The 111,350-nt window shown below is 68.3% G+C and carries 119 protein-coding genes, 2 tRNA genes, 1 rRNA gene and 2 pseudogenes (1 of these 124 running past the window's edge); 96 read left to right on the top strand and 28 right to left on the bottom strand.

Going from position 1 to position 111,350, the window contains the following annotated elements:
- Positions 1–871: the 3' portion of an EamA family transporter gene (locus KEC56_RS00620; RefSeq protein ID WP_227529397.1), read on the top strand. The gene continues 32 nt to the left of window position 1, outside the view; 871 of the gene's 903 nt are visible here — the last part of the coding sequence; its start codon lies off the left edge, out of view; the stop codon is at positions 869–871.
- Positions 872–912: 41 nt separating this feature from the next.
- Here the strand turns inward: KEC56_RS00620 and KEC56_RS00615 are convergent, their stop codons facing one another.
- Positions 913–1,668: a YidC/Oxa1 family membrane protein insertase gene (locus tag KEC56_RS00615; RefSeq protein ID WP_227529396.1), complete on the bottom strand. Its 756-nt coding sequence runs from the start codon at positions 1,666–1,668 to the stop codon at positions 913–915.
- Positions 1,669–1,732: 64 nt separating this feature from the next.
- Positions 1,733–2,020 (bottom strand): DUF6412 domain-containing protein, encoded by a 288-nt coding sequence (locus tag KEC56_RS00610; protein WP_227529395.1) that lies wholly within the window; start codon positions 2,018–2,020, stop codon positions 1,733–1,735.
- Positions 2,021–2,065: 45 nt separating this feature from the next.
- On the opposite strand from KEC56_RS00610, the gene KEC56_RS00605 reads away from it, so the two are divergent.
- Positions 2,066–3,100, top strand: coding sequence for an NAD(P)H-dependent flavin oxidoreductase (locus tag KEC56_RS00605; protein ID WP_227529394.1), 1,035 nt, complete (start codon positions 2,066–2,068; stop codon positions 3,098–3,100).
- Positions 3,101–3,300: 200 nt separating this feature from the next.
- Positions 3,301–4,325, top strand: a pseudogene (locus tag KEC56_RS00600) (IS30 family transposase).
- Between the two features lie 20 nt (positions 4,326–4,345).
- On the opposite strand, the gene KEC56_RS00595 reads toward KEC56_RS00600, so the two are convergent.
- The gene (locus KEC56_RS00595) at positions 4,346–5,140 is read right to left on the bottom strand and encodes an alpha/beta fold hydrolase (RefSeq protein ID WP_227529393.1); all 795 of its coding nucleotides are present in this window, start codon (positions 5,138–5,140) and stop codon (positions 4,346–4,348) included.
- A 162-nt stretch (positions 5,141–5,302) separates the two neighbouring features.
- Here KEC56_RS00595 and KEC56_RS00590 point away from each other — a divergent pair.
- The 3 genes and pseudogenes from KEC56_RS00590 to KEC56_RS00580 all read left to right on the top strand — a co-directional run bounded on the left by KEC56_RS00590 (position 5,303) and on the right by KEC56_RS00580 (position 8,095).
- Positions 5,303–5,877, top strand: a pseudogene (locus tag KEC56_RS00590) (recombinase family protein).
- Between the two features lie 195 nt (positions 5,878–6,072).
- On the top strand, positions 6,073–7,404 hold the full coding sequence (locus KEC56_RS00585) for a TrkH family potassium uptake protein (protein WP_227529392.1): 1,332 nt from the start codon (positions 6,073–6,075) through the stop codon (positions 7,402–7,404).
- Positions 7,397–8,095 carry a potassium channel family protein gene (locus KEC56_RS00580; RefSeq protein WP_227529391.1) on the top strand — a complete coding sequence of 233 codons (699 nt, stop codon included), beginning with the start codon at positions 7,397–7,399 and terminating at the stop codon, positions 8,093–8,095. Before KEC56_RS00585 ends, KEC56_RS00580 begins: the two co-directional genes overlap by 8 nt.
- A gap of 1,062 nt (positions 8,096–9,157) precedes the next feature.
- On the opposite strand, the gene KEC56_RS00575 is transcribed toward KEC56_RS00580, so the two are convergent.
- The 7 genes from KEC56_RS00575 to purU form a co-directional block, all read right to left on the bottom strand.
- Positions 9,158–10,288, bottom strand: a complete 1,131-nt coding sequence (locus KEC56_RS00575) for an NAD(P)/FAD-dependent oxidoreductase (protein ID WP_227529390.1) — start codon at positions 10,286–10,288, stop codon at positions 9,158–9,160.
- A gap of 142 nt (positions 10,289–10,430) precedes the next feature.
- The gene (locus KEC56_RS00570) at positions 10,431–10,733 is read right to left on the bottom strand and encodes a putative quinol monooxygenase (protein ID WP_175985107.1); all 303 of its coding nucleotides are present in this window, start codon (positions 10,731–10,733) and stop codon (positions 10,431–10,433) included.
- The gene (locus KEC56_RS00565; protein ID WP_227529389.1) at positions 10,730–11,299 is read right to left on the bottom strand and encodes a type 1 glutamine amidotransferase domain-containing protein; all 570 of its coding nucleotides are present in this window, start codon (positions 11,297–11,299) and stop codon (positions 10,730–10,732) included. The genes KEC56_RS00570 and KEC56_RS00565 overlap by 4 nt, the downstream gene beginning before the upstream one ends.
- A gap of 1 nt (position 11,300) precedes the next feature.
- Positions 11,301–12,569, bottom strand: a complete 1,269-nt coding sequence (locus tag KEC56_RS00560) for a glutathione-independent formaldehyde dehydrogenase (RefSeq protein WP_227529388.1) — start codon at positions 12,567–12,569, stop codon at positions 11,301–11,303.
- Positions 12,535–12,903: a hypothetical protein gene (locus tag KEC56_RS00555; RefSeq protein WP_227529387.1), complete on the bottom strand. Its 369-nt coding sequence runs from the start codon at positions 12,901–12,903 to the stop codon at positions 12,535–12,537. Before KEC56_RS00555 ends, KEC56_RS00560 begins: the two co-directional genes overlap by 35 nt.
- A gap of 33 nt (positions 12,904–12,936) precedes the next feature.
- On the bottom strand, positions 12,937–13,587 hold the full coding sequence (locus tag KEC56_RS00550) for a hypothetical protein (protein WP_227529386.1): 651 nt from the start codon (positions 13,585–13,587) through the stop codon (positions 12,937–12,939).
- A gap of 153 nt (positions 13,588–13,740) precedes the next feature.
- Positions 13,741–14,604, bottom strand: coding sequence for a formyltetrahydrofolate deformylase (gene purU / locus KEC56_RS00545; protein WP_227529385.1), 864 nt, complete (start codon positions 14,602–14,604; stop codon positions 13,741–13,743).
- Between the two features lie 74 nt (positions 14,605–14,678).
- On the opposite strand from purU, the gene KEC56_RS00540 reads away from it, so the two are divergent.
- Positions 14,679–15,137, top strand: a complete 459-nt coding sequence (locus KEC56_RS00540; protein ID WP_227529384.1) for a glutaminase — start codon at positions 14,679–14,681, stop codon at positions 15,135–15,137.
- Here KEC56_RS00540 and KEC56_RS00535 read toward each other — a convergent pair.
- Positions 15,103–15,843: a glutamine amidotransferase-related protein gene (locus tag KEC56_RS00535; protein ID WP_227529383.1), complete on the bottom strand. Its 741-nt coding sequence runs from the start codon at positions 15,841–15,843 to the stop codon at positions 15,103–15,105. The two genes, KEC56_RS00540 and KEC56_RS00535, sit on opposite strands and share 35 nt — an antisense overlap.
- Before the next feature lie 116 nt (positions 15,844–15,959).
- Between KEC56_RS00535 and KEC56_RS00530 the strand changes: the two genes are divergently transcribed.
- A complete protein-coding gene (locus tag KEC56_RS00530) occupies positions 15,960–18,497 on the top strand; it encodes an ATP-dependent Clp protease ATP-binding subunit (protein WP_227529382.1) in 2,538 nt (845 codons plus the stop codon).
- Here KEC56_RS00530 and KEC56_RS00525 read toward each other — a convergent pair.
- On the bottom strand, positions 18,494–19,105 hold the full coding sequence (locus KEC56_RS00525; protein WP_227529381.1) for a LysR substrate-binding domain-containing protein: 612 nt from the start codon (positions 19,103–19,105) through the stop codon (positions 18,494–18,496). The genes KEC56_RS00530 and KEC56_RS00525 overlap by 4 nt on opposite strands.
- Positions 19,106–19,252: 147 nt before the next feature.
- Here KEC56_RS00525 and KEC56_RS00520 point away from each other — a divergent pair, with 147 nt between their 5' ends.
- From KEC56_RS00520 to KEC56_RS00510, 3 genes are read left to right on the top strand one after another with little or no spacing between them, the layout of a single operon-like run.
- Positions 19,253–20,194 carry a PhnD/SsuA/transferrin family substrate-binding protein gene (locus KEC56_RS00520; protein WP_227529380.1) on the top strand — a complete coding sequence of 314 codons (942 nt, stop codon included), beginning with the start codon at positions 19,253–19,255 and terminating at the stop codon, positions 20,192–20,194.
- A 42-nt stretch (positions 20,195–20,236) separates the two neighbouring features.
- Positions 20,237–21,133: a phosphonate ABC transporter ATP-binding protein gene (gene phnC, locus KEC56_RS00515; protein ID WP_227529379.1), complete on the top strand. Its 897-nt coding sequence runs from the start codon at positions 20,237–20,239 to the stop codon at positions 21,131–21,133.
- Positions 21,130–22,962, top strand: a complete 1,833-nt coding sequence (locus tag KEC56_RS00510; protein ID WP_227529378.1) for a PhnE/PtxC family ABC transporter permease — start codon at positions 21,130–21,132, stop codon at positions 22,960–22,962. Before phnC ends, KEC56_RS00510 begins: the two co-directional genes overlap by 4 nt.
- 88 nt (positions 22,963–23,050) lie before the next feature.
- On the opposite strand, the gene KEC56_RS00505 is transcribed toward KEC56_RS00510, so the two are convergent.
- The 4 genes from KEC56_RS00505 to KEC56_RS00490 form a co-directional block, all read right to left on the bottom strand.
- The gene (locus KEC56_RS00505) at positions 23,051–23,458 is read right to left on the bottom strand and encodes a transferase (protein ID WP_227529377.1); all 408 of its coding nucleotides are present in this window, start codon (positions 23,456–23,458) and stop codon (positions 23,051–23,053) included.
- A 101-nt stretch (positions 23,459–23,559) separates the two neighbouring features.
- The gene (locus KEC56_RS00500; RefSeq protein ID WP_227529376.1) at positions 23,560–24,333 is read right to left on the bottom strand and encodes a DNA-formamidopyrimidine glycosylase family protein; all 774 of its coding nucleotides are present in this window, start codon (positions 24,331–24,333) and stop codon (positions 23,560–23,562) included.
- The gene (locus KEC56_RS00495; protein WP_227529375.1) at positions 24,326–25,240 is read right to left on the bottom strand and encodes an EI24 domain-containing protein; all 915 of its coding nucleotides are present in this window, start codon (positions 25,238–25,240) and stop codon (positions 24,326–24,328) included. Before KEC56_RS00495 ends, KEC56_RS00500 begins: the two co-directional genes overlap by 8 nt.
- 40 nt (positions 25,241–25,280) lie before the next feature.
- Complete coding sequence (locus KEC56_RS00490; protein ID WP_372456217.1) at positions 25,281–29,996, bottom strand: ATP-dependent helicase; 4,716 nt, start codon at positions 29,994–29,996, stop codon at positions 25,281–25,283.
- Between KEC56_RS00490 and KEC56_RS00485 the strand changes: the two genes are divergently transcribed.
- Positions 29,995–30,408: a DUF6157 family protein gene (locus tag KEC56_RS00485; RefSeq protein WP_227529373.1), complete on the top strand. Its 414-nt coding sequence runs from the start codon at positions 29,995–29,997 to the stop codon at positions 30,406–30,408. The genes KEC56_RS00490 and KEC56_RS00485 overlap by 2 nt on opposite strands.
- Here the strand turns inward: KEC56_RS00485 and KEC56_RS00480 are convergent.
- Complete coding sequence (locus KEC56_RS00480; RefSeq protein ID WP_227529372.1) at positions 30,401–32,107, bottom strand: ABC-F family ATP-binding cassette domain-containing protein; 1,707 nt, start codon at positions 32,105–32,107, stop codon at positions 30,401–30,403. The genes KEC56_RS00485 and KEC56_RS00480 overlap by 8 nt on opposite strands.
- Before the next feature lie 206 nt (positions 32,108–32,313).
- Here KEC56_RS00480 and KEC56_RS00475 point away from each other — a divergent pair, with 206 nt between their 5' ends.
- A complete protein-coding gene (locus tag KEC56_RS00475; RefSeq protein ID WP_227529371.1) occupies positions 32,314–32,649 on the top strand; it encodes a glycine zipper domain-containing protein in 336 nt (111 codons plus the stop codon).
- On the opposite strand, the gene KEC56_RS00470 is transcribed toward KEC56_RS00475, so the two are convergent.
- Positions 32,638–33,291 carry an alpha/beta hydrolase gene (locus KEC56_RS00470; protein WP_175985142.1) on the bottom strand — a complete coding sequence of 218 codons (654 nt, stop codon included), beginning with the start codon at positions 33,289–33,291 and terminating at the stop codon, positions 32,638–32,640. The two genes, KEC56_RS00475 and KEC56_RS00470, sit on opposite strands and share 12 nt — an antisense overlap.
- 44 nt (positions 33,292–33,335) lie before the next feature.
- Here KEC56_RS00470 and KEC56_RS00465 point away from each other — a divergent pair, with 44 nt between their 5' ends.
- Complete coding sequence (locus KEC56_RS00465) at positions 33,336–33,935, top strand: NUDIX hydrolase family protein (RefSeq protein ID WP_175985144.1); 600 nt, start codon at positions 33,336–33,338, stop codon at positions 33,933–33,935.
- A gap of 152 nt (positions 33,936–34,087) precedes the next feature.
- On the opposite strand, the gene KEC56_RS00460 is transcribed toward KEC56_RS00465, so the two are convergent.
- Complete coding sequence (locus KEC56_RS00460; protein WP_227529370.1) at positions 34,088–35,158, bottom strand: threonine aldolase family protein; 1,071 nt, start codon at positions 35,156–35,158, stop codon at positions 34,088–34,090.
- A gap of 72 nt (positions 35,159–35,230) precedes the next feature.
- Between KEC56_RS00460 and KEC56_RS00455 the strand changes: the two genes are divergently transcribed.
- A complete protein-coding gene (locus tag KEC56_RS00455; RefSeq protein ID WP_227529369.1) occupies positions 35,231–36,619 on the top strand; it encodes an MFS transporter in 1,389 nt (462 codons plus the stop codon).
- A 13-nt stretch (positions 36,620–36,632) separates the two neighbouring features.
- On the opposite strand, the gene KEC56_RS00450 is transcribed toward KEC56_RS00455, so the two are convergent.
- Together KEC56_RS00450 and KEC56_RS00445 are read right to left on the bottom strand one after the other, a co-directional pair.
- Positions 36,633–37,274 (bottom strand): SDR family NAD(P)-dependent oxidoreductase, encoded by a 642-nt coding sequence (locus tag KEC56_RS00450; protein WP_227529368.1) that lies wholly within the window; start codon positions 37,272–37,274, stop codon positions 36,633–36,635.
- Between the two features lie 116 nt (positions 37,275–37,390).
- Entirely contained in the window at positions 37,391–38,821 is a 1,431-nt protein-coding gene (locus KEC56_RS00445) for a DUF6421 family protein (RefSeq protein ID WP_227529367.1), read from the bottom strand.
- A gap of 71 nt (positions 38,822–38,892) precedes the next feature.
- On the opposite strand from KEC56_RS00445, the gene KEC56_RS00440 reads away from it, so the two are divergent.
- Together KEC56_RS00440 and KEC56_RS00435 are read left to right on the top strand one after the other, a co-directional pair.
- Positions 38,893–39,348: an Lrp/AsnC family transcriptional regulator gene (locus KEC56_RS00440; RefSeq protein ID WP_175985154.1), complete on the top strand. Its 456-nt coding sequence runs from the start codon at positions 38,893–38,895 to the stop codon at positions 39,346–39,348.
- Positions 39,349–39,380: 32 nt separating this feature from the next.
- Positions 39,381–40,349: a 1,4-dihydroxy-2-naphthoate polyprenyltransferase gene (locus tag KEC56_RS00435; protein WP_227529366.1), complete on the top strand. Its 969-nt coding sequence runs from the start codon at positions 39,381–39,383 to the stop codon at positions 40,347–40,349.
- Position 40,350: 1 nt separating this feature from the next.
- On the opposite strand, the gene KEC56_RS00430 is transcribed toward KEC56_RS00435, so the two are convergent.
- Positions 40,351–40,668 (bottom strand): DUF4229 domain-containing protein, encoded by a 318-nt coding sequence (locus KEC56_RS00430; RefSeq protein ID WP_227529365.1) that lies wholly within the window; start codon positions 40,666–40,668, stop codon positions 40,351–40,353.
- A gap of 108 nt (positions 40,669–40,776) precedes the next feature.
- On the opposite strand from KEC56_RS00430, the gene KEC56_RS00425 reads away from it, so the two are divergent.
- The 4 genes from KEC56_RS00425 to KEC56_RS00410 all read left to right on the top strand — a co-directional run bounded on the left by KEC56_RS00425 (position 40,777) and on the right by KEC56_RS00410 (position 43,971).
- Positions 40,777–40,849, top strand: a tRNA-Met gene (locus tag KEC56_RS00425).
- A 56-nt stretch (positions 40,850–40,905) separates the two neighbouring features.
- On the top strand, positions 40,906–41,253 hold the full coding sequence (locus tag KEC56_RS00420; protein WP_227529364.1) for a PLD nuclease N-terminal domain-containing protein: 348 nt from the start codon (positions 40,906–40,908) through the stop codon (positions 41,251–41,253).
- Positions 41,250–42,920 carry a 2-succinyl-5-enolpyruvyl-6-hydroxy-3-cyclohexene-1-carboxylic-acid synthase gene (menD, locus tag KEC56_RS00415; RefSeq protein WP_227529363.1) on the top strand — a complete coding sequence of 557 codons (1,671 nt, stop codon included), beginning with the start codon at positions 41,250–41,252 and terminating at the stop codon, positions 42,918–42,920. The genes KEC56_RS00420 and menD overlap by 4 nt, the downstream gene beginning before the upstream one ends.
- A gap of 196 nt (positions 42,921–43,116) precedes the next feature.
- Positions 43,117–43,971, top strand: coding sequence for a polyphosphate kinase 2 family protein (locus KEC56_RS00410; protein ID WP_227529362.1), 855 nt, complete (start codon positions 43,117–43,119; stop codon positions 43,969–43,971).
- Here the strand turns inward: KEC56_RS00410 and KEC56_RS00405 are convergent.
- The gene (locus KEC56_RS00405) at positions 43,968–45,233 is read right to left on the bottom strand and encodes an isochorismate synthase (protein ID WP_227529361.1); all 1,266 of its coding nucleotides are present in this window, start codon (positions 45,231–45,233) and stop codon (positions 43,968–43,970) included. The genes KEC56_RS00410 and KEC56_RS00405 overlap by 4 nt on opposite strands.
- Positions 45,234–45,289: 56 nt before the next feature.
- On the opposite strand from KEC56_RS00405, the gene KEC56_RS00400 reads away from it, so the two are divergent.
- Genes KEC56_RS00400 through KEC56_RS00380 form a run of 5 tightly spaced genes read left to right on the top strand, consistent with a single transcriptional unit; the run spans position 45,290 to position 50,200 of the window.
- Positions 45,290–45,874, top strand: a complete 585-nt coding sequence (locus tag KEC56_RS00400; RefSeq protein WP_227529360.1) for a DUF402 domain-containing protein — start codon at positions 45,290–45,292, stop codon at positions 45,872–45,874.
- Positions 45,871–46,626 (top strand): ubiquinone/menaquinone biosynthesis methyltransferase, encoded by a 756-nt coding sequence (locus tag KEC56_RS00395; RefSeq protein WP_308012986.1) that lies wholly within the window; start codon positions 45,871–45,873, stop codon positions 46,624–46,626. The genes KEC56_RS00400 and KEC56_RS00395 overlap by 4 nt, the downstream gene beginning before the upstream one ends.
- Before the next feature lie 21 nt (positions 46,627–46,647).
- On the top strand, positions 46,648–47,709 hold the full coding sequence (locus KEC56_RS00390; protein WP_227529359.1) for a polyprenyl synthetase family protein: 1,062 nt from the start codon (positions 46,648–46,650) through the stop codon (positions 47,707–47,709).
- A gap of 36 nt (positions 47,710–47,745) precedes the next feature.
- Complete coding sequence (locus KEC56_RS00385) at positions 47,746–49,119, top strand: FAD-dependent oxidoreductase (protein WP_227529358.1); 1,374 nt, start codon at positions 47,746–47,748, stop codon at positions 49,117–49,119.
- A 37-nt stretch (positions 49,120–49,156) separates the two neighbouring features.
- Positions 49,157–50,200 (top strand): alpha/beta hydrolase, encoded by a 1,044-nt coding sequence (locus tag KEC56_RS00380; RefSeq protein WP_227529357.1) that lies wholly within the window; start codon positions 49,157–49,159, stop codon positions 50,198–50,200.
- On the opposite strand, the gene KEC56_RS00375 is transcribed toward KEC56_RS00380, so the two are convergent.
- The gene (locus KEC56_RS00375; RefSeq protein WP_175985170.1) at positions 50,187–50,675 is read right to left on the bottom strand and encodes a YajQ family cyclic di-GMP-binding protein; all 489 of its coding nucleotides are present in this window, start codon (positions 50,673–50,675) and stop codon (positions 50,187–50,189) included. The genes KEC56_RS00380 and KEC56_RS00375 overlap by 14 nt on opposite strands.
- Positions 50,676–50,867: 192 nt before the next feature.
- Here KEC56_RS00375 and KEC56_RS00370 point away from each other — a divergent pair, with 192 nt between their 5' ends.
- The 53 genes from KEC56_RS00370 (at position 50,868) to KEC56_RS00110 (ending at position 87,555) form a co-directional block, all read left to right on the top strand.
- On the top strand, positions 50,868–52,100 hold the full coding sequence (locus KEC56_RS00370) for a sugar ABC transporter substrate-binding protein (protein WP_227529356.1): 1,233 nt from the start codon (positions 50,868–50,870) through the stop codon (positions 52,098–52,100).
- Positions 52,101–52,165: 65 nt separating this feature from the next.
- Positions 52,166–53,779, top strand: coding sequence for an ABC transporter permease subunit (locus KEC56_RS00365; protein WP_227529355.1), 1,614 nt, complete (start codon positions 52,166–52,168; stop codon positions 53,777–53,779).
- Between the two features lies 1 nt (position 53,780).
- Positions 53,781–54,671, top strand: coding sequence for a sugar ABC transporter permease (locus KEC56_RS00360; protein ID WP_175985176.1), 891 nt, complete (start codon positions 53,781–53,783; stop codon positions 54,669–54,671).
- 68 nt (positions 54,672–54,739) lie between these two features.
- Positions 54,740–54,910, top strand: coding sequence for a hypothetical protein (locus tag KEC56_RS00355; protein ID WP_227529354.1), 171 nt, complete (start codon positions 54,740–54,742; stop codon positions 54,908–54,910).
- Between the two features lie 111 nt (positions 54,911–55,021).
- Complete coding sequence (locus KEC56_RS00350; RefSeq protein ID WP_227529353.1) at positions 55,022–56,047, top strand: ABC transporter; 1,026 nt, start codon at positions 55,022–55,024, stop codon at positions 56,045–56,047.
- Positions 56,048–56,054: 7 nt separating this feature from the next.
- Complete coding sequence (locus KEC56_RS00345; protein ID WP_227529352.1) at positions 56,055–56,552, top strand: DUF6121 family protein; 498 nt, start codon at positions 56,055–56,057, stop codon at positions 56,550–56,552.
- A gap of 52 nt (positions 56,553–56,604) precedes the next feature.
- Positions 56,605–57,252 (top strand): spermidine/putrescine ABC transporter substrate-binding protein, encoded by a 648-nt coding sequence (locus KEC56_RS00340; RefSeq protein ID WP_175985182.1) that lies wholly within the window; start codon positions 56,605–56,607, stop codon positions 57,250–57,252.
- Between the two features lie 216 nt (positions 57,253–57,468).
- Complete coding sequence (rpsL, locus tag KEC56_RS00335) at positions 57,469–57,837, top strand: 30S ribosomal protein S12 (protein ID WP_017201609.1); 369 nt, start codon at positions 57,469–57,471, stop codon at positions 57,835–57,837.
- 5 nt (positions 57,838–57,842) lie between these two features.
- Positions 57,843–58,313, top strand: coding sequence for a 30S ribosomal protein S7 (rpsG, locus tag KEC56_RS00330; protein ID WP_017201608.1), 471 nt, complete (start codon positions 57,843–57,845; stop codon positions 58,311–58,313).
- A gap of 98 nt (positions 58,314–58,411) precedes the next feature.
- A complete protein-coding gene (gene fusA / locus KEC56_RS00325; RefSeq protein ID WP_227529351.1) occupies positions 58,412–60,526 on the top strand; it encodes an elongation factor G in 2,115 nt (704 codons plus the stop codon).
- 151 nt (positions 60,527–60,677) lie between these two features.
- On the top strand, positions 60,678–61,868 hold the full coding sequence (gene tuf, locus KEC56_RS00320; RefSeq protein WP_175985187.1) for an elongation factor Tu: 1,191 nt from the start codon (positions 60,678–60,680) through the stop codon (positions 61,866–61,868).
- 257 nt (positions 61,869–62,125) lie between these two features.
- Positions 62,126–62,659, top strand: coding sequence for an alternate-type signal peptide domain-containing protein (locus KEC56_RS00315; RefSeq protein ID WP_227529350.1), 534 nt, complete (start codon positions 62,126–62,128; stop codon positions 62,657–62,659).
- Between the two features lie 21 nt (positions 62,660–62,680).
- Positions 62,681–63,232, top strand: coding sequence for a hypothetical protein (locus KEC56_RS00310; protein WP_227529349.1), 552 nt, complete (start codon positions 62,681–62,683; stop codon positions 63,230–63,232).
- Positions 63,229–64,089: a hypothetical protein gene (locus KEC56_RS00305; protein WP_227529348.1), complete on the top strand. Its 861-nt coding sequence runs from the start codon at positions 63,229–63,231 to the stop codon at positions 64,087–64,089. Before KEC56_RS00310 ends, KEC56_RS00305 begins: the two co-directional genes overlap by 4 nt.
- Positions 64,086–64,748 carry a hypothetical protein gene (locus KEC56_RS00300; protein ID WP_227529347.1) on the top strand — a complete coding sequence of 221 codons (663 nt, stop codon included), beginning with the start codon at positions 64,086–64,088 and terminating at the stop codon, positions 64,746–64,748. The genes KEC56_RS00305 and KEC56_RS00300 overlap by 4 nt, the downstream gene beginning before the upstream one ends.
- Positions 64,745–65,362 carry a signal peptidase I gene (locus KEC56_RS00295; RefSeq protein ID WP_227529346.1) on the top strand — a complete coding sequence of 206 codons (618 nt, stop codon included), beginning with the start codon at positions 64,745–64,747 and terminating at the stop codon, positions 65,360–65,362. Before KEC56_RS00300 ends, KEC56_RS00295 begins: the two co-directional genes overlap by 4 nt.
- A 112-nt stretch (positions 65,363–65,474) precedes the next feature.
- Positions 65,475–65,687 carry a hypothetical protein gene (locus KEC56_RS00290; RefSeq protein WP_227529345.1) on the top strand — a complete coding sequence of 71 codons (213 nt, stop codon included), beginning with the start codon at positions 65,475–65,477 and terminating at the stop codon, positions 65,685–65,687.
- A gap of 428 nt (positions 65,688–66,115) precedes the next feature.
- Positions 66,116–66,424, top strand: coding sequence for a 30S ribosomal protein S10 (gene rpsJ, locus KEC56_RS00285; protein ID WP_085018734.1), 309 nt, complete (start codon positions 66,116–66,118; stop codon positions 66,422–66,424).
- A 10-nt stretch (positions 66,425–66,434) separates the two neighbouring features.
- On the top strand, positions 66,435–67,094 hold the full coding sequence (gene rplC / locus KEC56_RS00280; RefSeq protein WP_175985197.1) for a 50S ribosomal protein L3: 660 nt from the start codon (positions 66,435–66,437) through the stop codon (positions 67,092–67,094).
- A 3-nt stretch (positions 67,095–67,097) separates the two neighbouring features.
- Positions 67,098–67,760: a 50S ribosomal protein L4 gene (gene rplD / locus KEC56_RS00275; protein WP_175985199.1), complete on the top strand. Its 663-nt coding sequence runs from the start codon at positions 67,098–67,100 to the stop codon at positions 67,758–67,760.
- On the top strand, positions 67,757–68,080 hold the full coding sequence (rplW, locus tag KEC56_RS00270) for a 50S ribosomal protein L23 (RefSeq protein ID WP_175985201.1): 324 nt from the start codon (positions 67,757–67,759) through the stop codon (positions 68,078–68,080). Before rplD ends, rplW begins: the two co-directional genes overlap by 4 nt.
- 21 nt (positions 68,081–68,101) lie before the next feature.
- Positions 68,102–68,941 carry a 50S ribosomal protein L2 gene (gene rplB, locus KEC56_RS00265; RefSeq protein WP_175985203.1) on the top strand — a complete coding sequence of 280 codons (840 nt, stop codon included), beginning with the start codon at positions 68,102–68,104 and terminating at the stop codon, positions 68,939–68,941.
- A 12-nt stretch (positions 68,942–68,953) separates the two neighbouring features.
- The gene (gene rpsS / locus KEC56_RS00260; protein WP_120229702.1) at positions 68,954–69,235 is read left to right on the top strand and encodes a 30S ribosomal protein S19; all 282 of its coding nucleotides are present in this window, start codon (positions 68,954–68,956) and stop codon (positions 69,233–69,235) included.
- Positions 69,236–69,260: 25 nt separating this feature from the next.
- On the top strand, positions 69,261–69,659 hold the full coding sequence (gene rplV, locus KEC56_RS00255; protein ID WP_175985206.1) for a 50S ribosomal protein L22: 399 nt from the start codon (positions 69,261–69,263) through the stop codon (positions 69,657–69,659).
- Positions 69,659–70,408, top strand: a complete 750-nt coding sequence (gene rpsC / locus KEC56_RS00250) for a 30S ribosomal protein S3 (RefSeq protein ID WP_175985208.1) — start codon at positions 69,659–69,661, stop codon at positions 70,406–70,408. The genes rplV and rpsC overlap by 1 nt, the downstream gene beginning before the upstream one ends.
- Positions 70,408–70,827, top strand: a complete 420-nt coding sequence (rplP, locus tag KEC56_RS00245) for a 50S ribosomal protein L16 (RefSeq protein WP_175985209.1) — start codon at positions 70,408–70,410, stop codon at positions 70,825–70,827. The genes rpsC and rplP overlap by 1 nt, the downstream gene beginning before the upstream one ends.
- A complete protein-coding gene (rpmC, locus tag KEC56_RS00240; protein ID WP_175985212.1) occupies positions 70,827–71,144 on the top strand; it encodes a 50S ribosomal protein L29 in 318 nt (105 codons plus the stop codon). The genes rplP and rpmC overlap by 1 nt, the downstream gene beginning before the upstream one ends.
- Complete coding sequence (gene rpsQ / locus KEC56_RS00235; RefSeq protein WP_175985214.1) at positions 71,144–71,449, top strand: 30S ribosomal protein S17; 306 nt, start codon at positions 71,144–71,146, stop codon at positions 71,447–71,449. Before rpmC ends, rpsQ begins: the two co-directional genes overlap by 1 nt.
- 26 nt (positions 71,450–71,475) lie before the next feature.
- Positions 71,476–71,844, top strand: a complete 369-nt coding sequence (gene rplN, locus KEC56_RS00230; protein WP_053097479.1) for a 50S ribosomal protein L14 — start codon at positions 71,476–71,478, stop codon at positions 71,842–71,844.
- A 2-nt stretch (positions 71,845–71,846) separates the two neighbouring features.
- Complete coding sequence (gene rplX, locus KEC56_RS00225; protein WP_175985216.1) at positions 71,847–72,206, top strand: 50S ribosomal protein L24; 360 nt, start codon at positions 71,847–71,849, stop codon at positions 72,204–72,206.
- Positions 72,206–72,796, top strand: a complete 591-nt coding sequence (rplE, locus tag KEC56_RS00220) for a 50S ribosomal protein L5 (protein WP_175985218.1) — start codon at positions 72,206–72,208, stop codon at positions 72,794–72,796. The genes rplX and rplE overlap by 1 nt, the downstream gene beginning before the upstream one ends.
- A gap of 123 nt (positions 72,797–72,919) precedes the next feature.
- On the top strand, positions 72,920–73,318 hold the full coding sequence (gene rpsH, locus KEC56_RS00215) for a 30S ribosomal protein S8 (protein WP_175985220.1): 399 nt from the start codon (positions 72,920–72,922) through the stop codon (positions 73,316–73,318).
- A gap of 6 nt (positions 73,319–73,324) precedes the next feature.
- Positions 73,325–73,861 carry a 50S ribosomal protein L6 gene (gene rplF, locus KEC56_RS00210; protein WP_175985222.1) on the top strand — a complete coding sequence of 179 codons (537 nt, stop codon included), beginning with the start codon at positions 73,325–73,327 and terminating at the stop codon, positions 73,859–73,861.
- Between the two features lie 2 nt (positions 73,862–73,863).
- Positions 73,864–74,223 carry a 50S ribosomal protein L18 gene (gene rplR, locus KEC56_RS00205; RefSeq protein ID WP_175985224.1) on the top strand — a complete coding sequence of 120 codons (360 nt, stop codon included), beginning with the start codon at positions 73,864–73,866 and terminating at the stop codon, positions 74,221–74,223.
- A complete protein-coding gene (gene rpsE, locus KEC56_RS00200) occupies positions 74,220–74,924 on the top strand; it encodes a 30S ribosomal protein S5 (RefSeq protein WP_175985226.1) in 705 nt (234 codons plus the stop codon). Before rplR ends, rpsE begins: the two co-directional genes overlap by 4 nt.
- Positions 74,924–75,109, top strand: a complete 186-nt coding sequence (gene rpmD, locus KEC56_RS00195; protein ID WP_017201575.1) for a 50S ribosomal protein L30 — start codon at positions 74,924–74,926, stop codon at positions 75,107–75,109. The genes rpsE and rpmD overlap by 1 nt, the downstream gene beginning before the upstream one ends.
- Positions 75,109–75,759, top strand: coding sequence for a 50S ribosomal protein L15 (gene rplO / locus KEC56_RS00190; protein ID WP_227529344.1), 651 nt, complete (start codon positions 75,109–75,111; stop codon positions 75,757–75,759). Before rpmD ends, rplO begins: the two co-directional genes overlap by 1 nt.
- 102 nt (positions 75,760–75,861) lie before the next feature.
- On the top strand, positions 75,862–77,184 hold the full coding sequence (secY, locus tag KEC56_RS00185) for a preprotein translocase subunit SecY (RefSeq protein WP_227529343.1): 1,323 nt from the start codon (positions 75,862–75,864) through the stop codon (positions 77,182–77,184).
- On the top strand, positions 77,181–77,777 hold the full coding sequence (locus tag KEC56_RS00180) for an adenylate kinase (RefSeq protein WP_227529342.1): 597 nt from the start codon (positions 77,181–77,183) through the stop codon (positions 77,775–77,777). The genes secY and KEC56_RS00180 overlap by 4 nt, the downstream gene beginning before the upstream one ends.
- Before the next feature lie 29 nt (positions 77,778–77,806).
- Complete coding sequence (gene map, locus KEC56_RS00175) at positions 77,807–78,634, top strand: type I methionyl aminopeptidase (RefSeq protein ID WP_227529341.1); 828 nt, start codon at positions 77,807–77,809, stop codon at positions 78,632–78,634.
- Positions 78,635–78,912: 278 nt separating this feature from the next.
- Positions 78,913–79,827: a type IV toxin-antitoxin system AbiEi family antitoxin gene (locus KEC56_RS00170; protein ID WP_227529340.1), complete on the top strand. Its 915-nt coding sequence runs from the start codon at positions 78,913–78,915 to the stop codon at positions 79,825–79,827.
- A gap of 240 nt (positions 79,828–80,067) precedes the next feature.
- Complete coding sequence (locus tag KEC56_RS00165) at positions 80,068–80,730, top strand: DsbA family protein (protein WP_227529339.1); 663 nt, start codon at positions 80,068–80,070, stop codon at positions 80,728–80,730.
- A gap of 191 nt (positions 80,731–80,921) precedes the next feature.
- Positions 80,922–81,143, top strand: a complete 222-nt coding sequence (gene infA / locus KEC56_RS00160) for a translation initiation factor IF-1 (RefSeq protein ID WP_028496510.1) — start codon at positions 80,922–80,924, stop codon at positions 81,141–81,143.
- 65 nt (positions 81,144–81,208) lie between these two features.
- Complete coding sequence (gene rpmJ, locus KEC56_RS00155; protein ID WP_005050492.1) at positions 81,209–81,325, top strand: 50S ribosomal protein L36; 117 nt, start codon at positions 81,209–81,211, stop codon at positions 81,323–81,325.
- Positions 81,326–81,530: 205 nt separating this feature from the next.
- On the top strand, positions 81,531–81,905 hold the full coding sequence (gene rpsM / locus KEC56_RS00150) for a 30S ribosomal protein S13 (protein ID WP_130498114.1): 375 nt from the start codon (positions 81,531–81,533) through the stop codon (positions 81,903–81,905).
- A 30-nt stretch (positions 81,906–81,935) separates the two neighbouring features.
- Positions 81,936–82,334 (top strand): 30S ribosomal protein S11, encoded by a 399-nt coding sequence (gene rpsK, locus KEC56_RS00145; RefSeq protein ID WP_033106075.1) that lies wholly within the window; start codon positions 81,936–81,938, stop codon positions 82,332–82,334.
- A 123-nt stretch (positions 82,335–82,457) separates the two neighbouring features.
- On the top strand, positions 82,458–83,447 hold the full coding sequence (locus KEC56_RS00140; protein WP_175985241.1) for a DNA-directed RNA polymerase subunit alpha: 990 nt from the start codon (positions 82,458–82,460) through the stop codon (positions 83,445–83,447).
- A 34-nt stretch (positions 83,448–83,481) separates the two neighbouring features.
- The gene (gene rplQ / locus KEC56_RS00135; RefSeq protein ID WP_227529338.1) at positions 83,482–84,174 is read left to right on the top strand and encodes a 50S ribosomal protein L17, sunset domain variant; all 693 of its coding nucleotides are present in this window, start codon (positions 83,482–83,484) and stop codon (positions 84,172–84,174) included.
- A 100-nt stretch (positions 84,175–84,274) separates the two neighbouring features.
- Positions 84,275–85,078 carry a sulfite exporter TauE/SafE family protein gene (locus KEC56_RS00130; protein WP_227529337.1) on the top strand — a complete coding sequence of 268 codons (804 nt, stop codon included), beginning with the start codon at positions 84,275–84,277 and terminating at the stop codon, positions 85,076–85,078.
- A 70-nt stretch (positions 85,079–85,148) separates the two neighbouring features.
- Positions 85,149–85,610, top strand: coding sequence for an FAS1-like dehydratase domain-containing protein (locus KEC56_RS00125; RefSeq protein WP_227529336.1), 462 nt, complete (start codon positions 85,149–85,151; stop codon positions 85,608–85,610).
- The gene (locus KEC56_RS00120) at positions 85,607–86,005 is read left to right on the top strand and encodes a MaoC/PaaZ C-terminal domain-containing protein (protein ID WP_227529335.1); all 399 of its coding nucleotides are present in this window, start codon (positions 85,607–85,609) and stop codon (positions 86,003–86,005) included. Before KEC56_RS00125 ends, KEC56_RS00120 begins: the two co-directional genes overlap by 4 nt.
- Positions 86,005–87,141, top strand: coding sequence for a UDP-N-acetylmuramate dehydrogenase (locus tag KEC56_RS00115; RefSeq protein WP_227529334.1), 1,137 nt, complete (start codon positions 86,005–86,007; stop codon positions 87,139–87,141). The genes KEC56_RS00120 and KEC56_RS00115 overlap by 1 nt, the downstream gene beginning before the upstream one ends.
- A 15-nt stretch (positions 87,142–87,156) precedes the next feature.
- Positions 87,157–87,555 carry a VOC family protein gene (locus tag KEC56_RS00110; RefSeq protein WP_227529333.1) on the top strand — a complete coding sequence of 133 codons (399 nt, stop codon included), beginning with the start codon at positions 87,157–87,159 and terminating at the stop codon, positions 87,553–87,555.
- 8 nt (positions 87,556–87,563) lie between these two features.
- On the opposite strand, the gene KEC56_RS00105 is transcribed toward KEC56_RS00110, so the two are convergent.
- Positions 87,564–88,763: a pyridoxal phosphate-dependent aminotransferase gene (locus KEC56_RS00105; protein WP_227529332.1), complete on the bottom strand. Its 1,200-nt coding sequence runs from the start codon at positions 88,761–88,763 to the stop codon at positions 87,564–87,566.
- A gap of 111 nt (positions 88,764–88,874) precedes the next feature.
- On the opposite strand from KEC56_RS00105, the gene KEC56_RS00100 reads away from it, so the two are divergent.
- Positions 88,875–90,599, top strand: coding sequence for an acyl-CoA dehydrogenase family protein (locus KEC56_RS00100; protein WP_227529331.1), 1,725 nt, complete (start codon positions 88,875–88,877; stop codon positions 90,597–90,599).
- A gap of 97 nt (positions 90,600–90,696) precedes the next feature.
- Here the strand turns inward: KEC56_RS00100 and aceB are convergent, their stop codons facing one another.
- Positions 90,697–92,367 carry a malate synthase A gene (gene aceB, locus KEC56_RS00095; protein ID WP_372456216.1) on the bottom strand — a complete coding sequence of 557 codons (1,671 nt, stop codon included), beginning with the start codon at positions 92,365–92,367 and terminating at the stop codon, positions 90,697–90,699.
- A gap of 172 nt (positions 92,368–92,539) precedes the next feature.
- Here aceB and KEC56_RS00090 point away from each other — a divergent pair, with 172 nt between their 5' ends.
- Positions 92,540–93,991 carry a helix-turn-helix domain-containing protein gene (locus tag KEC56_RS00090; RefSeq protein ID WP_227529330.1) on the top strand — a complete coding sequence of 484 codons (1,452 nt, stop codon included), beginning with the start codon at positions 92,540–92,542 and terminating at the stop codon, positions 93,989–93,991.
- Between the two features lie 31 nt (positions 93,992–94,022).
- On the opposite strand, the gene KEC56_RS00085 is transcribed toward KEC56_RS00090, so the two are convergent.
- Entirely contained in the window at positions 94,023–94,445 is a 423-nt protein-coding gene (locus KEC56_RS00085) for a GNAT family N-acetyltransferase (RefSeq protein WP_227529329.1), read from the bottom strand.
- Between the two features lie 69 nt (positions 94,446–94,514).
- Between KEC56_RS00085 and KEC56_RS00080 the strand changes: the two genes are divergently transcribed.
- Entirely contained in the window at positions 94,515–95,345 is an 831-nt protein-coding gene (locus KEC56_RS00080; RefSeq protein ID WP_227529328.1) for a hypothetical protein, read from the top strand.
- A gap of 67 nt (positions 95,346–95,412) precedes the next feature.
- Here KEC56_RS00080 and KEC56_RS00075 read toward each other — a convergent pair whose 3' ends face one another.
- Positions 95,413–96,888, bottom strand: coding sequence for a PucR family transcriptional regulator (locus KEC56_RS00075; RefSeq protein ID WP_227529327.1), 1,476 nt, complete (start codon positions 96,886–96,888; stop codon positions 95,413–95,415).
- A gap of 83 nt (positions 96,889–96,971) precedes the next feature.
- On the opposite strand from KEC56_RS00075, the gene gabT reads away from it, so the two are divergent.
- The 14 genes from gabT to KEC56_RS00005 all read left to right on the top strand — a co-directional run.
- Positions 96,972–98,321, top strand: coding sequence for a 4-aminobutyrate--2-oxoglutarate transaminase (gene gabT, locus KEC56_RS00070; protein ID WP_227529326.1), 1,350 nt, complete (start codon positions 96,972–96,974; stop codon positions 98,319–98,321).
- A gap of 43 nt (positions 98,322–98,364) precedes the next feature.
- Entirely contained in the window at positions 98,365–99,834 is a 1,470-nt protein-coding gene (locus tag KEC56_RS00065; protein WP_227529325.1) for an NAD-dependent succinate-semialdehyde dehydrogenase, read from the top strand.
- A gap of 31 nt (positions 99,835–99,865) precedes the next feature.
- Positions 99,866–101,227: an aldehyde dehydrogenase family protein gene (locus tag KEC56_RS00060; RefSeq protein ID WP_227529324.1), complete on the top strand. Its 1,362-nt coding sequence runs from the start codon at positions 99,866–99,868 to the stop codon at positions 101,225–101,227.
- A 37-nt stretch (positions 101,228–101,264) separates the two neighbouring features.
- Positions 101,265–101,972 carry a FadR/GntR family transcriptional regulator gene (locus KEC56_RS00055; protein ID WP_227529323.1) on the top strand — a complete coding sequence of 236 codons (708 nt, stop codon included), beginning with the start codon at positions 101,265–101,267 and terminating at the stop codon, positions 101,970–101,972.
- 121 nt (positions 101,973–102,093) lie between these two features.
- Positions 102,094–103,494 (top strand): four-carbon acid sugar kinase family protein, encoded by a 1,401-nt coding sequence (locus KEC56_RS00050; protein ID WP_227529322.1) that lies wholly within the window; start codon positions 102,094–102,096, stop codon positions 103,492–103,494.
- 17 nt (positions 103,495–103,511) lie between these two features.
- Positions 103,512–104,402 carry an NAD(P)-dependent oxidoreductase gene (locus tag KEC56_RS00045; RefSeq protein WP_227529321.1) on the top strand — a complete coding sequence of 297 codons (891 nt, stop codon included), beginning with the start codon at positions 103,512–103,514 and terminating at the stop codon, positions 104,400–104,402.
- Between the two features lie 60 nt (positions 104,403–104,462).
- The gene (locus KEC56_RS00040; RefSeq protein WP_227529320.1) at positions 104,463–105,884 is read left to right on the top strand and encodes a GntP family transporter; all 1,422 of its coding nucleotides are present in this window, start codon (positions 104,463–104,465) and stop codon (positions 105,882–105,884) included.
- An 88-nt stretch (positions 105,885–105,972) separates the two neighbouring features.
- On the top strand, positions 105,973–107,697 hold the full coding sequence (poxB, locus tag KEC56_RS00035) for a ubiquinone-dependent pyruvate dehydrogenase (RefSeq protein ID WP_227529319.1): 1,725 nt from the start codon (positions 105,973–105,975) through the stop codon (positions 107,695–107,697).
- A gap of 166 nt (positions 107,698–107,863) precedes the next feature.
- Positions 107,864–107,936, top strand: a tRNA-Trp gene (locus tag KEC56_RS00030).
- A gap of 40 nt (positions 107,937–107,976) precedes the next feature.
- Positions 107,977–108,240, top strand: coding sequence for a preprotein translocase subunit SecE (secE, locus tag KEC56_RS00025; protein WP_227529318.1), 264 nt, complete (start codon positions 107,977–107,979; stop codon positions 108,238–108,240).
- Positions 108,241–108,285: 45 nt separating this feature from the next.
- Positions 108,286–109,305 (top strand): transcription termination/antitermination protein NusG, encoded by a 1,020-nt coding sequence (gene nusG / locus KEC56_RS00020; RefSeq protein ID WP_227529317.1) that lies wholly within the window; start codon positions 108,286–108,288, stop codon positions 109,303–109,305.
- A gap of 187 nt (positions 109,306–109,492) precedes the next feature.
- Positions 109,493–109,924, top strand: coding sequence for a 50S ribosomal protein L11 (gene rplK / locus KEC56_RS00015; RefSeq protein WP_175985292.1), 432 nt, complete (start codon positions 109,493–109,495; stop codon positions 109,922–109,924).
- Between the two features lie 11 nt (positions 109,925–109,935).
- Positions 109,936–110,622 (top strand): 50S ribosomal protein L1, encoded by a 687-nt coding sequence (gene rplA, locus KEC56_RS00010; protein ID WP_175985294.1) that lies wholly within the window; start codon positions 109,936–109,938, stop codon positions 110,620–110,622.
- 609 nt (positions 110,623–111,231) lie between these two features.
- Positions 111,232–111,350, top strand: a 16S ribosomal RNA gene (locus KEC56_RS00005); the annotation flags it as partial.

Here is a 111,350-nt window from a genome sequence, read left to right as displayed (position 1 = left end):
CGGCGCGGCTCTGGTGCTCGGCTCGTGCGTGTCGCTGTCGTTCGGCGCGGCGCTGGCCACAGAGCTGTTCCCGACCCTCGGAGCGTGGGGTGTGACGGCGATCCGTCTCGGCATCGCCGCCGTCATCCTGCTCGTGGTGATCCGGCCTGCCGTGCGCGGGTGGGATCGGCGTCAGTGGAAGGCGGCGATCACGTTCGGCGTCGCGCTCGGCGGCATGAACGCGGCCTTCTACGCGGCCATCGACCGCATCCCGCTGGGCCCGGCCGTGGCGATCGAGTTCCTCGGCCCGCTCGTTCTGTCGGCGATCCTGACCCGACGTCTCACCGACACGGCCTGGCTCATCCTGGCGGTGTCGGGCATCACGCTGCTGGGAGTCGACGGGCTGATCGGCAGCGACGCGCTCGACCCGATCGGGATCGGCTTCGCGCTGATCGCCGCCGCATTCTGGGCGTTCTACATCCGTGCCTCCGCGCACGCGGGCGCGGTGATCCCCGGGCGCGGGGCGCTCGCTGTCGCATTCGTCGTGGCATCCGTCCTCATGCTCCCGTTCGGCGTGCCGGCGGCGGTCGTCGCGGTCACCGATCCGACGCTCGTGCTGCTCGCGATCGGCACGGCGCTGCTCGGATCGGTGCTCCCGTACACGCTGGAGTTCAGCGCACTGCGGCTGCTGCCGCAGCGCGTGTTCGGCATCCTGCTCAGCCTGGAGCCCGCGACGGCGACCCTCGCCGGCTGGCTGCTGCTCGGGCAGAAGGCGAGTCCGCTCCGTCTCGCTGCGATCGCGCTGGTGATCGCAGCCAGCGTCGGGGTGAGCCTGGTGCGTCCCCGCCGCCGGATCGAGCCTGAGGCTGCTGTCGCCTCCTCGCTCAAGTAACGCAAATGACCCGATATCGCGCGGCGATCGGGTCATTTGCGTTACTTGAAGGCGGGCTGGACCGGCAGCGGGTAGCGCCGCCGCAGGATCACCCGCTGCACGAGCGTCCACGCCACCGTCACCGTCAGATACAGCGATGCGGCCAGCGGCACGAACACCGCGAAGCCCGCGGTCAGGTAGTGCAGGGCGTTCATCATGCGCAGCATCCCGGGGGAGGAGAGCGGGGAGTCGTCGACCGGCGTCGGGCGGAAGGCCCGCCGCGTGAGCTCGGCGACCGCGATCATGATCGCGATGAGCGCCAGGTAGACGAGGAGCGTCGGCAGCGAGTACGGGCCCGCGAACAGCATGCGCACGAGGCTCGTGCCCAGCGACGCTCCGAACAGGTCGTGGGTGAGCAGGTCGTTCGCGTGCCCGGCGATGTCGGTGCGCAGGAACAAGGTGTAGAGGATGCCGACGACGGGGGCCTGCAGCAGCACGGGCAGGCATCCGGCGAAAGGTGAGGTGTTCTCGTCCTTGTAGAGCTGCATCGTCTCCCGCTGCAGCCGCTCGGGATTCTTCTTGTGGCGCTTCTGGATCTCGCGCAGCTTCGGGGCGAGGCGGGCGCGGGCCTGCTCGGCCTTCGCCTGCGAGATGCCGACGGGGATGAGCAGGGCGCGGATGAGGAGGGTGACGAGGATGACGGCGGCCGCGGATGCCGCGGTACCGGCGAGAGGTTCGAGCGCTGCGGAGAGCGCGGTCAGGGCGCCGTAGGCGGCGTCGAGGATCGCCGCGATGGGTGGGAAGGCATAGATGTCCAAGGGAATGTCCGTTCACAGAGTCGGGATGGTCGGCTGATGCCGTGCTCCCGACCCGAACGGACGGTCACACGGCGCGCGCGACTCCCGGCGCCCGCGGACGCGGGTGGCCGTCGGCATCCGGATCGCTCTGTGCGAGCAGGACGGATGCTCCGATGGCGCGGAGCGGATGCGGTGCAGAGCTCTGGCCGGTCGGCACGAGGCCGAGCGTGATCGCCGTGACGAGGGCGGTGACGGCGAGGAGCGCCACGGCCAGGGTGAGACCCGCGAGGTCGAGCGATGCGAGATCGGGCATCGCGACCAGTCCTAGCGCAGACAGGATCAGCTGCAGCAGCTGCTCGATCCCGTCCGTCATGTCACAGAGGGTACCAGCGCGTGGCTGGGGCGTAGCTTGGGGAGCATGAGCGATCTGCGCGAGGTCCTGGGCATCCGGCATCCGATCCTTCTCGGTGCGTTCGGCGGGCTGTCGTCCGTGGCGTTGACCGCGGCGGTCAGCGAGGCGGGCGGGCTCGGCGCGTACGGACTGTACGGGTACGACGGCTCGCGGATCCGTTCGACGGCTGCGGCGCTGCGAGAGGCCACGGACAAGCCGTTCGTTCTCAACATCTGGCTGCCGACCGGGGACGAGGTGGAGCCCGGGCCGCAGCACACGGTGTTCGCGCAGGCGCTCGAGCCGTTCTACGAGGCGGTCGGCGTCGAGGTGCCGGCGCGCCCTGCGCAGTACCTGCCCGCGCTCGAGGAGCAGCTCGAGGCGATCTGGGATGCCGCGCCCGCTGCGCTCAGCGTCGTCTACGGGGTGCCGTCGGCGGATCTCGTCGCCGAGGCGCACGACCGTGGCATCCGGGTGATCGGCACGGCTACCACCGTCGCCGAGGCGGTCGCGCTGGAGGAAGGCGGCGTCGACGTCGTCGTCGCGTGCGGAGCTGAGGCGGCGGGACACCGAGTGTCGTTCCTGCGGCCGGCGGAGGATTCGCTGGTGGGCACGTTCGCGCTCGTGCCGCAGGTGGTGGATGCCGTCGGCGTCCCCGTCGTCGCCGCGGGCGGCGTCGCCGACCGGCGCGGAGTTGCGGCAGCGCTCGCGCTCGGGGCGGCAGGAGTGCAGGTGGGCACCGCGTTCCTCGCGACGCGCGAGTCGGCGGCGACCGAGGCGCATCGTGCGGCGATCCGTCAGGCGGCGGCGGACGAGACGGTGCTGACCCGCGCGATGAGCGGACGCCTCGCGCGCGGAGCCCGCAATCGCGCGGTGCGGGCGATCGAGGCGAGCGGCACGATCGCGCCGTTCCCGATGCAGAACTGGCTCACCGGCAAGTTCCGCGCAGCGGCGGGTGAGCAGAACCTCGGCGAGCTGCAGTCGCTGTGGATGGGGCAGGCCGCAGGGCTGTCGCGGCTCGACGCGGCGGACGAGGTGTTCGCGGAGCTGGCTGCGGGGCTCTGAGGCGCGGCCGTGCGGCGGCGCCGAAAGCGGCGGGTCAGCGTTTCGGCGGGAATCGGTTTCGACAGGGGGTTTCGGCGGGGCGGATCTTGGCGTGTTGCGCGCCTCGTCGTTGTCGCCGACGAGACTGCCTGAAACGATGGCGGTCTCAACCGATCAACGCACCACCCCTGGGATGATGTGGACGATCGGAGAGGCGGCGCGTGAGCTCGGCGTTGACATTGGAACAACAGGACGCGATCTGGGACAGATGGCGGGCCGGGGAACCGGCGCGGATGATTGCACGCGCCGTCCGTTGCGGCCCCGCGGCAGTGCGAAGGCACCTGGCGCTCACGGGCGGCATCCGACCGTTGCCTCGGAGTCGTGCTGCTCTGAGACTCTCGCTTGTGGAGCGCGAGGAGGTATCGCGGGGCATCGCCGCAGGCGAGTCCGCTCGGGCGATCGCGTCGAGGATCGGCCGCTCGGCGTCTTCGGTGTCACGAGAAATCGCGCGCAACGGAGGCCGGGACGCATACCGGGCCGCGAATGCCGATGCGGCGACGTGGGAGCGGGCTCGCCGGCCGAAGGCGTCGAAGCTGGACCGGCGCGAGGGGCTGCGTGAGTTGGTGCGGTTGAAGCTCACGGACGATTGGTCGCCGGAGCAGATCGCCGCCTGGCTGCGGCGCAGCTCCCCGACGAGCCCGAGTGGTGGATCTCGCCAAGCAGGGGCGCGGCCGGTTACGGAACATGCTCTCCATCCACGACCGACCAGCTCAGGTCGAGGACCGGGACGAGGTGGGGCATTGGGAGGGCGATCTTGTGATGGGTGCACGGCCGAGCGCGGTCGCGACGCTCGTGGGACGGTCGACGCGCACGGTCCGGCTCGTGCGACTGCCGGGGATCAAGGGGCCGGACGCGCACGGCCCTGGTCCAGAACCTCCGAACCCTTCCGAAGGAGCTGCTGCGGACGCTGACGTGGGACCGCGGCCGCGAGATGTCCGAGCACGAACGCATCGCCCAAACGCTGGGCATCGACGTGTTCTTCTGCGACCCGCGTTCCCCATGGCAGCGCGGCTCGAACGAGAACACGAACCGACTGCTGCGGCAGTACCTGCCGAAACAGGCCGACCTGACCCGCTTCACCCAGACCGATCTGGACGGGATCGCGGAAAAGATCAACACACGACCCCGCCGGGTGCTCGGCTGGGACACCAGCCACGACCGACTCCTCGACGCGATCATGACCTGACTACGCGTGAAAGGGATCCCTCAGCGTGCGATAAGAAATCCGCGTAGCGCGGCGGACCATTGGTCGAATGCGTCCAGGTGCGCATCGTGCGTCGCGCCGGTGAGGTCGGCCCGTTTGGCGTTCTTGCCACGGGCGACAAACTCGGCTTTCTGCCCTTCGGTGAACATGCCGCCGTCGGCGTAGACCACGAGCGTGGGCGTGGTGATGCTCTCCCACTCGCTCCAACGTGGCACCGCCACCTCGGAGATGGCGCGAACCATCACGTCGGCGGCGAACCGCGGGTACAGGCCGTCCTCGCGCTCCTCCAGGTCCGCCGCCCACGCTCGCGCCAGCGGGCCACCGCCGAGCAATTCGCGCGCCTCCTCGCGGCTGGAGAAGGGGGTCTCCCAGGAGCGGAAGTAGTCGCCGAGCGCGGCGTGTTCTTCCGCCGACCCGCCGCCTTCGTTGCCTTCTAGGAGCACGAGGCGGTTAACCAAGTCTGGGTGCGCGGCCGCGACGAGCAATGCCGTGTGGGCTCCCATCGACTGGCCGATGAGGTCCACCGGCTGCGCTCCCTCTGCCTCGATGACCCGGGCAACGTCGTTGACGAACGCCGCGCGCGACACTTCAGCCGGCATGCGTGTGGACAGCCCGTGGCCGCGCTGGTCAATCAGGAGCACTCTCCGAGGGGCTAGCGCGTGGGCGGTCGGGATGAATTCGCGGCCGCTGCCTGCCAGTCCGTGCAAGATCACGACCGCCGGGTCCGCCCCGTCGAAGACCGAATACGAGATCGTCGTGCCGTCCTCGACCGTCACTGCACGCCGCGCCTCACCCATTCCACGAAGCTACAGCGGCTCGGGGCCTGCGCGCGATAGCCGGTCGTTCACCGCTCCACCCCTCGGATGAAAAGAAGCCGCGTCAGCATTGGGCTACGGATGCGCGTATAGCCCGCACGAATTATTGCGCGGTGACGGTGCCGTATCTGCAACACTGGTCCGGTGAGCGGAACGAAGGTCGGGTACGCGCGGGTCTCGACCGCTGGGCAGGACGTCGCGGCGCAGCGTGAGGGGCTCGCAGCGCTCGGTGTGAGCGCGAGGCTCTCTACGTCGATCACGGATTGACGGGCCGTAACCGGGACCGGCCGGGTCTGGCCCAGGCCGTCGCTGCGGTGCGGGAGGGCGACACGCTCGTCGTGACGAAGCTCGACCGGCTCGCGCGGTCGCTGCCGGACGCGCGGGACATCGCCGACGAACTGGCGAGCAAGGGCGTCGCGCTGAGCATCGGCGGTTCCGTCTACGACCCGAACGATCCGGAAGGCCGGCTGTTGTTCAACGTCCTCGGCATGGTCGCGGAGTTCGAAGCCGACCTCATCCGGGCCCGCACGCGGGAGGGCATGCAGATCGCCAACGCCGCCGGTAAACTCCGCGGCCGCCAACCCACCCTGAGCAAAGCAAAGCGGAAACATCTGCTCGACCTCGCCGCCGCAGGCAAGCACACCCAAGCCGAACTCGCGGAACTGTTCGACGTGTCCCGCACCACCATCTACCGCGAGCTCCGCCGCGAGTCGAACTGACACGGATACGCTCGACGGCACGGGGGCTCACCGCGGCGCAGCTTTGTTTCAATTGCTGCTTCCACGTGCGCGAGGGTCCGGTCCTCCGCCGAAAACGCGGCGAATGTCTCTGCGTTCTTGGCGCCACCTTCGTCACACGTGGCCCCGGCTGAGGTCACACACCCTGCGTTGTGAGATCGTTGCTGGGTGCTGTTGATGCGCCGATTCCTCCGCCTCACGCCCGGCCGGGCCATTACCGCAGCATTCGGTCTCGTCCTGGCGCTCGGGACCGCTCTCCTGAGCCTGCCAGTCGCGGTGCAGGGGCGTTCGGCGACGTTCATGGAAGCCTTGTTCACCGCGACGAGCGCGTTGTGTGTCACTGGCCACATCATCGTGGACACGCCCGTGTTCTGGTCACCGTTCGGGCAGGCAGTGATCCTTGCCCTTATCCAGGTCGGCGGATTCGGTGTGATGTCGCTGGCGACCCTGCTTGGGTTGCTGGTCGCCCGGCGGTTGGGGTTGCGTACACGCCTCACTGCGGTCAGCGAGACCCACACCGTCGCCGTCGGCGACGTCCGTCGCGTCCTCCTCGGCGTCGCAATCATCACGGTCACGGTGCAGGCCGCTGTCGCCCTCATCCTGTTCCTGCGGTTCTGGCTCGGTTATTCGGAAGAACCAGGTCGCGCCGCGTGGCTCGGCATCTTCCACGCAGTCTCCGCCTTCAACAACGCTGGGTTCGCGCTGTTCAGCGACAACCTGATGTCTTTCGTCACCGACGCGTGGATCTGCCTGCCCATCTGCGCGGCAATCATCCTGGGCGGACTCGGGTTCCCCGTGATCATGGAGCTCCGACGCCGGATTCTCTTCCCGCGACTGTGGACGCTCAACACCCGGACCGTCGTAATCGGCTCCGCCATCCTCCTGGCATTCGGCGCGATCGCGCTCACGGCGTTGGAGTGGTCTAACCCTGGCACCCTGGGCCCCCTCGACCCCGCCGGCCGACTCCTAGCCGGGTTGACGATGTCAGTGATGCCACGTACAGCGGGGTTCAACACGATCGACGTGTCGCAGATGCACGGCGAGAGCTGGTTCGTCACCGACATCCTCATGTTCATAGGCGGCGGCCCCGCGGGCACGGCCGGTGGGCTGAAGATCACCACGTTCGCCGTCCTCTTCTTCATCATCGTGGCGGAACTACGCGGAGACACTGCCGTCAACATGTTCGGGAAGCGCCTCCCCCGCTCCACGCATCGCGAAGCACTGACGGTGGCGCTGCTCGCGGTGGCGCTTGTGGTCGGGTCGACCCTGGCGATCATGCTGATGAGCCCATTCGGGTTCGATCGTGTCCTGTTCGAAGTGATCTCAGCCTTCGCAACCGTGGGACTGTCGACAGGAATCACCGCCGACCTGCCCGACACGGCACAACTTGTTCTCGTCGCCCTCATGTTCATCGGACGGTTGGGGCCGGTCCTCCTGGGGTCCGCCCTCGCACTGACCACCCAGAAACGCATGTACGAACTCCCGAAGGAGCGTCCGATCATTGGATAACCACACCCCCTTCTTCAGCCGTCGACGCCCGAAAGACTCCTCGGCCACGAGCGTCGCGGTAATCGGTCTAGGAAGATTCGGTGGCGCTCTCGCCACCGAACTGGCGCGCTCCGGCACAGAGGTCCTCGGCATCGACACCGACGAGGACACGGTGCAATCCCTCAACGGTGTGCTGACGCATGTCGTCCGCGCCGATTCGACGAAGCAAGTCGCGCTCGAGCAGCTCGGTGTCGTCCAGTTCGACCGAGTCGTCGTCGGCATCGGGTCGGACATCCAAGCGAGCATCCTCACCACGTCCCTGCTCAAACGGATGGGAGTGCGCTCAATCTGGGCGAAAGCCATCAGCGAGCAGCACGGGCTGATCCTCGAACAGCTCGGCATCGAGCACGTGGTCTTCCCCGAAGCAGACATGGGCCGCAGGGTCGCTCACCTCGTGCGAGGCGCGATGCTCGACTACGTCGAATTCGACCGCGACCTCGTCGTCGCCAAGACCGTAGCTCCGCAGGACATCGTCGGACTAACACTCGAGCACGCAGCCGTCCGACGCCGCTACGGGGTCACCATCGTCAAGGTCAAGAGCGCAGACGGGGAGTGGCGTGCAGCGGGAGCCTCCTCCGTCATCACGGCCGGGGATCTCCTCATCGTCATCGGACCCGTTGAACAGACCGAGAAGTTCGCGGCCCTCACCTGAGCACTGCCTACACAACATGCTCACACGCGGCCGGCTGCTAACCCGTCGTCGCCGGCGTCCCGGGCTCTCCGTGATTGCTGGCCGCGTCCGCGGGGTCGTTGGCGCCCGGGGTGAATTGGTCGCAACCGCCTATCCAGCGCACGGTAAGCGAAGGAGCGCGGCTGCGGCGTCTTGGCATCCATGTGGCGCGGGCAGGCCGTAATGCACGCTCATGAGCTCGTGCACGTCGGAGGTGAGTTCTTCGAGGCGAGGTTTGTGTTGCAGCGTGGCCACAAGGGGCTCGATGAGGTCGTCGTACTCGTCGTGTGGCCACGCGATGCTGATGGCTCACCCAACGCACCTGGAATGGACGCCTAAGCCGGCCAGAGCGCCGACCGAAAACCTCCTCCGAAACGTCGATCCGGCGGCCGTTTCTGGGACGACAACCTGCCCTATCGACGCGACACGACCGAAAACGATCGTTTTCGGCGGGTGCACATCCTCGTTGCTAACGTGCCCACCATGGTCCTCACCGCAGCCCAGCGAGCAAGTCTGATCCAGATACTCGATACAGCGGCCGATCTTAACCGCTGGCGTCTCAGGACTCATCGCGTCGAGGAGCCCCGGCGCGAAAGTGAGCTCAGCAGCGGCTGTATCCCTCGTCACATTTCACTGTGCTGCGAGGAGCCCTCGTCGGCGCATCCCAAGCGGTCTGGATCTTGGAATCCGAGGATCGCAATGTGCGGCGCGAGCGAGGTCTGACCGTCCTCACGGAGACGTACGCACAGATGGACAAGTACCACGGCTTTCTCGAGAGCACGCCACTCGACGCCGCGGACCGTGCAAGTCTCGTCGATCAGCGACGCGACGATCAACCTCGCTGAGATCATCGTCGCCGCAGCTGACCACGCGTTCCTGGACCGGACGTCGCGCGACGCCGCCCGGCGGTCGTGGCGTGAGATGAGCGCTGACGCTCACGTTCTTGGTTGGTCGCTCTTCCAGCGGACAACCTTCGGACCGCGGCACTCTCGACAGTTTGCCGGCCAGAATCGCGGGTCACCCCCCGCGATTGGGAGACACGCCCTAGCTCTGGGCCTCGCCGAGGCGCGCTTCGGGCGTGAGGTCGGCGCGGAGACCGCCGCCGGTCGCAGCCCGAGCAAGAGCGCGACCCAGCGCAGGTGCCTGCTTGAACAAATTGTGACCGGCCACAAAAAGGACAGAGCCTGCCTCCCACACGGCCACGCCGTCCTCACTCCACGGGAGATCGGTCACCCAGCAGTGAAGGAAGTCGCGCGGCTCCGGGTGGAGACCGGGCAGCGCCCGTGTCACGTATTCGCGTGCGCGTTCGTCCAGCGATCTAATCGCCGCCGGGTCGATGAAAGTTCCGTCGTCGCGGACGCCGACGGTGTCGCTGAGTCCGACCGAATAGCTGCTGTTGCCCGGTAGCGGCGTCGCGTAGACGCCGACTTCGCCGAAGACGCCGCTGCTGTCCTGCAGGCACGCGACTCGTGGCGGGGCGGCGGCTTTCACATCGAAGGTCAGCCTGACGTGTGCGGCAAGCCGAATCGGCAGCGACAGGCCGACACTGCGTGCCAGGCGGGCGGTTTCGCGGCCGGCGCACACGACCACCTTGGAGTAGACAGCCCGGTCGGCGACGCTGCGCACCTCGACCGTCCCGTCGGCGCGGGGATCGATCGAGATGACCTCACCTGTGGTGACGGCATCTGCGAGGGCACCGGTGAGTGCCGTGATCGCGGCTCGGGTACGGATCGCGCCGCCCGACTCGTCGAGCACAGCTGGCCCCGAATACCCAGCGAGCAGCGGCATCCACTGGGGGACCTCGGCCGCGTCGATCTCGTGCGCTTCCACGCCGCCGACCTGGTCGAGCACCCGCAGCCGCGCCAGGGCGCTGTCTCCGATCGCCAGGACACCGTCTGATGAGACCAGCTCGACGTCGAAGTGTTCGGCCCACTCATCCCATACGCCGCGGCTTTCGCGCGCGAAAGCGACGAGTCGCGCGTCGTCGTGGGCATGCCGGAAGATCCGCGACTCGCCTGCGGACTGACCCGTCCCGGGCACACCAGCCTCGTACAAGCGCACCGGTACGCCCTGCTCCCGTAGCGCGTACGCCGTCGACAGACCGACGATCCCGCCCCCGATCACTGCTACCTCGGGTGAACGCGTCGTGGCAACGCCGTCGTCAGTTCCTGTCATCGCGGTTCCCCGATCTGTCGGTGATTAGCGGTAGGACGCAAGAGAAGGGGCCGCTGCCACGACGTCAGCGGGCTGTGCAAGCCCGAAGCCACCGCGCGCAAACGACCCCTCCTTCCTGGGCCAGTACTCCCGGTCTGTGGTGTCAGGCGGGGAGTTTGGAGCCCAGGACGTCGAGCTTCTCGATCGTCGGCTCGCTGAACAGTTTGCCCGTCTGCTCGCCGAGAGCGGTCGCAACTGCGCCGGACAGGTGCGCGTCGCGGCCGGCGTCATCGGGGAACACGTCGAAGATCCCGAATGAGGACGGTCCGAGACGGATGGCGAACCACGCGGTGGTCGCCTGCTCGTCCTCAACAAGCGCACGGCCGCTGTCAAGGAACTCCTTCACGTCGTCCTCCTTCCCGGGCAACGCGTCGAACTTGACCAGCAATCCCTTGGTCACACTCATGACTTCTCCTCTTCCTTTGTCGTGGTGCCCGCGAGTTGGGTCACTATCGCCTCGGAGAACGCCGGCAGGTCCTCCGGCGAACGGCTGGTGATCAGGTTCCCATCCACCACGACGTCCTGGTCGACGACGTCCGCACCAGCGTTGCGCAGGTCCGTGCGGATGCTCGGGAACGACGTCAGGGTGCGACCGGCGGCCACGCCGGCCTCGATCAACGTCCACGGTCCGTGACAGATCGCCGCCACGGGCTTGCCGCTCTCGACGAACTCGCGAACGAAGGAGACGGCGTCCTTGTCGACCCGGAGCTGGTCGGGGTTCACCGTGCCGCCGGGAAGCAGCAGGGCGTCGAAGTCGCCCACCGAGGCGTCGGCGACCAACCCGTCGACGGTGAACGTGCCCGCTTCATCCAGGTCGTTCTCACGGGCCTTGATCTCGCCGTCGTGGATCGAGAGGACCTCGGTCTGAGCGCCGGCCCGTTCCAGTGCTTCGCGGGGTTGCTCGAGCTCAACGCGCTCGACTCCGTCGGCGGCGAGGATCGCGACCCTCTTGCCCTGAAGATCAGCTGCCATTTCAGTTTTCCTTCTTTCCGTTTGACATGCCCGGCTTGATGAGAACCTTGGTCCAACCCTTGGACCTGGCGTCGAAGTTCTTGTAGGCATCGGCAGCCTGGTCCAGCGAGATCTCGTGGGAGACGATCCACGAGGGGGTCGCCTTGCCAGCCGCGATCAAGTCCCGCAGCTGTCGGTTGTACCGCTTGATCGGGGCCTGTCCGTTTCCCATGGTCTGCCCCTTGAACCAGTGTGTGCCGAAATCGATGGCCGCCTTGCCCTGCTTGGCCAATTCGTCCTTGGCCCCCGGGTCCTGGGGGACGAACACGCCGACGGTGCCGATTCTTCCGGTGAAGCGGACCGAGTTGATGAGCATGTTCAGGGTGGCGGCGTTGTCCTCGTTGCCCTGGGGATCGTGGGCCTGGTAGCCCACGCATTCGCAACCGCGGTCAGCTCCGAGCCCCATCGTCTCGTCCAGCACAGCCTGCACGGGGTCGACCTTGGAGTCGTCGATGGCAATCGCGCCGATCTGCTCGGCCAGCGCGAGCCGGTCAGGGTGGCGATCGACCACCATCACCTTTGCGGCACCCTTGATCGTCGCGGACAGGGCGGCCATCAGCCCGACCGGACCCGCCCCGGCGATCACGACGCTGTCACCGGGGATCACGCCGGCCATCTCGGTGGCGTGGTAGCCGGTGGGGAAGATATCGGAGAGCATGACGTAGTCGTTCTCCTTCTCCTCCGCATCCTCGCCCAGGCGCAGCGCGTTGTGATCACCGAAAGGCACCCGGAGCAGTTCTGCCTGGCCACCGCCATAGGGACCCATGTCGGCGAACCCATAGGCCGCACCGGCGAGTGATGGGTCGGGCTGAGTGGTGAGGCAGTAGTTGGTCAGGCCGCGTTCGCAGTTCTTGCAGAACCCGCACGAGATGTTGAACGGCAGCACAACCCGATCGCCGACCCTGACCTTTTCCACGCCACTACCTACCTCGATGACCTCCCCCATGTTCTCGTGACCGAACGTCCGGCCTACTTCGAAGGAGGTCCGCCCCTCGTACATGTGGAGGTCCGAGCCGCAGATGTTCGTCGTCGTCACCCTGACCAGGACGTCGGTGGGTCGCTCGATCTTCGCGTCCGGGACGTCCTTCGTGCTGACCTGACGGGGTCCCTCGTACACCACTGCTTTCATGTCTGCTCCGATCCGATCGCGTTGCTCGATGTCTTTCTCGCAAGGCCTCTCCGACGCCGGCCCCTCGCTAGACAGCCAACGCCCCCAGGAACCACGAGTCAAGGGGTTCGCCTTGAGTTGATGTGTAGCGATCGAGCCGGGATAATGCCCGGGTCCGCTGCTCGATCCCAGGGCATACGCGCTGTACACGCTTGCGGTGGTCGCGCCATTCGTCCTTGTGCTCGTTGACGTTGACAGCGGTTCTGATGATGAGGCGGTACCGCAAAGGGGTAAGCGTCACGACCGCGGTCGTCAGCGCGGCCCTGTGTCGACCAACGCGGCTGTGCGAATCAGCGGCGAGTTGCGCGCCGCTTGCGCTGGCGCCGAGCATCAGAGCGCCGAACAGCCCGGCAAGCGTCGCTGCGATCGCGAGGGAGACACTGCCGACGATCCGCACGGACCCGTGCTGGCAGGTGCTGAGCGCGTCAGATCATCGATCGCCGAGGAATGCGTCCACCGTTGCCGCGAACTCGGGATGATCCTGGGGCCGGTGCTCGTTCCCCCGCAGTTGCACGTGCTCGGCGCCCCGCTCCGTCAGAGCATCGGCGATCGCTTCGTATTCCGAATTCCATCCGCCGGTGACGACGAGCGTCGGTACGCCGGCGATCGCGGATGCCTCAACGCCGAAGCCCCAGGGAGGCTGCTTGGCTTCGAACCTCGCCGCTGCATCCCGTTCGGCATCCCATTGCGAGCGCTCGGCTGGGCCGCCGAACATCAGGGGACGCACGATCGACCACCAGCCGAACAGGTCACCGGCGGCGGACAGGGCTCGGGCGCGGGTGATCGCCTCGACGTGACGTTCGATCGCCGGGGTGCCTCTGGCGATGTCGTAGAGTCCGGGCTCCACAAGCACGAGTGCGCGCAGCGCGAGCACCTCAGCCTGCAGGGCGAGGAAGACGGGAACGGCGCTGGCGGAGTGCGCGAACACGATTGAATCGCGCGGGGTCAGCGCTGTGAGCGAATCGACGTTGTGCTCCATCGGCCCGGTGAAGTCGAGACTCGCGAAACGCGACTCCTCGCCCTCAGCCGAAGGCCAGGCGTCGCGCCCCTGACGGCCTGCGCTGTGAACGTATACTCGCATCCGCCCAGCGTAGACGCATGTCTCCGCGAGGTCTCGGACCGCACCGTGTTCATGGACGGCGGCGTCGTCGTCGAAGAGGCTGTGCCCACCGAGCTGTTCGGTTCGCCCAAGAGCGACCGGCTGAAGGACTTCCTCGCGAAGGTCCTGTAGTCGTTACAGGATGACGGTCGAGCGGCCGTGCACGATCACGCGGTCCTCCGCGTGCCACTGCACGGCCCGCGCGAGCACCAGACGCTCGACGTCGGCGCCGCGGCTCTGCAGCTCGGCAGCCGACTCGGAATGCGTGACGCGCGTGACGTCCTGCTCGATGATCGGACCCTCGTCGAGGTCGGCCGTGGCGTAGTGCGCCGTCGCACCGATGAGCTTCACGCCGCGCTCCTTGGCGCGCGCGTACGGGTTCGCGCCGATGAACGCCGGCAGGAACGAGTGGTGGATGTTGATCACCGGGGCGCCGACCTTCTCGATGAAGTCGTCCGTGAGGATCTGCATGTAGCGCGCGAGCACCACGAGGTCGACATTGCCCTGCAGCAGTTCGAGCTGGCGGGCCTCCATCGCCTCCTTGGCGTCCTCTCCGGTGCCGCGCGGAATGTGCACGAACGGCACACCGAACCCGCGGACGGCCTGCGCCAGGTCGGGGTGATTGGAGACGACCATCGTGATGTCGACGTCGAGCTGGCCGCGCTGCTGGCGCCACATCAGCTCCATGAGGCAGTGGTCGTACTTCGACACGAAGATCGCGACGCGCTTGCGACGCGACGTGTCGTGCAGCGACCACTCCATGCCGAACCTCTCGGCGACCTCGTCGATCGACGCCTCGAGGGCCGGGCGGGCCGCGGAGAGCCCTGGGAGGTGGATCACCGTGCGCTGGAAGAAGCGCCCGCCCGCGGCATCCGTCGAATGCTGATCGAGCGAGATGATGTTCGCGCCGTGCTGAGCGAGGACGTTCGCGACGGCGGCGACGATTCCGGGCTGGTCATCGCAGGCGATGAGCAGGCGTGCGGTATCGGTCTGAGGCATGGATGCTCCTTGCAGGGGTGTGCATCGATTCTGCCGCGTCGGTGGTCGAGGCGGCGAATCGGTAGCCTGGGCGGATGACGACGACCGCAGCGCTGCTGGATGCCGCTCGGGTCGCGCTCGCGGGCGTTGCGAAGGAAGGCCTCGGTGAGGAGCGCTCCTCGCGCTGGCGCGGCGAGCGCATCGTGCGGATCGGCCAGGCCTGGCACGTGGGCGTGCTGCTGCTCACGGACGACCGCGTGCTGGCGACGGGGGAGGTCCTCCGCGCCGCCGACCCTGGACGCCGCGGATACACGGCGGAGTCGGCGCGCGAGCGCGCGGCGCGACGTCAGATGGCGCTGCGAGGCGGGTTCCGCGAAGGCGAGGTCGTGCACGTCGGGTGGTCGGTCATCGAGCTGGATGCCGTGGATGCCGGCGGCGCGTCCGGCCCGCTGGCGATGCGCGACGGCGTGGTCTCGGTGCGGTGGTCGGGGGATTCGTGGCGACCGCTGGAGGGGTATCTCAGCGAGCAGGTCGAGCTGCTGCTCGCTCGGTGAGCGTTTCCGCGAAGCGGCGCAGCAGGTCGGTGCCGGTGGGCGCCGAGGCGAGTACGCGCTCGGCCGTCAGATCGTACTCGTGCGGGTCGAAGTAGCCCGTCGTGCGGTAGTAGGCCATGCGGTCGACGAAGTCCTGCGGTGTGACCTCGGGGTGGAACTGCGTCGCGTACAACCCGGCCCCAGCGCGGTACGCCTGCACGGGGCAGTCCTCGTTCGTGGCAAGCAGGACGGTTCCGGGCGGAGGCTCGATCGAGCCCTCCTTGTGCGCCGTCAGCACGGTCATCGAAGGCGCGGACGGTCCGAACACCGGGTCGTCCGCGGCGGCAGCCGTGATGTGGATGCTCGTCGCGCGCGTCGACTCCGAGACCGCCGTGCCGACGGTTCCTCCCAGCATCCTCGTCGCGACGCCGATGCTGTAGCAGGTGAACATCGCCGAGAGTCTTCCGTCGACGGCATCCTGCGCGAGCGCCTCGAGGTTGTTCTCGACGCGGCGCTGCAGGTCGTCGCGCTCTTCGGCGACCACGTTGAACGGCGATCCGCCGATGACGACGCCGTCGTAGCGATTCGTGACCGACTCGTCCAGGGGCCGGTCCAGCAGATCCCAGCGATCGAGACCGGGTACGCCGAGAGCGCGCCGGAACGACCGGTGCTCGGCATCCGCCGCGCCCTGCTCCGGCCTCACGCAGACGTACAGGATCGAGGCCACCAGGGAATTCTATTCGGCGCCGTGGGAATATTCGACGCGACCCCGCGTTGAAGTTGAGCGTAGTACACTCAAGTTCCGTATCTGAGTGAATAGCACTTAACTTTCAGGAGGCCCTCGTGGCAAACGACTTCAGCGACACCGGTGCCGGCTCGTTCGACGAGTTCCTGGCCCGGTATCTCGCCGGCGAGCAGGCTCGGCAGTCCCGGTCGATCGACCTCAGCCGGTTCCTCACCGCGCGCACGCAGCGCATCCTGCAGCGCGCCGGCCGCTTCGCCCTCGAGCGCGGCCAGACAGAGCTCGACGCGCTGCACGTGCTGCGCATGATCGTCGAGGACGACGCCGTCGCGCGTGCGATCGAGAACGTCGGCGCAGATCCGGCGCAGATCATCCAGGCCGTCGAGTCCCGGCTGCCGCTGCCCGGTGAGCCCGCCGGTGTGGAGGCCGCGACGATCACCTCGAGCGCCAGCCGCGCGCTCTTCCACGCGTACCAGGTCGCCCGCTCCTCCGGCGCCACCTACATCGATCCCGAGCACGTGTTCTTCGCGCTCGTGCTCGGACAGGACGTGCCCGCGGGGCAGATCCTCGCCCGCGCCGGAGTCACGGCCGAGGCGCTCACCCAGGGCGTGCGCGAGCACGTCGCTGCTCCCGTCGGCGGCGACGAGGCCGGAGCAGAGGCGCCGGCATCCGACTCGCCGATGCTCGACACCTACGGTCTTGACCTGACCGCTCGGGCGCGCGAGGGCGCGCTCGACCCCGTCATCGGCCGTGCCGACGAGATCGAGCAGACCATCGAGATCCTCAGCCGGCGCACCAAGAACAACCCGGTGCTCATCGGCGAGGCCGGCGTCGGCAAGACCGCGATCGTCGACGGCATCGCCCAGGCGATCGTCGACGGCACGGTGCCGGCGCAGCTGAAGGACCGTCGCGTCATCGCGCTCGACCTGCCCGCCATGCTCGCCGGAACCCGCTACCGCGGCGACTTCGAAGAGCGCCTGACCAAGACCATGGACGAGATCGCAGCCCGCAAGGACGAGATCATCGTCTTCATCGACGAGGTGCACACGGTCGTGGGCGCGGGCGGCGCCGGTGACGGTGCGATGGATGCCGGCAACATCCTCAAGCCCCGCCTCGCCCGCGGCGACCTGCACATGGTCGGTGCGACCACGCTCAAGGAGTACCGCCAGATCGAGAAGGATCCGGCGCTGGAGCGCCGCTTCCAGCCGGTCAAGGTCGACGAGCCGTCGACCGCGGATGCCGTACTGATCCTCGAAGGTCTCCGCGGCGCGTACGAGGACCACCACAAGGTCTCGTACACCGATGCTGCTCTGCAGGCGGCCGTCGCCATGAGCGCGCGCTACCTGCCCGACCGCGTGCTGCCCGACAAGGCGATCGACCTGATCGACCAGGCCGGTGCCCGGCTGCGGTTGAAGCTCGGCCTGCCCGTCGACACGTCGGACCTGTTCGCCGAGCTCGCCGAACTCGAGGCGCGCAAGAACGCCGCCGTCTCCGCGGAAAAGTACGAGGAGGCCTCGGGTCTTCGCGACGAGATCTCGGCCGTCCAGGCGCGCATCGACGCGGCATCCACCGGGCGCACCGACGACGCCGAGCCGATCGTCGACGAGCGCGAGATCGCCGAGGTGATCTCGCGTGCGACAGGCATCCCGGCCAGCCGCCTCACCGAGGGCGAGCGCGAGCGCCTCGCCGACCTCGAGACCGAACTGCACGCCCGCGTGATCGGGCAGGATGACGCCGTTGCCGCCGTGGCCCGCGCCGTTCGTCGCAGCCGCACGGGCATGGGCGATGCCCGCCGTCCGGTCGGATCGTTCCTGTTCCTCGGCCCGACCGGTGTCGGCAAGACCGAGCTGGCCAAGGCTCTCGCCGACCGCCTGTTCGACGACGAGAACGCCGTGATCCGCTTCGACATGAGCGAGTTCGGCGAGCGGCACACCGTGTCGCGGCTCGTCGGCGCCCCTCCCGGATACGTCGGCTTCGACGAGGCAGGGCAGCTCACCGAGCGCGTGCGGCGCAACCCGTACTCGATCGTGCTGTTCGACGAGATCGAGAAGGCGCACCCCGACGTGTTCAACCTGCTGCTGCAGGTGCTCGACGACGGGCGGCTCACCGATGGCCAGGGCCGCACGGTCGACTTCCGCAACACGGTGATCGTGATGACCTCGAACATCGGATCGGAGTTCCTCGCCTCGCGCTCTGGCGCTCTTGGGTTCGTGTCGAGCTCGGATGCCTCGGCGAACGGGTTCGCGTCCGCGGCCGACCTGAAGGCACGCGTGATGGGAAAGCTCCGTGAGGCGATGCGTCCGGAGTTTCTGAACCGCATCGACGAGATCGTGCTGTTCCAGAAGCTCTCGCGTGCCGAGCTCGGCGAGATCGTCCGCCTGATGCTGGGCGCGACGACGGCGCGGCTCGCATCGCGTTCCGTGTCGGTCGAGGTGACGGATGCCGCGGTCGACTGGCTCGGCGAGCACGGCTACGAGCCCGAGTACGGGGCCCGGCCGCTGCGCCGGCTGATCCAGCGCGAGCTCGACGACCGGATCGCCGACCTGCTGGTGTCGGGGCAGCTCGCCGACGGCGGCTCCGTGCGGGTGGACGCCGCAGGCGACGAGCTCCGCGTCGAAGTGCCGGTGCTCGTCGCCTAGCGGGAGGAGTTCGCGGTGCGGCCGCGGACGATCCCGATGAACGTCTCGACGTCCTCCGTCGTTCGATCTCGCAACCAGGCGAGACCGACGGAGGACGTCGGCGCATCCAGGAGCGGCCGGTACCCGGCATCCTTGCGCTGATGCAGGCGCGCGAGCGACATCGGCACGACGACGATGCCGACGCCTGAGGCGGCCGTGGCGACCGCATCGGCGGTCGTCGGCAGCTGAGGGAACTTCGGCTCGGCCGTCGGGAGCCCCAACGGGCCGAGCACGTCGTCGGCCGGCGTGATCAGAACCTCCCCGGCGAGGTCGTCGGCTGTCAGCTCGTCGGCGGCCATCAGGTGCGATTCAGCGGATGCCACGACCACCGTGACCTCCTCGTAGAGCGGGATCACGTGCAGCTCGTCGGGGTCATCGACAGGGCGGCGGACGAGCGCGGCATCCAGCCCCTCCAGCGCCGCGCGCTGCGAGGCTGCCTCGATCGGCACGAGCTCGAGCGAGACCCGTGGCATCCGCTGCTTCCAGGTGTCGATCCACTTGCCGGGCGTCGCCCCGGGGACCGCGCCGAGGCGGAAGGTGCGCGGGCGGGACGGGGGCGATGAGGCCATGCGTTCAGGGTACTCGGCTGTTCACGTCCAGTTCACGGCTCCGTCAAGCTCTCTACCCGCGCACGTCGCCGGGCCTGTCTTGGATCGTCACGTCGGCCGCTCTGCCGACCACCTCACCCTGCACCCGCACCTTCGAAAGGTTCCTCCATGCAGTCCACCCTCAAGCGCGGTCTCGCGATCGCCGCCGGTCTCACCCTCGCCTTCGGCCTGTCGGCGTGTGCCGCCGGTACCGCGGACTCCGCCACCGGCGGCTCCGACGAGGCGTCCGGAACGTTCGCCTCCGGCAACGAGGACACCCTCGTCTTCGCCGTTCTGCCCGACCACGAGGGCGCCGACCAGGATGCCCAGCCGATCGCCGACTGGATCGCCGAGATCACCGGCAAGAACGTCGAGTTCTTCCAGGCGACCGACTACACCGCTGTCGTGCAGGGCCTCGCCGCCGACCAGATCGACATCGCGCAGATCTCGGCATTCACCTACTACCAGTCGCAGAACGCCGGCGCCGAGATCGAGCCGATCGGTGCGCAGATCACGCAGGAGGGTGCCGAGCCCGGCTACTACTCCGTCGCCGTGAAGAACCCCGCCTCGACCGACGTGACGTCCCTCGAGGACTTCGCCGACCAGCCGGTCTGCTTCGTGAACCCGACCTCGACCTCGGGCTTCGCCGTTCCCATGGGCGGACTGCTCGAGGCGGGCGTCACCGTCTCGGAGGACAACCGTCTCTTCGGCGAGGAGCACGACCTCAACGCCCGCAAGGTCGCCGAGGGCACCGACTGCCAGGTCGGCTTCGCCCAGGACATCGACGCCGACCCGCTGATCGAGTCGGGTGAGCTCGAAGAGGTCACCCGCGTGCTCGTGCCCGCAGCTCCCATCGTCATGCAGGCTACACTCCCGCAGGACGTCAAGGACCAGCTGACCGAGGCCCTCGCCGACAGCACGCAGTCCGACCTGACCGATGCCGGCGTCGAGCTCAACGAGTTCCTCACCGACGGCTGGTTCGGCTTCGGAAAGGTCGACGACGCGTACTACGACCTGATCCGCACGCTCTGCTCCGAGATCGCCGACGAGGTCGAGGCCTGCCGGGCCTGACCCAGCTCTCCGATCACGTAGACACAGCCAGGAGCCACTGCCATGACGAACAGCGACACCCTCGCCGTCCGGATCGACGATCTGGGCAAGACTTACCCCGGAGCCAAGGCCCGGGCGCTCACGGGGGTGTCGCTGTCCGTCGAACCGGGGGAGATCGTCGTCCTGCTCGGGCTCTCCGGCTCGGGCAAGTCGACGCTCCTGCGTCACGTGAACGGACTCGAGGTCCCCACCGCGGGGACCGTCACCTCGCTGGGTGAAGAGGTCGCGGCGCTGCGCGGCCGCGACCTGCGCGCGCTCCGCGGCCGGATCGGCTTCATCTTCCAGCAGTTCGAGCTCGTGGGCGCGCTCACGGTGCTCGAGAACGTGCTCACGGGTGGGCTGTCGTCGCTGCGCGGCCCGCGTGTGGGCATCTTCACCTACCCCCGCGCCATGCGCGAGAAAGCGCTCGGGCACCTCGACCGCGTCGGGCTCCTCGAGTTCGCCTATCAGCGTGCCGACCAGCTCTCCGGTGGGCAGCAGCAGCGCGTGGCGATCGCGCGCGCACTCATGCAGGACCCTGAGATCCTGCTCGCCGACGAACCCGTCGCATCGCTCGACCCCGAATCCAGCGGCCAGGTCATGTCGCTCATCCGCGAGATCGCCGCCGAGCGATCGCTGACGGTCATCTGCTCGCTGCACCAGGTCGACCTCGCCCTCAGCTGGGGCGACCGCATCGTCGGCCTCCGCGCCGGCGAGGTCGTGCTCGACACCCGCACCGAAGGTCTCAGCCGCGAGCAGGTCATGGAGATCTACGGCCGCGTCGCGACCACGACCGGCGAGATCGAGGCCCTCGAAGAGGAGCTCGCCGAGGCCCGCGAGCAGATCCGCGAACGCGAGGCCGAGCGCAGCGCCGGACGCGAGCGCCTCGCCGAGGACTTCGCGAACGAGGAGCCCGCGTGACCACCGTCGCCTCTCGGCCGGTGCCCGGCCTCGCCGAACGCATCGCGAACGTGCCGCGCCCGGCACCGCGCCTGTCGACCGTCGTCTCGTACGGGGTCATCGTGGCGATCCTCGCCCTCGGGGTCTGGTCGTTCATCGGCCTCGACTACAGCCTGAAGAGCCTCGACACGACCGGCAAGAACATCGCCCGGTTCCTCGGCATGGCAACGCCCATGCAATGGCCGGGGTGGGAGGTCACCGGTGAGCGCCTCGCCGATGGGACGACGGCGTACGTGACGACCTGGGTCGGCTTCGAGCCGATCTGGGAGATGCTCCTCACGATCGTGATCACTCTCGCGCTCGTCGTCGCCGGTACCGCGCTCGCCGCAGTTCTCTCGGTGCCTGTCGCATACGGCGCGGCCCGCAACACGACACCGCACGCGCTCGTGATGGCGGTGTGCCGCGGCATCGGCGTCATCGCCCGAGCAGTCCCTGACATCGTGTTCGTCGTGATCTTCGCGTTCCTGTGGTTCAACTCGGGAACCCTGCCGGCGATCGTCGCGATCGGCCTGCACTCCGTCGGCATGATCTCGAAGATGTTCGCCGACGCCATCGAGCAGATCGACGAGGGCCCGCGGCTCGCGATCCGGTCGGCCGGCGGATCGAAGGCGCAGGAGTTCTGGTCGGGCGTCGTGCCGCAGGTGCTGCCCGCCTGGGTCGCGGTCACGCTGCACCGCGCCGACATCAACCTGCGCGGCACCGTCATCCTCGGTGTCGTGGGCGTCGTCGGCATCGGCTACGAGCTCGACGAGGCGCTGCACGGCGGACCGGCGGGCATGCGCCGCGTCATCCCGCTCGTGGTCATCATCATCGTGCTGTGCGTGCTGTTCGAGATCGTCTCGTCGCTGCTGCGCACGCGTCTGCTCGGCGTCCAGCCGACCGGCAGGGGACTCGGCGACACGGTCGCGCGGGCCGTCTCACGTCGCCAGGCGGGCGAGGCGGATGCTGTGAGCACCGCCACGATCCGGATGCTCGACCGCAACGCCCGTATCGAGGCGGCCATGCACCGGCCCTGGGACCGCAACCGCCTCGGCAACACGCTGTGGATCTGGATCGGCGTGCTCGTCGTCGTCGCGGCGTTCGTCTACGCCGCGCCCGACGTGACGAAGATGCTCGCGCCGTCGTGGAACGAGCTCGTCGACCCGGAGCGCGATCGTGCGATCTGGCCGCCGCACTTCGGCAGCCGCAGCTGGGCGGACGTCATGGCCGCCGTCATCACGACCATCCAGATCGCGTTCGCCGCGACGCTCATGGGCGCGATCATCTCAGCCGTGGTCGGGCCTCTCTCGGCACGCAACGTCGCCCCGAACAGCTGGGTGCGCAACACCTTCCGCGGCATCGCACTCGTGATCCGCGCGATCCCGGACCTCGTCGTGGCGATCCTGTTCATCATCGCGGCCGGCATCGGACCGCAGGCCGGCGCACTGGCGCTGGGCATCGGAGGCGTGGGTCTGCTCGCCAAGCTCATCGGCGACTCGATGGAAGAGGTGCCGAACGGCCCGGAACGCGCCCTGGCCGCCGGCGGAAGCACCCGCACCCAGGTGTTCTTCTCATCGACGATGCCGATGTCGGTGCCCGCGATGGTCAGCCACCTCATGTACCTGCTCGAGCAGAACATCCGCTCGGCGACGCTGCTCGGCATCGTCGGAGCCGGCGGCATCGGCTTCCTGCTGCTGAACGCGCTGCAGGGGCGTCACTTCGATGAGGTGCTCGCGTACGTGCTCGTCATCATCGGCATGGTCGTGCTCGTCGAGAGCGCGTCGATCCTCATCCGTCGTGCACTGAAGTAGCTCGAATCACCAAGGCCGCGCCGAGACAGCGTCGAATCGACGCAGTCTCGGCGCGGCCTTCCAGTCTCGTGAGATGGATGCGCGGCGATCAGGCCGCCAGCCACAGGCCCTTGCGGTCGGTGGCGATGCGGAGCCCTGCAGCGACCGTCTCGTCATCGCCGATCTTCGCTCCACGCGCGATGCGCGCCCCCGCGCCGATGTCGGTGCGGACGCCGATGTGGGCCCCGTCTCCGACCGCGGCGCCCTGGCCGATGTGCGCATGGGCGTCGATGTACGCGTTCTCGCCGATCACGGCATCCGGTTCGATCCACGCCCCGCGGACCACTCGGGCTCCCGCGCCGACGCGGGCCCCCGGTTCGATATAGGCGCCGACTTCGACAACGGCCTTCGGATGCACCTTCGCGCCATGCGCGACGAGACCGCGGCCGTTGACGTGCTTGCGGTAGCGCAGCGTCGTGCCCTGGTCGTCCTCGATATCGATGTAGTTCTTACCCAAGATTCCTCCCAGTCCGGAACTTCCCGGATATATCAACAACCACGGGAGTGCGCTTTTCATTCCCCATTGGGGATGAGCGGTCCCTGATGCCCGTCGAAGGCTCAGCGCTGGCAGTTCGGGCACCAGAAGGTGACGCGTTCGCGGGTCGGATCGGCTCCCTGCGCGCCGCGTCTGATGCGGGTGCCGCAACGGCGGCAGGGGCGATCCGCCCGCCCGTACACCCAGGTCGTCTGACCGGGCCTGTTCACTCCGGTGAAGGTGCGGTCCGGGCGGTCGCGGTTGGCGCGGATCGTGCGTGCGCCGAGGGCGATGAGGGCGGCCGTGTCGACCTCGGCAGCCGGTGTCGTCGGCAGGATGCCGCGCAGGAACAGCAGCTCGGCGGCGTATTCGTTGCCGAACCCGGCGACGTTGCGCTGATCGAGGAGGGCGACATGGATGCTGCGGGCGTCGCGGCCCACGCGGGCGGCTGCTTCCGCGGCGTCCCAGTCGTCGGAGAGCGGGTCGGGGCCGAGATGTCCCACGAGCTCGTCCTCGTCGCGCGTGCGCACGAGCTCGATGTCGGCGATGTCGACGCCGACGGCTTCGCGCTCGGCGGTGCCGACGATCGCGCGAGCCTTGAAGGCCGGATGCCGCCACCTCTCGCCGGGACGGTAGATGAACCAGGCGCCGTCCATGCGCAGATGCGAATGCAGCGTGTACTCGCCGATGCGCAGCAGGAGGTGCTTGCCGTGTGGGACGCAGCCGTGGATCGTCTCGCCCGTGAGGTCGGCGGTCGCTGCCCGCGGCACGCGGAGGTCGAAACGGGTGACCTCCTGCCCCCCGAGCGCGTCATCGAGACGCCGAGCGGTGCGGAAGACGGTGTCGCCCTCAGGCACGCGGACTCGCTGGGGGCGGAGGTGGTGCGGGCGGGGTCGCATTCGGCTGCGTTGCTGCTGGGATGACGGCCGTTCGCGCCCCCTGGCCGGGGGCTTCGGCGCTGGCGTCTGCCGGAGGAGTCGCAGATGGTTTGGTGCGCCGCTCCTTGGCCACCTCTTGCGCCCCCTGACCGCCGTAGGCAGCGCGTCGACGCAGATCGTGTGCGAGCAGCGTCGAGCCCGCGACCGCGGCGGGCATCGTGACGATCGCACCGAACGGTACGAGGAAGCACAGTTGCGTCGCTACGCCGAAGCCGATCACACGGGCTCGGCCCGTGCGCAGCATCCCGGATCGCGAGTGCCCCGTCACGCCGCGCGCGTCGAACGCGCGGCCGGTGAGCTCGCGGGCGAGCAGGCGGCCGTTGAGGATGACGCCGATGATGGATGCCGTGACCCCGCCGACCACCGGGATGAACCCGATCATGAGGGTGAGCAGGGCGACGAGGACTCCCATCGTGATGAGCCGGATGCCCTCGCCGACGGTCGACCAGAAGCCGGACTCGCCGGTCGGGTCCTCGCCGAGTGAGCGCTCGACGCCCTTCCAGATCCGCTGGTAGAACGGGTCGCCGATCGTGAGAGTGAGGGCGGTGAAGACCGCGGCCGACAGCGCGAGAGCCGCGACGACGATCACCGCGCCGAGCCCGAACCGCAGGATGCCCTGCCAAGGCGCCGTCCACCCGTCGGCGAACGGCGTCATCCAGTCGGTGATGTCGCCGAGCCAGATCAGCAGCGGAACGATCGCGGCGAGCAGGACCGCCCAGGCGATGAACGCGGGGATGAGACCGAGGGCGAGGAGCCTCGTGTGCGACTTCCACATGCGGAACCCGCGCAGCAGTGTGCCGACGCCGGCGGCGAACTCGCGCATCATGAGTCCAGCGTAGGCGTGTCGATGCCGGTCATCGCCCCGCCTACAGCACCTTGCGCAGGGTGAAGCCGCGCGGGGTCGCGACGAATCCGGCCTCCTGCAGAGCCGTCGCGAACGGGGTGCCGTAGATCGGCTCGCCGTTGATCTTCTCGACGGTGAGGGTGTCCAGGCGCCGGGCGCGTGCGGTGGCGACGAGATCGGATGCCGCAGCACGTAGCGCCTCCGGGTCGTCATCGAACGCGAGCACTGTGCGGCCGCCGCGTTCGAGGTAGAGCACAAGCGCGCCGTCGACGAGGACGACGAGTCCACCGGCCTTGCGCCCGGGGCGATGCGACACGCCCTCGCACCGCGGCCACGCGAGCGCCGCGCCGTACGGGTTCGCCGGGTCCGTCGCCGCGAGGGTGATCGCGCGCAGCGGTGCGGGGTCGGGCAGGTTCGCGAAGGTGCGCAGACGGTCGACCGTCGTGGATGCCGCGAACTGCGCGGCGCCCAGCTTTTCGATGACGTAGCCGCGGCGGCAGTGGCCGGCCTCCTCGAAGCCGGCGAGGATGCGGTACGCCTGCGCGAAGCCGCCCGGCGTCCCCTCGGACTGCACAGCGCCGCGAGTGACCACGCCGTAGCGGTCGAGGAGGAGCCCTGCCGAGACGGTCGCCCGGCGGCTCGCAGCGGCGCCGCTGTCTGCCCGGTCGGTCATCAGCAGCGACCACCGCCCGCCCGTCGCGGTCGGTCGCGGGGGCGCGGTCGACCCACCGCTGAACGATACGCTCCCCAGCGAAACCCCGCGGAACGTTCGCGTGCGCGGTGCCCGCCGCACGGACTTGTGCGCCTGCGATCCGCCGGCGAGCAGGGTGCGCACCGGCGCGAAGGTGTCGTTGGTCACCCGTCCCGCCCATGTCAGGTTCCACAGCGCCTCGAGCACGGACTGCTCGTTCTCCGCCCCTGCCATCTCCTTGAGCTGCGAGGCGAAGTACGCGCCGCCATGGCCGAGTGCCTCCAGCAGGGCGCGCTCCAGGTCGCCGCTCCCGCCGGACGCAGAGTCGTCTGGGGCCTCCGGGATCGGCAGGGTGAACGGGGCGAGATCGGCGGGATGCAGCGACACCCAGCCGTCGCGCCCCGGCAGCGTGCCGTGCCCGGCCCACACGACTTCGCCGCTGGAGGTCAGTTCATCGAGCATCGCGGGGGAGTAGTCCCGGATCCGCGACGGCAGCATGAGAGACTCCCACGCGCTTGCCGGAATCGGCACTCCGGCGAGCTGCTCGACCACGGCAAGCACGCCGTCGACACCCTCGAGCGGACGCGACAGATGCTGCCAGTCGGGCAGGAATCGGGCGTACGCCTCGGGGGCGACGGGCTCGACGCTGCCGCGGATCGCTGCGAGCGAGCGCATCCGGAGGCGTCGCAGCACCTCGGTGTCGCACCACTCGTTCTCCGTCGCACTGCCTGCGGCATCGGGCAGGAAGTAACCGCTCGTGATGCGCCCGGCCTGCTCGAGCCGCTGCAGCGTGTGCCGTGCAACGGCGGCTCCGAGACCGAAACGCGTGGCGACGGCATCCGTCGTGAACGGGCCGTGCGTACGCGCGTGACGCGAGACGAGGTCGCCGAGCGGGTCGGCGACGGGTTCGAGGAACGCGACGGGGATGCCGGTGGGCAGGGCCGCGCCGAGCGCATCGCGCAGGCGCCCCGCGTCTTCGATCGCGGCGACACGGGATGCGCCGGCGATCGTGACGGGGATCGCGCGGCGGGCGGAGATCAGGGCGTCGAGGTAGGCGGACGCCGTCGCTTCGTGCTCATCCTCCGGCTCGAGGCGCGCGGCGACCTCGGCAGCATCGAGTGGACCGAGCGTGCGGAGCAGATCGGCGACGCCCTCGAGTCCGCGGGCACGACGCGACGGATCGAGCCGCTGCGCCTCGCGCTCGAACTGCGCGATGACCTCGGGATCGAGCAGCTCGCGCATCTCGACGGTGCCGAGCAACTCGCCCAGCAGTGCCGGGTCCACCGACAGCGCGGCGGCCCGGCGCTCGGCGAGTGGCGAGTCGCCCTCGTACATGAAGGCACCGACGTACCCGAAGAGAAGATCGCGCGCGTATGGCGAGGGCTGCGCGGGTTCGGTCTCGACCAGCCGCACGCGGCGCTCGGCGATCGCGGTGGTGAGCCTGCGCAGCGACGGCAGATCGTAGACGTCCTGCAGCACCTCGCGCAGGGTCTCCAGGATCACCGGGAACGTCGGATGCCGCCGGGCGACCTCGAGCAGCTGCGCCGACCGCTGCCGCTGCTGCCACAGGGGCGTGCGCTTGTTCGGATTCATCCGCGGCATGAGCAGCGCTCGCGCGGCGCACTCGCGGAACCGTGAGGCGAACAGCGCCGACCCGCCGACCTCGTCCGTGACGATCTGCTCCAGCTCGTCGGCGTCGAATACGAACAGCTCGGCGCCGGGCGGCTCGGCGTCGGCATCCGGAATCCGGACGATGATGCCGTCGTCGCTCGCGACAGCCGAACCGTCGACACCCAGGCGCTCGCGGACGCGGGCGTTGATGGCCAGCGCCCATGGCGCGTGCACCTTCATGCCGTACGGGGAATGCAGGATGACCCGCCAGTCGCCGACCTCGTCGCGTCCGCGCTCGACGGTCAGGTTCCGGTCGGTCGGCAGCGTGCCGGTGGCTTCGCGCTGCTCCTTCAGATGCGCCAGCAGATTCCCGCGGGCCTGCTCGTCGAGGCCGGCGTCGATCAGACGCTGCGCGGCCTTCTCTGCAGGCGCGGCATCCACTTCGCGCGAGAACGCGCCGAGCGCCTCACCGAGCTCGTACGGGCGGCCGATCCCGTCGCCGTGCCAGAACGGCACCTTTCCCGGCTGCCCGTACGCGGGCAGCACGTTAACACGATCGTGCGTGATCTCGGCGATCCGCCAACTCGTCGTGCCGAGGGTGAAGACGTCGCCGACGCGCGATTCGTAGACCATCTCCTCGTCGAGCTCGCCGACCCGGCGGCCGGCGCCCTCGCCCGCGACGAAGACGCCGAACAGCCCGCGGTCGGGGATCGTGCCGCCGCTCGTCACCGCGATCCGCTGCGCGCCGGGGCGGCCGGTGAGGGTGCCGGCATCCCGGTCCCACACGAGGCGCGGGCGCAGCTCGGCGAACTCGTCGGACGGGAACCGGCCCGCCAGCAGGTCGAGGGTCGCCTCGAACGCGGAGCGCGGAAGCGACTGGAACGGCGCAGACCGCCGAACCGTCTCGAACCACTCCTCGACGCTGATGGCGCCCTGCGCGCACGCAGCGACGGTCTGCTGCGCGAGGATGTCGAGCGGATTGCGCGGCACGGCGATCGCCTCGATCTTGCCTGCCAGCATCCGCTCGGTGACGATCGCGGTGTGCAGCACGTCGCCACGGTGCTTCGGGAACAGCGCGGCGCGGCTCACCTCGCCGACCTGGTGGCCGGCGCGTCCGACGCGCTGCAGACCGGATGCCGCAGACGGTGGAGCCTCGACCTGGATCACGAGATCGACAGCGCCCATGTCGATGCCGAGCTCGAGGCTGCTGGTCGCGACGACGCAGCGCAGGACGCCGGACTTGAGCTCTTCTTCGACGAGGGCCCGCTGCTCCTTCGAGACCGAGCCGTGGTGCGCCTTGGCGAGTACGGGATCGGCGCCGGCCGTGGAACCGGCCTGGGCCATCATGGCGGCCGGAGGCGCCGATGCGTCGGGGAGCGGAACCCCGATGCGTTCGGAGTAGATCTCGTTCAAGCGGCCGGTGAGCCGCTCGGCGAGGCGGCGGGAGTTCGAGAACACGATCGTGGATTTGTTCTCGAGGATGCGGTCGACGATCGCCTCTTCGACATGCGGCCAGACCGATCCGGTGACTTCGGTGTACTCGGCCGCGTCGTCGTCTGTCGGCGGTGCACCCGGGGGCGGAGGCGGATTCGTCATGTCGTCCATGGGAACGGACACCGACAGCTCGAACGTCTTCGAGGCCTTCGGCGCCACGATCTCGACCGGCGCCGACCCGCCCAGGAATCGGGCGACCTCGTCGATGGGACGGACGGTCGCCGACAGCCCGATGCGCTGAGCCGGGGCATCCGCCCCTGCTGCCCGCCGCAGTGCGTCGAGGCGCTCCAGGCTCACGGCGAGATGCGCGCCGCGCTTCGTGGCGGCGACCGCGTGCACCTCGTCGATGATCACGGTGTGCACGCCGCGCAGGGTGTCACCCGCCCGGCTCGTGAGCATCAGATACAGCGACTCGGGCGTCGTGATGAGGATGTCCGGCGGATTCGCGACGAGCTTGCGCCGGTCGCTCGAGGTCGTATCTCCCGAGCGGACTCCGACGGTGACGCCGGGGGCGTGGATGCCGAGGCGGCGGGCCGACTGGCCGATGCCGACCAGCGGCGACCGGAGGTTGCGCTCGACGTCGACGCCGAGCGCCTTCAAGGGCGAGATGTAGAGGATGCGGGTGCCTGTGCTGTCCGCGGCATCCGCCTTCTCGCGGAACACGCTGTCGATCGCCCACAGGAACGCCGACAGGGTCTTGCCAGAACCGGTCGGCGCGACGACGAGGGCGTGCTTACCGGCAGAGATCGCCTCCCACGCGCCGGCCTGCGCGTTCGTGGGCGCGGCGAACGCACCCCGGAACCAGTCTTGTGTGGCCGGGGTGAAGCGATCGAGAACGCGGTGCGCTGAGCCTGTCGAAGAGTCACCCACACGTCCATCTTCGTGCAGGCATCCGACATGCGCTCTCGACAATGTCCGTGCAGGGGTGGATGGTGGTGTCATGGCTGACCACACGACGAACTACAGCGGCACGTTCATCGAGGTATCCGAGGACTGTCCGATCGACCACGGAGCCGAACCGCCGATCGCCGAGAACCTGTCGATCGCGGCGCTGCACTACCGGCTCATCTCCGAGAAGCCCTATGGCCGCACGTCCGACGACGTCATCTTCGAGACGCATGCCCTGCGCAAGGGCATCGATCCGAACGACCAAGACGCCAGAGCGGAGTTCTTCTCGAAGGGCCAGCCGTGCCTGCGGTCCTCACCGCTCGGCAAGAGGTACGGCTGGGGCACGCATCACGACGCGGAGGGACGCGTCGCCCTGGTGCCGCGGGATTCCGAGGAGTACGCGGCGCTCGCCGCCGACCCCGCTCTCGCGCACACCAGGGCGATGCGCAGCAGCCGCGCTAAATAGTCGGCGCCACGACCTCGGTCAGGTTGCCGTCGGCGTCGAGCTCGAGGATGAGATCGAGGTCGAGCCGGGCGAGGAACCCGTCGTCGTGGCTCACGACGAGCACCGCGCCACGGTAGGCGCGCAGCGCTTCGACGACCTGGTCGACCGTGTCGAGGTCGAGGTTGTTCGTCGGCTCGTCCAGGACGACGAGGTGCGGAGCGGGATCGGCGAGGAGCAGCGCCGCCAGAGCCGTGCGGAAGCGCTCGCCGCCCGACAGCGTGCCCACCGGCCGGTCGGTCGCATCACCGCGGATGAGGAACCGGGCGAGCCGGTTGCGCAGCTCCTTCTCGGGGATGTCCGGCGCAGCCAGAGCCACGTTCTCGATCACCGATCGCGACTCGTCGAGCCCGTCGACGCGCTGCGGCAGGTAGCCGATGCGGTCGGTGTGCGCTGTCACCTCGACAGAGGTTGCCGCCGTTTCTCCTGCACAACTCCGGAGAAACTCCGGATCTGTCGAGTCTGAGGCCGAATCGACACTGATCTGCGAAGAAGCTCCGGAGTTGTGCAGGGCGCCGCCCGCCACCAGCCGCTGCAGCAGCGTCGTCTTGCCGACGCCGTTGCCGCCGATGAGCGCGACGCGCTCCGGTCCCTGAATGACCCAGGATCTCTCGGCGTCGCAGATCGTCGCGATGCGGCGGCTGCGCGACACCTCGGGTTCGGGGAGCTCGATCTTCATCGAAGCGTCGCCGCGCACCCGCCGCCCTGCCGCATCGAGCGCGTCGCGCGCGATGCTCTCCTTCTCGGCGACCTCGGTGCGCAGCCTCCCAGCCGACACCTGCGCGGCCATCTTCCGCCCGTTGGCGATGATCTTGGGCACGCGCTTCTCGACGTGGGCCTTGTTCGCGACCCTGGCGCGTCCGGCGAGCTTCGTCTCGGCCTCGATGCGCTGCCGCTTCTCCTTCTTGAAGGCTTGCTTCGCGTCGCGTTCGGCCTGCACAGCGGCGCCCTGCTCGGCATCCAGCCAGGCCCGCCATTCCGAATACGGTCCGCCGAACACCGTCAGTGTGTGCGCGTACAGTTCGGCGGTGGCATCCATCAGCTCGAGAAGCGCCACGTCGTGACTGACGACGATGAGCGTGCCCTTCCAGGCGCGCACCATCGCCGCGAGCTTCGTCCTGGCATCCCGGTCGAGATTGTTCGTCGGCTCGTCGAGCAGCGTGATCGACGCACCGCGCAGCCGGATGCCGGCGATCGCGACGAGCACCGCCTCACCGCCGGACAGCTCTCCGATCCGGCGATCGAGGAACGTCGGATCGAGCCCTGCTTCGGCTAGAGCTGCCTGTGCGCGAGCCTCGATGTCCCAGTCGTCGCCGACGGCGTCGAAGTGCTCGGGGTCCACGTCGCCGCCCGCGATGGCGCGGACGGCGTCGAGCGCCTCAGCGATGCCGAGCAGGTCGGCCACCCGCCGATCTGTGTCGAGCGTGAGTCGCTGCGGCAGGTAGGCGACCTCGCCCGAGGTCGTCAGCGACCCCGACGTCGGCGCGAGGTCGCCGGCGATCAGGCGCAGCAACGTGGACTTGCCGGAGCCGTTGCGGCCCACGAGTCCTGTGCGCCCGGCGCCGAACGAACCGTCCACGCCGGCGAGGGCCGTGGATCCGTCCGGCCAGGTGAAGGTGAGTCGGTCGAGGGTGACCGAGGAGTGAGGGGTCGATGCCTGCATGCGTGTCTCCGTGTTGTGCGGGTGCACTGACACCGGTCGCCCATCGACGCCGAGAGACGGCGGAGGCGGAACCGCAGGGGAAGGAGTCGTGTCAGCGCGCGGAAAGATGGGCGCGGGAGCGACGACTCAGATCAATGAACTTCCAAACACGGCTGACAGGACTCGTCGATGCTACCCGGGCGTGTCGCATCGTGCAACACCCGGGCGTGTCGGATCTCCGCCGTGAGGCGGATGCCGTCGCCGACGCATCGCCGTACCGTGGAGACATGGGCGACGAGCAGATGAGCGGTCACGAGGTCCGTCAGCGGATGAGCTGGGGGATCGGAATCGCTCTCGGCATGGGCGTCGGCGTGGCGATGGGCTCCGCGCTGGACAACATGGGCGCCGGGATCGCGATCGGCGTCGCCATCGGGATCGTGTTCGCCGTCGCGTTCGGCGCAGCCGGGAGCCGGCGGCGTGCCGCGGATGACGGCGGGGATGCCGACGCGGAGGAGCCGGACGACGATCAGACCGGCGACGACGAGCCCGACTCAGCTCGCTGAGTCGTCCCGCCACTTCTCGAGGAACACCCGCACGTCGGCGAGCTCTTCCTCCGAGACGCTGTGCGTGAGGCCGGGGTAGACGCGGCCGGTGAGATCGGCGTGATCCGGGAGCCACTGCGACGTGTGGTCGATGAGCGGCTGCGGGATGACGTCGTCGTGGGTGCCGCGACCCCAGAAGACATGCGGCCTCGTCGTTTGGATTTCTTCGTCACCCGGGAGGTCGCCCGGTGTCGCGTACCCGCTGAGCGCGACGATCGCACCGAAGCGCCCAGCATCCAGCCTCATCGCCTGCAGAGACACCGCGGCGCCCTGCGAGAAGCCGAGAAGTGCGATCTTCGGGGCCTCGGCGGCGTGCTCGTCGAGCCAGCGCAGCAGCGCCTCGGCCGCGGCCGTGGTTGCGGCAGGACTCCGACCCTCGAGGCCCTCGATGGGATACCAGGACCGGCCCGACATCGGAAACGGCGGTGTGAGGGGCGCTGCGACCGAAGCGACCGCGATCCCCTCGGGGAGGAACGGGCGCAGCGCGAACAGATCGTTCTCATCCGAGCCGTAGCCGTGCAGGAGCACGAGAAGGGGCAGGCCGTCGCGGTCCGCGGGCGCCCAGCGCGTGGCATCCGCATCGATCGTCAGGGAGTCGCTCACGCGTCCATCCTGCCAGCGCAGACCGACACTGGTAGAAATGGAGCATGGCGGTGCGCACACCAGATCCAGACCCCGACGGCGAGGGCGACGACCTCTCGCAGTTCAGCGAGCCGCCGGCCGGTGCGGGCAACCCCGCCTGGCTGAGCGAGTTCGAGCTCGCCGAGGCGCGGCGTCGCCTGCCGATGCTGTACGTCGAGGCGATCCCCGTGCGGACCGACGGTACCGGGCAGGTCACCGAACTCGGCATCCTGCTGCGATCGACCCCGCTGGGGGAGATGACGCGCACGATCGTGTCGGGGCGGGTGCGGTTCGGCGAGACCGTCCGCGACGCGCTCTTCCGCCACATCGAGAACGACCTCGGGCCGATGGCGTTCCCGCTCCTGCCGCCGCAGCCGGTGCCGTTCACGGTCGCCGAGTACTTCCCGATCCCGGGGGTGAGCGCGTTCCACGATGATCGGCAGCACGCGGTCTCGCTTGCATATGTCGTGCCGGTGACGGGGACGTGCGAACCGCGTCAGGATGCACTCGAGGTCACCTGGTTCTCGCCGGAGGAGGCGGCGTCCGACGCGCTCTCCGACGAGATGGAGGGCGGCCGCGGCACCCTCATCCGCAACGCCCTCGCGAGCCTCGGCCTGCTGCGCTGACGCCCGCGGATCTCCCGCTCGCGCTTACGCCTCCCGCGCTCGTCGATCCCCGCTTATTTCATCGAGACGGGGTTTGCAGCACGAGACGGATGCTGGTGGCACCGGTTTCATGCTGCAAACCCCGTCTCATGATCAAAGGGCGGCCGTCGCTCCTAGGCGCCGGTCGTCAGCCGCCCCAGCGCCTCGATGAAGGCGTCGACGTCGGACTCCTGCGTGTCGAAGCTGCACATCCAGCGGACCTCGCGGCGGGCGGCATCCCAGTCGTAGAACCGGAAGACCTCGCGCAGCCGGTCGGCGACCCCGGCCGGAAGCGTCGCGAAGACGCCGTTGACCTGGGTCGGCTGGGTGAACTCGACGCCGCGGATCGTGCCGGCGGCGAGACCCGCCTCGATCCCGGCGCGCAGGCGCTGAGCCATCGCGTTCGAGTGCGAAGCGTTGCGCTTCCAGAGGTCGCCCTCGAGCAGGGCGATCAGCTGCGCCGACACGAAACGCATCTTCGACGCGAGCTGCATCGAATACTTCCGGCTGTAGATGAGCCCGTCGGATGCCTCGGGGTTCAGCACGACGATCGCTTCGCCGAGCATGGCTCCGTTCTTCGTGCCGCCGAAGCTGAGCACGTCGACGCCGACGTCGCGCGTGAAGGCCGCGAACGGCAGGTCGAGGGCGGCGGCGGCGTTCGAGATGCGCGAGCCGTCCATGTGCAGCTTCATACCGCGCTGGTGCGCGTGCTCGGCGAGGGCACGGATCTCGTCCGGTGTGTAGAGCGTGCCGAGCTCGGTGGACTGCGTGATCGAGACGACCAGCGGCTGTGCGCGGTGCTCGTCGCCCCAGCCCCACGCCTCGCGGTCGACGAGCTCGGGGGTGAGCTTGCCGTTCTCGGTCGGGACGGTGAGCAGCTTCATGCCGCCCATGCGCTCGGGGGCGCCGCCCTCGTCGACGTTGATGTGCGCGGTGGATGCCGCGATCACCGCGCCCCAGCGCGGGAGCATCGACTGCAGGCCGACGACGTTCGCGCCGGTGCCGTTGAAGACGGGGAACGCCTGGATGCCGTCGCCGAAGTGGCTGCGGAAGACCTGCTGCAGCCGCTCGGTGTACTGGTCCTCGCCGTAGGCGATCTGGTGGCCGTCGTTCGCCGCGGCGATGGCCGCGAGGACCTCGGGGTGGATGCCGGAGTAGTTGTCCGACGCGAAGCCCCGGATCGCGGGGTCATGCAGTGTACTCACCGGACAAGCCTACTTGCGAAGTTTCGGGGGAACCCCTGTCCAATGTCGGTCCCCCGAATTAGTGTTCTCGGCATGGAACGCACAGCCGCGAGGCGAGCATTCACAGGCGTCCTCGTCAACACGTTGATCGCGAACGTGACGACGAGCTTCCTATGGTTCGCGCTCACGTTCTGGGTGTACATCGAGACCAGATCTGTGCTCGCCACGGGCATCATCGGCGGTGCGTACATGCTCTTCGTCGCCGTCTTCGCGATGGTGTTCGGAACAGTCGTCGACAGGCACCGCAAGCACGCCGTGATGCTGCTGTCGAGCATCGTCTGCGCCGTCGCGTTCGGCGTCGCAGGGGTTCTCTTCGTTTTCTTCACGGAAGAGCAGATCCTCGATCTCGGCGCCCCGTGGTTCTGGGTGTTCGCCGCGGTCATCCTGTTCGGCGGCGTGATCGAGCAGCTTCGCAACATCGCGCTGTCGACCACCGTGACGCTGCTCATCGAAGAGGACAAGCGCGCCAACGCCAACGGCCTGGTCGGCACGGTGCAGGGCATCGCGTTCCTCGTGACGAGCGTTTTCTCGGGGCTGTCGATCGGCTTCCTCGGCATGGGATGGACGCTGGTGATCGCGATCGTCTTCATGGCTGTGACGTTCGTGCATCTGCTGTTCGTCCGCATCCCCGAGGAGGAGCCGCAACCCGACCCGAACTCGTCCGGCGCGCTCGACTTCCGCGGCAGCGTGCAGGCGATCCGGATGGCGCCGGGGTTGTTCGCCCTCATCATCTTCTCGACGTTCAACAACCTCATCGGCGGCGTCTACATGGCGCTGATGGACCCCTACGGTCTGACGCTGTTCAACGCGCAGCTCTGGGGCATCGCGCTGGCCTTCGGCTCGACGGGCTTCCTCATCGGCGGGGCGCTGGTGGCCAAGTTCGGGCTCGGCAAGCGGCCGGTGCGCACCATGCTGCTCGTCGTGATCGCGATGGGCCTGCTCGGGGCGGTCTTCATGCTGCGGGAGTGGTGGCCGCTGTACGTGGTGGGGATCTGGATCTACATGATGCTCGTGCCGCCGGTCGAGGCGGCTGAGCAGACGGTGATCCAGAAGGTCGTGCCGTTCCGGCGGCAGGGGCGCGTGTTCGGCACGGCTGCGGCGATGGAGGCCAGTGCCGCCCCGATCACGGCGTTCCTCATCGCCCCGATCGCCGAGTTCCTCATCATCCCGTTCATGGACAGCCCTGCCGGTCAGCGCCAGTGGGGCTGGCTGCTGGGCGAGGGTGAGGCGCGCGGGATCGCCCTGGTGTGCCTGTTCGCCGGGCTGATCATGGTGGTCGCCGCAGGGCTCGCGTTCTTCACGCGCTCGTACCGCAAGCTCACGCTGCTGTACGAGCAGGCTCCGGAGCAGGAGATCCCCGACGGGTCGGGGGCGGATGCCCCACCCGTCGTTCCCGGCATCCCGCCGGGGCGCCGCGACTGAAGCCGGGCACGGATCAACCCAGGTTGATCACGTGATCGTTCAGGTCGTCGGCGGGGGAATCCCATAATCCAGTCGCAGCCGTCGCGAGCACCTCCGGTTCGAGCGCCTTCGCGCGGAAGACGACGGATGCCGCACGCAGCGGCGTCTCGGCATCCCGCGCGCTCTTCGCGAACCCGTGCGCCACGGCACGTGCCCATGCCTCGCTCGCCGCCTTGACCGCCGCGTAGTTCGCGCCGCCGGCGAGGGGACGGGCCACCGCGGTGGATGACACGATCGCGAAGCGTCCGGCATCCGACGCCTGCAGCAGCGCATCGAACGCGCGCGACGTCGCGCGCACGGCCTCGAGAGCCGGCAGGAGGGCGGCGAAGTCCTCGTCGGATTGTCCTTCGAGTCCGCCGCCCCCACGCCAACCGCCGACGAGCGGGAACACCCCGTCGACGGCGCCGAGCGCCCCAGCGAGTCTTGTCATGTCTTCGACCGAGGTCGCATCCGCGACCACGGCCTCTGCGCCGGCATCCCGCACGGCGGCGAGTCCGGACTCCGATCGTCCGGTCGCGATCACGCGGGCACCGGCATCCACCAGCGCCCGCGCGATCGCTCTCCCCGCAGCGCTCGTTCCCCCGGCGAGCACGATCGTGCGTCCCTCAGCAGTCATCGCGTGCCTGCCTCGTCACGGCCGAGCGCGAATTTCGCAGAACGACAGCAATCACGCACGAATCGCGCGGAAACATGCGAAGTCGCTGCAGTCCTGCGACGAACGAGCACGCCTCGTCACCCATCGGTGCCGCGGATCCCCGACGTCGACGCGATGACGTCGCGCATCTTCTTCTCCAGCGCCTCGAAGAACATCGACAGCGGGAACTCGTCGTCCAGCACCGCGTCGGTGTAGCCCTTGGGTGCGCCGGCGAGCACCTCATCCGACAGCCCGCGGGCCCAGACGGATGCCGGGTTCGGCGCCACCACAGAGCTGACGAGCTCGTATGCGGCAAGCCAGTGCGCGGTCTTCGGGCGGTCGATCGAGCGCCAGTACAGGTCGTCGATCGCCTCTCCGAGCGCGATCACGGCCTCCGGAACCCCGTCCCAGTCGAACGCCAGCCGGGTGTCGGTCCAGTGCAGGACGCCGCGCTGGTGCAGCCAGGCGAACAGCAGCTGCCCGCCGAGCCCGTCGTAGTTGCGCACACGCGACCCGGTGATGGCGAAGCGGAAGATCCGGTCGAAGATCACGGCGTACTGCACGAGGCCCGCGTGCTCGAGCATCTCCTGCTCGGTGGCTGTCAGCTCGTCGCCCTTCGACAGGCTCAGGGACCGAAGGCGGCGCTGGATCGCGACGGACTCGCGGAACGCGGTCAGGTCGCACCGCAGCTCTTCGAGCGAGTACAGGAAGAACGGCATCCGCTGCTTGATCATGAACGGGTCGAAGGGCAGGTCGCCGCGCATGTGCGTGCGGTCGTGGATGATGTCCCACATCACGAACGTCTTCTCGGTGAGGTCCTGGTCATCCAGCATCCGCGCCGCGTCCTCGGGCAGCTCGAGCTTGGTGATCTCGGATGCCGCTCCGACGACCCGACGGTATCGGGCGGCCTCCCGGTCCTGGAAGATCGCACCCCACGTGAACGGCGGGATCTCGCGCATCGCGACGGTCTCGGGGAACAGCACGGCCGAGTTCGTGTCGTAGCCCGGGGTGAAGTCGATCAGGCGCAGTGAGACGAACAGCTTGTTGCCGTAGTCGCCCGCCTCGAGCTCGCCGATGAACTCCGGCCAGATGGTCTCGACGATCAGCGCCTCGACCAGTCGGTCGCTCGACCCGTTCTGGGTGTACATCGGGAAGACCACGAGGTGCCGGATGCCGTCGACCCGGTGCTCCTGCGGCTGGAACGCCACGAGCGAGTCGAGGAAGTCGGGAACATCGAAGCCCGATGCCGCCCAACGGTCGAAGTCCGTCACGAGTGCGGACAGGTATGCGGCGTCGTGCGGGAACGCGGGGGACAGGGCACGGATGCCGGCGGTGATCTCTGCGACGTGGCGACGCGCGGCGTCGTGGTCGGCGGCATCCGGGATCGAACCGTCCTTGACCTGCAGCTCGCGGATCGCGACGGCGGCGTCCTTCAGCATCCGCCACGCGGCACTCGACTCGGCGTGCGCAGCGTCCTCGACGACCTCGGGCTCGCCGATGATGGCGGTGTTCTGCAGGGGAGTGGTCATCGGGACCTCCGATCCGTGACGTGGCGGAAAATATCCGGCGAAAGTGCGTGGGTACCGATATTATTCCACCCATGGAGGATGCTGTCGACCGCCGGATCATCGCCGAGATCTCTGAGGATGCTCGGGCGACGCTTGCCCAGTTGTCGGAGGCCGTCGGCCTGTCGACGTCGGCCGTGCAGTCGCGACTCCGCCGTCTGGAGTCCCGCGGTGTGATCGCCGGGTACCGGCCGATCCTGGATGCCGAGGCGGTGGGCAAGCCGCTGTCCGCGTTCATCGAGATCACCCCCCTCGACCCGGGCCAGCCCGACAACGCCCCTGAGCTCCTCGAGCCGATGCCCGAAATCGAGGCGTGCCACTCGATCGCCGGCAACGCCAGCTACATGCTGTTCGCGCGCGTCGCGTCGCCCAGGGCGCTGGAAGAGCTGGTCAACGGCATCCGTACCGTTGCGAACGTCAGCACCCGTACGACGGTCGTGTTGCAGACGTACTACGAGAACCGTCCGATCGCCGTCGCCACGGAAGAGTAGAGCCACAGGCGCCACGACTAGGATTTTCCTTCGTGGCAGCATCCTCCAAGCGCAAGAAGAAGGTCGGGAACCGCAGGCCGGTTCGAACCAGCGGGAACCCCGCCAAGCGTCCGATTGTCGAGGCCCCGCCGATCACCGCGCGCGACTGGATCGGCGCGGCTCGTCTGCGCACGCTGCCGCTGGCCATCGCCCCCGTCGTCATCGGCACCGGCGCGGCCCAGCTCGGAGGCCGGGAGCTGCACTGGGTCATCGCGCTGGCCTGCCTCGCGGTCGCCGTGCTGCTGCAGATCGGCGTGAATTTCACCAATGACTACAGCGACGGCGTCCGCGGCGCGGATGCCCACCGCGTCGGGCCAGCCCGGTTGACGGCATCCGGCCGTGTCGACCCGCGCACGGTCCTCATCATCGGCCTGTCGTTCTTCGCACTCGCCGCCCTCGTCGGGCTGGCGATCGTCATCCGCACCGGGCAGTGGTGGATGCTCGCGGTCGGTGCCGTCTGCATCGTCGCGGCGTGGTTCTACACCGGCGGCAAGCGGCCGTACGGCTACTTCGGACTCGGCGAGGTCTTCGTCTTCCTCTTCTTCGGCCTTGTCGCCACACTCGGCACGACCTGGGTGCAGGCGTTCCAGCTGCCGCAGGAGGCCTGGATCGGGGCGGTCGCAGTCGGACTGCTGGCCTGCGCCGTTCTGCTGGCGAACAACCTGCGCGACATCGATCAGGACCGCCAGGTCGGCAAGCGCACGCTCACCGTGCTGATCGGACGCCGCGCGACCCAGATCGTCTACACCGTGTTCCTGCTCGTGCCGTTCCTGCTCTCGAGCAGTCTGGCGCTGCTCTACCCGATCGCCTGGCTCGCGCTGCTGGCCCTGCTCGCGGGGCTGCCGGCGATCCTCATCGTGTGGACGTACCGCCAGCCGAAGGAGCTCGTGGTCGCGCTCGGGCTCACGTCGCTTTGTGCGCTCGCGTACGCGGGCGCGCTCTACTGGGCGTTCGTGGGCTGAATCAGCTCTCGCGCTGTGCGCCCGAGTCGCCGGATGTCGGCGCGTCGATCGCCGCATCCTCGGCGTCGGCATCCTGCGCTGCGGCGCTCTGCCGGCCGGGACCGCGCGACTCGCGCCGCTCGTAGATGTCGGCGGATGCTCCGGAGAGGGGCTTGCGCAGGAACAGCACCGACAGGCTCATGCCGATGAGCGCGGCGAAGATCGCGGTCAGCCACCAGTACTCGCGCATGATCGGGAAGAAGAACCACATGATCGCCAGCGGCACGAGGAACGCCAGCAGCCGCAACACGGAGTAGACGAGAATCGGCGGCAACTTCATCCCTCCAGTGTAGGTCGGCGCGAAACATGGCGACATTCAGCGTCGCTTTCCGAGATCTTCCGTCCGAACCTGGTCGCCTGCATCCACGCCCGGTAGCGTCGAAGACATCGCGACGGTCCGGGTGGTTCCGGGCTCCGGTTCATACCCGGAAGCGCAGCGGGTTCGAATCCCGTCGTCGCGTCGACGCCCGCCCAGGCTCACCGACCCCGCATAGGAGAACCCGCCTAGACTGGAGGCGTGGCGAGAGTACTGATCGTCGGGGGCTTCCTGGCCCTCGTCTTCTGGGTGTTCAGCATCGTGGACTGCGCAGTGCAGCCGGCGACGCGGCACCGGGGCGTGCCCAAGGCCGCCTGGATCGCGATCGTCGTCCTCATCCCCGTGCTCGGCGGCATCCTGTGGTTCGTCCTCGGACGACGCCGTCGCAGCGACCAGGAGAGCATCCGCTCCGTCGCGCCCGACGACGACCCCGAGTTCCTCCGAAGCCTGGGCAAGAACGAGCAGGACGAGCGCATCCGCCGGCTGGAGGAGGAGCTCGCCCGCCTCGACGACGAGACCGACGGCCCCGCCGCGGACTCGCGTTCATGACCTCATCGCCGGCAGCGGATGCCGCGGCATCCCTCCTCGCCGAGCTCGTCGCTCACGGCGTCCGCGATGTCGTGATCTCGCCGGGTTCCCGATCCCAGGCGCTTGCGCTCGCCGCGACCCATCTCGCCCGGCAGGGGTCCATCCGCGTGCACGTGCGCATCGACGAGCGTGTGGCGGGCTTCACCGCTCTCGGCCTCGCCCGTGAGACGCGGGTGCCGGCTGCAGTCGTCTGCACCTCGGGCACGGCCGCCGCGAACCTGCTGCCGGCGGCCATGGAGGCGTTCCATTCCGGGATCCCCCTGCTGCTGCTGACCGCTGACCGACCGCCCGAGCTGCGCGGCGTCGGCGCGAACCAGGCGACGATCCAGCCCGGCATGTTCGGGGCGTTCGTGCGCTGGCAGCACGATGCGCCGGTGCCCGGCGATGGTTCGTGGGGTGGTCTCGGCGCGCGTGCCGTCGCCGCGGCCATGGGAGCGGATGCCGAGCAGGTGGGCCTGCCGGGTGTCGCGGGCCCCGTGCATCTGAACCTCCCCGCCCGCGAACCGCTGTCGACGGCACTGCCGGACGACTTCGTGGCAGCGCCCGGGGCGGCCCCGACGGCGGATGCCGCTGAACCGATCGTGCTCGAGCACGGGCCCCGCACCGTCGTCATCGCGGGTGCGGATGCCGGACCCTCGGCGGAAGACGTCTCGCACGCCGGATCCTGGCCCTTGATCGCCGAGATCGTCAGCGGCTCCCGGTTCGGCAGGTACGTCGTACACGGCTACCGGGAGCACCTGCGCGATCCTGACCTCGGCGGACGCGTCGAGCGCGCCGTGGTGCTCGGCCACCCGACTCTCAGCCGCGAGGTCGCAGCCCTCCTGAAGCGCGACGACGTCGAGGTCGTCGCGGTCCGCAGCGGCGGTGAGGCGCTGAACCTCAACGGACGCTCGCGGGCAGCGGCATCCGTCACCATCGCTCGCGGCGACGCCGACCGCGCCTGGCTCGGTGGATGGATGCAGGCGTCCGCCGCATCCGTCGTCGACCTCAGCGAGAACGCCCCCGACCAGGAGGGCCTGCACTCCACGAACCTCTCGGCCCGTCGCGACGCCATGCGCGCCGAGCTCGCGGCCGTACGCCGCCCGCTCGATCGCGAGCTGCTCGTGGATGCCGTGTGGCGGGCGACCTGGCCGCACGACCGGCTGATGTTCGGTTCGTCCCGGCTCGTCCGCGTCGCCGACGCCGTGCTCGGCGGCAAGAAGGTGCCCGTGCACGCGAACCGCGGACTCGCCGGGATCGACGGCACGATCGCAACCGCCACGGGCATCGCGCTCGCGAGCCAGGCGGACGGCGCAGCCGGCGTCACCCGCGTGATCCTCGGCGATCTCGCGTTTCTGCACGACGTCGGCGCCCTCCTGCTGCCGCCCGACGAAGCCGAGCCGCGTCTGCAGGTGATCGTCGGCAACGATGGCGGCGGGACGATCTTCGACGGACTCGAGGTCGCGGCATCCGCACCGCGCGAAGACCTCGACCGCGTGTTCTACACGCCGCACACCGCGCAGCTCGAGCAGCTGGCCGCAGCATACGGGTGGGGCTATCAGCGCATCACGACCCGCGCGGCCCTCGACCAGGCGCTGACCTCTCCGGTCGCCGGTCGCCAGCTCATCGAGGTGCCGCTGCCGCGCTGACGCCTCCGGCGGCCGCGCCCTCCGTTGGGCACAACTTCGGATGCCGCGGCCGACACTCCGGGCTGATGGCCCCGGCCCCGGCGTGTTCGTGCTCCCATCCGAAGCTGTGCACGGGGTGGACCGGTCTGTGATCCGAAGCTGTGCACGGGGTGGATCGGGGGTGTGATCCGAAGCTGTGCTCGGGCAGGATGGGCAGATGGGCAACCGAGGCTGGACCGACGAGGCATCCGAGATTCTGCGCGTGGGGGAGGGATTCCGGCTGTCGGACGTCGATCCGGGCAGCCACCCCGGCTACGCGGGAGGCAAGAAGAGCGCCGAGAAGGAGCTCGCCGTCGGGATCGAGGCGCTCAGCGAGCTGCAGGAGCGCCTCTTCGCGGCGAGCCGCACCGGCGACGCGAAGGACGCCGTGCTGCTCGTGCTGCAGGGGATGGATTCCGCGGGCAAAGGCGGGATCGTGCGGCATGTCGTCGGCGGGGTCGACCCGCAGGGCGTCGAGCTCGCGGCGTTCAAGGCGCCGACGAAGGAAGAGCTCGAGCACGACTTCCTCTGGCGCATCGAGAAGCGACTGCCGCAGCCCGGCTTCATCGGCGTCTTCGACCGCTCGCACTACGAGGATGTGCTCGTCGGCAAGGTTCGCGCGCTCGCGCCGGCGGACGAGATCGAACGCCGGTACGACGCGATCAACGCGTTCGAGGCGCGGGTCGCGGCATCCGGCACGCGCATCGTGAAGGTCATGCTGCACATCTCTCGGGAGGAGCAGAAGGAGCGGCTGATGGAGCGCCTCGAGCGCCCCGACAAGCACTGGAAGTACAACCCCGGCGACGTCGACGAGCGGATGCTGTGGCCGCAGTACATGGCGGCGTATCGGACCGTCTTCGAGCGGACCTCGACCGAGGCTGCGCCCTGGCACGTGGTCCCCGCGAACAGCAAGTGGTACGCCAGGCTCGCCGTGCAGGAGCTGCTGCTGACAGCCGTGGAGGACATCGACCCGCAGTGGCCGGCCGCCGGCTTCGACGTCGAGGCCGAGAAGAAGAGGCTTGCCGCCACTTAGGCCAGCGCGTCGACGAGCGGGCGGAACTTCACCCGGGTCTCGAGCAGCTCGGTCTCCGGGTCGCTCGCCGCGACGATCCCCGCGCCCGCATACGCCGTCACCGCGATGGCCTCCGGCCCTGCCGTGAACTGCGCGCAGCGCAGCGCGATCGCCCACTCGCCGTTCCCGTCGCCGTCGATCCAGCCCACCGGGCCCGCGTATCGACCGCGGTCGAACGGCTCGATCTCGCGGATCGCCGCCACGGCGGCCGGCGTCGGCGTACCGGCCACGGCCGCTGTCGGATGCACGGCCCCGACGAGGTCGAGCGCGGACTCGCCTTCGGAGAGTTCGGCCTCGACATCGGTGGCGAGGTGGAACAGGTTCGGCAGCTTCAGCAGGAACGGCTGCTCACTCGCCGCCATCGCCCGCACGTGCGGGCGCAGCGACTCCAGCAACGACTGCACGGCGTACTCGTGCTCGTCGATGTCCTTCGTGCTCGACGCCAGATGAGCCGACGCGGCGGCATCCTCGTCGGCATCCGCTCCGCGCCCGATCGTGCCGGCCAGCACTCGTGCGGTGACCGTGCGGTCCTGCACGGTCACGAGGGTCTCGGGGCTCGCGCCGATCAGGCCGTCGACCGCGAACGTCCACGTGTCGGGATACCCCGTCGACAGCGCCCGCACGAGTCGGCGCAGATCCGATCCGGCCGGAATCGTGCCCGCCAGGTCGCGGGCCAGCACGATCTTGCTGGCCTCGCCGCCCGCGATCCGCGTCAGCGCCGCGCGGACGGACCGCTGATACCCCTCGGGCGACTGCGCGCCCGGCCCGACGGTCCCCGCCCAATGCGGCCCGTACGCTCGTGATTCGAGCGCGGCGTCGGGCTGGTCCTGCGGCAGGTCGTCCCCGGCCTGCGCGATCCGGGTGATCCACCCGCGCCCCTGGTGCCTGCCGAGGATGATCGAGGGAACGAGGAGGATGCTGTCGGCATCCGAACCCTCATCGAACGTCAGCGCCCCGAACCCGACCAGTCCGGTGCCCGGCAGGCCGACGGGGTCGTCGACCTCGGCGTTCTCGGAGAGCGCGCGCCAGGCATCCGCCATGATCGTGCTGCGCAGCGCTCCTTCGCCGGCGGGCACCCGGATGGATGCCAGCACCGTGTCGCCGACGGCGACGATCCCGTCGCCTCGGCGGAGCCACGCGAGCGGCCGATCGGGGTCGGCATACGCCAGCAGGTCGTCGACCGGATCGAACTCTCGGGTCTGCACGATCAGGCGGTGGGTCACATCCCCAGAATAGTTCGCACCCGCGCCCCGGCAGGCGTGCCGCGTAGTGTGGGGGAGTGAGCACGCGTCCCGCACCCGGAACCGAGATGATCTTCCAGTGGCGCAAGTGGGACGGCTCGCCGCACTGGCGCCATGAATGCGTGTACCTGGGCGCGGATGAGTGGGGCGACTGGGTCGGTCAGCCGATCGGATGGCACAGCATCCGCCCGGGTGCGGAGTTCTACGCCGAGGCGTCCAACGTCACCCTCGTGCCGCCGTCGGGCGACTTCGCCCTGACGGTCAATCGCGACCATCCGATCGGGATGCGCGTCTACATCGACCTCGGCTGGGACGTGCGCTGGACCGACGACCCGCTGCTGGCGACGGGCATCGACATGGATCTCGACGTCATCCGCCTCGAGAAGGAGAGGGATCCGGTCGAGGGCCCGAGCGGAACCTGGGTGGACGACCGCGACGAGTGGGCCGAGCACAGCATCCGGTACGGCTACCCGGCGGATGTCATGAGCCGCCTCGAGGCGCTGACCCTCGACCTCGAAGACCGAGTCCGGCGTCAGGTCGCGCCGTTCGACGACGCGACCGCCGACCGCTGGCTCGACCGCCTGGAAGCGCTCGGGCTCGAGCGATCTAGACTGGACGCGTGAACGAGCCCAACCGCGCCGACCTCGGCAAGGACCCGAAGCGCGTCAGCGGCATGTTCGATCAGGTCGCCACCGGATACGACCGGACCAACACCGTCATGACCTTCGGCAACGATGCGTTCTGGCGCGCGGCGACGACCCGTGCCGTGGCCCCGAAGCGCTACGAGCGGATTCTCGATCTCGCTGCGGGCACGGCATCCTCCTCGGCGTCCCTCGCTGCCAGCGGAGCAGACGTCGTCGCTGCCGACTTCTCGCCCGGGATGCTGGCCGAGGGCAAGCGCCGCCACGGTCACCTGCCCAACCTCTCCTTCGTGGAGGCGGATGCCATGAACCTCCCCTTCGGCGATGACGAGTTCGATGCCGTCACCATGTCGTACGGCCTGCGCAACGTGCAGCAGCCGAAGAAGGCGCTCGCCGAGTTGTTCCGCGTGACGAAGCCCGGTGGACGCATGGTGATCAACGAGTTCTCCACCCCGCCCGGCCGAGCCTTCCGCGGCCTGTACCGCTTCTACAACGCGCAGGTCCTCCCGCGTGTCGCGCGCCTCGCCGGCACCAACGGCGACGCCTACGACTACCTGAACGAGTCGATCGCCGACTGGCCGGACCAGAAGCGGCTGTCGGCGTGGATCCGCGAGGCGGGATGGACCGAGGTGCACTACCGCAACCTCTCCTTCGGCATCGTCGCCCTGCATCGCGCGGTCAAGCCGGCGGCGCCCGGCGCGATCAACTCGCCTCGTGCGACGAGCGCGGCCTGAGCCGCGGGTAGGGTGGAGATCGTGACTTCGAGCCCCGCCGCACCGGGTTCGCGCCTCGCGAGCCGACTCGGCTTCAGCGACCGTGTTTTCGTCGGCCCGGCCGCGCGACGCGTCGTTCGCCAGATCGAGGACGGGCTCGACCTCGTCGAGTCCGGGCTCGCCGATGAGTTGCACGTCGCGGACTCGATCGCCGACGCCTCGGCACGCTATCTGTACGAGGCCGGCGGCAAGCGCATCCGTCCCGTGCTGACGCTCCTGACCGCACAGCTCGGCGAGGGCAACATCCCAGCCGTCATCGACATCGCCAAGGCGCTCGAGATGACCCACCTCGGCTCGCTGTACCACGACGACGTCATGGACGGAGCTGACCGCCGCCGCGGGGTCCCCGCCGCGCACGCGGTGTGGGGCAACAACGTCGCGATCCTCACCGGTGACATTCTGTTCTCGCGGGCGAGCCAGCTCATGTCGAGAAACGGCGAGCGCGCGATCCGTCTGCAGGCCGACACGTTCGAGCGCCTCGTCCTCGGGCAGCTGCACGAGACCGTCGGTGCGCAGGACGGCGACGACCCGATCGAGTTCTACATCCAGGTGCTCGCCGACAAGACCGGATCCCTCATCGCCGCGGCCACGCAGGGCGGCGCGATCTTCTCGAACGCCCCGGCCGAATATGAGGAGCCGCTGCGCGTCTACGGCGAGAAGGTCGGGGTCGCGTTCCAGCTCCTCGACGACGTCATCGACCTCTCCGCCGACCCCGCCGAGACCGGCAAGGTCCCCGGCACCGATCTGCGCGCCGGCGTGCCGACGATGCCGTACCTGCTGCTGAAGGCCGAGACGGATGCCGCATCCGCCGCGCTCGCCGCGCGCATCGACGACGGCGTGGCCCGGATCTCCGACGGGGCCGACCCCGCCATCCTCGACCAGCCGCTCGCCGAACTGCGCGACCACGCCGTCACGCAGAAGACGCTCGAGCTCGCGCGTACCTGGACCCGCGACGCGACCGCGGCGCTCGCCCCCCTGCCCAAGGGCACGGTGCGCGACGCCCTGATCCGCTTCGCCGAGACTCTTGCAGACCGCAGCAGCTGACCGATCCGCGCAGCTGCAGCATCCGAAAGGACACCCATGACCAAGCTCAGGCTTGCCATCGTCGGCGCAGGCCCCGCCGGAATCTACGCGGCGGACATCCTGCTGAAGACCGAGCGCTCCTTCGACGTCTCCATCGACCTGTTCGAGCAGCTCCCCGCACCCTACGGCCTGGTCCGTTACGGCGTGGCCCCCGACCACCCCAGGATCAAGGGCGTGATCAACGCCCTGCGTGACGTGCTCGACCGCGGCGACATCCGCATCTTCGGCAACGTGCGCTTCGGCGAGGACATCACGCTCGACGACCTGAAGAAGCACTACAACGCCGTGATCTTCGCCACCGGCGCCATCCGCGACTCGGCCCTCGACATCCCCGGCATCGACGCCGAGGGCTCGTTCGGCGCCGCGGACTTCGTCAGCTGGTTCGACGGCCACCCCGACGTGCCACGCGAGTGGACCCTGGACGCCGAGTCCGTCGCGGTGCTCGGCAACGGCAACGTCGCGCTCGACGTCGCCCGCATCCTCGCCAAGCACGCTGAGGATCTGCTGCCCACCGAGATCCCCGACAACGTGCACGCCGGCCTCGAGGCGTCGAAGATCACGGATGTGCACGTGTTCGGCCGTCGCGGCCCCGCCCAGGTGAAGTTCACCCCGCTCGAGCTGCGCGAGCTCGGCGAGCTGCGCGATGTCGACATGGTCGTCTACGACGAGGACTTCGACTACGACGAGGCTTCCAAGGACGCCGTCGCCAGCAACAAGCAGGTCAAGGTCATCGACCGCATCCTGCAGCAGTGGCGCACCCGCCCGTCGGTGAACAACGCCGGGGGAGAGGCCTCCCGACGCCTCCACCTGCACTTCTGGGCCAAGCCCGTCGAGATCAAGAAGGATACAGATGGCAGGGTCGCGGCCATCGTCTACGAGCGCACGCAGCCCGATGGCTCGGGCGGCGTGACCGGCACCGGCGAGTTGCGCGAGATCGCGATCGGCCAGATGTACCGTGCGGTCGGCTACTTCGGCTCGCCGCTGAAGGACGTGCCGTTCGACAAGAAGCACGGCGTGATCCCGAACCGCGAGGGCCAGGTCATCGCGAAGGACTCCAACCAGCGCGTTCCCGGCATCTACGCCACCGGCTGGATCAAGCGGGGGCCGGTCGGTCTGATCGGCCACACGAAGTCCGACGCGATGGAGACCGTGCAGCACCTCGTCAACGACCAGGGCTCGTGGTGGCAGCCGGAGGACCCGTCCGAGGCCGCTATCCCCGCGCTGCTCGAGTCGCGCGGGGTCCAGTGGACCGACCTCGACGGCTGGCACCGCCTCGACGAGCACGAGATCGCCCTCGGGGGGCCGCACGAGCGCGCCCGCATCAAGGTCGTTCCGCGCGACGAGATGGTCCGCATCTCCCGCGGGGAGTAGCGAGTCGAAGCATCCCGCCCGCGGCTAGGCTGACGCCATGACCGCGTGGCTGCTTGACGTCCTCGGGGACGAGTTCGAGCAGACCACGCTGCCGCTCGGAGAGGATCACGAGGGTGAGGTCGTCGCGACGCTGGTGCGTGCTCTGCCGCCGGCGCCGCCCGAGCCGCCGAGCGGCTGGGAGCGGTTCGTCCGTCGTCTGCGCGGGATGCCGCAGGCAGACCCGCCCCCGATGCTCGACGGGGTCGACGTGCTCTACGTGCACGGCTGGTCGGACTACTTCTTCCAGAAGCGGCTGGCCAGGTTCTGGACGTCTCAGGGCGCCCGATTCTTCGCCCTGGACCTGCGCAAGTACGGCCGCAGCCTCCGTGACGGGCAGACGCCCGGGTACATCACCGATCTGAAGACGTATGACGAGGACATCGCCGCGGCGCTCGAGGCGATGCGGCCTGGTGCCGCGGGGCAGCGCCGGCTCGTGCTCATGGGGCACTCGACCGGTGGCCTGGTGCTGAGCCTGTGGGCATCGCGTCATCCGGACGCTGCGGATGCCGTGATCCTGAACTCGCCGTGGCTGGAACTGCAGCTCGCGCCGCTGCGCGCCGCGATCATCCCGATGATCGAGCTGCAGGCGCGGCTGCGCCCGATGGAGGCGGCGCCGCAGATCGACCTCGGCTTCTACGCCCGTGCTCAGGCGGCGGTCGCTGACCCCGACGACCTGATGGAGACGAATCCGACGTGGCGCCCGGTGCCCGCGATGCCGGTGCACGCCGGCTGGCTCCGCGCGATCACGCGCGGTCATCGAACGGTCGCCGACGGCCTGACGATCACCGCGCCGGTGTGCGTGCTCCTGTCGAAGCGCTCGGCGCTGCCGACGAGGTGGTCCGACGAGCTGACCTCGGCCGACACGGTTCTCGCCGTCGACGGGATCGCGCAGCGGGCGCTCGGGCTCGGATCATCCGTGACGATCGAGCGCATCGACGGGGCGCTGCACGACGTGTTCCTGTCGCGCAAGGCCGCCCGCGACGACGCCTATGCCCGGCTGGAGCGCTGGGTGACCGGGTGGGCGGCGGCTACCGGTAGTTGATGAACTGCAGGTCGATGTCGAGGTCGGAGCCCTTGAGAAGCGCGATCACGGCCTGAAGGTCGTCGCGGCTCTTGGACTGCACGCGCAGCTCGTCGCCCTGGATCTGGCTCTTCACGCCCTTCGGGCCCTCGTCGCGGATGATCTTGCCGATCTTCTTCGCGTTCTCGGACGAGATGCCGTCCTTGAGCGTCGAGACGATCCGGTACTCCTTGCCGCTGGCGAACGGGTCGCCCGACTCGAGGCTCTTGAGCGAGATGCCGCGCTTTATGAGCTTGGACTGGAACACATCGAGGACGGCCTTCGCGCGCTCCTCGGTGTTCGCCTTGATGAGGATCGACTCGCCGCTCCACTCGACCGAGGCGCCGGTGCCCTTGAAGTCGTAGCGCTGCTCGACCTCCTTGCGGGCCTGGTTGAGGGCGTTCTCCGCCTCCTGGTGGTCGACCTTGCTGACGATGTCGAACGATGAGTCTGCCATGGCGCCATCCTATCGATTCGCTGTTCGCCCCACGATTTTGAAAGCGCTTCCCATGCTCGCGGCCCGGTCGCCCGCTTCTGTTACAGCTTGGTATCGGCCGCTTCTGCGATTGCCAGACCGGGCGCCTGCCATGCATACTGTAAGCGCTTGCAGTTCTGCGAGCACCTAACGCATCAAGAGAGGCACACACCAATGAAGGTGAACAAGAGGGGCATCCTCGCGTTCGGCGCCGTCGCCGCCGTTTCCACGCTCACGCTCGCCGGCTGCGCTGCAGGTGGAGCAGAGAACAACTCCGGTGGCGACGAGTCCACCGATTCCTCGCTCACGGTCTGGGTGGATGCGGAGCGCGTCGACGCGCTCCAGGGCGCCGCTGACGCGTACGAGGAGAAGACCGGCGTGAAGGTCGAGATCGTCGGCAAGGATGTCGACACCATCAAGGACGACTTCATCCAGCAGGTTCCGACCGGCAAGGGCCCCGACATCACCATGGGCGCGCACGACTGGCTGGGCGAGCTGTCCACCAACGGCGTCGTGGCTCCGCTCGAGCTCGGCGACTCGGCATCCGACTACCTCGATGTGGCCCTCCAGGCCTCGACGTACGACGGCTCCGTGTACATGCTCCCGTACGCGGTCGAGAACATCGCCGTGCTGCGCAACGCCGACCTCGTCGCCGAGCCCGCCACCGACTTCGCCGACATGATCGCCAAGGGCAAGGCCGCGGGCCTCGACCAGCCGTTCGTCGTCGAGCAGGGCGCCGAGGGCAACCCGTACCACCTGTATCCGTTCCAGACGGCCTTCGGTGCCCCCGTCTTCGGCACCGACGCGTCCGGCAGCTACGACGCCGCCGATCTGCAGCTCGGCAGCGAGGGCGGCACCGCCTTCGCCCAGTGGCTCGGGGAGCAGGGCGCCGCGGGCGTGCTGAACACCGACATCGACGGCGAGATCGCCAAGCAGCAGTTCCTCGACGGCAAGGCAGCCTTCTGGCTGACCGGCCCGTGGAACGTCGGCGCCGCGGTCGACGGCGGCATCAACGTCGAGATCGACCCCGTCCCGAGCCCCACCGACCAGGTCGCCTCGCCGTTCGCCGGCGTCAAGGGCTTCTTCGTCAGCTCGGAGTCCGACAACAAGGTCGCTGCGAACGACTTCCTCGTGAACTACCTCGGCACCGAGGACGTCCAGCTCGAGCTGTTCAAGGCGGGCAACATCCTCCCCGCCCTCACCGCTGCGGCCGACACCGCGGCATCCGACCCGATCATCGCCGGTTTCCAGACCGTCGGTGCCGACGCCGTCCCGATGCCCGCCATCCCGGCCATGGGCGCCGTGTGGGAGTTCTGGGGCGTGGCCGAGGCCGCCATCATCAACGGCGCCGACCCGGCTGCGACCTGGCAGAAGCTCGCCGACGACGTCGCGGCAGCGATCAAGTAACACCAGTGAGCCTGTCGGGGCGAGCGCAGCCGCGCTCGCCCCGACAGCGTGATGACGGGATGAACATGAGCGACACCACCGAGGCGGAGCAGACCCCGCCCCCGACCCGGCGCCAGCGTCAGGCTGCGAGCATCGCCGAGGCGGCGTCCGGACGCCTCGGCTGGATGCTGCTGAAGATCGTGCTCCTCGCGATCGTCGATGCGATCGCCCTCTACGCGGCCTTCGTGCTGTTCACCCACCACGAGTGGGTCGTGCTGGCGCTCGTCGTCCTCGTCACGCTGCTCGTCAACTACATCTACTTCTCGCGCAAGGCGGTTCCCGCGAAGTACCTCACGCCCGGCGTGATCTTCCTGCTCGTCTTCCAGGTGTTCACGCTGCTGTACACCGGCTACATCGGATTCACGAACTACGGAACCGGTCACAACGGGTCGAAGGATCAGGCCGTCGCCGCCCTCATGCGCTCGGCGCAGGAGCGCGTCGAGGATTCGCCCGCCTACCCGGTCACCGTCGTGGAGCAGCTGGGCACGCTCGGCCTGCTCGTCACCGACCCGGATGACGGCGACGTCAGCGTCGGAACGAACGACCAGCCGCTCGCAGACGTCGACGGCGCGACGATGGACGGCGGCAAGGCCACCGCGGTCGACGGATGGACCTCTCTCAGCTTCGCGGAGGTGCTGGCCCGCTCGAACGAGATCGAGCAGCTCTCGGTGCCGTTCAGCGACGACCCCAACGACGGCGCCATCCGCACGCCCGACGGGCAGAACGGGTACCTGTACGTCTCCTCGCTCGAGTACGACGAGGCCGCCGGCACCATGACCGACACCGACTCGGGCACCGTCTACGAAGACATCGGCACCGGCGCGTTCACCTCGGCGGACGGCGAGGAGCTGCTGCCCGGCTGGCAGATCACCGTCGGCTTCGACAACTTCGTCCGCGCGGTGACCGATGAGTCGATCCGCGGGCCGCTCATCTCGGTCACGATCTGGACCTTCGTCTTCGCCCTGATCTCGGTGGCGTCGACCTTCTTCCTCGGTCTCCTGCTCGCGCTGGTGTTCAACAACACCCGGATGCGCTTCCGCAACGGCTACCGCATCCTGTTGATCCTGCCCTACGCGTTCCCGGCGTTCCTGTCGGCCCTGGTGTGGGCGGGCATGATGAACGAGAGCTTCGGCTTCATCAACCAGGTGATCTTCGGCGGAGCATCCATCCCCTGGCTGACCGACCCCGTCCTCGCCAAGGTCTCGGTGCTCATCGTGAACCTGTGGCTCGGCTTCCCGTACATGTTCCTGGTGTGCATGGGTGCTCTGCAGGGCATCCCCGAAGAGGTCAACGAAGCCGGTGTCATGGACGGCGCGAACCCGTGGCAGATCTTCCGCCAGATCAAGCTGCCGCTGCTGCTGGTCACCGTCGCGCCGCTGCTGATCTCGTCGTTCGCGTTCAACTTCAACAACTTCAACCTGATCTACATGCTCACCAACGGCGGCCCGCGGTTCGACGACGTGTCGATCCCGGTCGGCCACACCGACATCCTGATCTCGATGGTCTACAAGGTCGCCTTCACCGGCCAGACCCGCGACTACGGACTGGCATCCGCCTTCACGATCATCATCTTCATCGTCGTCGCTGTGATCTCGATCATCAGCTTCCGCAAGACCAAGGCGCTCGAGGAGCTGAACTGAGATGACCACCACGACCCCCACGAAGGTCCGCCGGCGCTCGTTCGGCGCCTGGTTCGCCGACACCGGATGGCGTCACCTCGTCGCCGTCGTCGTCAGCATCTTCGCGATCTTCCCGCTGCTGTATGTGTTCTCCGCGTCTCTGAACCCGCGGGGCACCCTCACCGGATCGAACCAGCTGTTCTCCGCCGTCGGCATCGACAGTTACGTGCGCATCCTCACCGATCCGCAGAACCCGTATGCGAAGTGGTTCCTCAACACGCTGATCATCGCCGTGGTGACCGGGTTCGTCACGGTGTTCATCGGGGCCTGCGCCGCATATGCCTTCTCGCGCATGCGCTTTGCAGGACGCCGCGTGGGGCTGGTCACGATCGTCGTGGTGCAGATGTTCCCGCAGCTGCTCGCCGTCGTCGCGATCTTCCTCCTCATGACGACGCTGGGGGACTGGTTCCCCGCGATCGGCCTGAACACGCACACCGGCCTGATCCTCGTCTACCTCGGCGGCGCGCTCGGTGTGAACACGTACCTCATGTACGGCTTCTTCAACACGATCCCGAAGGAGCTCGACGAGGCAGCCCGCATCGACGGCGCCGGTCACGCGCGCATCTTCTTCACGATCATCCTGCGCCTGGTCGCACCGATCCTCGCGGTGGTCGGGCTGCTGAGCTTCATCGGCACGGTCAACGAGTACGTGGTCGCGAGCGTCATGCTCATCGACCCCGAGCAGCAGACGCTCGTCGTGGGTCTGACCAAGCTGGTCTCGAACCCGCGCTACGCGGACTGGTCGGCGTTCTCGGCGGGCGCCGTGATGGCGGCCATCCCCGTGATGGTGCTCTTCCTCTTCCTGCAGAAGTACATCGTCGGCGGGCTCACGGCGGGGGCGACGAAGGGCTGATGGCGCCGCTGCGCTCTCCCTCGCGTGTCCGTCCGGCGGCCGCCGCGCACCGGTCGTACCGTGGAAGCATGGCACGGGCGAACGGCAGCAACATGGCGCTGAGCTGGATAGCGGGCGTGATCTGCATCGCTGTCGTGGCGGCGCTGCTGTGGCTCGCGGTTCCGATGGGGCCGGTCATGGTGCAGTTCGTCGGCGACACGCTCCGTTCGGTCGCGCCGGGCACGGTCGAGACCCCCTGAGCGTCGCGGCGGCGCGCGATCGCGGGTCGGACGACACGTCGGCACGCCTCCGCTTCCGGGCGCCGACGCGGCGATATTCTCGCACTGCACATTCCGACGAGAGGCGCCCCCATGAGTGACCCCGAGGTCCCCCAGCACGAGCAGAAGTCCGACGTCGACGACGTCGTCGACAGCGCGAACGCCGGCCTCGCCGAGGCCGAAGCGGCGCGCGCTGACGTGAACGGAACGCCGGCCGCAGATGCCGACACCACGCGGGATGCCGTTCCGGCGGATGCCGCGGACGCCACCACGACGCAGGGTGCCGACACGACGGCGGACGCCATCGACCCCGACCTCGCCGCCTTCGAGGCCGCTGAGCGCGACCACCCCGGAACCTTCGCCGCACCGGCCTCGGCATCCGATGAGGGCGGTTTCCTTCCTGCAGCCGCCGAGCCTGCGGCATCCGTCGCTCACGACGATTCGATCGCCGACACCGCGTACCGTCCGACCGTGCAGGACGACACCGACACGCGCGTCGTGCCGTCCGAGCCCGTCGTCGGCGCAGCCGCCCCCGCGGTGGTGTCCGTGCAGCAGCAGCCCATCTTCGTGCAGGCCCCCGAGCCGCCGCGCGAGCGCGGCAACCGCGGCACGGCCGGTGCGATCGGTCTGCTGGCGACGCTCGCGTTCGCCGTGCTCTACCTCGCCGCTCAGCTCGGCTTCGGTGCGCTCGCCGGCGACGTCACGGCGGACAACCTCGCCGATGCCGCCCTCGCGCCGCTGATGACGTGGGGCTTCTGGACGCCCGTCGTCGTGTTCTTCATCGGCTTCTGGCTCCTCGGCGCGATCATCAACCGCGGCCGCTGGGGTCTGTGGGTCGTCTTCGGCCTGCTCGTCGGCGTCGCCGCCTATCTCGGGTACATCCTCGGCCAGCTGTTCGAGGCGCCGTTCTGGCTGATCACGGCATCCGAGGCATCAGAGCTCGTCGGGCAGCAGCTGTTCACGCCGCTCGCCCTCGCCGCCTTCGTGCTCGGGCGCGAGCTGACCATCTGGTTCGGTGCCTGGGTCGCCCGCAGCGGCGCCCGCAAGACCGAGCTCAACGACGAGGCCCAGCGCGAGTACGAGCGCACGCTCGAGGCCGGTCCTCAGCTTTCGAGGTAACCGCATCATGTCCACGTCAGACCCCCGCGGCCCCGTGCCTGCGGGGGTCTCGGCCGTTCTGGCGACGGCCATGACGACGATCGGCTTCTTCGCCCTGACCGTCTTCGGCCTCGGCGCACTGAGCATCGCGACGGATGCCGACGTCATCGCCGTCCCCGGGCTCGGGCAGGCCCCGGGCATCGTGGGCATGGTCGCAGCGGTCGCCGTGTTCGCCGGCGTCCTCTGGCTCGCCGTCCGAATCGCTCGCCCCCGGTTCCGCTCCGTCTGGACGATCGCCCTGGCCGCGGCCCTGGCGCATCTGCTCGTGGTCGGCATCGCCGCCCTCGTCGTCAGGGGCGAGTTCGTCACGGCGCTCGCGGTCATGGGAGGACTGATCACCGGGGGAGCGAGCCTCGTGGTCCTCGTCACGGCGGCGGTCGCCGGCTGGGCGGGTGTCGCGCTCCGGCGCACGCGCGCGTCTCGCCCGCGCTGGCCGTGGGAGAAGGACGATCCGGATCATCCGTGACGCGGATGCCGTAAATCTCCGGTCCGCGTGCGGTTCGCCGTACCCTTGACCTGTGGAGCGCTCGCTGGAGACGCAGGTCGACCAGGCCGTGGAGGCCTGGCTGCGCTGGGTGCCGCGCTGGGAGCCGGCCACCCACCGCGGCCGCGTCGCGCCGTGCCGGCGCTGCCTCGGTTCGCCGATCCTCTCGGCCGTGGGCATCGGATCAAACGTGCCGCACGGCGTGCAGCACGGTCTCTCCACCCGGATCAAGACCGTCGTCGACCACGCAGTCGCCGAGTACACCGCACGCAATCTGCCGATGCTCCAGGCCGAGCTCGATCAGCAGGCTGCTCGCAACCGCGCGCGCAGCTATCGTCCGTCCGAGGACCTCGACCCCGAGTACGAGGGCATGCCGCTGGACCCCGATCCGGTGCCGGGCGCTCCGTTCCTGTTCACGATCGCCGCTCTCGCCGACGACGACGTGGCCGAGCTTCCGCCTCTGCCGCCGCTGTCGGACGAGGCGAAGGCGGCGCTGCGTCAGGAGGTCGGTCTCGCCGACGAGTACGCGAACATGATCGGGCGGGAGATCTGCGGGATGCTCCTGCGGCACCGTCTGGCCGTGCAGGGTGCGATCTCGCAGTACGTGGAGCCGCAGATCGAGGCGCTGCTGGCGGAGCTGACCCAGGCGCTGGACTCGCCGTTCGATCCGGAGACGCCGTAGCACCGCATGCGATCTCATTTGACCGCTTGCGTCACGCGGGATTACACTTGGTCAGGTGTGTGCACGTCTCGGCGTGCCTGCACACGGGCTCCGGTCCATACCGGTCAGCCCCCACGGCATACCCACCACACCAAAAGCACGCCTGATCGGGCGCGCCGGTGGGTCATGATGTGAAACCCATCACGCTGTCACCGTGCAGCACTATGAGGAGAGAACGTGCCAACCATTCAGCAGTTGGTTCGCAAGGGTCGTTCGCCCAAGGTCACCAAGACCAAGGCGCCCGCCCTGAAGTCGAACCCCCAGCAGGCCGGGGTCTGCACCCGCGTCTACACCACCACCCCGAAGAAGCCGAACTCGGCGATGCGCAAGGTCGCTCGTGTGAAGCTCCGCAACGGCACCGAGGTCACCGCCTACATCCCCGGTGAGGGCCACAACCTGCAGGAGCACTCGCTGGTGCTCGTCCGCGGTGGTCGTGTGAAGGACCTCCCCGGTGTGCGTTACAAGATCGTCCGCGGCGCCCTGGACACCCAGGCTGTCAAGAACCGTAAGCAGGCTCGTTCCCGCTACGGCGCGAAGAAGGGTTGAGTTAGATGCCTCGTAAGGGACCGGCCCCCAAGCGCCCCGTCGTCAACGACCCCGTATACGGCGCTCCGATCGTCACCTCGCTGGTGAACAAGATCCTCGTCGACGGCAAGAAGTCGCTGGCCGAGTCGATCGTCTACGGCGCCCTCCGCGGCGTCGAGGCGAAGAACGGCCAGGATGCTGTCGCCACCCTCAAGAAGGCGCTCGACAACGTGCGCCCCACCCTTGAGGTCCGCAGCCGCCGCGTCGGTGGCTCGACGTACCAGGTGCCGGTCGAGGTCAAGCCTCACCGCGCCAACACCCTCGCGCTGCGCTGGCTCGTCAGCTACGCCAAGGGCCGTCGCGAGAAGACGATGACCGAGCGTCTCCAGAACGAGATCCTCGACGCGTCGAACGGCCTGGGCGCTGCAGTCAAGCGTCGTGAGGACACTCACAAGATGGCCGAGTCGAACCGCGCGTTCGCTCACTACCGCTGGTAAACAGCTTCGCCGGGGTCGATCCCCGAGCCTGTCGAAGGGCTCGATCCCGGCACCCCCTCTCTTCGCAGTCGCACTGCTAGACAGAAAAGGACACTCCTGTGGCACAAGACGTGCTCACCGACCTGAGCAAGGTCCGCAACATCGGCATCATGGCGCACATCGATGCCGGCAAGACCACCACCACCGAGCGCATCCTGTTCTACACGGGCGTGAACCACAAGCTGGGTGAGACGCACGATGGCGCCTCGACCACCGACTGGATGGAGCAGGAGAAGGAGCGCGGCATCACGATCACGTCTGCCGCCGTGACCTGCTTCTGGAACAACCACCAGATCAACATCATCGACACCCCCGGTCACGTGGACTTCACGGTCGAGGTCGAGCGCTCGCTGCGCGTCCTCGACGGTGCCGTCGCCGTGTTCGACGGCAAGGAGGGCGTCGAGCCCCAGTCCGAGACCGTGTGGCGTCAGGCCGACAAGTACGGCGTTCCGCGCATCTGCTTCGTCAACAAGATGGACAAGCTCGGTGCCGACTTCTACTTCACCGTCGACACGATCGTGAACCGCCTGGGTGCGAAGCCCCTCGTGCTGCAGCTCCCGATCGGTGCCGAGAACGACTTCGTCGGCGTCGTCGACCTCATCGAGATGCGCGCGCTGGTGTGGCCGGGTGACGCCAAGGGTGACGTGACGATGGGTGCCTCGTACGAGGTGCAGGAGATCCCCGCCGACCTGCAGGCCAAGGCCGAGGAGTACCGTCAGCAGCTGCTCGAGACCGTCGCCGAGAGCGACGACGAGCTCCTCGAGAAGTTCTTCGGCGGCGAAGAGCTCACGGTCGCGGAGATCAAGGGCGCCATCCGCAAGATGGTCGTCGCCTCGGAGATCTACCCGGTGCTGTGCGGTTCGGCGTTCAAGAACCGCGGCGTGCAGCCGATGCTGGATGCCGTGGTCGACTACCTCCCCTCGCCCCTGGACGTGCCCGCCATCGAGGCGCACGACCCGAAGGACGAGGAGAAGATCATCGAGCGTCACCCCGACGCGAAGGACCCCTTCGCGGCGCTGGCGTTCAAGGTCGCCGTGCACCCGTTCTTCGGTCGCCTCACCTACGTGCGCGTCTACTCGGGCGAGCTCGAGTCGGGTGCCCAGGTCATCAACTCGACCAAGGGCAAGAAGGAGCGCATCGGAAAGATCTTCCAGATGCACGCCAACAAGGAGAACCCGGTCGACAAGCTCACCGCGGGCAACATCTACGCCGTCATCGGTCTGAAGGACACCACCACCGGTGACACCCTCGCCGACCCGGCTGCCCCGGTCGTCCTCGAGTCGATGACGTTCCCCGAGCCCGTCATCGAGGTCGCGATCGAGCCGAAGACGAAGGCCGACCAGGAGAAGCTGGGTGTCGCCATCCAGAAGCTCGCCGAAGAGGACCCGACGTTCCGCACGGAGCTCAACCCCGAGACCGGTCAGACGACCATCAAGGGCATGGGAGAGCTGCACCTGGACATCCTCGTCGACCGCATGAAGCGCGAGTTCCGCGTCGAGGCGAACGTCGGCAAGCCCCAGGTGGCATACCGCGAGACGATCAAGAAGGCCGTCGAGAAGCACGACTACACGCACAAGAAGCAGACCGGTGGATCGGGTCAGTTCGCGAAGATCCAGTTCACGATCGAGCCCCTCGAGGTCACGGCTGAGAAGACGTACGAGTTCGAGAACAAGGTCACCGGTGGCCGCATCCCGCGCGAGTACATCGAGCCCACGAACCAGGGCTTCCAGGACGCCATGGCCACGGGTGCCCTCGCCGGCTACCCCATGGTCGGTGTCAAGGCGATCCTGATCGACGGCGCGTCGCACGACGTCGACTCCTCGGAGATGGCGTTCAAGATCGCCGGCTCCATGGGCTTCAAGGAGGCCGTGCGCCGCGCGAACCCCGTGCTGCTCGAGCCGCTGATGGCCGTCGAGGTCCGTACTCCCGAGGAGTACATGGGCGACGTCATCGGCGACCTGAACTCGCGTCGTGGCCAGATCCAGTCGATGGAGGACGCCACCGGCATCAAGATCGTGCGCGCTTCGGTGCCGCTGTCCGAGATGTTCGGCTACATCGGCGACCTGCGCTCGAAGACTTCGGGCCGCGCGGTCTACTCGATGGAGTTCGACTCGTACTCCGAGGTCCCCAAGGCCGTCGCGGACGAGATCGTCCAGAAGACCAAGGGCGAGTAAGCCCTTAGCCGACCGGCCCCTTCGCGGGGCCGGTCGGACAACACACAACTTCACAAAGCACTCTCTACTAAACTGAGAATCAAACCCCGTAGAGAACCGGTCACAATCCAGTGCCCGGCAATCTCTACACGAACGTCCTGAGGAGGACCCAGTGGCCAAGGCCAAGTTCGAGCGGACCAAGCCGCACGTCAACATCGGAACCATCGGTCACGTTGACCACGGCAAGACGACGCTGTCCGCAGCCATCTCCAAGGTGCTCGCCGACAAGTACCCGTCGGACACCAACGTTCAGCGTGACTTCGCTTCCATCGACTCGGCGCCGGAAGAGCGCCAGCGCGGTATCACGATCAACATCTCGCACATCGAGTACGAGACCCCCAAGCGTCACTACGCGCACGTTGACGCCCCCGGCCACGCCGACTACGTCAAGAACATGATCACCGGTGCTGCTCAGATGGACGGCGCCATCCTCGTGGTCGCCGCCACCGACGGCCCGATGGCTCAGACCCGCGAGCACGTCCTGCTCGCCAAGCAGGTCGGCGTTCCGTACCTGCTCGTCGCGCTGAACAAGTCCGACATGGTCGACGACGAGGAGATCCTGGAGCTCGTCGAGCTCGAGGTCCGCGAGCTGCTCGCCGGCCAGGGCTTCGACGAGGACGCTCCTGTCGTCAAGGTCTCGGCGCTCAAGGCGCTCGAGGGCGACGAGAAGTGGGTCGACTCGATCCTCGAGCTCATGCAGGCCGTCGACGACAGCGTTCCGGACCCGGAGCGCGACCGCGACAAGCCGTTCCTCATGCCGATCGAGGACGTCTTCACGATCACCGGTCGTGGAACGGTCGTCACCGGCCGCGCCGAGCGTGGAACCCTCGCCATCAACTCCGAGGTCGAGATCGTCGGCATCCGCCCGACGCAGAAGACCACGGTCACCGGTATCGAGATGTTCCACAAGCAGCTCGACGAGGCATGGGCCGGCGAGAACTGTGGTCTGCTGCTCCGCGGCCTCAAGCGCGAGGACGTCGAGCGCGGCCAGGTCGTCGTGAAGCCGGGTTCGGTCACCCCTCACACCAACTTCGAGGGCACCGCCTACATCCTCTCGAAGGAAGAGGGCGGCCGTCACAACCCGTTCTACACGAACTACCGTCCGCAGTTCTACTTCCGCACCACCGACGTCACCGGCGTCATCACGCTGCCCGAGGGCACCGAGATGGTCATGCCCGGCGACACCACCGACATGACGGTCGAGCTCATCCAGCCGATCGCCATGGAGGAGGGCCTCGGCTTCGCCATCCGTGAGGGTGGACGCACCGTGGGTGCCGGTACGGTCACCAGCATCATCAAGTAAGTTCTCTTACTCCGCAGCGGGGTCGGGCCTTCGGGTCCGGCCCCGCTGTCGTGCGCCCGGGGTGCAACCGACGGCAGCACTTCCTAGACACTCGGTCGCGAGAAGCTCCATATAAACTTTTGTCTAGTCTTGAGTGTAGACTTATGGTCAATAACAACTGTCCGTATGTCTGGGGGTGCCCCCGACGTATGGACTTTTATGTGCCAGGGCGAATGCAGGTTCACGCCCGACGCGACCATACAAGGGGAGTAACAGTCATGAAGAAAGCCACCAAGGGGACCCTCGCGATCGCAGCGGGCATCACACTGCTCATGGGCGGTGCTGGTTCTCTCGCCTACTGGCAGGACAGCGCAGCCATCAGCGGTGCCACTGTGACCACTGGTGAACTCGACGTGGCCATCATCGACGGCTGCGAGTGGACCGTCGCGCACAAGGGAGCAGGCGCCGTCGCCATCTCCGACATCGAGAACTTCCGCATGGTCCCCGGCGACACAGTGAAGTGCTCGGTCGACTTCACCACCACCGCCACGGGTGACAACCTCGCTGCCGACGCCGCGATCGGCTGGGGCGCTCTCGGGATCCTGCCGACGAACATGACCTCGACGACGACGGGTACCTACGACGGGGCGTCGATCACGGGCAGCACGTTCGCGGTCGCGAAGGGGTCCAAGAGCGGCACGCTCGACTTCTCCCTCGTGTGGCCGTTCGGCACCGCGGGTTCCGAGGGCGTGGGCACCATGAACCAGGGCATCACGCTCGCCGACAGCACTGTCACGGTCACCCAGAAGTAAGCCGGATCGTTCAAGATCGCCGTGAACCGCCGTACGCGCCGCCGCCCGCTGGGAACGACCCTCCTGCTCGCAGGAGCGGTCGTCCTGGCGGTCGTCGGCGCGCCCGGCACGATCGCGTACCTGACCGATCAGGCCACGATCCCCGGAGCTACGGTGAGCACGGGCACTGCCGAGCTGACGGTGAGCGCGGTCGGCGCGCAGGCCGCGACAGTCGTCTACCCGGGAGGGCCCGCCACACGGCTGCATCCGACAGCGGCGCCCACGGTGACGAACACGGGCATGGTTCCCCTCGCCGTCACCGTCACGCCGAGCGCGAGCGGGGCCGCGCCGACGAACTTCGCGGGATCGGTGCTCGTCTCCGTCGCGCTGCAGACCTCGTCATCGTGTGCGGCCACTCCGCCGGCGGGGACATGGTCGGGTACGTCGGGATCCGTCAGCGGCGCCCTGGTGACACTGGCACCGGGCCAGTCCCGCACTCTCTGCGCCTGGCAGCAGCTCCCGACCACCGCCCCGAACGGCTCGTCCGCACAGACCGCAGCGATCGCCCTCGTCCTGACAGGAGCCCAGCAATGAGAGTCCTGCGCAGCCGCCGAGGAATCGCCGCGATCGCGGTGGCCGCTGCGGTGCTGATTGCCGTGCCGACGACGGCCTACGCCTATTGGGTCGTCACCGCTCAGGCGACCGCGACGGCGCGCAGTGCGACCTTCTCGATCGCCGGACCTCAGAACACCAGCGTGTCACTCGCGGGATCCGCCGCAGACCTGCTCGGGTTCAGCGGCTCGAATTACGCATCGTTCAGCGTCACCAACACGGGCGCGGTCGCGTGGGCGAGTGTCGATGTGGCGTTACCGCAGACCGTCGCATTCATCGCTCCCGCAGTCGTGACGCTCGGTGCAGCCGTGGTCGCGCCGAGCGCCTCGTGCCCGACGCGCGCCGCGGACTACGCTGCGGTGCCCGCCACGATCCCCGCCGCACTCGCGCCGGGCGCCGCTGCGAAGATCTGCACGCGGATCGACTACTCCAGACTTTCCATGAGCAACCGCAACTCAGCCATGACAGCGCAGCTCACCGTCACGCCGAGACTGCACAACTGGGCCGTCGCATCGGCCCCCGCCGTGCTGACCGTCTCGGCCCCGAACGCCGGTATCGGCAAGTGCACCTCCGGAACGTCGTTCGGGTTCGATCCTTCGGCGAGCGTCGCCATCGTCGCCCCTGCAACGGGCGACTACCGACTGTTGGTCGACGGAGCTCAGAGGTCCCAGGCGCGACTGACAGTCGATCAGGAATCCACGTTCACTGTGGATGCGCAGTTGTTCAGGCCCAAGGACAACATGTCGGTACTGATTCAGCGTCAAGTCGGCTCGACGTGGGTGAACGTCGCGGATGCCAGAATGAGCCGAAAAAGCTTCGAGCCGATGAAATGCACATGATGCACCGTGCCGCCGTCGTCGCCGCGCTCGTACCGCTCCTCGCGGGTGCGGTCGCGCCGGCCGCCTCCGCATCGACGTCTGCCTCCACGGACTCGGCGCTTCCCCTGGAGTACTCCGTCGACGGCGTCACCTGGGCGGCTGCATCCGCACCGCTGCTGCCCCCGACGTGGCGACCCGTCCCCGGCAGCACGCACGTCTCGACCGTCTATCTGCGCAGCGCGCACGATTCCGCATCGAACGTCGCCATCTTTCTCGATGAGGCGTCCTCGCCGTCCGCAACCCTCCTCGAGGCCGTGCATGTGACCGGTGCCGTTGCGAACAGCGTCGCCCTCGATGCGTTCGATCGCTGCCGTCCTCTCCAGACCGCGCGACTTGCGCCGGGTGAGAGCCTCCCCGTGACCGCGACCGTGACAGTCGATCCGTCGCTGACGACCGACCAGCGGACGTCCCTGAGGCTGTCGCTCGCCGTGGCCATGAGCGACACGTCGGTGACGCCCCGTCCGGCTGGCTGCCAGGCGGCAGCCGCGGTCGACGTCGCACCGCTCGCACTGACGGGCCAGGACGCCCGGCCTCTCGCATTCCTCGCCGCCCTGGGCGCCGTCGGAGTCATCCTCGGCATCGTCTTCAGCAGGCGACGCCGGGAATCCGGTCACTCATGATCGCGGTGCACGAGGACGCGACCGAGACCGCGGAGGCGCCGCAGCCGGTGGATGCCGACACCGAGCAGCGCGTGTCCTGGTGGCGGATGCTCCTCGGCGGCGCCTCCTGGGCGCTGCTCGTGGCGATGATCGCCCTCGCCGCCGCAGTCATCGTCGTCCCCGCGGTCACCGGCGCGAAGACCTACACCGTGCTGACCGGTTCGATGGAGCCCACGTACCCGCCGGGCACGCTCGTCGTCGTGCGCCCCGTCGCCCCTGACGAGCTGTCGATGGGCGACGTCATCACGTTCCAACTCCGGTCAGGCGAGGCGCAGGTGGCGACGCACCGGATCGTGGGCGTGGGGGCGGACGCCACGGGCGAGCCGCTGTTCGTCACACGAGGCGACGCCAACAACGTCGACGACGAGGATCCGGTACGCCCCGTGCAGGTCATCGGGAAGCTCTGGTACGCGGTGCCGTACATCGGGTGGGTGAACAACGTGATCAACGGATCGGCTCGCGCGTGGGCCATCCCCATCGCCGCGGTGGGGTTGTTCGCCTACGGCGCGGTCATGGTCCTGCACGCTGCGCGGGAGCGCAGACGGGGTTCTCGGGCCGCACGCGCTGAGGCGTGAGGATGCCGACGCCGCGGCGCAGTTTGTGACGACCCTGTGCAAAGGGGCACCGACGATGCAGAATGTAGGGGTCGGCATTCGCCGGCGCGACGACCGCAAAAGGGGGACCCGCATGGGTATCGATGACCTGGTGAACAAGGGCAAGGGCCTGTACGAGCAGAACAAGGAAAAGGTCGACGGAGCTCTCAAGAGCGACCAGGCCGAGGACATCAGCGACAAGGTCCTCGACGGCGTCGCCGACTTCGCCAAGAAGATCGCCCCCGGAGCATCCGAGAAGATCGACGAGATCCGCGACGCGGCCGACAAGTCGATCGGAAACGAGTAAGAGAATCCTCGAAGGCGGCGCACCATCGGGTGCGCCGCCTTCGCAGTGTCCGCGTGGCATCCGAGCGCGACACGCCCGGGTTTGCGCAAGTGAAATCCGGCATGGCAGAATAGACAGGTTCCACATTCCGGCGGTGCGCAGTGCGCGCCTCACGGATCACTGCCAGGGCAGTGCATAGACGGCATCCGTTCTCCCGAACATGAGGATGCAGGGTTCTAGGCCGCGGGCAGCAGAACGACACCACCTCCACCAGGAGGTTCTGCCGTGCGCCGAGAGGTGTGCGGGCTGACAGAAGAACAGTGGTGCGCATCCCTTCGACAGTCATGTCGTCGGGGGAGTGCCTGGCGCGAACAGCGCCGACGTGCGTCCAATGCCCCTGGGTCATCCGATCCAGGCCGGTACGACGCCTTAAAGAGAGTGAGCAGACAATGGCGGGACAGAAGATCCGCATTCGCCTGAAGTCGTATGACCACGAGGTCATCGACACGTCGGCGCGCAAGATCGTCGACACCGTGACCCGTGCGGGCGCGACTGTCGTCGGCCCCGTGCCGCTTCCGACGGAGAAGAACGTGGTCGCCGTGATCCGTTCTCCCCACAAGTACAAGGACAGCCGCGAGCACTTCGAGATGCGCACCCACAAGCGTCTGATCGACATCGTCGACCCGACGCCGAAGGCTGTCGACTCGCTGATGCGCCTCGACCTCCCGGCCGACGTCAACATCGAGATCAAGCTGTAAGGGGTCTGGAATGGTTGACATCAACGCAAAGATTTCGAAGGGGATGCTGGGCACCAAGCTCGGCATGACCCAGGTGTGGAACGCGGACGGCAAGCTCGTCCCCGTCACCGTCATCGAGCTGGCTCCGAACGTGGTCACCCAGGTGCGTACTCCCGAGAAGGACGGCTACAACGCCGTTCAGATCGCCGCCGGCCAGATCGACCCCCGCAAGGTGAACAAGCCGCTCACCGCCCACTTCGAGGCTGCTGGCGTCACGCCGCGCCGCCACGTCACCGAGATCCGCACCGCGGATGCTGCTGACTACTCACTCGGTCAGGAGATCACGGTCGACGGCGTGTTCGAGGCGGGCCAGCTGGTCGACGTCGTCGGCACCAGCAAGGGCAAGGGCACCGCGGGTGTCATGAAGCGCCACAACTTCAAGGGCGTCTCGGCATCGCACGGTGCACACCGCAACCACCGCAAGCCCGGTTCGATCGGCGCATCGTCGACCCCGAGCCGCGTCTTCAAGGGCATGCGCATGGCCGGCCGTATGGGTGGCGAGCGCGTGACCGTCCTCAACCTGACGGTGCACGGCATCGACGCCGAGAAGGGTCTGCTGCTCGTCAAGGGCGCCGTCCCCGGTGCTCGTGGCCGCGTCGTCTACGTCCGCAACGCAGTGAAGGGGGCCTAGTCCATGACTGACTCGACTCTCGCGCTCGACGTCCTCAAGGCCGACGGCAAGAAGGCAGGCTCCATCGAGCTGCCCGCCGCGCTCTTCGACGTCAAGACGAACATCCCGCTCATCCACCAGGTCGTCGTCGCGCAGCTCGCGGCGGCTCGCCAGGGCACGCACTCGACCAAGCGTCGTGGCGAGGTCTCCGGCGCTGGCCGCAAGCCCTTCAAGCAGAAGGGTACGGGTAACGCCCGCCAGGGCTCGATCCGCGCGCCGCACATGACAGGCGGTGGCATCGTCCACGGCCCGAAGCCGCGTGACTACTCGCAGCGCACCCCCAAGAAGATGATCGCCGCCGCCCTCCTGGGCGCGCTCAGCGACCGTTTCCGCGGTGAGCGCCTGCACGCCATCGAGTCGTTCGGCATCGACGGCGTCCCGTCGACCAAGGCCGCCGCGAAGTTCCTCGCGACCGTCGCCACGTCCAAGAACATCCTGGTCGTGACCGAGCGCAACGACGAGCTGACCACCAAGAGCATTCGGAACCTCTCGAACCTCCACGTGATCAGCTTCGACCAGCTCAACGCCTACGACGTGCTCGTCTCCGACGACATCGTCTTCACCCAGGCCGCTCTCGAGGGCTTCATCGCCTCCAAGACCGGCGCAACCGAGGAGGTCTCGGCATGACCGAGCAGAACGGCGCCCTCCAGACGGCGTTCAACAAGGACCCCCGCGACATCATCCTGAAGCCGGTCGTCTCTGAGAAGAGCTACTCGCTGATCGACGAGGGCAAGTACACGTTCCTCGTCGACCCGCGCGCGTCGAAGACCGAGATCAAGCTCGCCATCGAGAAGATCTTCGATGTCAAGGTCGCGTCGGTCAACACGATCAACCGCGTCGGCAAGGCCCGTCGCACCCGCTTCGGCACCGGTAAGCGCAAGGACACCAAGCGCGCCATCGTGAGCCTGAAGTCGGGCACCATCGACATCTTCACGGCAATCGGCTGATCCGGGGGATAAAGGACAATCATGGCTATTCGCAAGTACAAGCCCACGACCCCGGGTCGCCGTGGCTCGTCGGTGGCTGACTTCGCCGAGATCACTCGATCGACGCCCGAGAAGTCGCTGCTGCGCCCGCTCTCGAAGACCGGTGGTCGCAACAACCAGGGCCGCATCACGACCCGTCACATCGGTGGTGGCCACAAGCGCCAGTACCGTGTCATCGACTTCCGTCGCAATGACAAGGACGGCGTCAACGCCAAGGTCGCTCACATCGAGTACGACCCCAACCGCACCGCGCGCATCGCGCTGCTGCACTACTTCGACGGCGAGAAGCGCTACATCCTCGCGCCGAACAAGCTGAAGCAGGGCGACATCATCGAGAACGGTGCATCGGCTGACATCAAGCCGGGCAACAACCTTCCGCTGAAGAACATCCCGACCGGTACGGTGATCCACGCGATCGAGCTCCGCCCCGGCGGCGGCGCCAAGCTCGCGCGTTCGGCCGGTGCATCCGTCCGTCTCGTCGCGAAGGACGGCCCGTACGCGCAGCTCCGCCTGCCCTCGGGTGAGATCCGCAACGTCGACGCACGCTGCCGCGCCACCATCGGCGAGGTCGGCAACGCCGAGCAGTCGAACATCAACTGGGGCAAGGCCGGCCGCAAGCGCTGGAAGGGCGTCCGCCCGACCGTCCGCGGTGTCGCGATGAACCCGGTCGACCACCCGCACGGTGGTGGTGAGGGCAAGACGTCCGGTGGACGTCACCCGGTCACCCCCTGGGGTCAGGCTGAGGGTCGTACCCGTCACGCCAACAAGGAAAGCGACAAGTACATCGTGCGTCGTCGCACCGCCGGCAAGAAGCGCAAGTAGGAGTAGAAGAAGATGCCACGGAGTCTCAAGAAGGGCCCCTTCGTCGACGAGCACCTGCTTCGCAAGGTCGTCGTGCAGAACGAAGCCGGTACCAAGAACGTCATCAAGACCTGGTCTCGCCGGTCCATGATCATCCCGGCCATGCTGGGTCACACGATCGCGGTCCACGACGGTCGCAAGCACATCCCTGTGTTTGTCACCGAGACCATGGTCGGTCACAAGCTGGGCGAGTTCGCGCCCACCCGCACCTTCCGCGGCCACGAGAAGGACGACAAGAAGGGCCGTCGCCGCTGACGCGGGGACGATAGAGGAGAGAGAAATGGTGGAGTCCATCGCACGCGTGCGACACATCCGCGTGACCCCTCAGAAGGCTCGTCGTGTCGTCGCGCTCATCAAGGGCAAGCAGGCCCAGGAAGCTCTGGCGATCCTCAAGTTCGCCCCTCAGAGCGCCAGTGAGCCGATCTACAAGCTTGTCGCGTCGGCCATGGCCAACGCGCAGGTGAAGGCGGATCGCGACGGCGAGTTCCTCGACGAGCAGGACCTGTACGTGGCCAACGCGTACGTCGACGAGGGCACGACGCTCAAGCGTTTCCGCCCCCGCGCTCAGGGTCGCGCTTTCCAGATCAAGAAGCGCACGAGCCACATCACGGTCGTGCTCTCGACGCCCGAGGCCGCTGCTGCGACCGACGGCGACAGCAAGAAGAAGGCGAGCAAGTAATGGGCCAGAAAGTAAACCCGTACGGCTTCCGCCTCGGAATCACCACGGACCACGTGTCCCGTTGGTTCTCGGACTCGACGAAGCCGGGCCAGCGTTACGCCGACTACGTGGCCGAGGACGTCAAGATCCGCAACCTCCTGAAGACCCAGCTCGACCGGGCCGGCGTCTCCAGCATCGAGATCGAGCGCACTCGTGACCGCGTCCGCGTCGACATCCACACCGCCCGTCCGGGCATCGTGATCGGTCGTCGTGGCGCCGAGGCCGAGCGCATCCGCGGCGACCTCGAGAAGCTCACCGGCAAGCAGATCCAGCTGAACATCCTCGAGGTCAAGAACCCCGAGGCCGACGCTCAGCTCGTCGCACAGGGCATCGCCGAGCAGCTGTCTGCTCGCGTGGCGTTCCGTCGTGCGATGCGCAAGGGTCTGCAGGGCGCTCAGCGCGCCGGCGCCAAGGGCATCCGCATCCAGGTCTCCGGCCGCCTCGGCGGCGCGGAGATGAGCCGCTCGGAGTTCTACCGCGAGGGCCGTGTGCCGCTGCACACGCTGCGCGCGAACATCGACTACGGCTTCTACGAGGCGAAGACCACCTTCGGCCGCATCGGCGTGAAGGTCTGGATCTACAAGGGCGACCTCACCAACAAGGAGCTCGCTCGCGAGCAGGCCAACCAGAAGCCTTCGCGCGACCGTGGCGGCGACCGCCGTCGTGGCCCGCGCAACGAGGCCCCTGTTGCAGAAGGAGCGTCGGCATAATGCTCATCCCCCGTAAGGTCAAGTTCCGCAAGCAGCACCACCCGGGTCGTTCGGGTCAGGCTACCGGCGGCACGAAGGTCTCCTTCGGAGAGTTCGGCATCCAGGCCCTCACCCCCGCTTACGTGACGAACCGTCAGATCGAGGCTGCTCGTATCGCGATGACCCGTCACATCAAGCGTGGTGGAAAGGTGTGGATCAACATCTACCCCGACCGTCCGCTCACGAAGAAGCCCGCCGAGACCCGCATGGGTTCCGGTAAGGGTTCCCCCGAGTGGTGGGTCGCAAACGTCAAGCCGGGTCGCGTCCTCTTCGAGGTCGCCGGAGTCAGCGAGGAGCTCGCACGCGAGGCCCTGACCCGAGCCATTCACAAGCTGCCGCTCAAGGCACGCATCATCAAGCGCGAGGAGGGCGACGCGTAATGGCGATCGGCACCAAGGAGCTCGCTCCGGCAGAGCTCGACACGTTCGAAGACCAGCGCCTCGTTGAGGAGCTGCGCAAGGCCAAGGAGGAGCTGTTCAACCTCCGTTTCCAGTCGGCCACCGGCCAGCTGGAGAGCCACGGCCGCATCCGCGCCGTCAAGCGCGACATCGCACGCCTGTACACGGTGATCCGCGAGCGCGAGCTCGGCATCCGTGCGACACCGGCTCCGGTCGAGGCTCCGGCCAAGAAGGCGACCAAGTCGAAGGCGAAGAAGACCGAGGACACCTCGGCCGACGCCGAAGGGAAGGCTGAATAATGGCCAAGAAGGAAGCTGAAGCTCCCGTCTCGCACGACGTGCGCGACGAGGACGCTCGCGGTTACCGCAAGACGCAGCGCGGCTACGTCGTCAGCGACAAGATGGACAAGACCATCGTCGTCGAGGTCGAGGACCGCGTGAAGCACCCCCTGTACGGCAAGGTCATCCGCCGCACGGAGAAGCGCAAGGTGCACGACGAGAACAACTCGGCCGGCATCGGCGACCTCGTCGTCATCAGCGAGACCCGTCCGCTCAGCGCCACCAAGCGCTGGCGTCTGGTCGAGATCGTCGAGAAGGCCAAGTAAGCCCTCGGCTTGCTTAAGGAGTAATAGTGATTCAGCAGGAATCCCGCCTCAAGGTCGCCGACAACACCGGCGCGAAGGAGCTGCTCACGATCCGCGTTCTCGGTGGCTCGCGCCGTCGCTACGCCGGTCTGGGCGACACCATCGTCGCCACCGTCAAGGACGCGATCCCGGGCGGCAACGTGAAGAAGGGCGATGTCGTCAAGGCGGTCATCGTCCGCACCGTGAAGTCCACGCGCCGTCCCGACGGCTCGTACATCAAGTTCGACGAGAACGCCGCCGTCATCCTGAAGAACGACGGGGAGCCCCGCGGCACCCGTATCTTCGGCCCGGTCGGTCGTGAGCTTCGTGACAAGAAGTTCATGAAGATCGTCTCGCTCGCCCCGGAGGTTATCTGATCATGGCGAACATCAAGAAGGGTGACCTGGTTCAGGTCATCACCGGCGCCAAGCAGGAGCGCGGCGGCGACCGCGGCAAGCAGGGCAAGGTCCTCGAGGTCCTCGCCGAGCAGAACCGCGTCATCGTCGAGGGCGTGAACTACATCACCAAGCACACCCGCGTCGGACAGACGCAGCGTGGCACCAAGACGGGCGGCATCGAGACTCTCGAGGCTCCCATCCACATCTCGAACGTCGCACTCGTCGACCCCGAGACCAAGAAGCCGACCCGTGTCGGCCGCCGGGTCGAGGAGCAGACCAAGGACGGCGTCAAGCGCACCGTTCGCGTGCGCTACGCGAAGAAGTCAGGTAAGGACCTCTGATGAGCACCGACACTGCCGCGCCGGCTGGCAAGATCCAGCCGCGCCTGAAGCAGAAGTACAAGGCCGAGATCCAGCAGAAGCTGCAGGATGAGTTCGGCTACCAGAACGTGATGCAGATCCCCGGCCTCGTCAAGGTCGTCGTCAACACCGGTGTCGGTGAGGCGGCTCGCGACAGCAAGGTGATCGATGGCGCGGTCGACGACCTCACCAAGATCACCGGCCAGAAGCCGATCGTCACGAAGGCCCGCAAGTCCATCGCGCAGTTCAAGCTGCGCGAGGGCCAGGCCATCGGCGCGCACGTCACCCTCCGCGGCGACCGTGCGTGGGAGTTCATCGACCGCCTGGTCTCGCTCGCCCTGCCCCGCATCCGCGACTTCCGCGGACTGTCGGCCAAGCAGTTCGACGGACACGGCAACTACACCTTCGGTCTCCAGGAGCAGAGCGTGTTCCACGAGATCGATCAGGACAAGATCGACCGCGTTCGCGGCTTCGACATCACGGTCGTCACCTCGGCGAAGACGGATGACGAGGGTCGGGCTCTGCTCCGCCACCTCGGCTTCCCGTTCCAGTCGGAGGACGCCAAGGCGTGACGCTTCGAACCCCCGCCCGTCCGGGCGGGGGTTCCGCGTGCCTTACAATTGAAGATTGTGTGTTCACGAAGGTCGGCGTCTGTGTAACGGGCGTCGAAACCTCATGATCGAAAGAAGAAGAATATGACAATGACAGACCCGGTCGCAGACATGCTGACCCGTCTGCGCAACGCGAACTCGGCGCACCACGACACTGTGTCGCTCCCGTCGAGCAAGCTCAAGACGCACATCGCCGACATCCTCCAGCAGGAGGGCTACATCGCCGGCTACGAGGTCACCGACGCCCGCGTCGGCCAGAACCTCACCCTCACGCTGAAGTACGGCCCCAACCGTGAGCGTTCCATCGCGGGCATCAAGCGCGTCTCGAAGCCCGGTCTTCGCGTCTACGCGAAGTCCACGGAGCTCCCCAAGGTCCTCGGCGGCCTCGGCGTGGCCATCCTGTCCACCTCCTCCGGTCTCCTCACGGACCGTCAGGCCGAGCAGAAGGGCGTGGGCGGAGAAGTTCTCGCCTACGTGTGGTAATTCGACATGTCGCGTATCGGACGACTTCCCATCGAGATCCCCGCGGGCGTGACCATTTCGGTCGATGGCCGTGCGGTCGCGGTGAAGGGCCCCAAGGGTGAGCTCACCCTCAACGTGGCCAGCCCCATCGAGGTCGCGGTCGAGGACAACCAGGTGGTTGTCACCCGTCCCGACGACGAGCGCGAGTCGCGGTCGCTCCACGGCCTGACCCGCACGCTCATCAACAACAACATCATCGGCGTCACCCAGGGCTACACCAAGGGCCTCGAGGTCGTCGGCACCGGCTACCGCGTGCAGCAGAAGGGCAGCTCGGTCGAGTTCGCCCTCGGCTTCTCGCACCCGGTCCTGATCGACCCGCCCGCGGGCATCACCCTGACGGTCGAGGGCACCAACAAGCTCACGGTCAGTGGCATCGACAAGCAGGCTGTCGGCGAGGCAGCTGCGAACATCCGCAAGATCCGCAAGCCCGAGCCGTACAAGGGCAAGGGCGTGCGCTACGCCGGCGAGGTCGTGCGTCGCAAGGCCGGAAAGGCTGGTAAGTAATCATGGCTGTGAAGTCGAAGTCCGACGCCCGCGCGCGTCGTCACGCCCGCCTTCGCAAGAAGATCGAGGGCACCGAGGCGCGTCCGCGTCTGGTCGTCAACCGTTCGGCCCGCCACGTCTTCGTCCAGCTGGTCGACGACAGCAAGGGCCACACCGTCGCCTCGGCATCCACGCTCGAGACCGAGCTGCGCTCGTTCGACGGTGACAAGACCGCCAAGGCCCGCAAGGTCGGCGAGCTCGTCGCCGAGCGTGCGAAGGCAGCCGGTGTCACCGAGGTCGTGTTCGACCGCGGTGGAAACCGCTACGCCGGTCGCGTCGCGGCCATCGCCGACGGCGCCCGCGAAGGGGGGCTGGCACTGTGAGTGACAACAAGGAGAACGAAGTGACCGAAACGGCTGCTGCGGCTCCCGAGACGGCCGCTGCCACCGAGGCAGCCGAGCCCGCTCGCGAGCAGCGCGAAGGCCGCCGCGGCGGCCGTGACCGCAACCAGGGCGGCCGCGACCGCAACTCGCGCGACCGCGGCGACAACCAGTTCCTGGAGCGCGTCGTCACCATCAACCGCGTCTCGAAGGTCGTGAAGGGTGGACGCCGGTTCAGCTTCACCGCTCTCGTGGTCGTCGGTGACGGCAACGGTCTGGTCGGCGTCGGCTACGGCAAGGCCCGCGAGGTGCCCCTGGCGATTTCCAAGGGTGTCGAAGAGGCCAAGCGGAACTTCTTCCGCGTGCCCCGCGTCGGCACCACGATCCCGCACCCGGTGCAGGGCGAGGCCGCTGCCGGCGTCGTGCTGCTGCGTCCGGCCGCTGCCGGTACCGGTGTCATCGCCGGTGGTCCCGTCCGCGCCGTGCTCGAGTGCGCCGGTGTCCACGACGTCCTGTCGAAGTCGCTCGGCTCGTCGAACACGATCAACATCGTGCACGCGACCGTCGAGGCCCTCAAGAGCCTCGAGGAGCCGCGCGCCGTCGCCGCTCGTCGTGGTCTCGACTACGACGCCGTCGTTCCGGGCATCATCATCCGCAACGAGGCAAAGGCCGCCGCTGCGGCTGCTGCGAAGGTAGGTGCCTGATGGCCGCCCGTCTGAAGGTGACCCAGATCAAGTCCAAGGTGAGCGAGAAGCAGAACCAGCGCGACACGCTGCGCAGCCTCGGTCTCAAGCGCATCGGTGACACCACCGTTCGCCCCGACGACGCGCAGACGCGCGGCTACGTCAAGACCGTCGCCCACCTCGTCAAGGTTGAGGAGATCGACTAATGGCTGAGAAGAACGAGGCCGTGGAGGCGGAGAAGGCCACCAAGGCTCCCGCCAAGAAGGCCGCCGCTCCCAAGGCTGCTGCCGAGAAGAAGCCGGCCGCCAAGAAGGCTCCGGCGGGGGCTGCTGCCGCAGCCAAGGCCCCCAAGGCCGAGGCTGCCCAGAAGCCCGCTGCCAAGAAGGCCGCTCCGTCGGCGGATGCTTCGGCATCCCGCCCCGGCGTCCTCAAGGTCCACCACCTGCGTCCCGTCCCCGGCGCCAACACCGCGAAGACCCGTGTCGGTCGCGGTGAGGGCTCGAAGGGCAAGACCGCCGGTCGCGGCACCAAGGGCACCAAGGCCCGCAACACCGTTCGGGTCGGCTTCGAGGGTGGGCAGATGCCGCTGCACATGCGCACCCCGAAGCTGCGCGGGTTCAAGAACCCGTTCCGCGTCGAGTACCAGGTCGTGAACCTGGCCAAGCTCGCGGAGCTCTACCCCCAGGGCGGCGATGTCACCGTCAGCGATCTGGTCGCCAAGGGCGCCGTTCGCAAGAACGAGAAGGTCAAGGTTCTCGGCGACGGCGACATCGACGTGAAGCTCACCGTCTCGGTCGACAAGGTCTCGGGTTCTGCCGAGCAGAAGATCGTGGCTGCGGGCGGATCCGTCAAGTAACCGCGTCAGAGAGGGGTCGGAGATTCTCCGGCCCCTCTCTGCGTTACGCTGGTCTTTCGGCCGTCCGTCGCGGACCGGCTACCCCTTTCTGGAGGAACGCCCTTGTTTAGCGCTATCGCGCGGATCTTCCGCACCCCCGACCTGCGTCGGAAGATCGGTTTCACTCTGGCGATCATCGCCATCTACCGGCTCGGCTCTCACGTGCCTGCTCCGTTCGTGCACTTCCCGAACGTCGAGGAATGCCTCCGCATCAACGCAGGCACAGAGGGCCTGCTGAGCCTGGTCAATCTCTTCTCCGGCGGTGCGCTGCTGCAGCTGTCGATCTTCGCCCTCGGCGTGATGCCGTACATCACGGCGACCATCATCACCCAGCTCCTGCGCGTGGTCATCCCGCACTTCGAGGCGCTGCACAAGGAGGGGCAGGCCGGCCAGGCCAAGCTCACCCAGTACACCCGTTACCTCACGATCGCACTCGCACTGCTGCAGTCGACGACCCTGGTGACGGTGGCCCGCAGCGGCCAGCTCTTCGGCACGACCGACGTCGCGGCCTGCCAGCAGCTGCTCACGAACGACGTCTGGTGGGCGCAGCTGCTCATCATCATCGCCATGACCGCCGGTACCGGCCTCATCATGTGGTTCGCCGAGCTCGTCACCGAGCGCGGCATCGGCAACGGCATGTCGCTGCTCATCTTCACCTCGATCGCCGCGACCTTCCCGGCCGCGATGTGGACGATCTTCGAGACCAACGGGTTCGAGACGTTCCTGCTCGTCCTCGCGATCGGCATCGTCGTCACCGGGCTCGTCGTCTTCGTCGAGCAGTCGCAGCGACGTGTGCCGGTGCAGTACGCCAAGCGCATGGTCGGCCGGCGCACGTACGGCGGCACGAACACCTACATCCCGATCAAGGTGAACATGGCGGGTGTCATCCCGATCATCTTCGCCTCGTCGCTGCTGTACATCCCGATGCTCGTCGCCCAGTTCAACACTCCGCAGGACGGCTCGGAGCCAGCCGCATGGGTGCTCTGGGTCTCGCAGTACTTCACGACGGGCGATCACCCGCTGTACATGATCGCGTACTTCCTGCTGATCATCGGGTTCGCCTACTTCTACGTCGCGATCACGTTCAACCCCGTCGAGGTCGCGGACAACATGAAGAAGTACGGCGGCTTCATCCCCGGCATCCGTGCCGGGCGTCCGACGGCCGAGTACCTCGACTACGTCATCACCCGCATCACGTTCCCCGGTTCGATCTACCTGGGTCTGATCGCGCTCATCCCGCTCGTCGCCCTGGCGACGGTCGGCGCCAACCAGAACTTCCCGTTCGGCGGCGCATCGATCCTCATCATCGTCGGTGTGGGTCTCGAGACGGTCAAGCAGATCGACGCACAGCTCCAGCAGCGCCACTACGAAGGGCTTCTCCGTTGACAGCATCCGCACGACTTCTCATCGTCGGCCCGCAGGGCTCAGGCAAGGGCACGCAGGGCGTGCGCATCGCTGAGGCCTTCGGCATCCCGGTCGTCTCGACCGGTGACATCTTCCGCGCCAACATCAAGGGCGGAACCGAGCTCGGCCAGCAAGTCACGGCGATCCTCGATCGCGGCGACCTTGTGCCGGACGAGCTGACCGGTGAGATCGTGCGGGACCGCCTGTCGCAGGATGACGCGCAGTCGGGCTTCCTGCTGGACGGCTACCCCCGGAACGTCGCGCAGGTCGGCCACCTTGACGAGTTCCTCAGCGCGCGCGGCGAGGCTCTGGATGCCGTCATCCTGCTCGACGTCCCGCGCGAGGAGAGCATCGCGCGGCTGTCGCTGCGCGCACAGGAGCAGGGCCGTTCGGACGACACCGAAGAGGCGATCGCGCACCGACTGGAGATCTACGAGAACGAGACCGCCCCGATCCTCGCCGTGTACGGCGAGCGCGGGATCGTCGACCGCATCGACGGCATCGGCTCGCTGGACGAGATCACCGAGCGCATCACCTCGGTGCTCGCCGCGCGCGGCCTGACGCTCGCCTCCTGACGCTGACCATCTGACGCTCGCCGCCTGACGTGTTCCGCCGCTCGATCTACAAGACGCCCGCCCAGCTGCGGGCGATGGTGGAGCCCGGGCTCATCACCGCGGCGTCGCTGGATGCCGCCGGAGCGGCCGTCGCCGCCGGCGTGACGACGGCTGCGGTCGACGAAGCGGCCTCGGCCGCAGTGCTCGCTCGCGGTGCCGAGTCGAACTTCAAGCTCGTGCGCGGCTACCACCACACGACGTGCATCTCGGTGAACGAGCAGGTCGTGCACGGCATCCCCGGTTCTCGTGTTCTGGAGCCGGGCGACATCGTGTCGGTGGACTCCGGTGCGCAGTACCAGGGCTGGAACGGCGACAGCGCACGGACCTTCATCGTCCCGGATCCCGCGCGACCTGATCTCGTGGCGGCGCGCGAGGAGCTGTCGCGGGTCACGGAGGGCTCGATGTGGGCGGGGATCGCGGCGATGGCGTCGGCTCGTCATCTCGGGGATATCGGCGCGGCGATCCAGGACTACATCGAGGCGCAGGGGGAGTACGGCATCCTGCGCGAATACGTCGGGCACGGCATCGGCCGCAAGATGCATGAGGCGCCGAGCGTGTTCAACTACCGCACTCCCGACCCCGGCGCCGAGGTCAAGCCCGGGCTCGTGCTGGCGATCGAGCCGATGGTGACCGCCGGGTCCGACCAGACGTTCGTCGAGGACGACGACTGGACGGTGTCGACGGTCGACGGCAGCGACGGCAGCCACTGGGAGCACTCCGTCGCCGTTCACGCGGACGGCATCTGGGTCCTGACGGCTGCAGACGGCGGTGCCGCCGGCCTCGCTCCCTTCAACGTCACCCCCACCCCCATCCCGTAGCCCGCGCCCCCTAGCCTCCGCCCGCGCCCCGCCCCCGCTCCCCCTTCGCGAGACGGGGCTTCTGGCATGAGACGGGTGTGGGTGACACGGGTCTCGTGCTGCAAACCTCGTCTCGCCGGTGTGTCTCTCTACCTCCACAGCGAGGTGCGGCCGCGAGTGGTTGTGAATAAGCGTCGGGAGAGAGCGCTGGTCGGCAGAATGTGCGGATGCCGTTGCTCATGTCCGACCGTGCCCAGCTCGTATCGCCCTTGCCGATCCATTCCCGCGAGGAGGTTCGGATGCTCGGCATCAGCCTGCACCCGTCGACGTGGGTACGGATTCGCAAGGGGTTGTATGTTGAGCGTGCGGCGTTCGAGAAGCTGTCGCCTTGGGATCGGTACGCGGTCCGCGTGCACGCCTACGTGCGGATGCATCCGACGGCGGTGCTCTGTCTGGAGTCGGCGGCACTCGTCCTCGGCATCCCCGGGTTCGACGAGCCGAAAGACATCCATGTCTTCGATCCGGACCTGCCCAAGACCTGGCGCCACGCCGACGCGCTCACGCATACGAGCGTCGACCCCCGCGAGATCGTCGTGGTCTCCGGCATCCGCGTGACCGGCTTGCGTGACACGATCGTCGATCTGGCACGGGTTGCGCAGCCCGCCCACGCGCTGGCGATGACGGACGCCGCGATCTCGCCTGTACAGGGCGGGGGAGCCGTGCTGGGCGATCTCATCGAACGCGCGGAGGATCAGCGCAACCGGCGCGGCAGGGCCCGGATGCGATGGGTGCTCGAGAATGCGGATGCGCGAGCGGAATCACCGCCAGAGAGCGTGAGCCGTGCCGTCATGCTCTGGAGCGGTTACGAGAAGCCGGAGCTGCAGCGGGAGTTCTCGTACGACGGATTCCGCGATCGTTCGGACTTCTACTTCCCTTCCTGCCGTGCGATCGGTGAGGTCGACGGGTGGAGCAAGTACGAACTCGAAGAGCCTGAGAAGGCTGGCGAGCGGCTGAAGGACGAGAAGCGCAGGGAGGACCGACTACGGCGGCGGGGGCATCCGTTCGCGCGATGGGAGCCGCGTGACGTTTGGCAGGTGGCTCCGATGTGCCTGGCGCTCGATGCCATCGGCATCCCCGTGGTCGAACCGCCCCAACCTGCGATGCTCGCGACTCTGCGCCGCAACCCGCGTGCCAAACTCCGGACCCGCCGCTGAGCCATTCTCCCTCTGTCGGGGCGCGAGACGGGGCTTGCAGCACGAAACCCTTGTCAGCAACACACGTCTCGTGCCACAAACCCCGTCTCGCGGAAATGCAGGGGGAGGGCAGAGGGAGGGCGGGGAGAGGGAGGGCGAGGGGGGAGGGGGCTCACAAGCGGGGCATAGGATTGCGCGGGAAGATTGAGCATCCCCTTGCACTGACCCGCTCACAGCGCGGGCCTCGAAGAACGGAAGAGCATGGCTGCTGCCGCCAAGAGCAACACCAACTGGTTCGCGATCGGAATCTCCGCCGCTGTCGTCGTCGTCCTCGTGGCCCTCGGAGGCCTCGTGGTGTTCCTGAACAACCAGGCCACGTCCCCGGGAACGGCGCCCAAGAGTGCCATCGTGAACGAGGAGACCGGCGCGATCACGTTCGGCACGGGCGACACCGAGATCGACACGTTCGTCGACTTCATGTGCCCGATCTGCGGCGACTTCGAGGACACCTACGGCGCGGCCCTTCAGGATGCTGCGGCGAACGACGACATCACGCTGAACCTGCACCCGATCTCGATCCTCGACCGCTACTCGCAGAACACCGAGTTCTCGACCCGCGCCGCGGCATCCGTCTACTGCGTCGCCGCCGAGGCCCCCGACTCCACGCTCGACTACTTCAACCTGCTGTTCGAGAACCAGCCGGCTGAGAACACCCCCGGTCTTTCGGACGAAGAGCTCGCAGCATTCGCCGATCAGGTCGGAGCAGGCGCAGCCGCCGATTGCATCGCCGACGGCACCTACAAGCGGTTCGTCACGTCGCAGACGAACCAGCACGACATCCAGGGCACGCCGACCGTCGAGATCGACGGGGAGCGCATCGAGAACTCCGAGATCGGCACCCGTCTCGCCGACATCCTCGGCTGATATCCAGGATCCCGCGACGGGCCGCTCCATTCGGGGCGGCCCGTTCCGGTACCCGAGTTGCCGGGCGGCACCATAGCGGATAAGATAGACCGTTGGTGCCGTGCGCCCTGTTTCGGCGTGTCCGTCAGTGCGGGCATCACAATCATCCATCCACCGCAGATCGACCGATCTGCAGAAGCGTCAGCGAGGCTATGGCTAAGAAAGACGGTGTCATCGAGATCGAGGGTGTCATCTCCGAGGCTCTGCCCAACGCGATGTTCCGCGTTGAGCTCACCAACGGACACAAGGTGCTCGCCACGATCTCCGGAAAGATGCGGCAGAACTACATCCGCATCATCCCTGAGGACCGCGTGGTCGTGGAGCTCAGCCCCTACGACCTGACCCGCGGCCGCATCGTCTACCGCTACCGCTGATCGGTCGAGAAGTAACACCCCAGGCGCTTCCGCCTGCCCGGTGAAGACAGCGAACAGGAAACATCATGAAGGTCAACCCCAGCGTCAAGCCCATCTGCGATCACTGCAAGGTGATCCGCCGTCACGGCCGCGTCATGGTGATCTGCAAGAGCAACCCCAGGCACAAGCAGCGGCAAGGCTGACGCCTCACCGCCACTCGTGCCAGTCGCGCAGTGCTCGTAAGCCCGGCAGAGCCGGGGAGCAGCGCCAGGGCCGATCGAACAGATCTGACTCAAAACTCAATACGAAACAGGCAGGGTCAAGAAGCCGCGCGAGCGGCGGACACCTCGGGACAGAGGCCCGGGTCCACATCCTGCCCCACACCTCTACTCAACTCAGGAGAACCGCATGGCACGTCTTGCCGGCGTTGACATCCCGCGCGACAAGCGCGTGGTGATCGCCCTTACCTACATCTACGGCGTCGGCCGTACCCGCTCGGTCGAGATCCTCAAGGCCACCGAGATCGACGAGTCGATCCGCGTCAAGGACCTCACCGACGACCAGCTCATCGCACTCCGCGACTACATCGAAGGCAACTACAAGGTGGAGGGTGACCTGCGCCGCGAGGTCGCCGCAGACATCCGCCGCAAGGTCGAGATCGGCTCCTACGAGGGCCTCCGCCACCGTCGTGGCCTCCCGGTCCGCGGTCAGCGCACCAAGACCAACGCCCGTACCCGCAAGGGCCCGAAGCGCACCGTCGCCGGCAAGAAGAAGGCCCGCTAAGCAGCGGCCAGGGAATAGGAGAACACTTTCATGGCTGCACCCAAGGCCGCCGCGCGCAAGCCGCGCCGCAAGGAGAAGAAGAACATCGCGCTGGGCCAGGCCCACATCAAGTCGACGTTCAACAACACCATCGTCTCGATCACCGACCCGTCCGGCGCTGTCATCAGCTGGGCATCGTCCGGTGGCGTGGGCTTCAAGGGCTCGCGCAAGTCGACCCCGTACGCCGCTGGTATGGCTGCCGAGTCGGCCGCTCGCCAGGCTCAGGAGCACGGCGTCAAGAAGGTCGACGTCTTCGTGAAGGGTCCCGGCTCCGGCCGCGAGACCGCGATCCGCTCGCTCACGGCCGCAGGCCTCGAGGTCGGTTCGATCCAGGACGTCACCCCGCAGGCGCACAACGGCTGCCGCCCGCCGAAGCGTCGCCGCGTCTGATCCGCTGCAGCGAGGGATGCTCCGGCATCCCTCGCTCTGCCCGTCGCGGGCACTGACTTCCACAACTCAAGACCTCACCCACCACATGTCATATAGCGGGCATGTGATCGAAAGGAACACAGAGTGCTCATTGCACAGCGTCCCACACTGACCGAGGAAAAGATCGCCGAGAACCGCAGCCGGTTCATCGTCGAGCCGCTCGAGCCCGGCTTCGGCTACACCATCGGAAACGCGCTGCGTCGCAGCCTGCTCTCGTCGATCCCCGGCGCTGCTGTCACCAGCATCCGCATCGATGGTGTCCTGCACGAGTTCAGCACCATCCCCGGCGTGAAGGAGGATGTCACCGAGATCATCCTCAACATCAAGCAGCTGGTCGTCTCGTCCGAGCGCGACGAGCCCATCACCGCTTACCTGCGCAAGACCGGTGCGGGCGAAGTGACCGCCGCTGACATCTCGGCTCCGGCCGGTGTCGAGGTCCACAACCCCGAGCTCGTCATCGCGACGCTCAACGACACCGCCAAGTTCGAGCTCGAGCTCACGATCGAGCGCGGCCGCGGCTACGTGTCGGCGACCCAGAACCGCAACGAGTACGCCGAGGCCGGGCAGATCCCCGTCGACTCGATCTACTCGCCCGTTCTCAAGGTCAGCTACCGCGTCGAGGCGACCCGTGCCGGTGAGCGCACCGACTTCGACAAGCTCGTCCTGGACGTCGAGACGAAGAACAGCATCCTCCCGCGGGATGCTGTCGCCTCGGCTGCGAAGACCCTGACCGAGCTGTTCGGCCTCGCCCGCGAGCTGAACGTCGAGGCCGAGGGCATCGAGATCGGCCCGGCGCCTGTGGAGCCCGTGCTCTCCAGCGAGCTGTCCATGCCGATCGAGGACCTCGACCTGTCGGTCCGCTCCTACAACTGCCTCAAGCGCGAGGGCATCAACACGGTGTCCGAGCTCGTGGCGCTGTCGGAGACGCAGCTCATGAACATCCGCAACTTCGGCCAGAAGTCGGTCGACGAGGTGCGCGACAAGCTCATCTCGCTCGGTCTGTCGCTCAAGGATTCGGTGCCCGGTTTCGACGGCGCCCACTTCTACGGCGCAGGCGAAGACGAGTCCTTCTGACCTTCCCGAATATCTGACCAGGAGTTAGACGAATATGCCTAAGCCCAACAAGGGACCCCGCCTCGGAGGCGGCCCCGCCCACGAGCGCCTGCTGCTTGCCAACCTCGCATCGGCGCTGTTCACCCACAAGTCGATCAAGACGACCGAGACCAAGGCGAAGCGCCTGCGTCCGGTCGCCGAGCGCATGATCACGTTCGCCAAGCGCGGCGACCTGCACGCGCGTCGCCGGGTGCTCTCGATCCTCGGCAACAAGGACGCCGTGCACGTCCTCTTCGCCGAGATCGCTCCGCTGGTCGCCGAGCGCGAGGGCGGCTACACCCGCATCACGAAGGTCGGCAACCGCAAGGGCGACAACGCCCCCATGGCCGTGATCGAGCTCGTCCTCGAGCCCGTCTCGCCGAAGGCGAAGAAGGCCGCTCCGAAGGCTGAGAAGGCTCCCAAGGTCGAGGAGCCGGCTGCTGCTGACGCCGGTGCCGAGTCGCAGGAGGAGGGCGCAGCCGCTGAGGCCGTCGCCGCCGCCGCACTCGTCGACGGCGAGTTCGGTGCGGACTCCGCCGCTCCTCTCGAGGATGGCTCCGCTCCCGAGGGCTTCGACATCAAGGGCAACAAGGACTCGATGAAGTTCCACCGCCCCGATGGCCAGTGGTACGAGCAGACCGTCGCCGAGGTGTGGTTCCGCACCGCTGAGGCTGCCGAGGCTGCAGGCTTCACCGAAGCCGGCAAGTAACACGCCGCCGAGAAGGCCCGCCGTCCCCTTGCGGGACGGCGGGCCTTCTCGCGTCTCCGGCGTGCAGGAGCAGGACGCTTCGAGCGATAGGCTTGCGCGAGTGAGTGAGATTCAGGATGCGAGGGTGCGCGGCCCGCGCGCATACCTGACCTTCATCGTCATCGGCATGCTGGCAGGGCTCCTCTCCGGTCTGTTCGGCGTCGGCGGCGGCACCGTCATCGTGCCGCTCCTCGTCATCATGCTGCGCTTCGACCAGCGACTCGCCGCCGGAACGTCGCTGGCCGCGATCGTCCCCACCGCGAGCGTCGGCGTCATCTCGTACGCGGCCAGTGGATCGGTCGCCTGGATCCCCGCGCTGATCCTCGCCGCCGGCGCCGTCGTCGGCGCGCAGATCGGCACGCGTCTGCTTCCACGGATCTCGCAGAACGCACTGCGCTGGGGATTCGTCATGTTCCTCGTGATCGTGATCGTCAGCCTGTTCGTCGTCATCCCGTCGCGCGACGCGGTCTTCGAACTCGGCTGGATCAACGGCATCGCCCTGGTTGTGGTAGGTGTCGGCACCGGCATCATCGCGGGTCTCATTGGCGTGGGCGGCGGCGTGGTCGTCGTCCCCGTGCTCATGCTCGCGTTCGGTACGAGCGACCTCGAGGCCAAGGGCACGTCCCTGCTGATGATGATCCCCACCGCGATCTCGGGGACCTTCGGCAACCTCCGTCACCGCAACGTCGACCTGGTCGCAGCCGGGATCATCGGACTGTCCGCGTGCACGATGACGGCGCTCGGCGCCTGGCTGGCGACCCTCATCGACCCGTTCCTCGGCAACATGCTCTTCGCCGCCTACCTGGCGTTCATCGCGATCCAGATGGCGATCAAGGCCCTGCGCTCGCGCCCCCGCCGCGGTTGACGCGCGTCACGGGAGTTTCTCCCATCGTCGGCCGGGCGGGCGCGCGGCATCCGCTCGGTAGACTTGACCGGTGCCTGTGAACAACGATCTCGTCGGCCGGGAGTTCCCGCCGACCCCGCCGTATCTGGTCGGACGTGAGAAGGTGCGAGAGTTCGCCCGCGCCGTCTTCGCCGACGCCCCGCTGCACACCGATGTCGAGGCGGCCCGCGCGCTCGGCTACGCCGACGTCGTCGCGCCGCCGACCTTCGCGATGGTCATCCAGGACCTCACGCTCCAGCAGCTGCTCTCCGAACCCGACTCCGGCATCGTCCTGACCCGCACCATCCACGCCGAGCAGCGCTTCTCCTACTCACGGCCGATCGTCGCGGGTGCTGAGCTGACAGGACAGCTGAGGGTCACCGGCATCCGCATGATGGCGGGCAACGCCATGATCACCAGCGAGGCCGAGATCACCGATGCCGACGGCGCTCACGTCGTCACCGCGACGAGCGTGCTGCTGGTCGGATCCGACGACGAGGAGGCGACGGCATGACGTACGAGGTCGGAGACGTGATCGCCGAGCGCACCGTCCATCTCACCCGCGAGTCCCTCGTCCGCTACGCCGGTGCGTCGGGCGACTTCAACCCGATCCACTACCGCGATGACGTCGCGGCCTCCGTCGGGCTGCCCGGCGTCCTCGCCCACGGGATGCTCACGATGGGGCTCGCCTCGTCCGTCGTCGTCGCCGCGCTCGGCGACACCGCGAGCATCACCGACTACGGCGTGCGGTTCACCCGCCCCGTCGTCGTCGACCCCCAGGACGGCGCCGACGTGTCCGTGCTCGCGAAGGTCGGCGCGGTCGACGAGGCGTCCGCGCGCATCGATCTGACGGTGAACCACGCCGACACCACGGTGCTCCTCAAGGCGCAGCTGCGCGTCGCGCTCTGATGGCCGAGATCGCGCCCGCGCGCCTCGCGGACCTCACGACGCTGCGCACCGGCGCCGCGCCAGAGCGGATGCTGGATGCCACGACCACGGACGAGCTCGTCGAGTCGCTCCGCGACACGTGGTCGCGCGGGGATGAATGGTTCGTGCTCGGCGGCGGGTCGAATCTCTTCGTCGGCGACGAGCCGTTCGAGGGCACCGTCATCCGCGTCCTGACGACCGGCATCGAACGGCTCCCGTCGCCGCATCCCGGCCGCGTGCGGCTCCGGGTGCAGGCCGGACACAACTGGGACGACCTCGTCGCCTATACGGTCGCCCACGGTCTCGCGGGCATCGAGGCGATGAGCGGCATCCCGGGCACCGTCGGAGCGGCCCCCGTGCAGAACGTGGGCGCGTACGGACAGGAGATCCAGGAGACCCTCGTCGAGGTCGACCTCATCGACGAGTCCACCGGCGAGGTGCAGACCGTACCGGCATCCGAACTCGGACTGGGCTTCCGCACATCTGTGCTCAAGCATCACTACGGTGGAGCGCCGATCCGCCGAGCCGTCATCCTCTCGGTGACGCTCGACCTCGCGGAGGTCGGCGAGGCCGGACGCCCGATCGGAGGTGAGCAGCTGCGGCGCGCCCTGGGGATCAGCGCCGGCGAGCGCGTCTCGCTCGCCGACGTCCGCGAGCGGATCCGCGCGACCAGGGCGGCCAAGGGGATGCTGCTGAACCCCGACGACCCCGACACGACCAGCGCCGGGTCGTTCTTCCAGAACCTCATCGTGCCCGAGACGGTAGCCGCCCAGCTCCCGCCGGAGTGCCCGCGCTGGCCGGTCGAACCCGATCAGGATGCCGCCACCGTGATCCCGCTCGAGTCGTTCGACGGCTATGTTCCGCCCGCGAGGACGACGCGCCCCGACGTCAAGGTCAGCGCCGCGTGGCTGATCGAGAACTCCGGCATCCGCAAGGGATTCCGGCTGCCGCGTTCGCGCGCCGGCATCTCGACAAAACACGCGCTGGCGCTCACCAACCGCGGCGGAGCGACGGCGGGCGAGCTGGCCGAGCTCGCCCGGTACATCCAGGCCCGGGTGCATTCAGAGTTCGGTCTGCTGCTGCAGCCCGAGCCGGTGCTCGTCGGCGTCGAGCTGTAGGGATAGCGTGGCGGGATGAGCGGACTCGTCCCCTACCTCTTCTTTCCCGGCACCGCCGCCGAGGCGCTGACCTTCTACCAGGGCGTCTTCGGCGGAGAGCTGCAACTGTTCACGTATGAGCAGTTCGGTCGCACCGATGGTCCGGGCGATGCGATCGCGCACGGTGCGCTGAACGGTGCGGTGCAGGTCTTCGCCTCGGATGCCGCGGGCGACGAGGATGCCGTGCACATCGTCGGTGCGATGTTCTCTCTGCTCGGCACCGCCGATGCTGAGACGCTGCAGCAGTGGTTCGCCGCGCTCGGCGAGGGCGGCACGATCACCGACGGGCTGCAGAAGCGACCCTGGGGTGACTACGACGGGCAGGTCACGGATCGTTACGGCATCCGCTGGCTGATCGGGTACCAGGAGTCCTGACGCGGGTGCTACGCGAACAGGTGCTGCAGCCGCTGCACGCCCTCGAGTAGCTGGTCGTCGCCGAGGGCGTACGACAGGCGCAGGTATCCGGACGGGCCGAACGCCTCGCCCGGGACCACGGCGACCTCGGCCTCGTCGAGGATGAGATCGGCGAGCTCGAGCGACGTGGTCGGGGTGCGCCCGGCCCAGGTGCGGCCGAGCAGTCCCTGCACATCGGGATAGACGTAGAACGCGCCGAGGGGATTCGGAACGCGCACGCCGTCGATCTTCGACAGTTCGGAGACGATGAGCTTCCGGCGGCGGTCGAAAGCCTCGCGGAACTGCTCGGCTTCGGTCTGCGGCCCGCTGAGGGCTGCGATCGCCGCCTTCTGTGCGATGTTGTTGACGTTGCTCGACAGGTGCGACTGCAGGTTGCCGGCGACCTTGATGGCGTCGGCGGGGCCGACCATCCAGCCGACGCGCCATCCCGTCATCGCGTAGGTCTTGGCGACGCCGTTGACGAGGATCGTCTGGCCCGCGACATCCGGCACCGCCTCGACGATCGACGTCGCCTTGACGCCCTCGTAGGTGAGGTTCTGGTAGATCTCATCCGAGATGATCCAGATGCCGTGCTCGAGCGCCCACTCGCCGATCGCACGGGTCTCCTCGGCGGTGTAGACCGAACCGGTCGGATTCGACGGCGAGACGAACACCAAGACCGTCGTGCGTGAGGTGCGCGCGGCCTCGAGCTGCTCGACCGTCACCTTGTAGTCCTGGTCGGCCCCGGCGAAGACCTCGACCGGGATGCCGTCGGCCAGCCGGATCGCCTCGGGATAGGTGGTCCAGTACGGAGCGGGCAGGAGCACCTCGTCGCCGGGGTTCACGACGGCCTGGAACGCCTGGTAGACCGACTGCTTGCCGCCGTTGGTGACGATCACCTGGCTGGGGGAGACCTCGAGCCCCGAGTCGCGCAGCGTCTTGGCCGCGATCGCCTCACGCAGCGCCGGGAGGCCCGGGGCGGGGGTGTACCGGAAGTTCGCCGGATCCTTCAGAGCCTCGGCTGCGGCATCCACGATGAACTGCGGCGTCGCGAAGTCGGGCTCGCCGGCGGCGTAGGAGATGACGGCCTTGCCGTCGGCCTTGAGCGCCTTGGCCTTGGCATCGACCTTGAGCGTCGCCGACTCGGCGATGGCGGACAGCTTGCGGGAGAGAGGTGCGCGTTCGGTCACACCTCAGATGGTACTCGGGCCGTTCCGAAGCCGTGAGACGTGCTCTGGTTGTGAGACTGAGTCCCAGCTACAATGATTCTCAGTCTCGTACCGTCTACTCAGGAGTGAACGATGAGCGCAGCCACCCCGTACGTCCCCCCGATCGCGGACTACGCCTTCCTCTACCGCGAGGCCTTCGGCCGCGACATCGTCGCCGCGGCATCCGGTGGAGCGATCACCGCCGACGACGCCGTCGAGATCATCGCGGGCGCCGGCGAGTTCGCAGCCGAGGTGCTCGCGCCGCTCGACCGCGCAGGCGACCGGATCGGCGCGCGCCTCGAGAACGGCGAGGTGCATCTGCCCGACGGATTCGCGGAGGCCTACCAGGCGCTCGTCGAGGCGGGCTGGGTCAGCGCGACCGCGCCGGAGTCCGCAGGCGGCGACGGGCTGCCCGAGTCGATCGGAGCCGGCCTCGGCGAGATCTGGAACGGCGCCAACATGGCGTTCGCCCTGTGCTGGATGCTGAGCGCAGGGGCGATCCACGCACTCGACGCCGCGGCATCCGATGAACTGCGCGAGACGTACCTGACCAAACTCGTCAGCGGCGAGTGGACCGGGACGATGAACCTCACCGAGCCCGAGGCGGGCAGCGACCTCGGAGCGATCCGCACCACGGCGACTCCGCGCGAAGACGGCACGTACTCGATCAGCGGACAGAAGATCTTCATCACCTGGGGCGACCACGACGTGGCCTCGAACATCGTGCACCTGGTCCTCGCCCGGACCCCTGGTGCGCCGGACGGCGCCAAGGGACTCTCGCTCTTCGTCGCACCGCGCACGCTCGTGAACGCGGACGGCTCGCTGGGTGAGCGCAACCGCGTCGAGACCGTCGCCATCGAGCACAAGATCGGCATCCACGCGAGCCCCACCTGCGTGCTGTCCTACGAGGACGCCACCGGCTACCTCGTCGGAGAACTCCACGGCGGCCTCGCGGGCATGTTCGTGATGATGAACTCGGCCCGCGTCGGCATGGGTCACCAGGCGACCGGCATCTCCGACCGTGCCTACCAGGGCGCTGCGGACTACGCCGCCGGACGCCTGCAGGGATCGGTCCAGGACAGGCCCGCCGGCGCTCCGATCGCCGAGCACCCCGACGTGCGCCGCATCCTGCGCTCCATGTCGAGCCAGGTGTTCGCGATGCGAGCACTCGCCGTGCACGTCGGCGACCTGTTCGACCGCGCGGCCGGTGACGAGGCCGTGCTGCCGATGGCTGAGCTGTTCGTTCCGATCCTCAAGGGGTGGACGAGCGAAGAGGCGCTGCGCGTCACGAGCGACGGGATCCAGGTCTACGGCGGCATGGGCTTCGTCGAGGAGACCGGCGCAGCCCAGCACTACCGCGACGCGCGCATCATCCCGATCTACGAGGGAACGACGGCGATCCAGTCCAACGACCTCATCGGGCGCAAGGTGCTGCGCGACGGCGGCTCGACCGTCGGTGCCCTCTTCGCGCAGATCGACGAGACCACCGCCGCACTGCGGGCGACCGAGGGCGCTGTGGCGGTTCGCATCGCAGACCGTCTCGCGCGCACGGTGGATGCCGCGCGGCGTGCCACCGACGCCCTGCTCGCCTTCGGCCCGGGCCGGGATGCCTCGGCCGTGAGCGTCCCGTACCTCATGCTGCTCGGTACACTCTCGGGCGGCTGGATGCACGCGCTCGCCGTGGTCGCGGTCGCGGCGCACGCCGAGCCTGCGGAGGCGGATGCTGCGCGCCTCACCGACGCGGACTTCTACAGCGCGCACCACCTCGCCCGTGTGCACGCGCTGGCCGAGACGGTCGCTGCGGGCGAGATCGCCTGACCGCGACAGCCCGCCGGGCCGACGCAGCCCGCCGGGCACAGCTTCGGACGACTGCGTCGTCCGAAGCTGTGCCCGGGGTTGAGCGCGTGCGTCGCGGTCAGTCCTGTTCGACCAGGAACTTCGAGTACGCCGACAGCGTCAAGAACGCGGGGAACTCCGTCCCCAGCGACACCTCGCGGAAGATGTCGGCCGCCTCGTCGTAGCGGTCGCCCGCCGAGCGCGTGGTCTGCGCGAGCACCTCGGTGATCAGGCCCTCGACGTACTCGGCGGTGATGGGGGTGCCGTCGTCGGTCGACCGGTCCTGGTGGATCCACTGCCATACCTGCGAGCGTGAGATCTCGGCGGTCGCCGCATCCTCCATGAGGTTGTCGATCGCGACGGCGCCGAGGCCGCGCAGCCACGCCTCGATGTAGCGGATGGCCACGGAGACGTTGTCGCGCACGCCCTGGGCGGTGATCGGGCGGCCGATGCGCAGGTCGAGCAGATCGGATGCCTTCACGTTCACGTCGTCGCGCTGGCGGTCGACCTGATTCGGGCGGTCGCCGAGCACGGCGTCGAACTCGGCCTGTGCCGTGGGGATCAGGTCGGGGTGCGCGACCCACGTGCCGTCGAAGCCGTCTCCGGCCTCGCGCTTCTTGTCCGCGGAGACCTTCTCCACGGCCGCGGCCGTCACTTCGGGGTCGCGACGGTTGGGGATGAACGCGCTCATGCCGCCGATCGCGAAGGCGCCGCGCTTGTGGCAGGTCTGCACCAGCAGCTCGGTGTACGCCCGCATGAACGGAACGGTCATGGTGATCTCGCTGCGGTCGGGAAGCACGAACCGGGCGCCGCGGCCGCGGTAGTTCTTGATGATCGAGAAGATGTAGTCCCAGCGTCCGGCGTTCAGGCCCGCGCAGTGGTCGCGCAGCTCGTACAGGATCTCGTCCATCTCGAAAGCCGCGGGCAGCGTCTCGATGAGCACGGTCGCGCGGATCGTGCCGTGCTCGATGCCGATGTACTCCTCGGCGAACGTGAAGACGTCATCCCAGAGCTTGGCCTCTTCGCTGGACTCGAGCTTCGCGATGTAGAAGTACGGTCCGCGTCCGCCGTCGATGAGCGCCTGGGCGTTGTGGAAGAAGTACAGGCCGAAGTCGACGAGCGAACCGGATGCCGCCATGCTGCGGCCCGTGCGGTCGATGAACGTCAGGTGCTTCTCGACGAGGTGCCAGCCGCGTGGGCGCATCACGATGGTCGGGGTGCGCTCGGCGGTGACCTCGTAGCGCTTGCCCTCGGGGGAGGTGAAGCTCAGTTCGCCGCGGATCGCGTCGCGCAGCGACAGCTGGCCGCCGATGACGTTCTGCCAGGTGGGGCTGGTGGCATCCTCCTGGTCGGCGAGCCAGACGCGGGCGCCGGAGTTGAGCGCGTTGATCGTCATCTTCGGGTCCGTGGGACCGGTGATCTCCACACGGCGGTCCTCGAGGCCGGGGCCGGCGCCGGCGACGCGCCAGTCGGCGTCCTCGCGGATGTGCCGGGTGTCGTCGCGGAACTGCGGGTCGTGGCCGCTACCGATCTCGAAGCGGCGGCGCAGACGGTCGGCCATGCGGTCGTGCCGGCGGTTCGCGAAGCGGTGGTGCAGCTCGGTGAGGAACGCGATCGCCTCCGGTGTGAGGATCTCGTCGAACCGATCGCGCATGGGACCCGTGACCGTCAGGGCGGGGCCCTGCTGGATGGTCTGGGTCGGAGCGGTGGTCGGTCCGGCGGTGGTCGGAGGAGCGGTGGGAGTGGTCATGATCTGGATCCTTGCGTTGAGACGGTTGCGGGTGTCTGTCGGCCCGGATGCTCTGGTGTAAGCGATGGGCGATCGAGGCGTGTCACCTACTCTGCGTGAAGTTCAAGCGCTCCGAACGCCATTCCCGGGGTGAAGAATTTCGAAACTTCTGCTTTCGTGACAGAATTGCGCCATGAGCACCGCTGACGTTGCAGAAGACACCGATGCCCTCACGATCGGCCGCCGCATCCGGCAGCTGCGCACCGCCCGGGGCATGACGCTCGACGACCTGGCATCGGCCGTCGACCGCGCCCCGAGCCAGATGTCGATGATCGAGACGGGCAAGCGCGAGCCCAAGCTCACGCAGCTGCAGGCGATCGCCCGCGCCCTCGGCGTCACCATCGACGCCCTGCTCGAGGGCGAGCCGCTCGACGAGCGCAGCGCGGCCGAGATCGCACTCGAGCGCGCGATGAAGGGACAGACCTTCCAGGCGCTCGGCATCGAGCCGTTCCGCATCGCGAAGACGGTGCCGACCGAGGCGCTGAAGGCCCTGCTCGCGCTGCACGGCGAGATCGACCGTCTGAAGGACGAGCGCGCGGCGACGCCGGAGGAGGCCCGCCGCGCGAATGTCGAGCTGCGCCATCTCATGCGCAGCCAGGACAACTACTTCGAAGACCTCGAGGAGCATGCGTCGCGCATCCTCACGGCCGTCGGGCACCCTGGTGGGCCGCTGACCCAGCGCACGGCATCCGAGATCGCCGCGTACCTCGGATTCACGCTGCACTACGCGCCCGACCTGCCGCAGACCACGCGCTCGGTCGCCGACCTGGCCAACGGGCGGCTCTACCTCTCCACCAGCATCCAGGCCAAGGGCGACGCCCGCACCTCCGTGCTGCAGGCCCTGTCCAGCCGGATCCTCGGCCACGCCGAACCGCACAGCTACGCCGAGTTCCTGCGCCAGCGGGTCGAGACGAACTATCTCACCGGGGCGCTGATGATTCCCGAATCGCACGTCGTGCCGAGCCTGAAGGCTGCCAAGGAGCGCCGGGCGATCTCGATCGAAGATCTCCGCGACGCGTACTCGGTCTCGTACGAGACGGCGGCGCACCGCTTCACGAACCTCGCCACCCGGCACCTGGACATCCCGGTGCACTTCCTCAAGGTGCACGAGTCCGGCACGATCACGAAGGCCTACGAGAACGACGACGTCAACTTCCCGACCGACCGCCTGGGCGCGATCGAGGGGCAGATGTGCTGCCGGCGGTGGACGAGCCGGGTCGTGTTCGACGAGGACGACCGCTTCAACCCGTACTACCAGTACACCGACACGGGCAACGGCACCTACTGGTGCACCGCCCGCGTCGAGGCATCCAGTGAGGGCCTGCACTCGGTGAGCGTCGGGGTGCGCTTCGACGACACCAAGTGGTTCGTCGGCCGGGACACCCCGCACCGCGGCGTCTCGAAGCACTCGGTCGAGGTATGCTGCCGCCGTGCGCCCGCCGACCTCGAAGAGCGCTGGCGCGAGCAGTCCTGGCCGAACGTGAAGACGCCGCGAACGCTGCTGGCGACCCTTCCGACGGGTTCGTTCCCCGGTGTCGACACGACCGACGTGTACGAGTTCCTCGAGGCGCACGCCCCGCGCTGAGCCGGGAGCCGGGCGCCACGCCGGGCGGACGTCAGACGAGCCGGGTCATGTAGACGTCGATCTCGTCCTCCTCGTACGGCTCGAAGCCGTGCCGCTCGTACAGGCGCCGCGCCGGGCTGCCCTGCAGCACGTTCAGGCGGTAGGTGCCGGGCGCGCGCAGGACGACATCCAGGATGCCGCTGCCGACGCCGCGGCCCTGCACGGCCGCATCCAGGTAGAAGTGCTCGATCCAGGTGGCGTCCTCGGCGACGCGGACCGCGATGGATCCGGCATCCCTGCCGTCGACGACGACCACCCGGGTGGAGGCCGGGTCGAAAGCTGCGCGGAACCGCTCCCGCACGCGCACCGGGTCGAAGCGTCCGAGCCGTTCGAGGTCGTCGCGGAGCACGGTCGCGCGCAGCTCGACGATCCAGTCGGCATCCTCGATCCGGCACGGGCGCAGCGTCCAACTCACGCATGCAACCCTAACGATGCGCGCGCGTCGCGCTAACCTGGCGACGTCGTGACTTCGGGAGGGGATGCCATGACCGTCGTGCCGGATGCCGAATCCGATGCGCGCCTGTGGAGAGACGAGCTGCGCTCGATGGTCAGCGGGGTCAGCCTCGTGGTTCTCATCGCGGCGATCGCGCTCGCTGCGTGGGGCGTCTTCGATTCGATGACGGATGCCGACGGGAACCGGTTCTGGGGCAATTTCATCGTCGCCTCCCCGGGGATCTATGCGGGCTGGTTCATGCTCGAGGTCACATGGAAGCGGCTCGCGCATATCGGCACCGTCCTGCTGCGCCTGGTCTCCGCCTGCATCATCGCGCCGGCGCTCGTCGCGATCCCCGTGGGCGTGATCCAGGCGATCGTCGTGGCATTCCCCGGCGTTCGTGACACGATCACGGAGGCCAAGAGCCTCAACGGCGGGTTCCACTACTGGTGGAACGAAGGCTTCGCCACCCAGCTGCTGCTCGTGCCGTTGGGCGGCTACGCGATCGGCATGTGCATCCCGCTCGCCGTCGCCCTCATCATCGCGCTGCCGGTGATCTCGATCCGCGCCCCGCAGATCGCGGCGCAGGGCTCGCACATCGAGAAGGTCGAGGGGGCGAAGCAGTTCTCGACCACGGCGTTCGTGTTCTGCGGTCTCGGGGCGACGACGCTGGGCATCATCCTGTGGGCGTTCGGCGAGGGGCGCAGCATCGCCGACTTCCCGGAGTATCTCGGGCGCTTCATCCGCACCATGGAGCAGGGCTACGTGTACTGGGAGGACGGCATGTGGCTGCTCGGCGTCGTGTGCGTCGTGGCCGGGGTGGGGCTGATGGGCTGGGGCTGCGTCCGCGTGCTGTTCGCCCGCGGCGCCGAGCAAGGCTGACCGCGAGAATGCCGCTGCCGTACGAGACGGATGCTGGCACGCGCCGTCTCGCCGCGCAGTGCAACTCTCAGGCGGTCGGGGAGGCCTGCAGCAGCGCCCACAGCTCGGCGCGCGCCGGAAACGCCGACAGGTCGAGGGCGAGCAGGCGCGACGCCTGCGCGACGCGCGAGCGCAGGGTGTGGCGATGGATGCCGAGGGCGGATGCCGCCGGATCCAGACGCGCGTCGTGCTCGAGCCAGACGCGAAGCGTGTGCTCGAGGTCGGGGTCCGCAGCGCGCAGCGGCGCGAGCCGGGACTGCGCCACGAGCCCGGCATCGTCCGTGCGCAGGGCGGCGAGGATGCCGGACGCCGATGCCTCAGCGAAGCGGGTCACGCCAGGCTCGCCGCGGCGCAGCGCGCTGAGCGCCTGCCCGTGCGCGTGCGAGAACGCCGTGTAGTCGACACCCTCCGACGTGCCGATGCGGATGCCGAAACGCTCGGCGGCTTCGTCGAGCAGCGCGGCATCCGCATCGGGAAGGCACACGACGACGCCCTCCGGCGAGCTCGCCAGGAACGCGCGGGAGCCGCGCTCGGCCCGCCGCCGCTCCCACCACTCCTCGAGCGCCCCTGGGGCGGCATCCGGCGCAACGGCGACGATGACCGGCGACGCGGGGAGCGTTCCGAGCACCCGCCGGGCGAGGGCGTCGTCGTCGGCGAGGAGGGACACAAGCAGCTGGGTGTGCAGACGCCGGCGGGCGTCTTCGAGCTCCTCGGTCTGCTCGAGGGCGAGGCCGGCCATAGCGATCACCGAGGTGACGACGGCGCGTGCCTCCGAGTCCAGGCCCGGCGCGGCGATCGCGATCGCACCGCGCAGGCCCCGTGAGCGGCCGAGGGTGAACAGCTGCACGGCGTGCCCGTCGAGCACGACCGACCGGCCGGCTTCCGCGCCCCGGGCGAGGACGTCCGAGACGTGCCCGTCGAGCTCGGCGCGGGCGGCGGGGGAGATGCCGCCGGGGGGATGCTCCAGCGTCAGTGCGCCGGCGGCGTCGAACATCGCCACCCAGGCGTCGAGGCGTCGGCCGAGCTCGGCGATGATCGCGACGAGCCCGTGCGGACGCAGCGCTGCAGCGGCGAGTGCGCGCTGCGTGTCGAGCGCCCAGCTGCGGCGGGCGAACGCCTGCGCGGCGACCGCCTCGGCGTGAGCGCGGGCGACGGCGATGAACGGCGTCGCGTACGGCACCTCGAACAGGGGGAGTCCGACGCTTGCGCATGCCGCGACAAGTGCAACAGGCACCTCAGGATGCCGCACTCCCGTGCCGAAGCCGAGCCCGGCGATGCCGCGCGCGGCGAGCCGATCGACGTATTCCGCGGGGGACGTCTGCCCGTCGAACTGGCCACCCGTCGTCAGAAGCGCGAGGTCGTCGGCCAGGAACGGCGTCGGGTCGGCGAGGTCCGTGGAGTGCACCCACCGCAGTGGGCGATCCACCGCCTCGTCGGATCCGGAGACGAGGCGCAGGGCAAGCGCGGGGTCGCGCAGGAGCTCGCGCAGTGATGGGTCCGGCATCGATGTCCAATCGGGTGAACAAGTTGCCGAAATTGTACAGTTCGGCGAATGCATCCGGGAATCGACCGGAATACGCTCGCGATATGCCCCTCCTCGACACCATCCCCGCCGGCGGCCCGGCCCTCGCCCAGGAGCGCCGCCTGGTCACTCCGCTGCCCGGCCCGCGTTCGGCCGAGATCCTCGCCCGCAAGACGGATGCCGTCCCCGCCGGTGTCGCGCACACGGTACCGATCGCCGCGGTCGCGGCCGGCGGTGGCATCGTCGTCGATGCCGACGGCAACTCCCTCATCGACCTGGGCTCCGGCATCGCCGTCACCTCGGTCGGCAACGCGCACCCCAAGGTCGCCGCAGCCGTCGCCGCGCAGGCCGCGCAGTTCACGCACACCTGCTTCATGATCTCGCCCTACGAGTCGTACATCGAGGTCGCCGAGGCACTGAACCGGCTCACCCCCGGCGGCTTCGCCAAGAAGACCGCGCTGTTCAACTCCGGTGCCGAGGCCGTCGAGAACGCGATCAAGATCGCCCGCAAGCACACCGGTCGTCAGGCCGTCGTCGCCTTCGAGCACGGCTATCACGGCCGCACGAACCTCACCATGGCGCTGACCGCCAAGGCGATGCCGTACAAGAGCGGATTCGGTCCGTTCGCCCCCGAGGTCTACCGCGCGCCGCTGTCGTACCCGTTCCGCGACGGGCTGTCCGGGGCGGATGCCGCCACCCGCGCCATCACGCAGATCGAGAAGCAGGTCGGCGCCGAGAACCTCGCGGCCGTCATCATCGAGCCGATCCAGGGCGAGGGCGGGTTCATCGTCCCGGCGGACGGATTCCTGCCCGCGCTCGCGGAGTGGTGCCGCGCGAACGGCGTGGTGTTCATCGCCGACGAGGTGCAGACCGGCTTCGCCCGCACCGGCACGATGTTCGCCTCGGAGCAGTTCGGCATCGAGCCCGACCTCGTCACCACGGCCAAGGGCATCGCCGCAGGCCTTCCACTCGCCGCCGTCACCGGCCGCGCCGAGATCATGGATGCCGCGCACGCCGGAGGCCTCGGCGGCACCTACGGCGGCAACCCCATCGCGTGCGCCGCAGCCCTCGCCGCGATCGACGTGTTCGAGAACGACGGAATGGTCGAGCGCGCCCAGCAGATCGGCGCGCTGCTGCGCGAGCGTCTGAACGCCCTGGCCGCCGCGGACTCCCGCATCGGCGACGTCCGCGGCCGCGGCGCGATGACGGCGATCGAGTTCGTCGACCCGGCCACGAAGGCGCCGGATGCCGCACTCGCGGGTGCCGTGGCCAAGGCGTGCATCGCCGAGGGCGTGATCGTGCTGACCTGCGGCACGTTCGGCAACGTCATCCGCTTCCTGCCCCCGCTGTCCATCGGCGACGAGCTGCTCAACGAGGGCCTCGACGTCGTCGCCGGCGCCCTCGCCGCCGTCTGATCCGCCCCGCAACGTCCGCAACGCCCGAGAACCTGGAGTGTCCATGAGCATCACCGCATCCGACGAGAAGACGCTGCTCGACAGCATCCCCACCGGTCTGTACATCGGCGGCGAGTGGGCGCCCGCGACCGGCGGCCGCACCTTCGACGTGCACGACCCGGCCACCGGGGCCGTCATCCGCTCGATCGCCGACGCGACCGCCGAGGACGGCATCCGCGCCCTGGACGCCGCGGCCGCTGCGCAGGACGAGTGGGCGGCGACGCCCGCCCGCACCCGCAGCGACATCCTGCGCCGTGCGTTCGACCTCGTGCAGGAGCACAAGGAGGACCTCGCGCTGCTGATGACGCTGGAGATGGGCAAGCCGCTTGCCGAGGCGCGGGGCGAGGTCGCCTACGGCGGGGAGTTCCTGCGCTGGTTCAGCGAGGAGGCCGTGCGCATCAGCGGCCGTTACGGGCAGAACCCCGAGGGCACGGGGCGCATGATCGTGTCGCAGCGCCCGGTGGGCCTCTCGTTCTTCATCACCCCGTGGAACTTCCCGTTCGCGATGGCCACGCGCAAGATCGCGCCGGCGCTCGCTGCGGGCTGCACGGTCGTCATCAAGCCGGCGGCACTGACGCCGCTGACGACGATCCTCTTCACGAAGCTCCTCGAGCAGGCGGGCCTGCCGGCAGGCGTCGTCAACGTCGTGCAGACCTCGTCGTCGTCGAAGCTCTCGGCGCCGATCATCGCCGACCCGCGGCTGCGGAAGCTCTCGTTCACCGGGTCGACCGAGGTGGGCCGCAAGCTGCTCGCGCAGGCGGCCGACGGCGTGCTCCGCGTCTCGATGGAGCTCGGCGGCAACGCGCCGTTCGTCGTCTTCGAGGACGCCGATCTCGACAAGGCGGTGGAGGGCGCGATGCTCGCCAAGTTCCGCAACATCGGGCAGGCCTGCACCGCCGCGAACCGTTTCATCGTGCACTCCTCGGTCGCCGACGAGTTCGCCGACCGGATCACCGAGCGCGTGAAGGCCATGAAGATCGGCAGGGGGACCGAGGACGGCGTCGCGATCGGTCCGCTCATCGATGCGGATGCCGTCGACAAGGTCCGCGCGCTCGTCGAGGACGCCGTCGAGCGCGGCGCGACGGTCCGCACCGGCGGCAACGCCGTCGAGGGCGAGGGCACGTTCTACGAGCCCACCGTCGTCACCGAGGTGGCCGCGGGCAGCGACATCCTGCGCGAGGAGATCTTCGGCCCGGTGCTCGCCATCGCGACCTTCGAGACCGAGGCGGATGCCGTGCGCCTGGCGAACGACACCGAGTACGGTCTGGTCTCCTACGTCTTCACGGAGGACCTGGCCCGCGGACACCGCATGATCGACGCCCTCGAGACGGGCATGATGGGTCTGAACGTGGGCGTGGTCTCCAACGCCGCAGCTCCGTTCGGCGGAGTCAAGCAGTCCGGTGTCGGACGCGAGGGCGGCTTCGAGGGCATCCACGAGTACCTGTCCACGAAGTACACCCTGATCCCGAACTGAACCACCCCGCACACCCCGCGAGAGGACGATGATGACCGACTACGCCGTGACCAACCCCGCCACCGGTGAGACCGTCGCCACCTACGAGACCGCGACGGACGCCCAGATCGAGGATGCCGTCGCCCGCGCCCACGCCGCGGCATCCGCCTGGGGCGCGACGTCCCCGGCCGACCGCGCGGCGGTGATCCGCCGCATCGCCGAGCTGCACCGGGAACGCAAAGACGATCTCGGTGCGGTCATCGTGAAGGAGATGGGCAAGCCCATCGTTGCTGCGGTCGGCGAGGTCGAGTTCGCCGCGGACATCATCGAGTTCTACGCCGACAACATCGAGCGGATCACGGGCGACCAGCCGCTCGACATCCTCGGCGACGGAACCGCGGTGATCCGCCGCGCGCCGCTGGGCGTGCTGCTGGGCATCATGCCGTGGAACTTCCCGGCGTATCAGGTCGCCCGGTTCGCGGCTCCCAACCTGGCGATCGGGAACACGATCATCCTCAAGCACGCCCCGCAGTGCCCCGAGTCGGCGGCCATGATCGAGGGGATCTACGCGGATGCCGGGCTCCCCGACGGCGCGTACGTCAACGTGTATGCGACCAACGAGCAGGCGGCGACGATCATCGCCGATCCGCGCGTGCACGGCGTCTCGGTGACCGGATCCGAGCGCGCGGGTGCGGCCGTCGCCGAGGTCGCCGGTCGCAACCTCAAGAAGGTCGCGCTGGAGCTCGGCGGTTCGGACCCGTTCATCGTTCTCTCGACGGATGACCTGGATGCCGTCGTGCAGAACGCCGTCGACGCACGTCTCGACAACAACGGTCAATCCTGCAACGGCGCCAAGCGGTTCATCATCGCCGACGATCTCTACGATGCGTTTGTCGAGAAGTTCGTCGCCGCGCTCGCCGCCGTCGACGCGACCGACCCGACGCAGGAGGACACGATCCTGGGGCCGCTCTCGTCGCTGGCGGCGGCCGAGCGCCTGCAGGAGCAGGTCGACCGTGCCGTCGCCCAGGGCGCCACGCTGCTGACCGGCGGCACGCGCGAAGGCGCCTTCTTCGCGCCGACCGTGCTGGCCGATGTCACAGCCGACATGGACGCGTACCAGGAGGAGTTGTTCGGCCCGGCCGCCGTCGTCTACCGCGCGGCAAACGAGGCGGACGCCGTCGCGATCGCGAACGGCACCCCGTTCGGGCTCGGATCGTACGTCTTCACGACGGATGCCGAGCAGGCCGAGCGCGTGGCCGACGGCATCGAGGCCGGCATGGTCTACGTCAACCTCGTCCTCGCCGACAGCCCCGAGCTGCCCTTCGGCGGCGTCAAGCGCAGCGGCACCTCGCGCGAGCTCGGTCTGCTCGCCGCGGACGAGTTCGTCAACAAGAAGCTCATCCGCAAGGCGTGAGCGGGGGCGCGTGCGCGCTCGCGCTAGCGTTGTCCCCATGAAGCCCGAGCGCATCACCCGCACGCAGTCCGTCGTCGACGGGCTGCTCGACGAGATCATCGCCGGGCGACTGGTCGCGGGGGAGACGCTGCCGGCCGAGGCCGACCTCGCAGCCCTCCTCGGCGTCTCCCGGCTGACGCTGCGCGAGGGGGTGCGCCTCCTCCAGGCGCAGGGCGTCATCGTGCCTGTGCCGGGCAGCCGCCACCGCGTCGCGCCGGTCGACGAGTGGACGGGGCTCGAGGCTGTCGTCCGGTACTCGCGCAGCGGGGGAGCGCGCCGGCGCTCGTCGCTGGATCTGCTCGACATGCGCGTGATGTTCGAGACCGGGGCGGCCGAGCTCGCGGCTCCTCGCGCCGCGGCCGAGCACATCGCCGAGCTCGAGATCCTGCTCGAGCGCATGCGCACCGCGCACGACCAGGGCGACGTCCCGGGGTTCGTGGATGCCGACCTCGCCTTCCACGACGTGATCTTCGCCGCCGCCGACAACAGGATCCTCGTGGCATCCGTCCGTCCGCTGACCACGATGCTGCAGGACTCGCGCACTGAGACGAGCGCCGTACTCGAGATCCGCGAGCATGCGCTCGTGGAGCACGCCGCGGTGCTCGAGGCGATGCGCACGCGATCGGCGGATGCCGCCCGCGAGGCCATGGCGAGCCACATGCGCCAGACGCGCGACGACCTGCTGCGCTATGTGCTCGGGGAGTAGGGCGCTCGGGGAGTAGGCGGCCGAACTCGGTTGCGTGGGTGAGACATTCGGCGTACGCTCGTTATCTGATATCGGATAACCCGTCCCGATTCCCTCAGATCCTCTGAACGAAGGAGTTCTCGTGCACATCGACGCGCTGCTCGCCGGTATCCCGGCCCCGGTCGATCTCAGCGCGGCAGAGGTCCGTGCATCCCTGGACCCGAACGGCGTCCTCGTCGTGCTCGACGATGACCCGACCGGCACGCAGTCGGTCGCGAACCTCCCCGTGCTCACGCGCTGGGAGCACGAGGACCTCGCCGGCGCCCTCGCGACCGGTGCCCCCGCCGTGTATGTCCTCACCAACACGAGGTCGCTCGACGAGGCGGAGGCCGCACGGCGCAATCGCGAGGTCGTCTCCGTGGCGCTCGCAGCCGCAAAGGATGCCGGCAAGCACGTGACCTTCGTCTCGCGAGGCGACTCCACCCTCCGAGGTCACTTCCCCCTCGAGACCGACGTGCTCGCAGCCGAGATCGTCGCGCACGGCGGGGAGGCCCCGGCCCTCACGCTGCTGATCCCTGCCTTCCCGGACGCCGGACGCATCACGGTCGACTCGGTGCACTACTGGGTCACCGGCGACGAGGCGACACCGGTGGGCGAGACGCCGTTCGCGCAGGACGCGACCTTCGGCTTCACCTCCTCGGATCTGCGCGACTGGGTGGCGGAGAAGACCGAAGGGCGCATCCCCGCCGGCGAGGTCGACGCCCTCACGCTCGAGATCATCCGCGCCGGCGTCGAGTCCGTCGGGTCGTTCCTGCGCTCGGTGCCGGTCGGTTCCGTCGTCGCCGTCGACGTCGTCGAGGAGAGCGACATGCGCGTCCTCGCGCTCGCTCTGCACAGCCTCGATCGCGACGTGCTGCTGCGCGCCGGTCCTCCGTACGTGCGGGCACACATCGGCCAGGAGATCGCCGAGCCGGTCTCGGCCACCGACATCCCCTTCGCCTACGACCGCGGCGGGCTCGTCGTCGTCGGCAGCCACGTGCCGCTCACCACGGCCCAGCTCGCCGAGCTGCGCCGCCAGCGCCCCGACACGGTCACGATCGAGCTCGATGTGCGGCAGCTCCTCGATGACCGCCGCGAGGAGCACCTGGATTCCCAGGCCCACGCGGTCGCCGAGGCGCTCGCATCCGGCTCGGTCATCGTGCACGCCACGCGCGAGCTCGTCACGGGCGCAGACGGAGACGCCAGCCTCGAGATCGCCCGTCAGGTCTCCAGCGGCGTGGTCGACCTCGTGCGCCGCGTGCTCGCGATCGCCCCGCCGCGCTTCGTCATCGCCAAGGGCGGCATCACCTCCAGCGACGTCGCCAGCGAGGCGCTCGAGATCCGCCGCGCCACCGTGCTCGGACCGATGCTCCCCGGCATCGTCTCGCTGTGGCAGCCGCAGACCGGACCTGCCGTCGGCATCCCGTACATCGTCTTCGCCGGCAACGTCGGCGACACCGACTCCCTGGCCCGCGTCGTCGCGACGCTCGCCGACGCAGAATGAACCCGAAAGGAACGCAGATGACCTCCACCGTCGCCGTCATCGGTCTCGGAGCCATGGGGCTCCCGATGGCCACCCGCCTCGCCCAGCGCTTCAAGGTGCGCGGCTTCGACATCGCCGAGGCCCGTGTCGCCCTCGCCGCCGAACAGGGCGTGCAGCCCGCCGGCTCGGCGGCCGAGGCGGTCGCCGACGCCCAGGCCGTTCTCGTCGCCGTCCGCACCGGCGCTCAGCTCAACGACCTCCTGTTCGGCGAGAGCGGGCTCGCCTCGCACCTCGCCGACGGCGCGGTCGTGATCCTCACCAGCACCGTGGGCACCGACGGGATCGGTGCCATCGCCGAGCAGCTCGCCGAGCACGGTGCGCAGCTCGTGGATGCTCCGCTCTCGGGCGGCCCCGTCCGCGCCGGCGAGGGCGACCTGCTCATCGTCGTCGGCGCTGCGCCCTCGGCGCTCGAGGTCGCTCGCCCCGTTCTCGACCAGCTGGCCTCGACGCTGTCGATCGTGGGCGACAAGCCCGGTGACGGCCAGGCGCTGAAGACCGTGAACCAGCTGCTGTGCGGCGTGCACATCGCCGCCGCCGCCGAGGCGCTGGCCCTGGCCGACGCCCTCGGCCTCGACCGCGAGAAGACGCTCGAGGCGCTGACCGCCGGGGCTGCGAACTCGTTCATGCTCGGCAATCGTGGCCCGCGCACCCTGCAGGCGTACGACGAGGAGGGCGCCGAGGTGCTCAGCCGCCTGGACATCTTCGTCAAGGACCTGGGCATCGTCGGAGACGCCGCCCGCGCCGCGCACCTGTCCACTCCCGTGGCGAACGCCGCCGAGCAGCTGTTCCTGCTCGGCGAGGCGCAGGGACTCGGTGCGCACGACGACTCCGCCGTCATCCGCGTGATCGCCCCCGAACGACTCTCCTGACACCGAACCCCACCACTCGGGCGCACCCGCGCCCATGAAACCGAAAGAGGAGATCCAGAGATGCTTCCTCTTCCCGCGCTGATCGCCATCGGCGTCGCAGGCCTCGCGCTGCTGCTCCTGCTGATCATCCGCTTCAAGATGCAGGCGTTCTACGCCCTCATCCTCGTCTCGATCCTCGTCGGCCTCGCCGCGGGCCTGCCCCTGACGACGATCCCGGCCTCCGGTGACGCCCCGGAGCAGCTCGGCATCATCCAGGCGATCATCGCCGGAGTCGGAGGGACGCTGGGCTCGGTCGCCGTGCTCGTGGCGCTCGGCTCGATGCTCGGCAAGATCATCGAGCTGTCCGGGGGAGCGGAGTCGCTCGCAGGCAGATTCACGAAGTGGCTCGGCCCGAAGCGGGTCGGCATCGCGCTCGTCATCGCCGCCGGCGTCCTGGCCATCCCGGTGTTCTTCGACGCCGGCTTCATCATCCTCGTGCCGATCATCTTCGCCTTCTCGAAGATCGCAGGCCTCAACCCGATCAAGTTCGGGCTCCCTGTCGCGGGCATCATGCTCGCCGTCCACGTCGCCGTCCCTCCGCACCCGGGCATCGTCGGCGGATCGACGATCCTCGGCGCCGACCTCGGCTGGGTCCTGATCTTCTCGCTGATCATCTCGATCCCGCTGGCTGTGCTGTCGTTCTGGGTCGGCAAGGTCATCAACCGACGCGAGTTCGCCATGATCGAGGCGACCAAGGAGATGTTCGACAGCTTCGGAACCGAGACGCCCTCGCTCAACGCCGGCCTCCGCGACGGCGAGAAGGCCCCCAGCGCGTTCACCGTCCTGGGGCTCATCCTGCTGCCCCTGGTGCTCATCATGCTGGGCACGACCGTCGCTCCGGCATTCGAGGCGGGCAGCTTCTGGAACGGCTTCCTCGCCATGATCGGCCAGCCGATCTTCGCGCTCATGGTCGCGATCGCCGCGGCGATGTTCTTCCTCGGCGTCCGTCGCGGATGGTCGCAGGCGAAGCTCGGCGAGGTCATGGAATCGGCGCTGCCGTCGGCCGCTGTCATCATCCTCGTCACCGGTGCGGGTGGTGCGTTCGGCAGGATCCTCACCGAGACGGGGATCGGCGGCGCGGTCGCCGAGCTCATGGCGGGCAGCGGGATGCCGGTGCTCCTGGCCGCGTTCCTCATCTCGCTCATCATGCGAGCGGCCCAGGGGTCTGCGACCGTCGCGATCACGACGACGGCGGGTCTGCTGCTGCCGACCGTCGCGGTGCTCGGCCTGGACCCGATCCACATCGCTCTCGTCGCCGTGGCGATCGGCTACGGCGCGCTCGGCCTGAGTCACGTGAACGACTCGGGCTTCTGGGTCGTCACCCGCTACCTCGGTCTGTCCGTCAAGGACGGCCTGCGCATATGGACGCCGCTGACCACCGTCCTCGGCATCGCCGGGTTCCTCCTCGCCTGGCTCACGTACGCCCTGATCCCGATGGCGTAGTCCCGGGGCTCTGACGGAGAGGGGGCGGCTCGCGCGATCACGACGCCGGGCCGCCCCCTCTCCGTGAGGCGGGCGTATGCTCGGAACCATGGCCACCGTCGCAGAGAACATCGTCCGAACTCTTCGCGCCAACCGGATCGACCGGGTCTACGGCATCCCCGGGGACTCGCTCAACGGGTTCACCGACGCCCTTCGCAAGGACGGCACCATCCGCTGGCTGCATGTCCGTCACGAGGAGTCGGCCGCGTTCGCAGCCGCAGCGGATGCCGCCATCACCGGCGACCTCGCAGTCGTCGCGGGCTCGTGCGGCCCGGGCAACCTGCACCTCATCAACGGGCTGTTCGACGCCCAGCGGTCACGGGTGCCCGTGCTCGCGATCGCCGCGCACATCCCGACCACCGAGATCGGGACCGGCTACTTCCAGGAGACGCATCCGCAGGAGCTGTTCCGGGAGTGCAGCGTGTACGCCGAGTACGTCGCCGATCCTGCGCAGATGCCGCGTCTGATGGAGATCGCGATGCGCGCCGCGATCGAGGAGCGCGGGGTAGCCGTGCTCGTGATCCCGGGCGACGTCGCACTCTCCGAGATCGAGGACGACCGCGCCGTCGTCATCGAGCGGGCGCATCCGGTCGTCATGCCGAGCCCCGCCGAGCTCGAGAAGACGGCCGAGCTGCTCAATGCGTCGAAGAGGATCACGATCCTCGCCGGCGCCGGGGCCGAGGGCGCGCACGATGCGGTCGTCGCGCTCGCCGACCGGCTCGCAGCTCCCGTCGTGCACGCGCTGCGCGGCAAGGAGTTCATCGAGTACGACAACCCGTTCGACGTCGGTATGACGGGCCTGCTCGGATTCGCCTCCGGGTACCGGGCGATGGAGTCCGCCGACACGCTGCTCGTGCTCGGATCGGACTTCCCGTACGCGCAGTTCTATCCGGACGATGCGACCACCATCCAGGTCGACATCCGCGGATCGCAGCTCGGCAAGCGGCATCCGCTCGATCTCGGTCTCGTCGGCGACGTGCGGGCGACGGCCGAGGCGCTGCTGCCGCGCATCGCGGCGAAGACCGACCGCTCGCACCTCGACGATGCCGTCGCTCACTACCGCAAGACGCGCACGAAGCTCGACGAGCTGGCCGTGCCCGCCAAGGGCAGGAATCCGATCCACCCGCAGTACCTCGCCCGCCTCCTCGACGAGAAGGCGTCGGACGATGCGATCTTCACAGCCGACGTCGGTTCTCCCACGGTCTGGGCGGCGCGCTATCTCACGATGAACGGCCGCCGCCGGCTGATCGGATCCTTCACGCACGGCTCCATGGCCAACGCCCTGATGCACGGCATCGGTGCGCAGGCTGCGCAGCCGGAGCGTCAGGTGGTCGCGCTCGCCGGCGACGGGGGACTGGCGATGATGCTCGGAGAACTCATCACGCTCACGCAGAACAGGCTGCCGGTCAAGACGATCGTCGTGAACAACTCATCCCTGAACTTCGTCGAGCTCGAGATGAAGGCCGCGGGATTCGTCACCTACGGCACCGACCTCGACAACCCCGACTTCGCCGCGGTCGCCCAGGCGCTCGGCATCTTCGCGCGCCGTGTCGAGCGCAGCGAGGATCTTCCGGATGCCGTCGCCGAGGTGCTCGCGCACGACGGGCCGGCCCTGCTGGACGTCGTCACTGAGCGGCAGGAACTCTCCATGCCCCCGGCGATCACCGCCGAGCAGGTCAAGGGATTCGCGCTGTACGCGATCCGCACCGTCATGTCGGGTCGGGGCGACGAGCTGCTCGACCTCGCCCGGGCCAACTGGCGGCAGCTGTTCTGAAATACCCCGGTCCCTGAGCCTGTCGAAGGGTCCTGAGCCGCTCGAAGGGTGCCGCCGGTTCGCCGGGCCGCGCACCATGCCGTACACTGGACAGGCAGTTGTCTGCATCCTTTTCTCGTGCCTCCAGGCGCGAGGGGGACGCAGACCCAGGGCCTCCCGGGGCTCTAGGGCGGTAGCTCAATTGGCAGAGCAGCGGTCTCCAAAACCGCAGGTTGCAGGTTCGATTCCTGTCCGCCCTGCGCGTCAGCGCCACGCTGGCACACGAAAGGTACATTCAGGATGGATCAGGACGAACCGCGCGCCGAGATCGTCGCGGCAGGCGGCGCCGCCGGTGTGAAGAGGCTCGGCTTCTTCGGGCGGATCGCACTGTTCTTCCGCCAGGTCATCGGCGAGCTGCGCAAGGTCGTCACGCCGACCCGCAAGGAACTGTTCAAGTTCACTGCGGTGGTGCTGGTGTTCGTCGTGATCGTCATGGCCTTCGTGTACGGTCTGGACACCGCTTTCTCGTGGCTGACGTCACAAGTCTTCGGAGTGCCGCAGTAAGCGATGCTCCTGCGGCACCGTCCGCACTGAATGGAAAGAAACAACGTGTCTGAACGATATTCCGACGACGCCGACTGGGCGACCGCAGCGGAGCAGTCCAGCGAGGACGACGAGGCGCAGGAGGGCAACGTCCTCTCCGCCGAGGAGAAGGCGTCCTCCGCAGCTGAACGAGAGGCCGTGCACATCGAGGGCGACGACGAGAGTGCCGACGATGAGGGCACCGAAGACATCGACATCGACGACCCGGAGGCGGACGCGATCGTGAACGACGCTCTCAACCTGGACCAGACGGCAGAGACCGAAGCTGCCGCCGAAGTCCTCAACGACTCGACGGCCGAAGAGGCCGCCGACCTCGAGGCTGCTGCAGCCGACGAGGTCACGCCCTACGACGGCCCCGACGTGAACGGCGATGAGGACCGTCCGTCGGAGGAGGACTCCGAGGAGGACCCGTACGAGGCCTTCCGGATGGACCTGCGGATGATGCCGGGCAAGTGGTACGTCATCCACTCCTACGCCGGCTTCGAGCGCAAGGTGAAGGCCAACATCGAGCAGCGCAAGTCCACGCTCGAGGTCGAGGACGACATCTACCAGGTCGAGGTCCCGATGGAGGACGTCGTCGAGATCAAGAACGGCCAGCGCAAGATGGTCACCCGTGTGCGCATCCCGGGCTACGTGCTCGTGCGCATGGAGCTCAACGAAGACACCTGGTCCGTCGTCCGTCACACCCCGGGTGTGACCGGCTTCGTGGGAAACGCCCACAACCCGACGCCGCTGCGCTTCGAAGAGGCGTTCAACATGCTCAAGTCTCTCGTCGAGGTCAAGGACGTCTCCACCGCGAAGAACGTCCAGTCCAAGGGCGGGGTCGCCGTCGCGCGTCCTGCCGTCGCCGAGGTGGACTTCGAGATCGGCGAGACCATCACGATCAAGGAGGGCTCGTTCGCAGGCCTCCCCGGTTCGATCAGCGAGATCAAGCCCGAGAGCGGCAAGCTCACGGTGCTCGTGTCGCTCTTCGAGCGCGAGACCCCGGTCGAGCTGTCGTTCGACCAGGTCACGAAGATGATCTGAACAACGCTTCTGGAACGGCCGTCCTTCGGGGCGGTCGTTCTGCGTTTCCGGCATTCTGCCCGGATCAGGTAGACTTGCTTGGTTTGTGTGCGCGTTCAGGCGCGCCCGCATGCAGCACCGCGATCCGGAGATGCCGGATCCGCGGGAGAGGGATGCTCCGGCATCCGCTCGATGAAAGGAACAGAGAATGGCACCCAAGAAGAAGGTGACCGGCCTGATCAAGCTCCAGATCAACGCCGGCGCCGCGAACCCGGCGCCGCCGATCGGCCCCGCGCTCGGTCAGCACGGCGTGAACATCATGGAGTTCTGCAAGGCGTACAACGCCGCGACCGAGTCGCAGCGCGGCAACGTCATCCCCGTCGAGATCACCGTCTACGAGGACCGCAGCTTCACGTTCATCCTGAAGACGCCGCCGGCCGCAGAGCTCATCAAGAAGGCCGCAGGCGTGCAGAAGGCCTCGGCCACGCCGCACACCGTCAAGGTCGGCAAGATCACCAAGGACCAGGTCCGTCAGATCGCTGAGACCAAGCAGGCCGACCTGAACGCGAACGACATCGAGGCCGCCTCGAAGATCATCGCCGGCACCGCCCGCTCCATGGGCATCACGGTCGAGGGCTGAGGGGAATAATCATGGCAAAGTCCAAGGCTTATCAGGCTGCCGCCGCGAAGATCGAGGCAGACCGCTACTACACCCCGACCGAGGCAGTCGCCCTCGCGAAGGAGACCGGCTCGGCGAATTTCGACTCGACCGTCGAGGTCGCGCTGAAGCTCGCCGTCGACCCGCGCAAGGCGGACCAGATGGTGCGCGGCACCGTCATCCTCCCGCACGGCACCGGAAAGACCGCCCGCGTCATCGTCTTCGCCACCGGCCCCGCGGCCGAGGCGGCGATCGCCGCTGGTGCCGATGAGGTCGGCGGCGCAGAGCTCATCGAGAAGGTGGCCGGCGGCTGGACCGACTTCGACTCGGCAGTCTCGACCCCTGAGCTCATGGGCCAGGTCGGACGTCTCGGCAAGGTGCTCGGTCCCCGCGGCCTCATGCCGAACCCGAAGACCGGCACCGTGACCCCCAACACGGCCAAGGCCGTCGAGGAGATCAAGGGCGGAAAGATCGAGTTCCGCGTCGACAAGCACGCCAACGTGCACTTCGTCGTCGGCAAGGCCTCGTTCTCGGCTGAGCAGCTGGACGAGAACATCGGCGCTGCTCTCGAGGAGATCGTGCGTCTGAAGCCGTCGAGCTCGAAGGGCCGTTACATCCAGAAGGGCGCTGTGTCGACCACGTTCGGCCCCGGCATCCCGCTGGACGTCAACGCCATCTGACGCTGACACGAACGACAGGCCTCCACCGTTACGGTGGGGGCCTGTTGTCGTTGCGGGGGATGCCGGCAGGCCCGGGAATCCGCGGATCCCAGGCGCGACACGCCGGGGAAACAGCTTCGATTTGCCCGGACCCCGGATCCCGCGTAAGTTATTACTTGTTCGCCCCACAGGGAAGCGGAGAGGCTCAGAGCCTCACCCCCCTCAAGCGGAGAACCACCTCCCGAATCTCTCACTTGAGAGTTCTCGACGCTTGCGTCTAGAATGGGAGCTTCCACCTCTTCTGCGGTTCATCTCGACCGCGCAGCGGATCTCAGATCCGGTCGGCGCGTCGATTTGACAGGCCGGATGAGGGTGGTAAGATTGAGAAGTTGCCCTGCGGGCCTGGTTGTGATGACTGGGTCGTGGGTGCGTCCGATCCTTGAGAACTCAACAGCGTGCACTTGTCAAATGCCAAATAACCTCGACTCTGCTTCGGCAGGGTGAGATTCCTTTGGATCAAAGACCAACCCTTTCGGGGGTTGGCAATGGATAGTCAGCAATGATTTATCTCTTTGGTCAGTTTCAAACTCGCAGCCTTGACCTTATTCCGGTTTTGGTTTGCTTCTTTTTTTTACGGAGAGTTTGATCCTGGCTCAGGATGAACGCTGGCGGCGTGCTTAACACATGCAAGTCGAACGATGAAGCCCAGCTTGCTGGGTGGATTAGTGGCGAACGGGTGAGTAACACGT

The organism is Microbacterium tenebrionis, from assembly GCF_020682665.1.
In the GTDB taxonomy this organism is placed as follows: domain Bacteria; phylum Actinomycetota; class Actinomycetes; order Actinomycetales; family Microbacteriaceae; genus Microbacterium; species Microbacterium tenebrionis.
Note: the sequence above shows the minus strand (reverse complement) of the source record. Positions and strands in the feature narration are given on the sequence as shown.

What these genes read in the sequence shown, in the direction of transcription:
- KEC56_RS00610 (WP_227529395.1), bottom strand. Translation starts at nt 2,020, where the DNA reads ATGACGGACGGGATCGAGCAGCTGCTGCAGCTGATCCTGTCTGCGCTA.
- KEC56_RS00605 (WP_227529394.1), top strand. Translation starts at nt 2,066, where the DNA reads ATGAGCGATCTGCGCGAGGTCCTGGGCATCCGGCATCCGATCCTTCTC.
- KEC56_RS00595 (WP_227529393.1), bottom strand. Translation starts at nt 5,140, where the DNA reads ATGGGTGAGGCGCGGCGTGCAGTGACGGTCGAGGACGGCACGACGATC.
- KEC56_RS00585 (WP_227529392.1), top strand. Translation starts at nt 6,073, where the DNA reads ATGCGCCGATTCCTCCGCCTCACGCCCGGCCGGGCCATTACCGCAGCA.
- KEC56_RS00575 (WP_227529390.1), bottom strand. Translation starts at nt 10,288, where the DNA reads ATGACAGGAACTGACGACGGCGTTGCCACGACGCGTTCACCCGAGGTA.
- KEC56_RS00570 (WP_175985107.1), bottom strand. Translation starts at nt 10,733, where the DNA reads ATGAGTGTGACCAAGGGATTGCTGGTCAAGTTCGACGCGTTGCCCGGG.
- KEC56_RS00565 (WP_227529389.1), bottom strand. Translation starts at nt 11,299, where the DNA reads ATGGCAGCTGATCTTCAGGGCAAGAGGGTCGCGATCCTCGCCGCCGAC.
- KEC56_RS00550 (WP_227529386.1), bottom strand. Translation starts at nt 13,587, where the DNA reads ATGCGAGTATACGTTCACAGCGCAGGCCGTCAGGGGCGCGACGCCTGG.
- purU (WP_227529385.1), bottom strand. Translation starts at nt 14,604, where the DNA reads ATGCCTCAGACCGATACCGCACGCCTGCTCATCGCCTGCGATGACCAG.
- KEC56_RS00540 (WP_227529384.1), top strand. Translation starts at nt 14,679, where the DNA reads ATGACGACGACCGCAGCGCTGCTGGATGCCGCTCGGGTCGCGCTCGCG.
- KEC56_RS00525 (WP_227529381.1), bottom strand. Translation starts at nt 19,105, where the DNA reads ATGGCCTCATCGCCCCCGTCCCGCCCGCGCACCTTCCGCCTCGGCGCG.
- KEC56_RS00520 (WP_227529380.1), top strand. Translation starts at nt 19,253, where the DNA reads ATGCAGTCCACCCTCAAGCGCGGTCTCGCGATCGCCGCCGGTCTCACC.
- phnC (WP_227529379.1), top strand. Translation starts at nt 20,237, where the DNA reads ATGACGAACAGCGACACCCTCGCCGTCCGGATCGACGATCTGGGCAAG.
- KEC56_RS00495 (WP_227529375.1), bottom strand. Translation starts at nt 25,240, where the DNA reads ATGATGCGCGAGTTCGCCGCCGGCGTCGGCACACTGCTGCGCGGGTTC.
- KEC56_RS00485 (WP_227529373.1), top strand. Translation starts at nt 29,995, where the DNA reads ATGGCTGACCACACGACGAACTACAGCGGCACGTTCATCGAGGTATCC.
- KEC56_RS00490 (WP_372456217.1), bottom strand. Translation starts at nt 29,996, where the DNA reads ATGACACCACCATCCACCCCTGCACGGACATTGTCGAGAGCGCATGTC.
- KEC56_RS00480 (WP_227529372.1), bottom strand. Translation starts at nt 32,107, where the DNA reads ATGCAGGCATCGACCCCTCACTCCTCGGTCACCCTCGACCGACTCACC.
- KEC56_RS00465 (WP_175985144.1), top strand. Translation starts at nt 33,336, where the DNA reads ATGGCGGTGCGCACACCAGATCCAGACCCCGACGGCGAGGGCGACGAC.
- KEC56_RS00455 (WP_227529369.1), top strand. Translation starts at nt 35,231, where the DNA reads ATGGAACGCACAGCCGCGAGGCGAGCATTCACAGGCGTCCTCGTCAAC.
- KEC56_RS00450 (WP_227529368.1), bottom strand. Translation starts at nt 37,274, where the DNA reads ATGACTGCTGAGGGACGCACGATCGTGCTCGCCGGGGGAACGAGCGCT.
- KEC56_RS00445 (WP_227529367.1), bottom strand. Translation starts at nt 38,821, where the DNA reads ATGACCACTCCCCTGCAGAACACCGCCATCATCGGCGAGCCCGAGGTC.
- KEC56_RS00440 (WP_175985154.1), top strand. Translation starts at nt 38,893, where the DNA reads ATGGAGGATGCTGTCGACCGCCGGATCATCGCCGAGATCTCTGAGGAT.
- KEC56_RS00430 (WP_227529365.1), bottom strand. Translation starts at nt 40,668, where the DNA reads ATGAAGTTGCCGCCGATTCTCGTCTACTCCGTGTTGCGGCTGCTGGCG.
- menD (WP_227529363.1), top strand. Translation starts at nt 41,250, where the DNA reads ATGACCTCATCGCCGGCAGCGGATGCCGCGGCATCCCTCCTCGCCGAG.
- KEC56_RS00410 (WP_227529362.1), top strand. Translation starts at nt 43,117, where the DNA reads ATGGGCAACCGAGGCTGGACCGACGAGGCATCCGAGATTCTGCGCGTG.
- KEC56_RS00385 (WP_227529358.1), top strand. Translation starts at nt 47,746, where the DNA reads ATGACCAAGCTCAGGCTTGCCATCGTCGGCGCAGGCCCCGCCGGAATC.
- KEC56_RS00380 (WP_227529357.1), top strand. Translation starts at nt 49,157, where the DNA reads ATGACCGCGTGGCTGCTTGACGTCCTCGGGGACGAGTTCGAGCAGACC.
- KEC56_RS00375 (WP_175985170.1), bottom strand. Translation starts at nt 50,675, where the DNA reads ATGGCAGACTCATCGTTCGACATCGTCAGCAAGGTCGACCACCAGGAG.
- KEC56_RS00370 (WP_227529356.1), top strand. Translation starts at nt 50,868, where the DNA reads ATGAAGGTGAACAAGAGGGGCATCCTCGCGTTCGGCGCCGTCGCCGCC.
- KEC56_RS00365 (WP_227529355.1), top strand. Translation starts at nt 52,166, where the DNA reads ATGAGCGACACCACCGAGGCGGAGCAGACCCCGCCCCCGACCCGGCGC.
- KEC56_RS00360 (WP_175985176.1), top strand. Translation starts at nt 53,781, where the DNA reads ATGACCACCACGACCCCCACGAAGGTCCGCCGGCGCTCGTTCGGCGCC.
- KEC56_RS00355 (WP_227529354.1), top strand. Translation starts at nt 54,740, where the DNA reads ATGGCACGGGCGAACGGCAGCAACATGGCGCTGAGCTGGATAGCGGGC.
- KEC56_RS00350 (WP_227529353.1), top strand. Translation starts at nt 55,022, where the DNA reads ATGAGTGACCCCGAGGTCCCCCAGCACGAGCAGAAGTCCGACGTCGAC.
- KEC56_RS00345 (WP_227529352.1), top strand. Translation starts at nt 56,055, where the DNA reads ATGTCCACGTCAGACCCCCGCGGCCCCGTGCCTGCGGGGGTCTCGGCC.
- rpsG (WP_017201608.1), top strand. Translation starts at nt 57,843, where the DNA reads ATGCCTCGTAAGGGACCGGCCCCCAAGCGCCCCGTCGTCAACGACCCC.
- KEC56_RS00315 (WP_227529350.1), top strand. Translation starts at nt 62,126, where the DNA reads ATGAAGAAAGCCACCAAGGGGACCCTCGCGATCGCAGCGGGCATCACA.
- KEC56_RS00305 (WP_227529348.1), top strand. Translation starts at nt 63,229, where the DNA reads ATGAGAGTCCTGCGCAGCCGCCGAGGAATCGCCGCGATCGCGGTGGCC.
- KEC56_RS00300 (WP_227529347.1), top strand. Translation starts at nt 64,086, where the DNA reads ATGATGCACCGTGCCGCCGTCGTCGCCGCGCTCGTACCGCTCCTCGCG.
- KEC56_RS00295 (WP_227529346.1), top strand. Translation starts at nt 64,745, where the DNA reads ATGATCGCGGTGCACGAGGACGCGACCGAGACCGCGGAGGCGCCGCAG.
- KEC56_RS00290 (WP_227529345.1), top strand. Translation starts at nt 65,475, where the DNA reads ATGGGTATCGATGACCTGGTGAACAAGGGCAAGGGCCTGTACGAGCAG.
- rpsJ (WP_085018734.1), top strand. Translation starts at nt 66,116, where the DNA reads ATGGCGGGACAGAAGATCCGCATTCGCCTGAAGTCGTATGACCACGAG.
- rplC (WP_175985197.1), top strand. Translation starts at nt 66,435, where the DNA reads ATGGTTGACATCAACGCAAAGATTTCGAAGGGGATGCTGGGCACCAAG.
- rplD (WP_175985199.1), top strand. Translation starts at nt 67,098, where the DNA reads ATGACTGACTCGACTCTCGCGCTCGACGTCCTCAAGGCCGACGGCAAG.
- rplW (WP_175985201.1), top strand. Translation starts at nt 67,757, where the DNA reads ATGACCGAGCAGAACGGCGCCCTCCAGACGGCGTTCAACAAGGACCCC.
- rplB (WP_175985203.1), top strand. Translation starts at nt 68,102, where the DNA reads ATGGCTATTCGCAAGTACAAGCCCACGACCCCGGGTCGCCGTGGCTCG.
- rpsS (WP_120229702.1), top strand. Translation starts at nt 68,954, where the DNA reads ATGCCACGGAGTCTCAAGAAGGGCCCCTTCGTCGACGAGCACCTGCTT.
- rplV (WP_175985206.1), top strand. Translation starts at nt 69,261, where the DNA reads ATGGTGGAGTCCATCGCACGCGTGCGACACATCCGCGTGACCCCTCAG.
- rpsC (WP_175985208.1), top strand. Translation starts at nt 69,659, where the DNA reads ATGGGCCAGAAAGTAAACCCGTACGGCTTCCGCCTCGGAATCACCACG.
- rplP (WP_175985209.1), top strand. Translation starts at nt 70,408, where the DNA reads ATGCTCATCCCCCGTAAGGTCAAGTTCCGCAAGCAGCACCACCCGGGT.
- rpmC (WP_175985212.1), top strand. Translation starts at nt 70,827, where the DNA reads ATGGCGATCGGCACCAAGGAGCTCGCTCCGGCAGAGCTCGACACGTTC.
- rpsQ (WP_175985214.1), top strand. Translation starts at nt 71,144, where the DNA reads ATGGCCAAGAAGGAAGCTGAAGCTCCCGTCTCGCACGACGTGCGCGAC.
- rplX (WP_175985216.1), top strand. Translation starts at nt 71,847, where the DNA reads ATGGCGAACATCAAGAAGGGTGACCTGGTTCAGGTCATCACCGGCGCC.
- rplE (WP_175985218.1), top strand. Translation starts at nt 72,206, where the DNA reads ATGAGCACCGACACTGCCGCGCCGGCTGGCAAGATCCAGCCGCGCCTG.
- rpsH (WP_175985220.1), top strand. Translation starts at nt 72,920, where the DNA reads ATGACAATGACAGACCCGGTCGCAGACATGCTGACCCGTCTGCGCAAC.
- rplF (WP_175985222.1), top strand. Translation starts at nt 73,325, where the DNA reads ATGTCGCGTATCGGACGACTTCCCATCGAGATCCCCGCGGGCGTGACC.
- rplR (WP_175985224.1), top strand. Translation starts at nt 73,864, where the DNA reads ATGGCTGTGAAGTCGAAGTCCGACGCCCGCGCGCGTCGTCACGCCCGC.
- rpmD (WP_017201575.1), top strand. Translation starts at nt 74,924, where the DNA reads ATGGCCGCCCGTCTGAAGGTGACCCAGATCAAGTCCAAGGTGAGCGAG.
- rplO (WP_227529344.1), top strand. Translation starts at nt 75,109, where the DNA reads ATGGCTGAGAAGAACGAGGCCGTGGAGGCGGAGAAGGCCACCAAGGCT.
- KEC56_RS00170 (WP_227529340.1), top strand. Translation starts at nt 78,913, where the DNA reads ATGCTCGGCATCAGCCTGCACCCGTCGACGTGGGTACGGATTCGCAAG.
- KEC56_RS00165 (WP_227529339.1), top strand. Translation starts at nt 80,068, where the DNA reads ATGGCTGCTGCCGCCAAGAGCAACACCAACTGGTTCGCGATCGGAATC.
- infA (WP_028496510.1), top strand. Translation starts at nt 80,922, where the DNA reads ATGGCTAAGAAAGACGGTGTCATCGAGATCGAGGGTGTCATCTCCGAG.
- rpmJ (WP_005050492.1), top strand. Translation starts at nt 81,209, where the DNA reads ATGAAGGTCAACCCCAGCGTCAAGCCCATCTGCGATCACTGCAAGGTG.
- rpsM (WP_130498114.1), top strand. Translation starts at nt 81,531, where the DNA reads ATGGCACGTCTTGCCGGCGTTGACATCCCGCGCGACAAGCGCGTGGTG.
- rpsK (WP_033106075.1), top strand. Translation starts at nt 81,936, where the DNA reads ATGGCTGCACCCAAGGCCGCCGCGCGCAAGCCGCGCCGCAAGGAGAAG.
- rplQ (WP_227529338.1), top strand. Translation starts at nt 83,482, where the DNA reads ATGCCTAAGCCCAACAAGGGACCCCGCCTCGGAGGCGGCCCCGCCCAC.
- KEC56_RS00120 (WP_227529335.1), top strand. Translation starts at nt 85,607, where the DNA reads ATGACGTACGAGGTCGGAGACGTGATCGCCGAGCGCACCGTCCATCTC.
- KEC56_RS00115 (WP_227529334.1), top strand. Translation starts at nt 86,005, where the DNA reads ATGGCCGAGATCGCGCCCGCGCGCCTCGCGGACCTCACGACGCTGCGC.
- KEC56_RS00110 (WP_227529333.1), top strand. Translation starts at nt 87,157, where the DNA reads ATGAGCGGACTCGTCCCCTACCTCTTCTTTCCCGGCACCGCCGCCGAG.
- KEC56_RS00100 (WP_227529331.1), top strand. Translation starts at nt 88,875, where the DNA reads ATGAGCGCAGCCACCCCGTACGTCCCCCCGATCGCGGACTACGCCTTC.
- aceB (WP_372456216.1), bottom strand. Translation starts at nt 92,367, where the DNA reads ATGACCACTCCCACCGCTCCTCCGACCACCGCCGGACCGACCACCGCT.
- KEC56_RS00090 (WP_227529330.1), top strand. Translation starts at nt 92,540, where the DNA reads ATGAGCACCGCTGACGTTGCAGAAGACACCGATGCCCTCACGATCGGC.
- KEC56_RS00080 (WP_227529328.1), top strand. Translation starts at nt 94,515, where the DNA reads ATGACCGTCGTGCCGGATGCCGAATCCGATGCGCGCCTGTGGAGAGAC.
- KEC56_RS00075 (WP_227529327.1), bottom strand. Translation starts at nt 96,888, where the DNA reads ATGCCGGACCCATCACTGCGCGAGCTCCTGCGCGACCCCGCGCTTGCC.
- gabT (WP_227529326.1), top strand. Translation starts at nt 96,972, where the DNA reads ATGCCCCTCCTCGACACCATCCCCGCCGGCGGCCCGGCCCTCGCCCAG.
- KEC56_RS00065 (WP_227529325.1), top strand. Translation starts at nt 98,365, where the DNA reads ATGAGCATCACCGCATCCGACGAGAAGACGCTGCTCGACAGCATCCCC.
- KEC56_RS00060 (WP_227529324.1), top strand. Translation starts at nt 99,866, where the DNA reads ATGACCGACTACGCCGTGACCAACCCCGCCACCGGTGAGACCGTCGCC.
- KEC56_RS00055 (WP_227529323.1), top strand. Translation starts at nt 101,265, where the DNA reads ATGAAGCCCGAGCGCATCACCCGCACGCAGTCCGTCGTCGACGGGCTG.
- KEC56_RS00045 (WP_227529321.1), top strand. Translation starts at nt 103,512, where the DNA reads ATGACCTCCACCGTCGCCGTCATCGGTCTCGGAGCCATGGGGCTCCCG.
- KEC56_RS00040 (WP_227529320.1), top strand. Translation starts at nt 104,463, where the DNA reads ATGCTTCCTCTTCCCGCGCTGATCGCCATCGGCGTCGCAGGCCTCGCG.
- poxB (WP_227529319.1), top strand. Translation starts at nt 105,973, where the DNA reads ATGGCCACCGTCGCAGAGAACATCGTCCGAACTCTTCGCGCCAACCGG.
- secE (WP_227529318.1), top strand. Translation starts at nt 107,977, where the DNA reads ATGGATCAGGACGAACCGCGCGCCGAGATCGTCGCGGCAGGCGGCGCC.
- rplK (WP_175985292.1), top strand. Translation starts at nt 109,493, where the DNA reads ATGGCACCCAAGAAGAAGGTGACCGGCCTGATCAAGCTCCAGATCAAC.
- rplA (WP_175985294.1), top strand. Translation starts at nt 109,936, where the DNA reads ATGGCAAAGTCCAAGGCTTATCAGGCTGCCGCCGCGAAGATCGAGGCA.